We start from the raw sequence: 115,003 nt of genomic DNA, 5'->3' as shown, positions 1-115,003 counted from the left end.
AAAAGCCGTCAGGCGGCTCGGAAGGAACGGTGAGCAATGAGCCGTTTGAAATCACCATTCGCCATACGCAAGTTGGCGAATCCAAGAAGTTCCGTCTCGCATTGCTGAACGATGTGGTCAGCAAAACCGAAGAAGCGGTGCCCGGGCTTAAAATCAAGCTGGACGCTGTAGACTCTGAAGTGAATCGTAAAGAGAAGCTGAGAGGCGAGATGGCTGCCGGCAAGCCGCCGGAAGTATTCGACGTATTCGGAAGCCCCGATGCAGGCGTATATTCCAAAGAAGGCTTGATGCTCGATTTGACCCCAATCCTGGATGAGCTCGGCATAAAGGACAAATTTACGACACTGGACCCGTTCACGCATGACGGCAAGATCTATGGTTTGCCGATCGGCGGTTCCATCGAAGGTATTTTCTATAACAAGGATTACTTCACCCAGAAAGGTCTGAGCGTACCAAAAACGTTGGCGGAACTTGAGCAGATCGCCGAAGCCATCAAGGCCGACGGCAAAATTCCGTTCGCGCAATCTTCCAAGGATGCATGGATTCCGCTCATGACCACGAATAACCTGTGGAGTTATTATGCAGGAGCGGAGGTGACTTACGGCTTCAAGACCGGGGAAACCAAATGGACCGATCCGAAAGTCGTGGAAGGCGTGAAGAAACATCAGGAATGGGTGGAGAAAGGGTACTTCAAAAAAGGCGAGCTCGGCTTTGAATACGCGGACATGAGAAATCAAATCATCACCGGGGAAGCCGTCATGATGATGGACGGATCGTGGGCGAACTCCGTATTTAGAGATCCGGCGCAAGCGGGCGACATGGTCGGCAAGATCGGCTATTTCAATTTGCCTCCGGTGAATGAAGGCGACCCTGTCATCGTCATGCAGGACGCTAACAACGGATATGGCTTCTCGGCGGCGGTAGCAGAGGATCCTCGCAAGCTTCAAGCGGTTAAAGAATTCATCAAAAATATGTGGACGGATGAAATGCAGCTGCGCGGGCTCAAGGAAGACGGAGTACTGCCGGCGATGAAGATGGATCTGGAAACGATGAATTCCACGTCGGATGATCCGCTGATGCAGGACATTTTCAAAGGCGTCAGCGAAATCAACAAATCCTTCCCTGCCTTCGATGCGCTTGTCCAAGCCGACGTAAACACGGCGCTGAGCATGGGAATCCAGCAGGTGATCGGCGGCGAGCTCGATGCCGAGAAGATGCTGGAGAATGTTCAAGCAGCACAGGAAGCGGCTAATGCTTCAGAGGAATAACTAAAATTCCAGACGAAAGGGCACCACCCGCTAAAGGCATATGGGGGTGCCCTTTCGCCTAAACAACATCAGACATCAATACGGAGGTTACCATGAACAGAGCGCTGAGAAATCCTCTGATTTACATCGTTTTTGTGCTGCCGGCATTCTTGCTGTTTCTGGCTTTTTTCATATATCCCATCTTCACTGCGTTTGACAACAGCTTTACGAGCTGGAACGGCATCTCCAAAGACGTGAAGTACATCGGGCTCGATAACTATGTGACCGCCCTGAATGACGATGCCTTCTGGAAGGCGGTCCGAAACAATGTCTATTTCATACTTTTTTCCTGCTTGATCCAGGTTCCGATCATCGTGGTTTTCTCCCTGCTTATCGCCAACGTCAAACGTTTGAAGGGGCTGTATAAAACAGCGGTTTTCGCACCTTCCATCATGTCGACGGCTGTCATCGGCATTTTGTGGGGATTCATCTACAATCCGGACTTTGGCCTGATGAATGAGATGTTGGGATTGGTTGGCATCGAGCCGATCTACTGGCTGTCGGATCGCAAATGGGCCATGATCGCCATCTTGATTACGAACGCTTGGCAATGGACCGGCTTTTACATTGTGATGGTCCTTGCCGCAATTCTGTCCATTCCCAAGGAGCTTGACGAAGCTGCGGCAATTGACGGAGCGACAGGCGTCCAAAGGGCTACCAAAATCACGCTTCCACTAATAATGCCTATTATCTCCGTTGTGATCATGCTTTCGATTGCGGGAGCCATGAAAGCCGCGGACATTATCCTGGTTATGACCAAGGGCGGGCCGGCCGGCTCCACCGACGTTATGGCAACATATATGATTCGATACGCGATTACGAGTTTCAAGCATGGCTTCGGCAATTCGATCGCCGTGTTGATTTTCCTCTTCACGATTATCGTAACGGTGCTCTACCAGGTGCTGATCGCCAGACGCAACGAAAGGATTGAATACTGATGAGGGCACTAAAGAAACTGATTCCGCACATTTTCCTGATGGCTTATTTGCTCGTCATCCTGTATCCGTTCCTGTTCGTCCTGTTCTCATCCGTGAAGGTGGATAACCAGTCCATTGCAACGAACCCGTTTGGATTGCCAAGCACGTTGGTGTTTGATAACTACGTGAACGCTTGGGTGAGCGCCAAGATCAGCACGTATTTCTGGAACAGCTTATACATCGGCGTGCTGTCGGCCTGCTTATCGATCCTGTTTGCGGCAATGCTGGCTTTTGCCGTGACGCGGATGAGATACAACCGGATCAGCGCGATCATCTTTCAATGTATTTTGATCGGGATGCTGATCCCGAATAACTCCCTCTTGCTGCCGATTTATGGCATCATGAGGCAGCTGGATATTCTGAATACGCATATGGCCCTGATTCTGCCCTATGTTGCCAATGCCATCCCGTTTTCTGTGATTATTCTGGCCGCCTTCATGCGGTCGCTGCCCGGTGAAATCGAGGAAGCCGCGGTCATAGACGGATTGAGGTCCGGAGGCTTGTTTGCTAGAATTATCTTACCTCTGACCGTTCCGGCTATCGTTACCGTGTTCATCATCAATTTCCTGGGTAACTGGAACGAATTCTTGCTTGCTAACTACTTCCTATCGAATGATGAACTGAGAACGCTGCCTGTCGGAATGGTCGGTTTCAGGGACGCTTACAATATGAACTACGCCCAGATGTCGGCGGGGATCGTATTCAGCGTGCTGCCGGTCCTTATCATCTATGCCGTTCTGCAAGAGAAAATCATTGAAGGCGTCACCGCAGGAAGCGTCAAGGGGTAATACGAGGAGCAGGAGCATGCGTATGAATTTGCGGAACAAACTATTCACGGCCTTTTTGGGGCTCATTATTATTCCGTTATTTGTGCTGGGCCTATTTACATTCTTTATTACCTACAACTCGATTGAGGAAAAGTACAGCCAGCAAGCCGAATATTCGCTAAAAGCGATCAGCTACAGCATTTTGAACGTGTTTAAGGAGATGGAGTACGTCACGGATAACGGGATTGCCACCTCCGTCTTCGCAATGGCGCTGAATGCCAAGGATCCTGATGCGCAGAACCTGATTAAGGAATCCAATGCGGACCAGCTGAAATTGAACGACAGGCAGCGAAGCTTTCGCAATCTCCTCTATAATCACCCTGCCATCAGTTATGCGTTTCTATATCATTTCAACAAAGAATCAGCACCCATTCCGATATTCAGTAAAGAGGATTTCAGGACGCTTCCTTATGAGCAGTTTAAGAACAGTCCCTTGTATGAAGAGGTTGTGAAGCTGAACGGGATTCCTAAATGGCTGGCTCCGCACGAATTTCCGGAACTGACGGGGGCGGATCCGGTGTTTACCCAGATCAGGCTGATAAAAGACGTCACGACGCTCCGCAAGCTGGGAATTCTCGTCGTCCAGATCAAGAGATGGGAGTTCGAGGAGATTTTCCGCAATCTGACGCTCCCTAACAACCTGCAGAACACCTCATTCATGCTGGTCAACAATGAAGGCTTCATTCTGTTTGACCCGCAGAACGGCATGGATGGTCAAAATATCAGTCAATACATGAAGCGTGACGTTGAGTTTAAGCAAGGCTATCAAAGCTTTAAAGCCAAGTTTAACGGCAAAGAAAATATTGTTTCCATTTATCATCTGAACGATTATGGCTGGAATATCGTCTCGGTGACCGATTGGAACTCGCTGTCGCAAGAGGTAACTTCCTTTGCCAAATGGTTTTTTGTCATCATGGGGATCTGTCTGGTTACCGCGATTGTGTTCAACCGCCTGTTCATGAACCGGATTACCGGCACGATTGCCGTCATCGTGCGGTTTATGCGCCGCGTGGAGGATGGGGATTTGAATGCAAGAGTGGAAGAGAAGGGCGAGGATGAGCTTCTGCTGCTGTCGAAAGGGTTCAACAATTTGATGAACCGTATCAACAATCTGTTCGCGCAGATCAAAAAGGAGCAAAGGCAGAAGACCGATGCGGAAATGCGTGTGCTGCAAGCACAGATCAAGCCGCACTTCCTGTTTAACACGTTGGAGTCGATCAATGTCCTTGCGGTCCAGAATGAAGGGCGCAAGGTCAGCGAGATGGTGTACCGGCTTGCCAGCATATTGCGGATCAGCATACAGGACAAAGAAGAAATTACGCTGGATGAAGAAATCAAGCATCTTCAAAGTTATCTTGAAATTCAAAAGTTTCGGTTCGAGGATCTGTTCGAATACGAAATCGACGTGCCGAAAGAGCTTATGCACAGCCGCATTCTGAAGCTGACGCTGCAGCCCCTGGTGGAGAACAGCATCCAGCATGGTTTTGAGGGAATTTCCTATACGGGATGGATACGCATCTCTGCTTGGAAGGAGCTCGGCAATGTCGTAATCCGGGTGGAGGACAACGGACTCGGCATGACCTCTGAGCAGTTGTCCATGTTCGAGTATATGGTGTCCGAGGATGGCGTATCCGAGCAGACGACGATGCAGAACCTGAAAGTAAACCAGGAACGGCGGGGACTTGGACTGCGAAGCGTGGCCGATCGGCTTAGAATTCAGTACGGTCCTTATTATGGGCTGTTCATATGCTCCAGCCGCCCCGGCGGCACCGTTATACAATGCGTCATACCCAATTATGACAGGGGGGAAGGGCAGCATGCTGAAGGCATTATTGGTTGATGATGAGGCGCCCATCCTGAACAATCTCAGCAAGGTTCTGCCTTGGGAAGAGATGGGCATGAAGGTGGTCGGACTTGCCCGCAGCGGGATGGAAGCACTTGAAGTAGCGGATCAGTATAACCCGGATTTGATTCTGTGCGATATCCGGATGCCCGTCATGGACGGGCTGACCTTCATTACGAAGATCCGGGAGAAAGGAAGCCGGGCGGAAATCTTCTTGCTGACGGGTTATCAGGAATTTGAATATGCCCGTGAAGCGATCAAGCTGGGGGTTAAGGATTATATCAGCAAGCCGATTCATTACGGGGAGCTTGAGATGAAGATTCGGGAGATCGGGGAGGAAATCCGCAAGAAGAGGGCGAAAGAAAAGTATTACAATACCGTTTCGCTGATCGACGAGGCACCGAACCCCGAAGCCGTTAAGAAAACGCCCGAACAATTGGTATCGTCCGCCCTGGAGTACATCAACATCCACATGGGACAGGATTTGGGGATCGAGGAGCTTTCGGAGCATCTGGGCATCAGCTCCAGTTATTTCTGCTTGCTGTTCAAGAATCATGTCGGACTTACCTTCGTGGAGTATTTGACGAGACAGCGGATGGAGGCGGCCAAATTCCTGTTAGTGAACAGCGACAAGAACATTGCACAGATCGGTTCCTTTGTCGGTTATCATGAGCGGCGGTATTTTACCAAGGTATTTCAAAAGGCTACCGGCATGACGCCATCCGAATTCCGGGAAATGTCCGGAGAGCCGAGTCTCTGAGTCTTTGATGGGACGAAAGCAGGCAGATAATCATCAGGACTTCTACTTCCGACTTGCGGGCGTCCTCTAAATTGATAGAAAGTAGGTTTGGAATCCATGAAATGGACGGCAGCAGATTTAACGCTAGAGCAAAAGGTAGGACAAATGTTTATATGCGGCTTCAACGCATTGACGCCGAATGAGCATGCCAACATACTGATCGAACAATTTCAGGTGGGGGGCATCTGCTACTTCCGCCGGAACGTGAAGACGTTGCCTCAACTTGCCGAACTGTCGGAATCCCTGCAGCAGCTCGCTTCGGGCAGCCAACCGTTTCCGCTTCTGATCTCGATTGATCAGGAGGGCGGCATGGTCGCGCGAATCGATCATGAAGGCATCAGCCGAATTCCGGGCAATATGGCGCTTGGAGCAGCGGGCAGCGCAGAGGATGCCTACAGGGTGGCGCAAATCGGGGCGCGCGAATTGCGTTCGCTCGGCGTGAACATGAACTTCGCGCCTTGCCTCGACGTCAACAACAATCCGCGCAACCCGGTTATCGGCGTGCGCTCCTTCGGCGAAGATCCCCATGCCGTTGCCGAGCTCGGGACTGCGGCGATTAAGGGTTATCAGGAAGAAGGGGTGTCCGCTACAGCCAAGCACTTCCCGGGGCATGGCGACACCAGCGTCGATTCCCACCTGGGGCGGGCATCCGTACCGCATGATTTGGAACGGCTCCGCAGCGTTGAACTGTTCCCTTTCGCACAAGCGATCAAGGACGGCGTCGATGCCATCATGACGGCTCACGTCAGTTTCCCGGCCATTGAGCCGAGTGATCTGCCTGCAACGCTTTCTCATGCTGTATTAACAGGGCTGCTGAGGGAGGAAATGGGCTTCGAAGGTTTGATCGTGACGGATTGCCTCGAGATGCATGCGATCTCCAAGGAGTACGGCATTCCGGAAGGTGCGATCCGCGCGATCGAAGCAGGTGCGGACTGCGTGCTGGTCAGCCATACGCTGTCGGAGCAGACGGCAGCGATTACGGCGGTCATCGAGGCTGTCCGCGGCGGGAGACTCCCGGTAGAGCTGATCGACAAAGCCGTTGATCGGATTTTGGCGCTCAAACAACGTAATGCGAAACTCGCTGAAGAGCTTCCCGTCCACCCGATTGGCGAGGTTGCCGAAGAGACCAAACAACTGCTCGCTCAAATCGCAGGCAGGGGAATCACGCTGGTAAAAGACGAAGGGCAGCTGCCTCTTAAGCCGGAGCAGGCGGTTGCCGTAATCTGGCCGGAGCTGCTTCAGGCGACCCAGGTCGACGAAGCATGGAGCAAGAGCTACACGCTAGGGGATGCCCTGAGAAGTTACGGCGTGCAGGCGGACGATCTGCGCGTCGGGACGGATATGTCCGACGAAGAGGTAGAGCAGGCCGTTAAAGCCGCGGAAGGATATAAGCAGATCGTGGTGGCTACGTACACCTCCGAGAGCCGTCTTCCGCAAGGTCAGCAGAAGCTTGTAAGCAGGCTGAGCGAACTTGAGGATGTGACGCTCGTTATCGTCGCAACCCGCAATCCGTACGATATCAATGATCTTCCGCCAGTTCCCGCATATTTGTGCAGCTACGAGAATACGCCTTACTACATGAATGCCGCCGCGGGTGTATTGGTTGGCAAAGTTAGGCCTGAGGGTAAGCTTCCGGTAGGGATCAGCAAGACCTATCCTCTCGGCTGGACCGGTAATCAGGACTATGTCAATAATTAAATAATGGTTGCCCAAACCGGAGTCTTCCTGCCTAGGAATGCTCCGGTTTTCCTATTTTCCAGCCATTTCTGAGCAACTTTTCGGGAAAGTCGGCGTCTAATAGTATGTCCAATAGAGGCAGACAGACTATACTGAGAGTTTTAAAGGAGTAGAGAATGAATTTCAAACGAATCTCGATGATTACAGTCCTTGCCGCGGCCCAAGTATCCATGGCATTTCCCGTGGCAGCTGAATCACCGGATGTTACAGCTCCGGCGCTAAACGGGCAACCGGCGCTGCAGTCCCCGGTGGAAGGACAAGGCCAGGCAAACAGAGAACAACAGACGGACTTGCAGCAAGCGGAGGAAACGCCGGCAACGCCAACAGAAACACCTTCCGATTCAATCGAAGGCACGACCAGCGATCCGAATGCCACACCTTCTGAACCCAATGAACAGCAGGAGGACTCGGCAAGCGATCCTTCCGATAATGAAGTATCTGAGAACGAAGAGGGAAGCCCGGCCGAAAGCAAGCCCGAAGCCGGCATTACCAATGCAGCCGCTAACGAACTGGTGCTGCTGATGAACAGCAATGTGATGTACCATAACGGCAAGCAGTACAAAGCGGGCCAGCCGATGGCCGTGAAGCAAGGGGTATCCTATGTCGCCATTCGCGCCATGGTGGAGCGCGCAGGACTTAAGCTGTCTTACGATAATAAGACGAAGGAAACCATTATCATTAAGGATGGCAATGAGCTCCGGTTCACGACAGGAAGCAGCAATTATAAAGTCAACGGACAGGTGCGTCCGATGAAAGGCCCTGCCTACCAGAGCAACAACGTGTTTATGGTACCGCTGACCGCGATCACGCAAGCGCTTGATATTCCATACACGGTGAACCAGCCGGAGAAGAAAGTGATTCTCGATCTGTCCGGAATGGGCAGCGGCAGCAACAGCGGCGAACAGCCGGGGGGCAGCAGCGGCGGCGGATCCGGCAGCGAGGTTCCGAACATACCGAACCTCGGTCCGAATGACCTGATCCTGATGATGAACAGCAACAAGATGTATCAGAACGGAAAAGCGTATACCGCCGGACAGCCTATGGCAGTCAAGAATGGCGTATCCTATGTCGCGATTCGATCCCTCGTCGACCGTGTCGGCCTGAGACTGACCTATGACGGCAAGACAAAGGAAACGATTATTATCCGAGGTAACGATGAGCTGCGCTTTAAGACGAATAGCAGCGTATACACGGTGAACGGCGTTCGAAAATCGATGAAGGGACCGGCTTACCAGTCCAATAATACGTTTATGGTGCCGCTGACCAGCATCACGCAGGCGCTGGACATCACCTACCGGGTCGACCAGCCGAACAAGCGGATCATCCTGAGCCTGAGCTCCAAGCCGGTGGCATCCTTTACGGTGCAGCCTGGTGAAGTCTTTGCCGGACAAACCAAGGTAACGTACAAGACGAATGCCTATTCGCCGACAGGCCTGGCTATCGTAGACGAGCATTGGGAAGGCCGGGAAGATGTGTTTGACGAGCCTGGCGTGCATACGGTTTCCTATTCGGTACAGGACGCCAGCGGGGAGTGGAGCGATCCGTATATTTTGAGCATTCATGTATCCGCACCGAATACGCCGCCTGTGGCCATGTTCGACACGGATAAACAGCAATACAAGATCGGCGAGAAAATTACGTACATTAACATGAGTTATGACAGCGATCCCGGCGATGAAATTACGTTTAAGTGGGAAAACAACGATCAGGCTTTCTTTACGGCAGGGCCGCATAAAGTGCTGTTGATCGTGACCGATAAGCATGGGGCGACCAGCTCATACGAAAAAATCATCAACGTAACAAGCGAAGTGTTGTATACGCGCGATCAATTCAATCAATTATTTACGGGCATCGGCGACAAATACACGTTTGACGGATCGGCCGTGCCGACATGGAATCTGACGCCGATTACGAGAAGCTCCGAGCCGTACCTGTTGATTCGCAGCAACTCTCCGGAAACCGTCTATCAGGAAGGTATCGTATATCGCGAGATCGGCAATGCCAGCACGCGCTTCATGATTCACCACTTGAATGCAACCGGAAAGAACATGAAGATGTATGTCGTAGCGACCAACATCAACACGATGACGGCGCGTCTGACCACCGAGTATACCGGTTTGGGCGGTCCGATCAACATTCCGACTGCTACGGGGAAAGCGGCTGTGCAGCGCTATCTCGAGTCCATGCAGTCAGCGGATGCATTCAAGACGATTTCGCTCGCCCCTGGCGAAAGCCGGATCATCCTGCAAGATTTGAGCGCGCAAACAATGAAGAATCAGCAGGTGCTGTCCATGTTTGCCGACCTGTATTCGGATTCGCCGATTCGATATGATGTCATCATGATCGATGAAGCCAAGGATCCGATCCAGAAGCTGCCATACCTGAAGCTTCACCCGGCCGATGGCATTCATAACCGGGGAACCTACCCGGACTCGACCCGAATCATTGAATCCTATGATTTGGTAGGCAACACGCCTACGCGTCTTGCGATTGGTGATAAGACAAACGATCCGAACCTGGAAGGGTATGACGGCATTAACGGTTCATATCAATCCAACGCCGGTAACTTCGGCGTTCTGTACAAAATCAAGCTGCACCGCGTAGCACCCAATACGCTGATCACGCTGAATCCGCGCGGAGGCAAATACATGGGCGCGATGATGGTGAACGGAAACATCATTCAGACGCCGAACACCAGCGGTGGTGCGGTATCTGCACCGAACGAAGCCGCCGTTCTCTATCGTACGGGAAATTACGAGCAGACGGTGGAAATCCTGTTTACGGCAGCACCGGGAAGCAGCCTGCCGATCAACATACTGCTCCAGCCGCTGCCGGAAGTGAAGAACTAATCCTATTTATTCATAAACAACAAGCGGACAGCCCATCAGCCGAAACACGGCCCGGGCTGTCCTTTTTGTTGATTTTTGCCGAGGGAGGGGCAGGTTTATGCCGTCCGTTAGCCTTTCAAGCTCCTGGCTGCTTGGCAGGCGGTTTGCCTGTTCACAACCGCTTTCATTGACGCTGTCATTTTTTTCAGGCATTATAAGGAGAGAGTATCTTCAAGTAGAGGAGGTTATTGCGTATGCTTACGACGGAACAGATCATCGACGCCATGTCGGAACATGGGCTGCGCATTACCGATCAGCGCAAGACGCTTGCCAAATTGTTTGGGGAACATCCTGGATATTTGACGGCCAAGGATGTATACGAATATATGGGCCGGAAGTACAGCGGTTTGAGCTTTGATACGGTATACCGGAATCTTCGGGTATTGTACGAGCTTGGCGTATTGGAGCAAGTCGTGTTCGAGGAAGGCGTCAAGTTCCGGGGACGCTGCAGCGAAGAACACCATCATCATCACATGATCTGCCTGCAGTGCCAGAAGACCTATCCGATTACCTTCTGCCCGATGCAGCTGACCGATGCACCGGACGATTTCCAGGTGGTCCAGCATAAATTCGAAGTGTTCGGATACTGCCGGGACTGCGGCAAGGACAATAACGATAAGGAAACTTCGCAGGCCGGTGGAGGAAATCGGGACAGCCGGGCATGAGCACGGCGCGCAGGGTAGTGAAGGTGCCGATACACTTCTATCGGAAATTCATTTCTCCTCTGAAACCGGCGACTTGCCGCTTCTATCCAACCTGTTCGGCATATGCCCTGGAAGCGATTGAGGTGCATGGTGCGCTGAAGGGCTCCTGGCTGGCTGCTAAGCGGATCGCGAGATGTCATCCGTTTCATCCTGGAGGCATCGATTTGGTCCCGCCGCGCAAGGATAAGATGTCGTCTTCATTGACAGAGGAATAGCGATTTTTTTGGGGTATCATATGGATGATAACCGAAAGCATGCCGCCCGCAGCCAGGGGGATGCCTTGGATCGATGCACACCTTGACACGCTGCGGCTCGTTTGATTAAAATGTAAGAAATTATAGGTATATCCGAGGAAGAGATAAGTACGAAAAGCTTGCCTTGAACAGAGAGCCGGAGGAGCTGGAAACCGGTCTTGGCGAATTTCGGAAAATGGTCTTGGAGGATCCGTTTTTGAGCGCTGCAGCCAGTGGCTGCCGTAAAGAAGCGGCGTGAGCCAGCGTTAATGGGCGCCGTATGACGGCAGATGAGCCTGTTGCCCGCAAGGGTACGGGGAATTTGGGTGGTAACACGTGAGAATAACTCTCGTCCCATAGGGGCGGGGGTTTTTTGCTGTTTACTGCTGGTTTTCCTAAGGAATCGCTTGATGCGACAATCAATTTCACGGTAAAGGAAGGTTACAATGGCAGACAAAAAGACGTTTTATATTACGACGCCGATCTATTATCCGAGCGACAAGCTGCATATCGGACATGCTTACACAACGGTGGCCGGCGACGCCATGGCCCGCTACAAACGGCTTCGCGGATACGATGTCCGTTATTTGACGGGGACCGATGAGCACGGGCAGAAGATCGAACGCAAAGCGGCAGAGGCCGGAAAAACCCCGCAGCAGTTCGTTGACGACATCGTGGCAGGCATCAAGGATCTGTGGAAAAAGCTGGACATATCGAACGAAGACTTCATTCGTACCACGGAGAAGCGCCACACCACGGTGGTGCAGGAAGTATTCGAACGTCTGCTGAAGCAGGACGACATCTACAAGGGCGAATACGAAGGGTGGTACTGTACGCCTTGCGAGTCGTTCTTCCTGGAACGTCAGCTGGTCAACGGCAATTGTCCGGACTGCGGCCGGCCGGTGGAGCTCGTGAAGGAGGAGAGCTACTTCTTCCGCATGAGCAAGTATGTGGACCGCCTGCTTCAGTATTACGAGGAGAATCCGGATTTCATTCAGCCGGTATCCCGCAAGAACGAGATGATCAACAACTTCATTAAACCGGGTCTTGAGGATCTGGCTGTGTCCCGTACAACCTATGAGTGGGGGGTTAAGGTCAAGAGCGATCCGAAACATGTCATCTACGTGTGGATCGATGCACTCCTGAACTACATCACGGCACTCGGTTACGGTACGGAGGACACCAGCCTGTATGACAAATACTGGCCGGCGGACGTTCACCTGATGAGCAAGGAAATCGTGCGTTTCCATACGATCTATTGGCCGATCATCTTGATGGCGCTCGATGTGCCGCTTCCGAAAAAAGTGTTTGCCCACGGCTGGCTGCTCATGAAGGACGGCAAAATGTCCAAATCCAAAGGGAATGTGGTCGACCCGGTCACGATGATCGACCGGTATGGTCTCGACGCGCTTCGTTATTACTTGCTGCGCGAAGTTCCGTTCGGGGCGGACGGCACGTTTACGCCGGAAAGCTTCGTAGAGCGGGTGAACTCCGACCTCGCCAATGATTTGGGCAACCTGCTGAACCGCACCGTGGCCATGGTCGATAAATACTTCGGCGGGGAGGTTCCGGCTTTCTCGGCAGGCGTAACGCCTTTTGATGCCGCGATCGAGGAAGCGGCCAAGTCCGTTTATGACAAAGTCGAAACTGCCATGGAGAATATGGAGTTCTCGGTTGCGCTGACGGCGATCAGCCAGTTTGTCAGCCGCAGCAACAAATACATCGATGAGACCCAGCCGTGGACGCTGGCCAAAGACGAGAGCAAACGGCATGAGCTTGCTTCCGTTATGAGCCATTTGGTCGAGACGCTGCGGATTGCATCGATCCTGCTGCAGCCGTTCCTGACCCGCACGCCGAAGAAAATGTGGGAACAGCTCGGCTTGGCGGAAGGGGAATTGACAACTTGGGAAAGCGGACGCCAGCTCGGAGCGATACCGGCTGGTACGAAGCTTCAAAAGGGCGAGCCGATCTTCCCTCGCTTGGATGCGGAGCTGGAAGTGGCCTACATCGCTGAAGCGATGACTGGCGGCAAGAAGGCAGCCGAGGAAGAGCCTACGGGTTCGGCGGCAGCTTCGTCCGCCGATAGCGGAGCGGAGCCTGTGGAGCTCAAAGAGGAAATCGGCATCGAGGATTTCGCCAAGGTTGAGCTGCGCGTAGCACAGGTCATCGCCGCCGAGCCGGTCAAGAAAGCGGACAAGCTGCTGAAGCTGCAGCTGGATCTCGGGTTTGAGCAGCGGCAGGTGGTGTCCGGCATTGCGAAGTTCTATACGCCGGAGGAATTGGTGGGACGCAAAGTGATTTGCGTGACAAACCTGAAGCCGGTGAAGCTTAGAGGCGAAATGTCGCAAGGCATGATTTTGGCCGCTTCCTACGGGGATCAGCTCACGCTGGCAACCGTGCCGGAGGGCATGCCAAACGGCGCCATCGTGAAATAAATGACGCCTGCGTTGAATTAAGTTGGATCAGACGGTGTACCCTGTTAAGGGTACGCCGTTATTTTTTTCCTCTAATACGCGGGGTACCTGAGTTCTATATGAAAAACTAATAGTAACTTTTACGATTTGGTTGACAATCACGTCGAACTGCTCTTATAATCTTTTTAGTAAAGTTTACGATTAGTTGAGCGGAGCGAATGTGGGGGAGATGAACATGAACAAGAGAAAGAGCAAGAACAAACTGAACGGCTGGACCTGGAGCGTAACTTCGATGTTGCTGGCGATGCTCATCCTGTCGGGCTGCGGAAGCAAATCCGGCGGAAGCATTGTTGAAGGCAAGGTTAACGTCATTACGACCTTCTATCCAATATATGAATTTACGAAGGAAATCGGCGGAGACGAGGTCAATGTCGTGAATCTTCTGCCAACGGGCGTGGAGCCTCATGATTGGACGCCGCGGAGCCAGGATATCGTCAATACATCCAAGGCTCAGCTGTTTCTTTATAATGGTGCAGGGCTGGAAGGCTGGGCGCCTGGATTCTTAAAGGGTCTCGATAAAGATACGCAAGTGAAACCAGTCATCGTTTCCCAAGGGATCCAACTGATCGACGCCGTGGGGGATGATGGCCACGGGCATGGTGAAGCAGCCCATGAAGAGGAACATGACCACAGTCATGGAGAAGGCGCTGAAGCGCACGACCACAGCCATGAGGAAGGCACCGAAGAAGATCATGAAGGCCATGATCACGAGGAAGAGGCAGCCGAGACGAACACGGATACCCATCATACGGATCCGCATACTTGGGTAAGCCCGAAATCCGCGCTGGTCATGGCAGAAAATATCAAGAACAGCCTGGTCGAGGTCGATCCGGAACATAAGGACGGCTATGAACAGCGCTATGAAGCGTTAAAAGAGAAGCTGGTCAAACTGGATAACGACTTTGCGAGCGAGCTGTCCAAACTGCCGAAAAAAGATATCGTCGTATCCCACCAGGCATTCGGTTATCTATGCCGGGACTACGGTTTGACGCAGCATGCGATTATGGGACTGTCGCCAGACGCCGAGCCGAGAGCGCAGGATATCGTGAACCTGACTAAGACGGTGAAAGAGAAGGAAGTGAAATATATCTTCTTCGAAGAACTCGTATCGGATAAACTGGCCAAAACGCTGGCCAATGAAGCGGGCGTGGAAACCTTGGTGCTGAATCCGGTGGAGGGGCTGACCAAGGAGCAGGCAAGCAGCGGCGAGAATTATTTCACGCTGATGGAGAAAAATTTGCAAAATCTAACGAAGGCTTTACAATAAGGAAGAAGGGGGATCATATCCCCCTCTTCTTTCGTGTTATGAACGTATACGGACTCGTATATTTATTATAGAGAGACTACAGAGAGAAAGGCGGCCTGTTTATGGAGCCGGCAGCGCAGGATTGCCACCAACCTATCGTACAAATCAAGGATGTATCCTTTCATTACCGGGATCAACAGGTGATCAAGGATCTTAATTTCACCATAAAAGAGCGGGACTTCGTTGGCATCGTCGGATCTAACGGCGCGGGTAAAACCACCCTGCTCCGCATGATCGTCGGCTTGCTTCCCGCCGCTGAAGGGACCATTGAACTGTTCGGCCAGCCGATCCGTAAATTCCAGGACTGGGAGCGAATAGGCTATGTTCCGCAAAAAAATGCGTTCAACCCGCTGTTCCCTGCCACCGTGCGCGAAGTCGTCATGTCCGGTCTATATAATCGAAAAAAAATGTTTCGCCGTTTGAGCCGCCTGGACCATCAGAAATGCGAGGACGCGCTGGAAGTGATGCGCATTCAGGATATTGCCGATAAACGGATCGGCGCCTTGTCCGGAGGCCAGCAGCAGCGCGTATTCCTTGCTCGCGCGCTGATTAATCGTCCGGATCTGCTTATACTGGACGAGCCGACAATCGGCATTGATGCGGAGACCCAAGCCGGATTCTTTGAATTGATCACCCATATGCATGCCCATCACCATATGACGTTCCTGATGGTCACCCATGATTTGGACATGGTCAAAGACTACCTGGGCGAATCGCCGGTATCGCAAAACGGAAAGATTCAGTTTTTCGTCCGGCATTCCCATGAAATCGAAAACTGCGCGGAAGTGGACTTGCAGCATTCGCTCGTATAATCATAGAAACAAACTTATGGATGCAGGAGAAGGAGACGTTGTCATTGCTTGATATTTTGCTTAGCGATTTTTTCCAGCGGGCGCTGATCGGTGGGGTTCTGATCGGGATTACGGCCCCGCTTATCGGGATATTCCTCGTGCTGCGCAGGCTGTCGATGATCGGCGATACGTTGTCGCACGTCACGATAGCGGGCGTGGCCCTCGGATTTTTGATCGAAGTCTACCCGCTTGCCGCAGGATTAGTATTTGCGGTGCTGGCCTCTTTTGCGATTGAGAAGCTGAGAAAGGCCTACAAAAGTTATGCCGAGCTGTCCATCGCCATTATTATGTCGGGCGGCGTTGCGCTGGCCTCGCTGTTTTTCACGCTGGGAATGGGCTATAATACGGATGTCATGAGTTATTTGTTCGGAAGCATCTATACGCTGGATTCCACGGATATTTATATGGTAGGCGGCGTTACCGTCGTTGTCATTGCGGTAGTGGTAATGTTCTTCAAGGAATTTTTCCTGCTCAGCTTCGAGGAGGATGCGGCCAGCGTCAGCGGCCTGCCCGTCAAATGGATGAACATGATCATTACGGTGCTGACGGCGCTTGTCGTAAGCACCGCCATCAAGATTGTGGGCGCGCTTCTGGTCTCCGCATTGCTGACCATTCCGGTAGCGATCAGTTTATTGCTGGCGAGAAGCTTCCGAAGCTCCATCGTATTATCGGTGATCATCTCCGAAATTGCCGTTATCGGGGGACTGATGCTTGCCGGCGTATTTAATTTGGCACCCGGCGCCACCATCGTGCTGCTGCTGATCAGCCTGCTCATCATTACGCTTGTCGGCAAAAAGGGCTTTACGACATAAGGGGGTTCTAAAATCAAATGGCTGATATTAATATCGGCATCGCGTTTGCGGCCGGTTTCGCTTCATTTATATCTCCATGCTGCCTGCCGCTGTACCCGTCCTATTTATCCATTATTACAGGCATGTCGGTCAATGACTTAAAGAACGAACAGAACCGCAAGGAGGTCCGTTTCCGGACCATGACGCACACACTCGCGTTCATCCTTGGGTTTTCTGCTGTTTATTACACTCTCGGTTGGGGGGCAGGCCTGTTCGGGGAGTTCTTCACGGAATACCAGGATCTGATTCGCCAGTTATCCGCGCTGCTGATCATCGTGATGGGACTTATGCTTATCGGCATTTTCCAGCCTAAGTTTCTCATGAAGGACCGGAAATTCAATTTTAAATCCAAACCGACCGGATACATAGGAACATTTCTATTTGGTATCGGCTTCGCCGCAGGCTGGTCGCCTTGCGTAGGACCGATTTTGACGGCGATCATCGCGCTTGCAGCTTCCGATCCGGGAACGTGGTTCCCGCTGATCACTTCATATTCGCTCGGGTTTGCGGTACCGTTTTTCATCCTGGCCTTTTTCATCGGCTCCACCCGCTGGATTCTTAAATATTCAAGCACGCTGATGAAGGTCGGCGGCGTCTTGATGATTCTGATGGGGGTTCTGCTCTTCACGGATCAAATGTACAAAATCACGATTTGGCTGCAAGGCATTACGCCGGAATGGCTTAAATTCTAATGCTGTTGGGTAAGGCTGGTTCAATTCATAGGTCCATATTGACATAGGCCCATATTGACATGAGGATTGGACCAGGACTTGCCAACGGGTCTTAAAAACATGTATCATTACTAATGCAGGTAAAACAGTTTTATGGCACGGGTTATGTAATTATAGAAAAGAGGGAATAAGATGCCGACACCTAGCATGGAGGATTATTTGGAGCGCATCTACAAGTTGATCGACGAAAAAGGTTATGCGCGCGTTTCGGATATTGCCGAAGGCTTGGAGGTTCACCCCTCATCCGTCACGAAAATGATTCAAAAGCTGGACAAAGACGAATATTTGATCTATGAAAAATATCGTGGTTTGGTTCTGACCAGCAAAGGCAAAAAAATGGGCAAGCGGCTCATGGAGCGTCATCATTTGCTTGAGGAATTCCTTGAAATGATCGGTGTACAGGATGAAAACATTTACAGGGACGTTGAAGGAATCGAGCATCACTTGAGCTGGGATTCCATTACGAGAATTGAGACGCTTGTGGAATATTTCAAGCGTGATGAGAATCGACTTCAGGATTTGCGTGACGTTCATAACGAATTAGTCAACGAATCGTAATGTGGCATCTGTCCGCTTGTGACAGATGCTTTTTTAAACTGAACCGTCATATTTACATGGTTATAGTAATAGGTTAGATTACCTGCAAATTTCATATTTTCGGAGGATTAATAGAAATGAAGCTTCGTAGATGGTTGTTGGTGCTGATCATGCTGTTATTGTGTCTCCCGTCGGTGGTCCCAACCGCGCAAGCGAAGGCGGCTCGTATCAGCATTCAGCTGGACGGTGTAAACCTGAACAGTGACGTATCTCCTTACATATTGCCGAAGGTTAACGTAACCATGGTTCCTACGCGGATCATCAGTGAAGGACTTGGCGCTTCGGTCGCTTGGAATCAGAAGTCGAAGACGGTAACAATCGGAAAGGACGGTTCGAGCCTGCAATTGACATCCGGCAAAAAAACCGCCCTCGTGAATGGATCATCGGTAGCACTGGATGCTTCCGTTGAAATCAAGAACGGCCGGGTCATGGTTCCGCTGCGTTTCATCAGCGAGAATCTGGGCGTTCAAGTGGAGTGGAATCAGGCGGCACAGCGCATCTCGCTGTCCACGGGCTCGGTCGTCGTTCCTCCGCCGGTATCAACCGGGGATGAAGTCAGAGGGGCCTGGATATCCACCGTGTTCAATCTGGACTGGCCGAAAACGAAGACCAGCGCGGAACAGCAGCAAGCCTCTTACATCGCCTTGCTGGATTCGCTCCAGGATGTCGGCATCAATACCGTGTACGTGCAGGTACGTCCGGCCGGTGATGCATTGTATCCTTCCACCATGGTACCGTGGTCGAAGGTGTTGACGGGCATTCAAGGTGCCGATCCGGGTTACGACCCGGTTGCTTTCATGGTAGAGGAAACGCACAAACGGAATATGGAATTTCACGCTTGGTTTAATCCATTCCGGGCGAACACCGATATTTTGACGGCATCGCTCCATCCGTCCCATGTTGCGCTAAGCCATCCGGATTGGATCGTGAATACAGGCAAGCAGCTGTACATCAACCCTGGGATTCCAGAAGCCAGGCAGCATATCATCGATACGATCATGGAGGTCGTTAACGGATACGATATTGACGGCATCCATCTGGACGACTACTTCTATCCGTCCAATACGGTCTTTAACGATGACGCGGCATACCGCGAGTTCAATAATGGGGCCTACGCCAATCTGGCGGATTGGCGCCGCGGAAATATCAATGCCTTTGTCCAATCGCTCGGAGAGAGCATTCATCGCGTGAAACCGGACGTCGAATACGGAATCAGCCCTTTCGGCGTATGGCGTAACCAGTCCGTGGATAAGACGGGATCGGATACGAAGGCCGGTGTAACGGCGTATGACAGCATGTATGCCGATGTGCGGACCTGGATCCAGAACGGCTGGATCGATTACGTTGCACCGCAGATCTACTGGAGCATGAGTAACCCGGCAGCCGACTATGATAAGCTGGTGGACTGGTGGGCCGGCGAAGTACAAGGAACCGGCGTAGATCTTCTGATCGGCCATGCCCCCTACAAACTGGGAACCAGCGAAATCGGCTGGCAGAGCGCATCGGAAATCATCAATCAATTGAAGTACAATCAAAACCATGCCGAAGTGAAAGGCAGCATTTTCTTTAGAGCAGAGAATATTTTAAGCAATCCGTTAGGCATTAAAGATCAATTGCAATCATATTATAGATAAATCTGCACGTCCTATAGGTATGAAACATCCCCCGCGCTCATACATAGTCATTAGACCATGTGAGGCGGGGGATTTTTATATGCAGATCAATGCGGTTTTTGAAGGCGGGGGGGTCAAGGGCATCTCGCTTGCCGGGGCTGTCAAGGCGGCGGAGAATGCCGGCATGGTATTCAGCCGCGTTGCCGGAACGTCCTCGGGCTCCATCGTGGCATCCGTGCTGGCAGCTGGTTACCGTGCTGACGAAATCAAGCGCATTATCGAGGAAACGCCCTTTCATTCGTTTCTCCAGAGGGCACCCATTTTTAATACAAAGTTTATCGGTCCTGCCTTGCGGGTCTTGATTAAGAAAGGGCTCTATTCCGGAGAAGCCCTGGAGAATTGGATAAGGGAAATCCTGCTGGCCAAAGGGATATTTACCTTCTCGGACATCCCGGCAGGGAAGCTTTATATCGTGGCATCGGACATCACCAATGGCAGGCTGCTGGTGCTTCCGGATGATCTCCGCCAATACGGGATCAATCCTGCCACCTTTCCGGTAGCCAAGGCTGTGCGCATGAGCTGCAGCATCCCCTATTTTTTTGACCCCGTCATCCTGCGTTTGTTGGGCAGGGCCGCAAAAGGCAAATCGTTCGGCGAGCAATTTGTTTATATCGTGGATGGGGGACTGCTCAGCAACTTCCCCTTATGGCTCTTTGATCGCGAATCGAAGGGTGGGCCTAAGCCCCTGCCGGTGCTGGGCTTTCAGATGGTCGGGAAGAACAGCAACCTGCCTCATCTGATCGAAGGCCCGATCGGGATGTTAACCGCCATGTTCGAGACGATGCTCTCCGCACACGATGAACGTTATATCGAGCAGCAAAACCGAAATCGCACGATCAAAATTCCGACGCTCGGCATCGGCACCACCCATTTTAATCTGACCAAAGAGGAAAGCGAGAATTTATACAATTCCGGTCTGACGGCCGGCACGATGTTTTTCACCCGCTGGAATGCCGAACATTAAAAAAACCGTCCACCCGGCATATGCATGCGCGGGCGGGCGGTTTTTCCGGTTAATGGTATTTAGGAACATCATCGGATGGGTCGGATTTTCCTTTGTGCCCATCGATCACTTGAAACGGATACTGTTTACGTTTAGCCGTTGGGTTGCTTTTGCGTACGGTGCTGTTCTTAGCCGCCGCCAGTTTCGCGGCCGTCCGCTTGGAAGGCTTCACCTTGGGACGTTTGTTAAAACGGCGTGGCGGGAACTTGTAAAGCACATACACGACAGCAACAATAATTAGAGGAATCAATATTCTCATTCTTGATCCAGGGTCTAACAGGAATACCAGTAGCCCTATGGCGGCCAACGTAATCGCCGTCCAAAAAATGATCGCATGCCTTCTCATGGATTATCACCCTTTCGCGGGATCCAGCACACTTCCTGTCACAGATTGGTGAACTGTAACATTCTCGTATTGAGCATCTAACTCACGCATTCTGTTAAAGGATGCGATGGATACTTCAACTTGATCATCAGTAGGTTCCTTCGTCGTCAGAAGCTGCAGCCACAGACCGGGATATCCGAGGAAACGGAGTACCGGCAGGTCCCGCATGGCATTTGTCAATTTCAGGAATTCAAAGGAAACGCCAAGCACGACCGGAAGAAGCGCAATTCTTTGAATGACCCGCTGCGTCATGGTATCCCATGGCACCACCGAGTAGACAACAACGCCGAGCACAATGGTCAGCATCATAAAGCTGCTGCCGCAGCGATAATGCAGCCGCGTATATTTCTGAACGTTCTTCACCGTCAACTCTTCGCCGGCTTCGAATGCGCTGATGACTTTGTGTTCGGCGCCGTGGTACTGAAAGAGCCTTTTTATGACCGGTGTTTGGGAGATCGCCCATAAATACACGAGAAGCAGTATTAATTTAATAACGCCTTCAATCAGGTTATGCACGATATAGTGATCAAATGTATCGCCAAAAAAGAAATCCTCTACAAAAACAGGAACGAGTGTAAACAGCAGCTTGCCGAAAACAAAGGAAAGCACGCTGACGGCGGCCACACCGATAATCATGCTTAAACTCCAGCCGGAGTCTTCTTTCTCTTTCTGCTTCTCGCGTTCTTCGGGCTCCAGCGTATCGTCAGCATAAGCATCGGCAGAGTAATTCAAATGTTTGGAGCCTTTGATAGTAGAATCTATGAGACTGACGATGCCGCGAAGAAGCGGGATCTTCCGCAGCTTCCGAACCCATGCCTTGTCTTCGCGAGGCACCTCGAGAAACTTGATTTCATTATTTTTACGCCGCACGGCCGTCACATTCACATGCTTGCCGCCGAACATAACGCCTTCGATTACAGCTTGGCCTCCATAGCTGATCGGGGTTGACTTATCGGACAACCAGTTCACCCTCCCTGACATGTTATTCGTTCTATGAACTATTGTATCGAATTTTGAAAGTAATTTCTAGTTGGATTAGGGCAGGGGAAGCGGTGCATACTACTTTCAGAGATGAAATGGAGAAACAGCGGGGCTTTTCGATAACCGAAGAAGAGGAGAATCAATCCATGCATGAACATCAATTTCGTAAGCAGAACCAGATAACCAATCCGTTTACGTTTGCCCTGGAGCTGGGCTATTATGCCGGCCTGATCTGGGGGGGCGTGCTTTGGATCTTTTACTGGTTGAGATTCACGAAGGTCGTGCCCGGTTTTTTGTTGGAGCCATTCTTCAAACATGAATTCCTCAAGACCACAGCCGGGCAAATCGCCGGGTGGCTGTCCTTCATCGCCTTTTCCGTCATCGCTTCCCTCATTTATGTTGCCCTGTTCAGGAAGCTGAAGGGCCCATGGCCCGGGATTGCTTACGGAATCGTGTGGTGGGCGGTGCTGTTTGTTGCGCTCAATCCCTGGCTACGGCTGACGGACCCAGTGAAGAAGCTGTCCTGGGATACAAACATTTCGGAGGTTTGTATTTTTATATTATGGGGCCTCTTTATCGGTTATACGATTGCGCAGGAATTCACCGACGAGAAACTGCGTGAACCGAAGAAGCTGACGGGTTAGCCAAGAAAAACTTCTCAACCCGATGCCGCCTATGGTAAAATAGCTTTTGGTTATTTGACGAAAAGGTGGGAAGCCCTATGAAATCCATATGGGTGATAAACGGACCGAACTTAAACCTGCTCGGCTTCCGGGAACCGGGCATTTATGGTTCGCTCAGCCTGCAGGCGATCGAAGATAATTTGCGTAAACAGGCGGATCTCGCCGGTATCGGTATTACCTTCTTTCAGTCTAATCATGAGGGTGCTATCATTGACCGTATTCATGAAGCGATCGGACAGGCTGACGGCATACTTCTTAATCCGGGAGCACTGACTCACTACAGCTACGCTGTGCGTGATGCCATCAGTTCTGCCCGCATTCCGACAGTGGAGGTTCATCTCTCGAACATTCACGCCAGAGAGGAATTTCGTCATACCTCCGTCATAGCGCCTGTGGCTGTCGGACAAATCGCGGGTTTTGGCGCGGCGAGCTACACATTGGGCTTGTCGGCTCTACTGCAAGTCCTGGTCGAGCAAGAAGGGTAGCTCCTATTTCGGGATAAGGGTGAGAGGAGAGTGGTTAGAATGAGTAACAAACGAGTGGTTAAACTGCGCGAACAGCTTCAAGCCAAAGGTTTGACGGCTATGCTGGTTGCAAGCCCGATCAACCGCAGATATTTAACGGGCTTTACCGGTTCAGCCGGATACGTGTTGATCACACGCGATGAGGCCTATCTGTTGACGGATTTCCGCTATATGACGCAAGCACCGCAGCAAGCCGTCGGTTTTAAAGTGGTCGAGCACGGGCCGAAGGTGATGGAGACGGTCAAGGATCTGTTGTCTTCCGAAGGCATCGCATCGCTCGGATTCGAACAGGACCATGTTACATACGGCGTGTTTTCCGCATATTCGGAACAGCTCGCGCCCATCAGCCTGGTGCCGGTTTCGGGCCTTGTAGAAGATTTGCGTATATTCAAGGATGCCGAAGAGTTGAGCATTATGCAGCGGGCAGCGGATTTGGCTGATCAGACGTTCAGCCATGTCCTGACGATTCTGGCTGCCGGCAAAACGGAACGGGAAATCGATCTCGAGATGGAAATGTTCATGCGCAAGCATGGCGCAACCGCGTCTTCCTTCGACACGATCGTTGCTTCCGGCGAGCGTTCGGCGCTTCCTCACGGCGTAGCCAGCGATCGGGTCATTCAAGGGAACGAATTCGTTACGTTTGATTTCGGCGCGCTGCTGGACGGGTACTGCTCCGATCTCACGAGAACCGTGGCGCTCGGCAGTCCTGATCCGAAGCTGAAGGAGATCTATGATATCGTGCTTGAAGCGCAGCTTCACGCACTGGATCATATTAAACCAGGCATGACGGGACGCGAAGCAGACGCTTTGGCTCGCGATATTATTTCGCGTTACGGATACGGGGAATATTTCGGCCACAGCACGGGGCACGGATTGGGCATGGAAGTTCATGAATCGCCGCGGCTGTCCAAGCTGAGCGATGACGTGCTGCAGCCCGGCATGGTCGTAACGGTGGAGCCGGGCATTTACCTGCCTGGTCTTGGCGGTGTCCGCATCGAAGATGATATCGTCATCACGGAAACGGGCATTCGCATACTGACAAGCTCGTCCAAAGATTACACCGTACTGTAAAAAGGGTTCAAAAAGCAGCCTTGTTGAGCTTATGCTTTAAGAAAATTGTGTACTATATTAAATAGACCGCATCCATAGGAGGGAATCTTAGTGATTTCAGTTAACGATTTTAAAACAGGTTTGACCGTAGAAGTAGATGGCGATATTTTCACCGTATTGGATTTCCAGCATGTTAAGCCGGGTAAAGGCGCCGCTTTCGTACGTTCCAAATTGAAAAACCTTCGCAACGGCAACACCGTGGAGAAGACGTTCCGTGCAGGCGAAACGATTGGCCGCGCCATCATCGACAACCGTGGCGTTCAGTATCTCTATGCCAGCGGTCAAGAGCATGTTTTCATGGACAACGAAACTTACGACCAGTTCAGCTTGACCAGCGAGCAGCTGGAATGGGAGCTTAACTTTCTGAGAGAGAACATGAACGTTAACATTATCAGCTACCAAGGCGAGATCCTCGGGATCAACCTGCCTAACAGCGTCGAGCTGAAGGTCGTTGAGACCGAGCCGGGCATCAAAGGCAACACGGCTACCGGCGCTACGAAGAACGCCAAAGTGGAAACCGGCCTCAATGTACAAGTACCGCTGTTCATTAACGAAGACGATGTGCTTCTGATCGATACACGCGAAGGTAAATACATTTCCCGGGCATAACATGCAATAAGCGGGACCCTTCAACGATGGACGGGGTGCCAATATCTTCTAAACCAACGCGACTCCTGTACGAATGTACGGGAGTTTTTTGCAATAAGCGGGCTCGGTGTCCTAAGTCTGTTTTCTTTTTGCCTTGAAAAGCCTTGACGGGGTGACTCACTTTCGTATTATACTGTTTTAAAGTGAGAAACCACCTGAGCACTGTTACATACCGATATTAGTGGGGAGTGAAAGAAGCATTGTCACTGTACGTCATGAAATTCGGAGGCAGCTCTGTAGGGGATACAGAACGCATGAAGCGCGTTGCCAGAAGAATTGTAGAGAAACAAGATGAAGGCCATCAATGTGTGGTCGTGGTGTCTGCCATGGGGGATACGACGGACGATTTGATTGACCAGGCAAAGCTGTTAAACGAGAATCCACCGGCACGGGAAATGGATATGCTGATGACCACGGGGGAGCAGATATCCATCTCGCTGCTATCCATGGCGATTCACGGTCTTGGACGCAAGGCAGTGTCCTTGACCGGCTGGCAGGCGGGATTCCGCACGGAAGCCGTCCATGGTAAAGCCCGCATTACAGATATAAAGCCTGAGCGCGTGCACAAAGCGCTTGGCGAAGGAAATGTCGTCATTGTCGCGGGATTCCAGGGCATGTCCGAAGACGGAGAGATTACAACGCTTGGACGCGGGGGCTCAGATACCACCGCGGTAGCTCTTGCGGCTGCCATTCAAGCGGATGTATGTGAAATATATACGGATGTGGACGGGATATACTCCACGGATCCGCGGGTAGTCAAATGCGCGCGGAAACTGAAGGAGATTTCCTATGACGAGATGCTCGAGCTTGCCAATCTTGGCGCGGCTGTTCTTCACCCGCGTGCGGTCGAGTATGCGAAGCATAATCAAGTCAAGCTTGTCGTCAGATCCAGCTTTAATCATAACGAGGGTACGGTTGTTAAGGAGGAAACAAGCATGGAACAAGGTGTGGTTGTCAGCGGAATTGCATTCGACAAGAATGTAGCGAGAATCAGTATTCTGGGCGTAGCCGATACGCCGGGCGTTCTGGCCCAAGTGTTCGGAGAGCTTGCAAAAGAATCGATCGACGTTGATATCATCGTGCAGAGCGGCGTTCAGAACGGCGAAGCGGACTTTTCCTTTACGGTGTCCCTGGCGGATCGGGAGCGTGCGTTGTCCGTGATCGAACACATTCGCGGCAAGCTGCCGTATCGCGACGTTACCTCGGAAGACCATCTTGTGAAAGTATCGATTGTCGGCGCGGGCATGGTCAGCCATCCCGGCGTGGCGGCACAAATGTTTGACGTGATCTCCCGGCAGGGGGTTAGCATCAAAATGGTCAGCACGTCCGAGATCAAAGTATCCTGCGTCATCGAGGGAAGCAATCTCGAAGGGGTCGTGCAGGCGCTTCATACCGCGTACGGACTGGATACGGATCAACAGGCTTCCGTAGGCGGACCGCAGGTTCGCCGATAACAGGATTCAACCGCCATCATCGATATTAATAGAGTTAATCCCGGTCATTTATGACCGGGATTTTTTGTGCTGTCCGAAAGATTCGAAGTTCCTTTCTATGAAATTGAAAAAATAGAGATAAAACGAGAGGGCCCCGCATATTTTTAATCATCACACATGTGAAGAAGGAAGAAGGAAGAGGGAGGATATATCGCATGCTGGACAAGTTTGTCGCAAGTATGGCAACGCTTCGGATTTTCTCGGGCAGCCTTGAGATCGTCGCGGCCATCATCATGCTGCGCCTGAACCAAGTCGATAAAGCGCTTGCCGTGAATTCGGCATTGGCGTTTACGGGTCCGCTCATTTTGATTTTGACCACAGCGATCGGTCTGGTGGGAATGGCAGATAAATTGTCATGGGGGAAGATCGGCTGGATATTGTGCGGCGTCTCCTGTCTCTTATACGGGGTTTTAAAAAAATGATAGATTCGCTGCATATTTTTCAGGTACAAGCATACACATGGGATATGAAGTTCTCTTATTAGAAGATGATCACAAAGGACAACCTGGGGGAAATTGATATGACATTGAATTGGTTAGACCTGTTTCCCGAAACCGTAAAACGCATGCTGCTGAACCTATCGAAAGAGCTTCTCGAACATGTGGAGGAGGTACGGATCCGGGAAGAGCGTCCGCTGGAGATCAATTCGGCGGGCAAGCATCATTTCCTGGACAGGCGAGGCGGACTCACCTTGCGGCCTGAAGAAGCATATAAGCCGACGCGTGAAGATACCCATAGGCTGCTGGACCTTATCAGCAATCATTCCCTCTACACCATGGAAGAAGAGCTGCGAAAGGGGTTTATCACCATACCAGGGGGCCATCGGGTCGGGCTTACGGGCCGGACGGTGCTGAGCGGCGGCAGGGTGGAGCACATCCGGGATATCAGCGGATTTAATGTCCGGATAGCCAAGGAAATACAGGGAGCGGCGGACGACATCCTTCCTCATCTGCTTGACCGGAAACGGAAAAGGGTGATGCACTCGCTGATCTTATCTCCGCCCCAGCAAGGCAAAACGACGCTGCTCAGAGACCTCGCTAGACAGATCAGCTACGGCAAGTGGGGAAACTCGTCCGTGCATTGGCCGGGAATGAAGGTGGGCATCATCGACGAGCGTTCCGAGATCGCGGGTTGTTTGCGCGGCGTACCCGGATTCGATGTCGGCCCTCGCACGGACGTAATGGATGGCTGTCCTAAAGCCGAAGGGATGATGATGATGATCCGTTCGATGTCTCCGGACGTGCTCATTGTGGACGAGATCGGCCGGCCGGAGGATGCGGAAGCGGTGATTGAGGCTTTGCATGCCGGCATCAGCGTGATTGCAACGGCGCATGGCTCATCCGTTCAGGACATGCGGGGCCGGCCCGCCCTCTCGGGACTTCTGGAGAACCGGATGTTTGAAATGTATGCGGTTCTTAGCCGAGCGGGCGACCACCGATCATACAAGCTGTATGACGGAGGCCAGCGAACGCTTCAGACGGCTATCAGCGGCCAGCCGGGAGGTGATGCCTATGCTTAAACTGGTCGGGGCCGTGCTCGTGCTGGGTGCAGGAACCTTAGCCGGATTCTACCAAGCCCAGCAATTCGCAGCAAGACCCAGACAGCTGCGAGAACTTATTCTCGCGCTTCAACGGCTGGAGACGGAAATCAGCTACGGCTTTACGCCGCTGCCCGACGCGCTGGAGCGAATCGGCGTTTCCCTTCGTGAACCGCTCAAATCTTTGTTGGCCACCGCAGCGCTTTACATGAGACCCGATTACGGGTTATCCGCACAAGACAGCATCCGCAAGGCGCTTGGCGAATATTGGAGACGAACCTCGATGAAAAGTGCCGAGCGTGAGGTGTTGGAACAGCTAAGCGGCGTACTTGGCACCAGTGACAGACAGGACCAGATCAAACATATCGCTCTGGCCGTGGGACAGCTCAAGCATGAAGAAGCAGCGGCAAGGGATGACCAGGTCAAATATGAAAAAATGAGCAAGAGTCTGGGACTGCTCATTGGAGCATTGATCGTCATATTGATCTTTTAGCGAGGTGCCAAGGGAAATGAACATTGAAGTGAACGCGATCTTCCAGATTGCCGGTATTGGCATCATCATTGCCATGATTCATACCGTCCTGAAACAGATGGGGAAAGAGGATATGGCGCATTGGGTGACCCTCATCGGGTTCGTGGTTGTATTGTTTATGGTCGTAAGGCTGCTAGACGATTTGCTGAAGGAAATAAAAAGTATTTTTCTATTCCAGTAGGTGGACATTTATGGAAATTATCCAGGTGGTAGGACTCGGCATCATCGCTACCGTGCTGATCTTGATTGTCAAGGAACAGAAACCGCTCTTTGCCTTTCTTCTCGCCGTGGCGACATCGCTCCTCATCTTCCTGTTCCTGATCGGAAAGATCGGTAATGTCATATCCATGCTGGAAGATCTGGCCGAGAATTCCGGCGTTCAGATCATCTATCTGAAGACGGTTCTGAAAATCATCGGAATTGCCTATATCGCGGAGATGGGGGCACAGATCGTTCGAGATGCCGGACAGGAATCGATCGCATCCAAAATAGAATTGGCGGGAAAAGTGCTCATATTGGTGCTCGCTGTACCGATTATCGGGATCATCATCGAGACGGTCCTGAAGCTCCTCCCGGCTTGAAAAAAGGTGGGGGACATGGTGACAGGAGCAACACTTCGAAGAGGCTTGGCCGTGTTTTGCCTACTCATCCCGATGCTGTTGCTGTCCGGATGGTTCAGCGGGACGATCGGTGCGACCGCAGCCGCCAATCCGGCCGATGAATGGGTCGAGCAGCAGACGCAGCAGCTGCCAACGGATCAGGTCGAGAAATACTGGGACCGGCTCATGAAGGATTACGGCGGGTTCTTCCCGGATGGCAGGACGCCCTCCCTGATGGATATGCTGCTGCCGGGCGGCGACGGGCTGAGCTTCAAAGGGGTTATGTCCGGTATCGGAAAATATCTGTGGCACGAGGTGCTCTATAACGGCAAGCTGCTGGCGACCATCGTCATGCTGAGCATTATGAGCTTGATTCTAGAGAACCTGCAGACGGCCTTCGAAAAAAGCACAGTGAGCCGGGTAGCCTATACGATCTGTTACATGGTTGTCCTGGTCATCGCGGTCAACAGCTTCAGCATCGCGATCGGATATGCGCGGGACGCCATCACCCAAATGATCGATTTCATGATGGCCATGCTTCCTTTGCTCTTTGCGCTGATGGCCTCGATGGGCAATGTCGTCACCGTCTCGGTGGCCCATCCGCTGGTCATATTCATGGTACATACGGTAGGCACGCTGATCAGCACGATTGTGTTCCCGCTTCTATTCTTCTCGGCTCTGCTGCATCTGGTTAGCTCCTTATCCGAAAAGTACAAGCTGACCCAGCTTGGGAATCTGCTGCGCGGGATCTCGATGGGCGTCCTGGGTGTGCTGCTTACCGTGTTCCTGGGAGTTATCTCCGTTCAAGGGCTGACCAGCTCGGTTACGGATGGCGTAACCATCCGGGCAGCCAAATACGTAACCGGCAATTTCGTTCCGGTAGTCGGCAAGATGTTCGCAGATGCGACGGATACCGTAATCTCGGCTTCGCTGCTAGTTAAGAACTCCATCGGGCTGGCGGGAGTCATCATCATTTTGTTCCTTTGCGCATTTCCTGCGATCAAGATCTTGACGCTTGCCTTGATATATAACGTCGCGGCGGCCGTCATGCAGCCGCTCGGCGATACCCCGATCGGCACCTGCCTCCAGACGATCGGTAAGACGATGCTGTACGTTTTCGCGGCCTTGGCCGCGGTGAGCTTGATGTTCTTTCTCGCCATAACGATACTGCTCACGGCTGCCAACATCACCGTCATGATGAGGTGAGGCAGATGATACGCGGCGCCAAAGCTTAGGAGGGATGACGAATGGACTGGCTTGGAGATTGGCTGAAAAGCGTCATCATGGTGGTTCTCTTTGCGGCCTTCGTTGATTTGATCCTGCCCGGGAAGGCGCTTGAACGCTACGCCAGGCTAGTCCTGAGCTTGTTGATACTGCTCACGCTGCTCAGTCCCATCATTACATTAATTACGGATCCGCCGGAGAACCAGCTGGCGATGGAACTGGAGCGGCAGGAGAAGGGGCTGCCGGAGGAAATTCAGCTGGAGCATATCATGGCCCAGGCTGAAAAGCTCAAGGATACGCAGCAGAGTCAAAGCCTGCAATGGGCTGGCAATGAATTAGCCAAGGTGATGAAAGAAGAGATCGCGGCGGAAACGGGGGAAGCCGTTCAAGAGGTCAAGGTGGTGCTGGCCGCGGTTGCCGGGCAGGGCAAGGAGTATGCCGGCGCTGCGATACGCTCCGTTGACGTAAGGCTGGCTGGGGATGAGCCGGCGGATGCAGAAGTAGGGGAAGACGATAGAAGTCCCATCGGCGTAACGCCGGTGGATTCCGTTCAGGTGAACGTGGATTCCATGGCAGAGGAGAAGGATGGGAAGGCGGCAGTAAAAGAAAACGCAGAGGCAGTCAGCAAAGCTCAGGAAGCCAGAGCAGAACCGGTTCGGGACTACATTAGCCGCCGGTGGGATTTGGAGCCGGAGCTGATCACGATATATGCACCGGGGCAGGATCAGGATAACAAGCTGTAGCGGAGGTGAGGATGATGGGAAATTGGTTGAAGCGGTTGGAGCAGTGGCTTGGCGGAGGAGCCGGCGGTGCTAGGAAGATGCAGACCTTCAGGTGGCTGATCATTCTTGGCCTGATCGGCGTCGCGATCATGCTGTTCAACTCCTTCGTCAATGTCAAGAAGCTGGATCATGAGAATATCGGCCGCGAACCGCCGCCGGACACCGCCGCGGTCTCAACAACCCAGGGAGCTGCGAGCAGCAGCGGCGGCGGTGAATTCGAAAGCATCGAGCAGGATTTCGAAATGCGCACCAAGACCATGCTGGAACAGATCGTTGGCGTCGGGTCCGTGGATGTCATGGTGACCGTGGAATCTACGGAAGAACTGGTGGTGCAGCGAAATATGAAGGATACGCAGGAACTCACGGAAGAAACCGATGCCAACGGGGGGAAACGCCATGTCACGAGTTACCAGCGCGACGGCCAGATCGTCACCTATGACTCTTCGGGCGAAGAGACGCCGATCGTCACCAAGAAGATCAAACCTCAGGTCCGCGGCGTGCTCGTCGTAGCCAAGGGGGCCGAGAATGAAGTCGTAAAGAGCTTGATCGTGGATGCGATCCAGCGGGGTCTGAACGTTCCATCTTATCGCATATCCGTTGTCCCTCGCAAACAGTAATAAACGAAGTCCTGCGGATGATCCGATCATTCGTGCCACAGGTTTTCAATTAAAGGAGGAAAAGTTCAAATGAATAACAAAAGACAAACCATATGGTTAGTATCCATGCTTAGTTTAATGGTCATCCTGTCCGCCTACTACTTGTTCACGGACGATTCGGGAACGAAAGCGCCGCCGGTTGCCGAGAGCACGCAGGTGGACGGTCAGAAGCCCGGCGCAGGACAGGAAGCCAATGGAACCGCAGGCGACGAGCTGGTTGTGAACGAAGTTCTCGAAGAAGGCACGGACGGAGATTCCGGAGCCAACGAGCAAGGGACCGGAACGACGGATACGGGCGTAACCGGCACGGAGGATCCTGCAGAGGCAACGCAAGGTGAGCAGGATGACCAAGGGAAAGCGGCCGGAGAAGCGGATAAGCCGCAAGAACCGGAAGTGAAGGAATCCACGGACGGAGCCGATAAATCCAAAGACGCCAGCAGCACCGGCAAGGACGAAGCAGAGATTTCCAAGGACACCAGCAGCACGAGCGGCAAAAAATCGGATAAAGAAGTGCTGGAGGAAGTGGCAGCGAACGCAACGTCTGCAATCGCACAGCTGGATTCCTATAAACTGGACCGCGCACAAAAAAATAATAAATTATACGATGAATTAATGACAAAAATCGACAACCATGAAAATAAACCGGAAGAAACAGCGCAAGCTACCCAGCAGCTGAAAGCGGCGGAAGCGAAAGAGGAAGTCATTCTCAGCATCGAGGAAACCCTGCAGCAGCAATTCGGAAACGCCGTAGTAAAGGAAGAGAGCGAGAAATATAATGTGGTCGTTCTGAGCGAGAAACTCGATGCCAAAGGCGCGGCGGACATCGTCAGTCTTGTGATGAAGGAATTGAAGGTTTCGCCTGATAAAGTAACCGTCCAATATGTTGCGCCATAAGCTTGTCCGCAGATTTCAACATAAACCACGGATATACGATAAACCCGAAAGAGTCTAAGGATTGCCTTGGGCTCTTTCTATTTCGCTCGATTGTGATATAATACTCTAAGCTATTGACTGACTGTCCTAAGCAAGGGCTTCCAAGAAAGTGAAGGAGTGAACGTCGATCATGTTTAAATTAAACGAAATTAAGGAACTTATTAAGCTGGTGGATCAAACTTCCGTGCATGAACTGGAGATTGAGAGCGAAGGTACACGCTTATCCATTAAGAAACCCAATGCAGCCGAGGTCGTTAACAACTATCAGGCCGCGCCGCAAGCGTACATACCGGCTCAGCAAGTGATGGCACCGCAGATCGTACAGCCGAATACGGGGAATCAAGCTCCTGCAGCGGCACCTCAGCAGGATTCAGCGGAGGATAGCAACAGCTCATTACATAAAATCGTATCACCGATGGTAGGAACCTTCTACCGTTCCCCATCGCCTGAGGCTGGACCGTTTGTAAGCCCGGGGGACAAGGTGACGGAGAAATCGACGGTCTGCATCATTGAGGCCATGAAGCTGATGAATGAACTGGAAGCAGAGATCAAGGGCGAAATCGTTGAGGTTCTCGCGCAGAACGGTCAGCTTGTAGAATTCGGGCAGCCTCTGTTCCTGGTGAAGCCGGAGTAATATGGAGGGACTCGCCAAGAACGAGAGTCGTATGAGTCCGAAGGAGGTTACTGCATGACATTTCAAAAAGTGCTTATCGCGAACCGCGGAGAGATAGCCGTCCGTATCATCCGGGCTTGCCGGGAGCTTGGCATCGCAACCGTTGCCGTATACTCGGAGCCGGACCGGGAATCTCTGCATGTTCGCTTGGCGGACGAGGCCTATTGCATCGGCCCTACATTATCGAAAGACAGCTATTTGAATTTCACGAATATCATGAGCGTGGCTACGCTGACCGAGTGTGACGCGATTCACCCCGGTTACGGCTTTTTGGCCGAGAACGCGGATTTCGCGGAGATCTGTGAATCCTGCAACATTACCTTTATCGGTCCTTCCGCCGACGCGATCAACCGCATGGGCGACAAGGCGGTGGCGAAGCAAACGATGAAGGATGCGGGGGTTCCGGTTATTCCCGGGTCCGACGGATTGGTCGAGGATCTGGACGAGGCCGTCATGCTCGCACGCGACATCGGTTACCCGGTCATTATCAAAGCGACCGCAGGCGGCGGAGGTAAGGGGATTCGAATCGCCGAGGATGAGGAATCGCTGATCAAACAGATTACGAACGCGCAGCAGGAAGCCCAGAAGGCTTTCGGCAATGCTGGCGTGTATCTTGAAAAATATCTCACCGGCATGAAGCACGTGGAGATTCAGATTATCGCCGATAAACACGGCAACGCCGTGCATCTCGGGGAGCGTGACTGTTCCGTGCAGCGCCGGAGACAGAAGCTGGTTGAAGAAGCTCCTTGTCCGGTGCTAAGTGAAGAGGTACGCAGCCGAATGGGTGAAGCCGCCGTTCGCGCGGCAAAAGCGGTAAACTACTCCGGTGCCGGCACGCTTGAATTTTTGCTGGGCCAGGACGGACAGTTCTACTTCATGGAGATGAACACGCGGATTCAGGTGGAGCATCCGGTAACGGAGATGGTAACCGGCGTGGACCTGATTCAGGAAATGATCTCCGTTGCTGAAGGCAACACGCTTTCCTTCAGTCAAGAGGATGTCGTCATTAACGGCTGGTCTATCGAGTGCCGGATCAATGCCGAGAATCCGGACAAGGGCTTCATGCCTGCACCGGGTACCATTCAATTCTATTTGCCTCCGGGCGGTCCTGGCGTGCGGGTGGACAGCGCGGCATATCCCGGGTACACGATTTCGCCTTATTACGATTCGATGATTGCCAAGCTCATTGTATGGGCGCCGACCCGCGATGAAGCGATCGCGAAGATGAAACGCGCTTTGGCTGAATTCGAGATTGAAGGGATCTATTCGACCATCCCGTTCCATCAGAAACTGCTGAAGCATCCTACCTTCTTGAAGGGCGACTTCGATATTAAGTTTTTGGAAGAAAATGAGATTTAAAACCTTTGGCCAAGTTTGTCATAAACTTGGCCAAATGGTATAGTATGAGTAATAAGAGCGCATGCGTTATGCAGTTCGGGTGCATCCGCTAACTTATTCTGAAAGGTGTGTTGAGACAATGGCGGAAACTTTGCCTACAGAATTTGAACGTACAGATATCGGTGAGATTCAGATTGCACCGGAAGTAATTGAAGTCATCGCCGGACTCGCTACGGTCGAGGTACGCGGTGTTGCGGGGATGAGCGGAGGCTTTGCAGGCGGCATTGCGGAGCTGCTCGGACGCAAGAATTTATCCAAGGGCGTTAAAGTGGAAGTCGGACAACGGGAAGCTGCCGTTGACGTATCCGTCATCGTGGAATATGGCCATCGTCTTCCGGAAGTTGCCGGGGAAATCCAGCGCAACGTGAAACGTTCGATTGAGAATATGACAGGGCTTACGGTGATTGAAGTCAATGTACATATTCATGACGTCCATTTCATGAAATCCGTGGAGAAGACGGAAGAATTGGATTTGGCTCAACGCGTCAAATAGAATAGTTTCAGGCTAGCCCTGGGCAGCGATGTCGAGGGTTTAATCTAATTTAAGGAGGCTGTGCTGAATCGTGGCCAAAATCATGGACAGACTTTTGCTGTTTATCTACAGCTTAAGTATCGGTGTTATATCCGTAGTTGCCATCCTCCTGTTGAGTGGCGCTGTTCCTTACGAATTAACGAATGTTCAGGAGCAACGCCTTTTCTGGGCTGGAATTATCGTAGCTGCGGTTTTGTTTTTGCTGAGCATCCGTTTTTTCTACATCTCCGTCAGGCGCGATCGCTCGAACCTGAACTCCATCGATCAGCGAACGGAATTCGGCGATATCCAAATCTCCGTGGAGACGATCGAGAATCTCTGCTTGAAGGCGGCTTCTCGCGTCCGCGGAGTGAAGGATCTGAAATCGCGGATCAAGGTATCCCAGTCGGGTCTTGATATTGCGATTCGCGCCGTGGTTGATGGCGAGGAATCCATTCCTACGCTGACTACCGAAGTGCAGAAGCAGGTGCACGACTTCGTTGAAGATACAACAGGAATACCCGTATCATCCGTATCCGTATATATTGCTAACGTGGTTCAGGCACCAAGCTTCAAGAGCCGCGTGGAATAGAGGTGAGCTTCCCAAATGCCTTGGAAAGAAATATGGGAGAGTCACAGAGGAAGAATTGCCGGGGTGGCCGGCGGGCTTGTGTGCGGACTGATTTATTTATTATCCGGTTTTTGGGATATGCTGTTCTTTGCATTAGTGGTATTTATCGGCTATATATTTGGCAAGCGCAAGGATCTGAACCAGGGCTCCATCTTCCACTTTCAGGAATGGGGACGTTGGCTTTCCGAGCGCTGGCGGCCGTTTAAATGAACCCTGTGATATGCTTTCTCCGGAAAAAATGCTGAGGACAGGTGTAGTGCGCCTTTTTTGCGGAGAGAGATATTCACAGGTTTTTTTTTGGCGTTTAATTGTTGTCAAGTCTTGACGGCAAATGGATCATACTAATTAGAAAAATGGATTCGGCAGGGTCCACAGGAGGAACATAATGAAAAGACGTGTAGCTAGAGAGATTGTCGTTCAGAGCCTTTACCAGATGGAGATGAACGAAGTCGACAGCATGGAAGCCGTGTCGATGCTGCTCTCCGAAGCGGCCGAAGAGAATGAGACCGAGCGGGTCATTGGCGACGAGGTTCAAATGAAGGAATATGTGCTGCAGCTGGTCAACGGAACATGGGAATCCAAGGATTCGATTGACGATCTCCTCGCTCATTATTTGAAAGGCTGGCAGGTAAGCCGTCTTTCCCGCGTGGATCGTCAAATCCTGCGACTGGCCGTGTACGAGCTGACTTATCGCGATGACGTGCCCGGGAAAGTGGCGGTTAACGAAGCGATCGAACTGTCCAAGCATTTCGGAACCGAGGAATCGGGCAAGTTCGTCAACGGCGTACTGGGCCGGATGATTCAAGAGCTGGATCAAGTCAAGGTGAAGCTGCGTCAGTCCTAAATCTGCACGCATGTTCATGCCCAGCTTGAAACGTAATGATTCAATCATAATGGAGGAGAGATCAGGATGACAGAAGCAACGATTATTAGCGGAAAACAGATTTCGGAAGAAATTCGCAAGGGGATTGCGTTAGAAGTAGAACAATTGTCCAAGCAGAATGTACGTCCTGGTTTGGCTGTTGTACTTGTAGGAGATGATCCGGCTTCGCATGTCTACGTTCGCAACAAGGAGAAAGCGTGCCACGATCTGGGCTTTTATTCCGAGGTGCATCGTCTGCCCGCGGATTCCAGCCAGAACGAAGTGCTCGCGCTTGTGGACAAGCTCAATGCCCAGGAATCCATCCATGGGATCCTGGTCCAGCTACCTTTGCCTAAACACATCGAGGAAAAGGCCGTCATCGATGCGATTGCGGTGGAGAAGGACGTGGATGGTTTCCACCCGGTTAATGTGGGTAACCTCGTAATAGGCGATGACAGTCTCCTGCCATGCACGCCGGCCGGCGTGATCGAAATGATCAAGCGGACAGGCATTGAGATTGCAGGCAAACATGCGGTCGTGATCGGGAGATCCAATATCGTCGGCAAACCGGTATCTCTTCTTCTTCAGCGCGAGAACGCGACCGTTACGATGTGCCACTCCAAAACGGGGAATATGGCGGAAATCGCGCGTCAAGCGGACATCCTGGTCGTGGCGATCGGCCGAGCGAACATGATTGATGCCAGCTACGTGAAACCCGGTGCCGTCGTTATCGATGTCGGCATGAACCGCCTGGAGAACGGGAAGCTTGCCGGGGACGTTGACTTTGAGAGCGTGAAGGCAGTGTCCGGCCCGATTACTCCGGTTCCCGGAGGCGTGGGACCGATGACCATCACGATGCTCATGCAGAATACACTGATAGCCGCCAAAAGGCTGAATGGGCTGGCCTGACATGAAGACGGCCGATCCAGGACGAGTATTATCCGTTAAGGATTTAAACCGATATATTCGCATGAAGATGGAAGGCGACTCCAGGCTATCCGACGTATGGATCCGTGGCGAGATATCGAATTTTACCCATCATTCCAGCGGACATATGTACTTTACCTTAAAGGACGAAGGCAGCCGGATCCGTGCGATCATGTTTGCGACTCATAACCAGAGGCTGCCTTTTATCCCCAAGGAAGGGTCGCGCGTCATAGCGCGGGGCAATGTGTCGGTGTATGAACGGGATGGTCAGTACCAATTCTATGCCGTCCAAATGCAGCCGGACGGCATCGGCAGCTTGTACCTCGCTTATGAACAGCTGAAGTCGAAGCTGGAGGAAGAGGGCTTGTTTGCCGCCGATCGCAAGCGGCCGCTGCCGCGCTATCCCAAGACGATCGGCGTGATCACGTCGCCAACGGGGGCTGCCGTGCGGGATATCATGATTACGATCCGGAGGCGCTATCCTCAGGCGAACGCCATTTTGTATCCGGTGCTGGTTCAAGGCAAAGGGGCTGCGCCTTCGATCGTCAAGGCCATTCGGACGATGAACGACATGGCAGAGGCTGATGTGCTAATCGTTGGGCGCGGAGGCGGATCACTGGAAGAACTCTGGGCGTTTAATGAAGAGATCGTTGCAAGGGCCATTTATCAATCCCATATTCCAATCGTTTCAGCCGTCGGGCACGAAACGGATTTTACGATCGCCGATTTTGTCGCGGATCTTCGAGCCGCCACGCCAACGGCCGCAGCGGAACTTGCGGTTCCGAGCAGCGCAGAACTGAGAGGGCAGCTTGCCCAAAGACAGCGCCAGCTGAATCAGGGGCTGCAGCAGCGCCTTCAGCGGAGCCGGGAACGTTTGATATCGCTTCAGCGATCCCCGGTCCTGGTACATCCCCGCCGGTATATGCTTCAGCATGCCGAACGGCTGGACATGCTGTCCCAGCGGCTGCAGGGCCACCTGAAATCCAGGCTTTCCCTGGTCCGCCAGCATCAAAAATCGCTGCACCAGGGCCTGATCCGATATAATCCGCGGACTCAAGCGGAGTTCGCCGCCAAAAGGAAAGAGCAGGCCAACCGGCAGTTAATGAATGCGATGCAGTCGATCATGAAGTCCAAGATGTCGCAGCTGCAAACCGAGATGCGTCATCTCGATGCGCTCAGCCCGTTGAAGATCATGTCGAGAGGATACAGTCTCGTGTATGACGAGAAAGAGCAAAAGCTTGTCAAATCGATAGAAGACGTGCAATTAGGTGATTTGGTGAACGTAAGGGTCAACGATGGACAGCTGCAATGTCAAGTGTGGGGAATGAAGGAGGATGAAGAGATTGGCGAATGAAACACTGGAGATCAGCTTCGAAGAAGCGATGGCTCAGCTGGAGACGATAGTTGAGCAGCTGGAAGACGGAGATGTGCCGCTTGAAAAAGCCATCGATTTATTTCAACAGGGCATGAAGCTGTCGCAGATGTGCAGCAAAAAGCTGGAGCAGGTCGAGCAGAAAATCGAAATGATCGTGGAAGAAGGCGGAGAATTGAAGCGGAAGCCATTCGGCGGGACGCTGGATGAGACAGGTGAACTGGGTGAATAACAGACTTACGATCCATCAATATATGAATGAAATTTGTGACAGGCTGGACAGCGAGTTCACGAATCTTTTTCCGTCAGGCTGGAAAGTTCCTGAAACCCTTTCGCGGTCCATGTCGTATTCTTTAATGGCAGGCGGCAAGCGAATGCGTCCGCTGCTTGTCATTGCGGCATGCGAGGCGGGCGGCGGCAGCCGTGAAGCAGCCGTTCCGGTTGCCTGCGCGGTGGAAATGGTCCATACATATTCCCTTATCCACGATGATCTGCCGGCGATGGACGATGATGATTACCGCCGCGGCAAGCCGACGAATCATAAGGTGTTTGGCGAGGCCAGCGCCATTTTGGCTGGGGATGCCTTGCTCACGCATGCTTTTTACAGCGTCGTCCAGGCTGCCCGAAAGCATGGGGTTCCAGCAGAGCGCGTGCTGTCGATCGTGGAGGATCTTGCGGAGTATGCAGGTCCGCGGGGGATGGTAGGCGGTCAGGTGGCCGACATGGAGGGGGAGCAAGGGATCACGACGTTAGAGCAGCTTGAGTATATTCACCTGCACAAGACCAGTGATCTAATCATGTTCTCGCTGATGGCGGGCGGCCATGTTGCCGGGTGCTCCGACTCCCAGATCGAATCCTTGCGTACCTTCGGGCATCATATCGGCCTTGCTTTTCAGATTCAAGATGATATCCTGGATCTCGTCGGAGATGAGTCCAAGCTCGGGAAGCCGGTACAAAGCGATGTGAAGCAGGAAAAGGTGACCTATCCGTACTTCATCGGTTTGGACGCATCGAGGCATGAAGTCGAGCGACTGACGGCAGAAGCCAAGCGGGTCATTTCCGAAGGGAACTTCGCCGACCCTACAAGGCTGCTGGAGATCGCGGATTTCTTGATGGCCCGGGACCACTAAGCGCGCGCTACATGCAAACGGTTTTTTTGTGATATAATGTCTGTTAATGGCTGAATTACTATCGGCTTAGTAACGTAAACTTAATCAAGGAAAGCGGGGAGATTCTTCGTGCTTCTTCCAAATATCAAACAACCAGAACAACTTAAAAATCTATCGGTGGACGAACTCGAGGATTTAGCGGGACAAATCCGTCATTTTCTAATCGAAAAGCTGTCCGTTACCGGTGGCCATCTTGCACCGAATCTGGGAGTGGTTGAACTCACGCTGGCCTTGCACTATTGCTTTGACAGCCCTCGTGACAAGATGATTTTCGATGTGGGCCATCAAGCCTATGTACACAAGATCTTGACCGGACGGATGGATAAATTCGATACGCTCCGCAAATACAAAGGCTTGTGCGGCTTCGTCAAGCGGTCCGAGAGCGAGCATGATGTCTGGGAAGCCGGTCACAGCAGCACCTCGCTGTCTGCCGCAATGGGCATGGCCATGGCCCGGGATCTGAAAGGCGAAGACAATCGGGTTATCGCCATGATCGGGGACGGAGCCCTTACAGGCGGCATGGCGTTTGAAGCGCTAAACCATATCGGCCACGAGCAGAAGAAGCTCATGGTCATCCTGAATGACAATGAAATGTCGATCGCACCGAATGTCGGTGCTATGCATAACTACTTAAGCAAGATCCGTTCGGACCGTTTTTATCTTCGTGCCAAAGACGAAGTGGAGATGGTCTTGAAGAAAATCCCTGCCATCGGCGGCAAACTCGCGAAAACGGCAGAGAAGATGAAGGACAGCCTTAAATATATGATGGTTCCGGGTGTTTTATTCGAGGAACTTGGTTTTACGTATCTCGGGCCTGTGGACGGACATGATCTGAACAAACTGATCGATACATTGAAGCAGGCGGACAATGTGGATGGTCCCGTGCTGATCCATGCCGTAACTACCAAGGGCAAGGGATATCGTCCAGCCGAATCGGATTCGCATAAATGGCACGGAATCACCCCTTATAAGATTGAATCCGGCCAAGTGCTTAAGGCAGTAGGCAATCCGATGTACACGGAAGTGTTCGGACAGACTTTGGTCGAGCTGGGGGAACAGGATAAACGCATCGTCGCCGTTACGCCGGCGATGCCGGGCGGCTCGGGCCTGATCCCGTTCAGCAAGAAATTTCCGGACCGCATGATCGATGTCGGGATTGCCGAGCAGCACGCGGCAACGCTGTGCGCGGCTCTGGCCATGGAAGGCATGAAACCCGTGTTCGCGGTCTATTCCACGTTCATGCAGCGTGCGTACGACCAAATCGTGCATGATATTTGCCGCCATAACGCCAACGTGATGTTTGCGATTGACCGTGCCGGCTTTGTCGGTGCAGACGGCGAAACGCATCAAGGGGTATACGATGTGGCCTTCATGCGTCATATCCCGAATATCGTCATCATGATGCCAAAAGACGAGAATGAGCTTCGTCACATGATGAAGACGGCGCTTGATTATAATGAAGGACCGATTGCTTACCGTTACCCTCGGAACAATGTACGCGGCGTTCCGATGGACACTGAGCTGGTGCCCATTCCAATCGGAACCTGGGAAGTCGTCCGTCCCGGCGAAGGGTATGCCATCCTGGCTTCGGGTCCGATGGTTCAGCTGGCCGAAGAAGCGGCGGAGCAGCTCAAACGGGAAGGCATTGCGGTAGAAGTCGTGAATGCCCGTTTCCTTAAACCGCTTGACGGAGATATGCTGGGGAATATGGCGAAGACGGGAACGTCGATGCTGGTTCTGGAGGAAACCTCGCAAGCAGGCAGTTTGGGGAGCGCAGTTCTGGAATATTTTGCAGAGCAGGGAATCCATGATGCGGTCGTATCCTTGATGGGGATCGAAGACCGGTTCATCGAGCATGGAAGCATTCCGCAGCAGCGGGAGGAAGTAGGTCTCACGCTGGAAGGGGTTTGCCAGGAAATCCGGAGCCTGAAGAATGCTCGGACCGCCGTACTCGGCAAAAGAAGTTTTATGTCTTAGTAACGATCGGGAGTATAATATGGATTCATCTCAGAAGGAACGAATTGATGTCCTGCTCGTGGAGCAGGGTTATTATGAGAGTCGCGAAAAAGCAAAAGCCGCGATTATGGCGGGTCTGGTCTATGCCGGAACCGAACGGATCGAGAAAGCCGGCATGAAAATTCCGAGGACGTCCGAATTGAAAGTCAAGGGCTCGGTTCATCCTTATGTCAGCCGAGGCGGACTAAAGCTGGAGAAAGCGATTCGTACGTTCGGCCTCGACATGAAGGGACGCACGATGCTGGATATCGGATCATCGACAGGCGGTTTTACGGATTGCGCGCTCCAGCATGGGGCCAGTTATGTGTACGCGATCGACGTTGGTTATAACCAGCTGGATTGGTCGCTGCGTAACGATGAACGCGTATGCGTCATGGAGCGAACGAATTTTCGCTATATGACGCCGGAGGACCTGAACGGTCCTCTGCCTGATTTTGCGAGCATAGATGTTTCGTTTATATCGCTTCGCATTATACTGCCGCCTCTGAAGATGCTGCTGGGTAAACCGGGAGATGTAGCGGCCCTGATCAAACCTCAATTCGAGGCGGGGCGGGAGAAGGTCGGTAAATCCGGGGTGGTTCGGGATCCGAAGGTCCATAAGGACGTTTTAACGCAGGTGCTGACTTTTGCGGACGGCCTTGGATTCAAGCTGAAAAACCTTACGTTCTCTCCGATAACGGGAGGGGAAGGAAATATTGAATTCCTGGCCCACTGGCGATTAGAGCCGGAGGCATCTGAAAGCTCGGAAGAACCGACTCAGGAAGATGGACAAACTTCTGTCCCATTGAGTCAATGGATTGACACCGTCGTCACGCAAGCGGCTCATACATTCACAGGAAACTCATCGAAATGATGGGTTTCTTTTGCTGAAAAAGAGGAATTTATGTTCTCATCCGCGAATACAAAATTCGAGGTGAGAGGATGAATGAGCGTTATGATTGGTTATTAATGATATTGCTTGGTGTCGTCATTGCCTTGCTTATCGGCTATAGGCTGAATCGTTGGCTGATGTCACCATCACCGGACCGGCTGCCGGGCATCCCGATCAATGAGCACATTCCAGATCACCCAGTCATTGGGATGCTTGAACAAGAAGGATATGATGTGGTTGGGGGTAAAGTAAAAATAAACTTGTCGTTTGAAACGGGACATAAGCCCATCTTAAGTCGGTTGTTTATAGATTACGTTGCATCCGACGACAGCGGCGAACTGTACATGGTGAAGCTGGCGCGGGAACGAATGCCGGTGGATTGGACAGGCTCCGGCATTCGCGATCGGTTGATGCCGTTTTTGCTGCTGTATCCCGAGTGTGCGGGCCTCCTCTACATCGACGTGAATGAGGGGACCATTAACCGTTTAAGCATGGATTGGACGGACGAAGAATGGATTGGTCATGATGAATACAACAGTTAATACTCAGGAGGCTCTTTATGAAGGGACAACGACATATTAAAATCAGGGATATCATTACCCACCAGGATATTGAAACGCAGGATGAGCTTGTGGACGCATTGCGCGCGGAAGGCTTTCAGGTTACTCAGGCTACGATATCACGGGATATTAAAGAATTGCTGCTCATAAAAGTGCCTACGGATGACGGGCGATATAAATACTCCATGCCGACAGATCAGCGGTACAACCCTGTTCAGAAGCTCAAAAGAGCGCTCGTCGACAATTTTGTTTACATTGACCGAACCGGCAATCTTGTGGTCATGAAATGCTTGCCCGGAACAGCCAACTCGGTTGCCGTGCTGCTCGATAACATGGAATGGTCACAGATCATGGGGACCATCTGCGGGGATGACACGATCTTGCTGATTTGCCGTACGGAAGCAGACGGTGAACATGTGGTGTCCCAAATCAAAAATTTCATTTCCTAATCAGGTGTAGTGACATATCGATCATTTTTTTAGCAGTAGCGGAGGTGGTAAACATGTTAAACACGCTATCCATTCGGAACCTGGCTGTCGTAGAAAGCGTGGATGTGCACTTTTATCCCGGATTTCACGTCCTAACGGGGGAAACCGGGGCCGGTAAGTCCATCATCATTGATGCGCTGGGTTTAATTGCCGGCGGCCGCGGCTCGGCTGAGCTGATTCGGTACGGGTGCGACAAAGCGGAGATCGAGGCTCTGTTTGAGCTGCCTGCGGAGCATCCGGTATGGAGTACGCTCAAGAAGCTGGGGGTTGAAGCGGATCCGGAAGAGCACTTGCTTATTCGAAGAGAGCTGACGTCTCAAGGAAAAAGCACGTCGCGTATTAACGGACAGCTGCTGAACCTCAGCATGCTGCGCGAAGTCGGGGAAAAGCTGATTAATATCCATGGACAGCATGAGCATCAAAGCCTGCTGCGTTCAGAGCAGCATATGAGCCTGCTGGACACTTACGGGGATAAGACCATAGGGCCTGCAAAGCGCAAATACCAGGAGCTTTACGGCGAATTCAGCAAAGTGGAGAAAGAGCTTAAGGACCTGCAGGAAACCAGCCAGAAAGCATATCAAATGCTGGATATGTACCGGTTCCAGCTGGAGGAAATCGCGGCTGCCGGGCTGAAAACCGGCGAAGACGAGGCATTGTCCGAAGAAAGAACCAAACTCTCCCACAGCGAGAAGATGATGGATTCCGTAGCGGGAGCCTACGACCTGTTGTACGGATCATCGGGCCTTGAGTCCGTCAGCAGGGCTTTGTCCAGACTTGAGGATGTATCCGGATACGACGAGAAGGGATTAAAGCCGCTTGTCGAGCAGCTTCAATCCGCTTATTATCAGCTTGAGGATGCGGTCTTCCAATTAAGGGATTATCGTGACGGCATCGAATTCAATCCCGAACGGCTCAATGAAATTGAGCTCCGTCTAGATATGATCTCCGGTTTGCGCCGAAAATATGGGGATAATGTGGAGCAAATTCTGGAATACTACGTGAGAATTCAGCAGGAAACCGATATGCTGGAGAATAAGGACGAATTTATTCAAGCGTTGGAACAGCGCCGTGACGAGTTGTTAAGCGTGCTGCTCGTAAGCGCGAAAGAGCTGAGTCATGCCCGCAAGCAATGCGCGCAAGACTTGGCTAGGCAAGTCGAGGGAGAACTGAAGGATCTTCAAATGGAACGCACCTCGCTGGAAGTCCGCCTGGAATTGCAGCTGGATCCGAACGGCTACGAGTATGAAGGCCAAAAAGTCCGGTTGACGAGACAAGGCATGGATACGGCGGAATTTCTCATCTCCGCGAATCCGGGCGAGCCGCTCCGTCCGCTTGCCAAAATTGCTTCGGGTGGGGAAATGTCCAGAATTATGCTGGCGATGAAGAGTATATTTGCCCGTCATGATCAAATACCGGTCTTAATCTTTGATGAAGTCGACACGGGTGTCAGCGGAAGGGCTGCCCAATCGATTGCCGAGAAGCTGTTTTTGCTGGCGAAAACCTGTCAGGTATTCTCCATTACGCATTTGCCGCAGGTGGCTTGCATGGCGGATCATCAATATTTAATCGAGAAGAAGCTTGAAGCCTCCAGAACGATGACGCAAGTAGAAAACCTGAATGAAGAAGGGCGTGTAAAAGAGCTTGCCCGGATGCTTGGCGGAGTCGAAATTACCGAAAAGACGCTTCATCATGCCCAAGAAATGCTCAATCTGGCGGCAGCGCAAAAGGCTTCCAGAAAGGCTTTGGGTCAATGATTGACAGTTATAAAACCATAAGGGCAGGGTAACTTAAAGGTACGCAATTGGCGACCACCTTTTCGTCAAGCGAAAGAAGAAAAAGGGAGCGTGACAGCCATTGAAGCCCAACCTCAGGAGAAAACTGCTCGGTTTCGTTCTTGCTTTCCTTCTTTGTTTCATTGGAACTGCTGATCCTGTCCAATCTTTTGCCTCATTGCCCGATGAACTGAGATTGATTACCGGTCAGCAGTCCCGACTTGATGTTGCCATGCCTGTGCAAGCCCTCGCTTCAGTCGATCGACCGGATGTCCTTCAGCTAAACGGCTCCCGGGAATCGAAACTTCAAGTATCGTTGAAACAGCCGCTGCAGCTCAATCCCCAGCAAAGCGGAAACGCAGAAGTGACCCTGAAATTATTCGGTACAATTCCTCTGAAGACTGTCCATGTCAAAGTGATGCCGGAACTTAAAGTCATACCGGGAGGCCAAACCATAGGCGTCAAGGTGAAATCCTCCGGTATACTGGTGGTCGGACATCATCTGGTACGGGTTCAAAACGGGGCCAAAGTGTCTCCCGGCGAAGCTGCCGGCCTAAAGCTTGGCGACCTGCTTACAACGATGGATGGAAAGCCGCTTAACGATGTCACGAAGGTTGCCGAGATCGTCGAGAAGGCCGGTAAAGCGAATCGGCCGCTGGACATATCCTTTAAACGGGACGGCAAGGTAATGAAAACAAAGCTGAGTCCCGCCTATGACCAAGAGGATCAAAGCTGGCGCCTTGGCCTGTATATCCGTGATTCCGCAGCAGGCGTAGGGACGCTTACCTTTTATGCGCCTCACCAGAAGGTCTACGGAGCGCTCGGCCATGTCATCACCGACATGAATACTCAGACCCCCATTGATGTTGGAAGCGGCCAGATCGTTCAATCCAACGTCACCTCGATTAGCCGTAGCGAAGAAGGCGAGCCCGGAGAGAAAAGGGCAACCTTCACCAAAGACGGCAAGATTTTAGGCAATGTCGAGCGCAATACCCATTTCGGCATTTTCGGTAAAATGAATCAGCTTCCGGATCACGGACTGTATCAGGAGCCGATTCCCGTTGCTTTTTCCCATGAGGTGAAGGAAGGTCCCGCTGAAATATTAACCGTCGTTGAAGGCCAGGAAGTCGAACGCTTTACGGTGGAGATCGTTCACGTCTCCAAACAGGACGCTCCAGCGACCAAAGGAATGGTGCTGCGCATTACCGATCCAAGGCTGCTTAAGAAAACCGGCGGGATCGTGCAGGGCATGAGCGGCAGTCCCATCGTTCAGGACGGCAAGCTGATTGGAGCGGTAACCCATGTGTTTGTAAACGACCCTAAGTCGGGATATGGGTGCTTTATCGAGTGGATGCTTCAAGATTCCGGCGTACTACAATCTACAGAATCAACACCTCAAAATCTTAAGGCAGGTTAATGCCTTGAGATTTTTTGTCGTAAAAGAACGAAATAGAGATTAATTTGAAACAAAATATTTAATTATAAATCAACTTCAAAAAAAAATAAAGAAAAATAATTTTCGACAGAAGGAATTTAAATAAGCATGTCGAAAACTTTATAAACAGAAAAATGTTCTAAAATAACAACTGATCTGATAAAGGAGGAGCACGAATTGCAAAAGATTGAGGTATTATTGGCAGACGACAACCGTGAATTTACAAACCTGCTCGGCGAATACATTTCGGATCAACAAGATATGGTGGTATCCGGAATCGCTTATAATGGCGAAGAAGTACTGAGCATGATTGAGGAATCCGGAAAAGTACCGGACGTACTGATCCTTGATATTATTATGCCTCATTTGGACGGGCTTGGGGTGCTCGAGCGTTTACGCGACATGAATCTGTCTCCGCAGCCGAAAGTCATTATGCTCACGGCGTTCGGTCAAGAGAATATTACGCAGCGCGCGGTGCAGTTGGGTGCTTCCTATTATATTTTAAAGCCGTTTGACATGGAGGTGCTCGCCAGCCGCATTCGACAGCTCGTGGGTTCGCCGAGCAGCATTTCCTCCGGCACTCCGTTTACAAGCATGAAATCCAATGTGGTTCCTATGGGCAAGGGCAAGAATTTGGACGCGAATATCACTTCCATTATCCATGAAATCGGCGTTCCGGCTCATATCAAGGGATATCAATATCTGCGCGAAGCCATTACCATGGTATACAACAATATCGAAATACTTGGCGCGATTACCAAAACGCTGTATCCGGCCATCGCTGAGAAGTTCAAAACAACGCCATCCCGAGTGGAGCGGGCGATCCGGCATGCCATTGAAGTGGCTTGGACGCGCGGTAACATCGATTCCATCAGCCACTTGTTCGGCTACACCATTAACATCAGCAAATCGAAGCCGACCAACAGCGAGTTCATTGCCATGGTGGCAGACAAGCTTCGGATCGAGCATAAGGTCTCTTGAAAGGGTAAGGACTAAGAGGAAGGGATTTAGGGACATGGACGTTGCACACCTAAATGTCTACTTGAGCGATTTATTGAAATCACTCCTTTATTGGTTGCGGCTACCGTAACCTGTGAAGGAGTGATTTTATGTTTCAGGACGGAATTCATCAGCACAAACAAACCAGCCGGATCAGCGGCTGGTTTGTTTTTTACTAAGATTACATCACCACCCTGTAATCTCCTTCCGGTGCTGCCGTACCATCGATTTCCTCACAGATAATACATTTTGAACTGGATATCCTGGGCATGGTTTCCGAATTTCTTGCCGAATAACGTAGCGCCTCCAACATGCTTCGCGTCTTCCTTGACTTCGATACGAAAGGTCCAGCGATCACATGCCGAATTCAGGTCGTCCACGGAGACGGTTGAGAGTGGATCGCCATCAATATACGTGCCGTGGCTGGTAATCCGAATCGTTTTCAGCAGACCGTATTGGTTGATGTTGTGCGGCCACCATTCAGGCGTATATTTCCCCCGCGTATCCGCAAAATCCCCTGGGCTCGTCCACGTGCCGAGCTCCATTCCGTTCAGGGAAAACGTAATGTCCGACGGCCACACATCATTGGAAAAAGGAAACTCGGACGATATCTCCAAACTGATTTCGAATTGCTGCAGCTTCTCATCCTTTTGCAGAAAGTTGGCGATGTTGTATTGGATGAACCCCTCGGTAAACCACAGGATTTCCGCATCCACGCGCTTGGGATCCATAAAGTACTTGGGTTCGTCAACCCGTCCGATGAACTCCTTCTCGGTAGCAAGGCCGCACGTAGGCTTCAGGTCATAGTCGGTGTAATGCCCGATCGGCACCGAGGCTTCATAAGAAGCAAAGGAATGGAAAATCTTTTTGGGGAAGTTGATTTCAATGTGATCCACCTTCAGGATCGAAATTTTCTGCTGCCCCGATTTTCCCGGCACCTTCTCTGTTCGGATAATGCCGGCATCTTCTAGTTTTTTAATATGCTTCGTCACGATCGGACTGCTGATTTGAAGCTCCTGCGCCAAATCTTTGATGTTCATTTTGTTTTTGGAGAGCAGCTGAATAATCTTGATGCGAACTTCGCTGGCCAAAGCCTCGTAAACCACAAGCGATGACTTGTCTATTTCCAATTGCATATGACCACTTCTTTCAACAAGTTTTTCAATTATTAACTAATATGCATCATAACACAGGCATTATTAACCTGTATATAAATCTTGGCGTTTAAACACACATTTTCTCAACAATATAATTAATCAAAAGGTTAATCGAATATAAAAATGATAACTAAGATTTATATATAAGTTATTGACACCGCTTTCAGTGCGAGTGTATACTGAACCAAAGTTAATCGTTTTCATGATTCTGGCCGGTGAATGATTAACCAAATGATTAGTAATAGGAGGAGAGTTTGTTGAAGAAAAAAATGGGGGTTTCACTGATACTTGCATTGTTAGCGGTAGCGGTACTGGGAGGTTGCGGAAACGGCGACAAGAACACCATTACCTTCTGGACGCCATTGACGGGTGATGACGGGGCTTACATGGATCAGCTCGTTAAGGATTACAATGCCACCAATCCCGAGTATAAAGTGAAGCATGTCATCACTTCCGACATGTATACGAAGATATCCACCGTTATTAATTCCGGCAAAGGCGTTCCCGATCTTTCCATCATCCACGCGGACCGCGTTCCAAGCTTCGTTAAGCAGGGCGTGTTGGAGCCGATGACGGCAGTCATGCAAGCGCAGCCGGAATTGAAAGAGGACAATTATCTGCCGCAGGCCTGGGCAACCGGAAACGTGGAAGGCACCCAATATACGGTACCGCTTGATATCCACAGCAACGCGATGTACTACAACAAAAATCTGCTCAAGAAATACAATGTTGAAAGTTTCCTGGATGACGATGTCGTGACCATCGATGAAATGTTGTCGCTGCAAGGCAAGCTGGATGAGGGCGATTACGTGGTCAATGACGCGCTGTTGGGCTGGGTTGTGTTGGCTCAAATACAGAATCTGGGCGGAGACATCCAGCAAGACGGCAAGCCTGCAGTCAATACGGAAGCCATGAAGCAGGCATTTACGGAGATTAAGAAAATAGCCGACGCGGGTTTAATGACACCATTTGGCGAAGACGGCTACCTGATGTTCCAAGCTGGAAACGTTTTATTCTCCACAGACGGCACGTGGAGCTCGACGGCCCATGCCGCGGTTGACGGCCTTGACTTTGGCGTAACCAACATTTATTCGACGAGTGCGGATAAATATACAAACCGAGCATCCTCCCACCTGTTCTCCATGCTGAAGAACGAGAAGAGAACGGATGAAAAAGAGCAGGCCATCGGCCAATTCCTGGAGTTCATTCGCCAACACTCGATCGAGTGGGCAAAAGCGGGTCAGATCGTAGCGAGTAAACAAGTCATTGAGAGTCCGGACTACAACAACTATATTCAATCATTCTTCACGTCCAACGAAAAAGAAATTGAATCCTTGTACATTTACACTTACGAGTACTATCCATATGTTGCCGAGGCCGTAGATACATATGCAGCGGATATTGTACGGGGCAACGTCGATATCGACGAAACCCTGGCGACGATGCAGAAGTTCGTAGAGGATAAAATCGCAGAAGGCAACAGTGCCGCAAAGTAAATGAAGGCAGAGCCGATTGAAAAAAAGAAAAGCGTCCAAACCTCATGGCGCTTTTCTTTTCCAAAGGAGAAATGAAAGGGTATGAAAAAGAAGTCGCTGACACCTTATTTCTTTGTAGGTCCCCATCTGATTCTATTCATCGTGTTTATTCTATTACCGACCCTATACGGGATCTATGCTTCATTTACGCAATGGAATTTGATCAATGACCCGGTATGGGTCGGCCTGGCCAACTATAAAACGATTCTGTTTGATGCGGAGTCCACCTTCTATACCCAATTTATGAACGGATTAAAAAATACGTTGATCTTCGTAGTTCTGAGCGTACCGATATTAATCGTTATCCCGTTAATGATCGCGGTGTCGCTCGAACACAAAAAAGTAAAAATGAAAAACGTCATTCAATCCATTCTCTATATTCCCGGATTAATTTCGATTTCCGCAGCGGCACTGATCTGGTCATTGATATTTAACAAGCAGCTTGGGATCACGAACAACGTCTTCGGCTCCGAAACGGTCTGGGCCGCCAACCAGCCTTATGCCTGGCTGATCATTATTGTCATTACGGTTTGGGGCGGAGTCGGTGGAAACATGATCATCTACCGGGCTTCCATCAGCGGAGTATCCAAGGATTTGTACGAGTCGGCCGAGATGGACGGAGCGGGGCCCGTCCGCAGATTTTCGAGCATTACGCTGCCCTCCATTCGTTTCCCGCTGATTTATACCTTTGTCATGACGACCGCCGGAGCTTTCAACGTATTCGGTCAGCCATTAATGATGACGGACGGAGGACCCAGACAGAGCACGACGGTATTGATGATGTATATTCGCCAGCTGGCCTTCGGCCACGGGGAATCCATTGCCGGCATGGCATCCGCGATGGCGGTGCTGCTCGGACTGGTCATTCTGGTCATTTCAGCCCTTCAATATTATATGATGAACCGAAACGCGTCCTAGCGGCATGTTCTGCTTGCAAACGACGGAAACGATAAAAGGTAGGTGTACTGTGCAATGTCGAACCCGGTAGTACATGAAGCGAACGCGGATACTAAGCTTGCCCGCTCCGGTCCGAAGAAGGCTTCAACCAACATTAGCGTGTCCAAATATATGGCTTATACATTCCTCATCCTGTTGTGCGTGATATGGGCGATTCCGGTCATCTTTGGCATTACCACATCGTTCCGGTCCCAGGCGGAGGTCGTATCCAGCGGTTTCAGTCTGCTGCCCGACAACTGGATATTCGATAATTATGTCACGATCCTGCAAAATACGTCGACGGCCCCGATCCTGCGCTGGTTGATGAACTCCGTCTTTATCGCAACGATGCATACGCTGCTGGTGATCGTGGTCATTTCCATCACCGGCTACGGGTACTCCCGCATGAACTTTAAAGGAAGAGACACCTTGTTCTTTACTTTGCTGGGGATTTCCTTCTTTCCCGGAGTCGTGAACCTGATTCCGTCCTACAAAATCATAGATGCGCTGGGGTGGGTAAACACCTCATGGGCGATGATTATTCCAGGCTTGGCAGGCATGGGAAACATTTTCTTGGTCAGACAATTCATGATGGGCGTTCCCAAGGATCTGGACGAATCGGCACGCGTGGACGGCGCGGGTGACTTTAGAATCTATTATTCTATCATTTTGCCGCTGATGAAGCCTGTGTTGATTGTATGCGGCCTGTTTTCATTCACGGGTTCCTGGAATGATTTCCTCTGGCCGGTCATCGTGTATACCGACGTGGAGAAGATGCCGGTTACGGCAGGATTGCTGCTGCTGCAGGACATCTACGGTAATTATCGCATGATCGGACAATTGATGGGTTCCGCGATCCTGGCCATCATTCCGACGCTGCTGTTGTTCCTGTTTGCCCAGAAATATTTTGTGCAGTCGATCAACTTAAACGCGGGTATCAAAGGATAGTTTTTTGAAGAACGGAAATGAAGAGCAAGTAAACCGAAAGCTAACGAAGTCAAACTACAAGGTATAGGAGTCGTCACCATGACTGAATTATATATAAAAAATCCCCTGATCGAGCAGAGGGCAGATCCCTGGATCTATAAACATAGCGATGGTTTTTATTACTTTACCGGTTCCGTGCCGGAATATGACCGGATCGAGCTTAGACGCTCGGAAACGATCCAAGGGCTTGCGGTTGCGGAAGGCCTAACGATTTGGCGCAAGCATGATTCGGGTTTGATGAGCGCTAATATATGGGCGCCCGAGCTTCATCACATAGAGGGCAAATGGTACGTGTATTACGCAGCGGCCCATACGTCCGAAACGAGGGACGGGTTGTTTGATCACCGCATGTTCGTGTTGGAGAACGCTTCGGCGAACCCGCTGGAAGGGGAATGGGTGGAGAAGGGACAAGTGATCACGAAGTGGGAGTCTTTTGCACTGGACGCAACCACGTTCGAGCATAAGGGGCAACGATATTATGTATGGGCCCAGAAAGATCCGGCCATTCCGGGCAACTCGAATCTCTATATCTCCTTGATGGAAAATCCCTGGACCCTGACAGGGGAACAGGTTTGCATATCGGTTCCCGAATATGATTGGGAGAAGATCGGCTATCTGGTGAATGAAGGAGCCGCCGTTCTGAAGCGAAACGGCCGCATATTCATGACCTATTCGGCAAGCGCCACGGACCATAACTATGCGATGGGCCTATTGACGGCCGATGAGGACAGCGATTTGCTGGATCCGGGCTCCTGGGTGAAATCACCCTTCCCCGTATTTACGACATCGGAAGCCAATGGCCAATACGGGCCGGGACACAACAGCTTCACGGTTTCCGAGGACGGCCTGCTGGATATCCTGGTTTACCATGCCCGTAGTTACAAGGAGATCGTGGGTGATCCGCTATATGATCCGAACCGCCATGCGCGCGTACAGATCATCCGGTGGAATGAAGACGGTACGCCGAATTTCGGTGTGCCGAGAGCGGATCATGCCATGATATCCGAGTCATGACCTTGAAACCGACCCAGCTTAAATGCTGGGTCGGTTTTTTTAATTTCCGAGGCAGGCGGCTGCATAATATTAAATAGGAGAAAAGAAGGAGTCTGCGATACGGATGGAGAAAAAAGGACAGGAAACCTATTTGAATGGTTAAGGGTGTAGTAAGAATCGTTTTTATTAACGATATACTTATTTCCTGGTAGGGAGGAATTATAAATGGCAAAGATATTAGTATTGGGCGGAACCCGCTTTTTTGGCAAAAGGCTGGTTAACCGGCTGGTGGCTAACGGCGATGCCGTTACGATTTTGACGCGCGGACAACACCAGGATCCATTCGGGGGTGCCGTTTCGCGGCTTGCCGCGGATCGGAAAGATCCGGAAAGCTTAAAGCAGGCAGTGGGGAGCCAGGATTTTGATATCGTATATGATAATATATGTTATACGCCGGAAGAAGCGGGACAAGCAGCGGATTTATTTGCCGGACGTGTAGGACAATATGTGCTGACCTCCACGTTGTCGGTATATGATTTTGCGGATCATCCGGTGAGGGAAGAAGACTTTGATCCTTACAGATACCCGGTCATGATGAATGAAAGCAGGGACTACAGCTACAAGGAAGGCAAGCGCCAGGCGGAGGCGGTATTGTTCGGTCGCCATAACCTCAATGTAACCGCCGTCCGGCTGCCGATTGTGCTTGGACCGGATGATTACACGCGAAGGCTGCTTTTCCATATTGAACATGCTGCGAGCGGGGAAGCCATTGGTTTGCCGGATCCCGACGCGCAAATCTCGTTTGTGCATGCCGAAGAAGCGGCAGAATTTCTGGAGTGGGCAGGCCGAGTCCATTTGGAAGGCCCGGTTAATGCATGTTCGAGCGGCACGATTTCGGTACGGGAAATGATGGGCTTGATCCAGCAGGAAATCGGGAGGACGGCACCGCTCCAGTCATCGGCGGCACCGGATCACATGTCTCCGTTCGGCATTCCGGGTGATTGGACGATGGATCATGCCAAAGCCGCAGCCGCCGGCTTTAAATTTTGGGATTTGCACGATTGGATGCCGAAATTGATAGCCGAATTGTCCGCCGATTTGAAGGTTCGTTAATGATACGGACGTAGGAAGCATGGGGTTGAAGACGGAAAATAGGGAATTGCCCTGAAAGGAAGATCAGCATGAGCGACAAGATGGAAGCATGGAAAGAGCGTATACAGGAGGCGGAATCCAAGGGAGGTTTATCTCCGGATGCCCTGTCGTTAATCCATGCGATGTATGAAGAAATCGAAGCTTTAACGAGACAGAATGTCAATCTGCGGCGAACCGCCCTAAAAGCAGCCTCCAAAGAAACAAGAATGTCGAGTAAATTGAAGGATGCCCTCATGGAATAACAAATTGGGCCAAAACAAGCAAACACCGGGGAGCGCTCCCCGGTGTTTGTTTTGTATGGGTGAATCAGCTTTTGGACGGCGTTCCTGATTTTGTTGCCGGGCGCTTCTTTTTGAATCTCGGACCGACGTAATTCCGTTTGCGGTCGCGGAACAGAATCCAGCCGCCCAGGAAACCGATGCCGATGACGAACAGGGCCAGTCCGCCAAGAAAAGAAAGCCAACCGAAAGCGGGGTTCGCCACGTTGTCGTCCCCATGCACGGCAATATATAGAAAAACCGCATCCTTCATCATTAAGAAACCCTTCATTGCCATAAAACCCGGAATAACCAAAATCAAGATGGCAATAAAGCGGGAAATTAACATTTTCATAGAAGATTCCTTCCTGCGACTGATGTATTAAACTACCGTTTATCATACCTTTTTCATAAGGGGATGTCTATTTCGATTATGGATGACGATTTTGTAATCCGAAAAAAAGAGAGTACAATGAAAGTGTATAACTGGACTTATGATGGAGGTGCCGTTTGTGGCTATAACATGTGATGTAGCAATTCTTGGCGGAGGTACCGGTGGATATGTTGCAGCCATCCGTGCAGCCCAGCTCGGTAAAAATGTGGTTATCATCGAGCAGGACAAATTGGGAGGGACCTGCTTGCACCGCGGGTGCATTCCGAGCAAAGCATTGCTTCGAAGCGCCGAGCTTTATGCGGAAATGAAGGATAGCGAGAGCTATGGAATCGAGACGGACGGAGTCCGGCTATCGTATAACAAAGTGCAGAAACGGAAGGACGGCATCGTGGAGAAGCTGCACCAGGGCGTCCAATATTTGATGCGTAAAAATAAAATCACCGTCGTGCAGGGAAAAGGGAGAGTTATCGGCCCGTCCATTTTCTCTCCGCGGAGCGGGGCCGTAGCGGTTGAGCTTCCGGATGGCGAGATGGAAACCGTGGTTCCCACCCACCTGATCATTGCGACCGGATCGCGTCCGCGTCACTTACCGGGATTAGAGCCTGACGGCATACATATATTGACTAGCGACCATGCGCTTCAGCTGGATGAGCTTCCCTCATCCATGATTATCGTGGGGGGCGGCGTAATCGGCGTGGAATGGGCCTCGATGCTGAATGATTTCGGAGTTCAGGTCACGATTGTGGAAGCTTCATCCCATTTGCTGCCTACGGAGGATGAGGAGATCGGACGCGAGCTGTCGAAGATGCTCAGCGCCAGGGGCGTAGAGGTTATCACGAACATCAAGCTATTAACCGACAGCTGTGAGATCCGGAATCAAAGCGTGTCCATCGCGATCGAGCATAAGGATGACACAAGAACGTTGTCAGCGGACAAGCTGCTGCTCTCTGTCGGAAGAGTGGGCAATACCGAGAATATCGGACTTGAGAATACCGATGTTCGCGTGGAGAACGGCATCATTGCCGTGAACGGGAATATGCAGACAACGGAGCCCCATATTTACGCGATCGGCGATTGCATCGGGGGTCTTCAGCTCGCGCATGCGGCCAGCCATGAAGGGATTGCTGCCGTGAACCATCTGGCAGGCGAGAAGACGGAGGCCTACCGCAGCGAATGGATCCCGCGCTGTATTTACACCCGTCATGAGGTAGCCAGCGTCGGGCTGACGGAGAAGCAGGCGAAAGAACGCGGACATGAGATCAAGATCGGCAGATTCCCGTTTTCGGCGATCGGCAAATCTTTGATCCACGGAACAAAGGAAGGTTTCGTAAAAGTCATTGCCGATCAGAAGACGCAGGATATTCTGGGAGTGCATATGATGGGTCCGCATGTAACCGAGCTCATTGGCGAAGCGGCTCTTGCACAAGTGCTGGATGCGACCCCATGGGAAGTCGGCACGGCGGTCCACGCCCATCCGTCATTATCCGAAATCATCGGCGAAGCGATGCTTGCCGTGGATGGACGTGCGATCGGTTTGTAGGAATGAGGATATTCTTTTGTGGAATCCCTCATTTCTTTTTGCCGAGAAAGGGATTATAATATCATTAAGCCAAGTCTTAGTACCAGGTTTTAATACTTGATCTAATATGCCTCAAACTCAGGTTGCGAGGCGGATCAAGCCTATAAGTCATGGCTCACATAAAGGAGGGATCTCCATGAAAGAACATGAAACGGTTACGGCAAACAACAATAGGCATGAGCAGCTTGGACTGACCGACGGACAAGTGCTGGACATGTACAAATATATGGTGCTGGCGCGAAAATTCGATGAGCGCAATCTGCTGCTGCAGCGTGCGGGCAAAATTAATTTTCACGTTTCCGGAATCGGGCAGGAGGCATGTCAGGTTGCTGCTGCCTTTGCCCTCGACCGGGAGAAGGATTATTTTCTACCTTACTACCGCGACTACGGATTCGTATTGGCGGTTGGCATGACGCCTCGCGAATTAATGCTGTCGGCTTTTGCCAAGGCCGAGGATCCGAACAGCGGCGGACGGCAGATGCCGGGCCACTTCGGCAGTAAACGCCTGCGGATCGTGACCGGCTCCAGCCCTGTAACGACCCAGGTTCCGCATGCCGTAGGCATCGCGCTTGCCGCGAAGATGCAGAAGAAGGATTTTGTATCGTTTGTTACGTTTGGCGAAGGCTCGAGCAATCAGGGCGATTTCCATGAAGGCTGCAACTTTGCCGGCGTTCACAAGCTCCCCGTCATTATCATGTGCGAGAATAACCAATACGCCATTTCGGTTCCGCTTCATAAACAGATTAGCGGAAAGGTCAGCGACCGCGCGCTCGGGTACGGTTTTCCGGGTGTTCGAGTGGACGGCAACGACGCTCTTGAAGTTTACGCTGCCGTGAAGGAAGCGCGGGAACGCGCGATCCGAGGGGAAGGACCAACGTTGATCGAATCCATGATGTACCGTTTGTCTCCGCATTCCACATCGGATAACGATTTGGCGTACCGGACCAAAGAAGAGGTTGAAGAGAACTGGAAGAAGGACGGCGTCGCCCGTTTCAAGAACTATTTGATCGACTGCGGGCTCTGGGACGAAGCACGCGATCAGGATCTGATCGCGCAGTTAAACCTGGAGATAAAAGAAGCGACGGAATCTGCAGACTTGGCTCCGTTTCCGAAGCCTGAAGATACGCTTCTTCACGTATATGCCGATGCTGAAGGAGGCGCGTAAGAGATGGCGGTAATGGAATATATCGATGCAATACGCCTGGCCATGAAGGAAGAGATGGAGCGTGACGAGTCCGTATTCGTGTTAGGCGAGGACGTCGGCGTCAAAGGCGGCGTGTTTACTACCACCAAGGGCTTGATGGATCAATTCGGCGAAATGAGGGTGCTCGATACCCCGCTCGCGGAATCCGCGATTGCCGGCGTGGCTATTGGTGCAGCCATGTACGGCATGAAGCCGATTGCCGAGATGCAATATTCGGACTTCATGTTCCCGGCAACCAACCAGATTATTAGCGAAGCGGCGAAAATCCGCTATCGTTCCAATAACGATTGGAGCTGTCCCGTCGTGATCCGCGCGCCGATCGGCGGCGGAATATTCGGAGGCTTGTATCATTCCCAGTGCCCGGAATCGGTGTTCTTCGGAACGCCGGGATTGAAAATCGTTGCGCCGTACTCGGCCTATGATGCAAAAGGGCTTCTGAAAGCGGCGATCCGCGACCCGGATCCGGTTCTGTTCTTCGAGAACAAGAAATGCTATAAGCTGATTACCGGCGATGTGCCGGACGACGATTACGTTGTCCCGATCGGCAAAGCCAACCTGCTGCGCGAAGGCTCGGATATTACGGTGATCAGCTACAGCCTGCCGCTGCATTTCGCCATGCAGGCAGCCGAAGAGCTTGAGAAGGAAGAAGGCATCAGCGCGCATGTGCTGGACCTGCGTACCATACAGCCGCTGGACCGGGACGCGATCATCGCCGCAGCCCGGGCTACGGGGAAAGTGCTGATCGTTCACGAGGATAACAAGACCGGCGGCGTTGGCGGGGAAGTATCCGCGATCATAGCGGAGCACTGCTTGTACGATTTGGATGCTCCGATCATGCGCCTGTGCGGTCCGGACGTGCCGGCTATGCCAATCAGTCCGCCGATGGAGAAATTCTTTATGCTTAACAAGGACAAAGTCAAAGAATCCATGCGTCAATTGGCGCTTTATTAAGAACAGGGAGTTGTGAGCATGTCCGAAAATCAGAAATTGACCGATGTTACGATGCCTCAGCTGGCAGAATCCCTTGTATCTGCGACCATTGCCAAGTGGCTGAAGAAGCCCGGGGATTCCATTGAGCAATATGAACCGATTTGTGAAGTGATTACCGATAAAGTCAATGCCGAGATTCCATCCACGCTGGACGGCGTCATGGGCGATATTCTTGCCCAGGAAGGCCAAACCGTCAATGTCGGCGATATTATTTGCCGGATCGCGGTCGCTTCGGGAGAAGGGACCGCGCCTTCGCCCCAGCCGGCAGCAGCAGCTTCAGCGAGTCCGCAGCAGGGTGCAGGAAGCGAGGAAGGCTCGATGCGTTTCCGATACTCGCCTGCCGTGCAGACGCTGGCCGCGGAACATCAGATCGATCTTTCGAAGGTGCAGGGATCTGGCATGGGCGGAAGAATAACCCGTAAGGACGTATTGGCTTATATCGAAAAAGGGGGAGCAGCCCAAGGCCAAGGCGCTACTGCCGGATCGGCGTCTTTCCCTAGCGCGCAAGCGCAAAGAGAAGCAGTGCAGCCGAGCGGGTCTTCGCCGTTTCAAGGGCTGCAGCATCAGACGCCTGCGGAACCGTCGCCTCCTCTGGGCACAGCCATTCCGGATGTGCGCCATTCGGGGCTGCATTTGACGGAATCGCCGAAAATTCCGACCATTGAAGTGGAGGGCATGGAAGGCGGAAGATCGGAATACTTCATTGATGTAACGCCGATGCGGAATGCCATTGCCCGAAACATGCGTCAAAGCGTTACGGAAATACCGCATGCCTGGACGATGATCGAAGTCGACGTGACCAACATCGTGCTGCTGCGCAATCAATTGAAGGATGAGTTCAAACGCAAGGAAGGGGTTAATTTAACCTACCTGGCCTTTTTGCTGAAAGCCGTAGTGAACGCCATTAAAGATTATCCGATCATGAATTCGTTCTGGGCCGTGGATAAAATCGTGGTGAAGCGCGATATCAATCTGTCCTTGGCCGTCGGAACGGAGGATTCCGTGCTGACGCCGGTCATCCACCGTGCCGATCAGAAGAATATCGCGGGCCTTGCGAGAGAGATCGAGGATCTAGCGCGCAAGACACGTGAAGGCAAGCTGAAGCTGGACGATATGCAGGGCGGTACCTTTACGGTTAACAATACGGGGTCCTTCGGCTCGATTCTGTCCTATCCGATCATCAATTATCCGCAGGCTGCGATTCTGACATTTGAATCCATCGTGAAAAAGCCGGTGGTCATCAATGACATGATCGCGGTTCGTTCCATGGCAAACCTGTGTTTGTCCCTGGATCATCGGATTTTGGACGGGGTGATCTGCGGGCGATTCCTCCAGCGCGTCAAAGACAACCTGGAAGGCTACACCCTGGATACGAAGCTCTATTAATCAACGTCTGCTAGCATGATCTGCGGACTGATTCCTCGGAAGAGGTTCGCAGACGTTATTCATATCAAGTCAATCGAAGGGGATTCATCGGTTGGCGGGAACTCTATGAAAGAAGGCGTTAGCACATGAACAAACCGTTAGAAGTATCGTATACGCCGATTGTGGATTACGGCATGGCTTGGGAGCTTCAAAAAAATCATGTTTCCGCCATCGATCAGGGAGAGCGTCACGAGAGTCTGATGCTCCTCCAACATCCTCCGACCTATACGATGGGGTCACAGCGGCATCCGGAGCACCTGCTGCTTAGCAAAGAGGAGTTGGAGAAACAGGGCATCGGCCTGTTTGAAATCGATCGCGGCGGAGATATTACATATCATGGTCCCGGACAGCTTGTCGGGTATCCGCTGTTGCTGCTGGATGGCGGCAAGAATTTGAACCTCCACGGGTTTCTGCGCGACGTGGAGCAGGTCATCATCGATTACTTGGCATCATACGACATCGAAGCAGGCCGAAAACCCGAGTACACCGGTGTATGGGTAGGGGATTCGAAGATCTGCGCCATCGGCGTGAAATTCAACAAATGCCGCCGGCATCGCGGGTTTGTGACAAGCCATGGCTTTGCGTTTAACATTAAATCCGGGATCGCGGATGCGGGATTCTCGGGCATTATTCCATGCGGCATACAGGAATTCGGCGTAACTTCTCTGGAGGATTGCACGGGGCGGAAGTTCGAGGTAGAGGAAGTAGCCCGGGAGATCGTGCCTTACTTCACCCGGGTATTTCCGTATGAGGCTCACTGGCTGTAATAACTTCGCTGCCTAGCGTAGCGTATTGGCGTTAGCGAAGGAACAAAGGCTCGAGGATAACCAGAAGCGTTGATCCGACCATGGCAATCAGCATGAGATAGATCACAATTCGAAACCACTTTTTACGTTGCATTGTGTAACTCCTTTAGAATAAGTTTAATGATGAACATACATGCAGCAGCATCATTTAGTTTAGATATGGATATACAGACATTGTATCGTATCTGCGAAAGAGAGGGAAGTCCAGTGATCTCAGAAGAGCGTATCATTCAAGAGTTTATGGAACTGGTTCAAGTGGATAGCGAAACCAAACATGAAGAAGAGATTTCGAAAGTTCTCCAGCATAAATTTTCAGGTCTCGGCTTCGAAATCATAGAAGACGATGCCAAGGAAAAGACGGGGCACGGAGCAGGCAATCTGATTATTACCTGGAAAGCGGACGAGGCGGCCCAGCATGCGCCTAAGCTGCTTTTTACCTGCCATATGGATACCGTAATACCCGGGAAAGGCATCAAACCGACTCTAGGCGATGACGGTTGGATCCGAAGCGACGGAACGACCATCCTCGGGGCGGACGACAAAGCCGGCATCGCCGCTTTGCTGGAAGGCATTCGGGTCATTCAGGAAAATAACATTCCGCACGGGCAAGTCCAGTTTGTCATTACGGTAGGCGAAGAATCAGGGCTGGTCGGAGCGCGGGCGTTGAATCCCGATGTTTTGGATGCGGATATCGGCTTTGCGCTGGATTCCAACGGGGAGTTAGGTTCGATCGCGGTTGCCGCCCCGACCCAGGCGAAGATCAAAATGATCATTAAAGGCAAGTCTGCCCATGCCGGCGTAAATCCGGAGGACGGCATCAGTGCCATTCAAGTCGCGTCCAAAGCCATTGCCAAAATGAAGCTCGGACGCATCGATAAGGAGACCACGGCTAACATCGGCAAATTCCAGGGCGGAGGCGCTACGAATATCGTGTGCGACTTTGTTCAGATCGATGCCGAAGCACGCAGCATCGTTCAGGAAAAGGTCGATAAGCAAGTGAACGATATGCGTGAAGCGCTCGAAACCACGGTTCGTGAATACAATGCCAATTGCGAGTTCATTAGCGAGATCGTTTATCCGGCCTTCAGTTTCAATGAGCATGACGAGGTCGTCCAGCTTGCGCAGCGAGCCATCGGCGGTTTTGGTTTGCCGACCCGTACGTTCCGGTCCGGCGGCGGCAGTGACGCCAATATTTTTAACGGCCTCGGCATTCCAACCGTCAATCTGGCGATTGGATATCAAGACATTCATACCACGCAGGAGCGCATTCAAGCTTCTGATTTGGTAAAGGCGGCGCAGATCGTGGTTGGAATTATCCAGGAAACGGCCAAAGCGTAGTCGATGATGAGGATCAAATAAAGCCCGTTGCGGATGCTCGATGTCCGCTGCGGGCTTTTTGATTCAGCTAATTCAGGAATGACATCGTCGGGGAGGTCTCCACCCTTTTTTGGGCAGGCGTCCAGGTGGTGTGCCAGTTCGTGCTCTCGACAACATGCAATGCGGCATTAATGTTGTCGAGGTATAACTCGATTTCCTTCCTTGCCGATGCAGAGGAATAGCTCTCCTCAAGACGGGCGGAAAGGGAAATCAACGCGGACTGCAAATAACAAGCGGCTTCGCCGAAGCGAGCCTCCGTATGCCCGGGAGAAGCGAGTCTGAGCTGCTCAAGCATGGATGCGGCCTCGTCATAATTACCCAGATCATACAAATGCTCAGCAGCTATGAAACATACCTTGAAGCTGTAGCTGTCTTGATCCTGGAGAGGCAGCGCTTCCAATTGATGCAACTTTGAAATTGCCTGTCCCTTGTAGCCTTCCTCATAAAGAAAACAGATAAGAGCATAATAAGCACGTTCGCCGCTATCGGCAAGCAGATGTTCGGCGATGGAGATCATGTTGAGCGATATGGCGGTGCGAGCTAATTCCAAAGCCTCCGACATGGCGATGAATCGGTCAGGCAGTGTATGTTGGACGCTCCACTCGCAGAGCTGCCGGATTCGGCTTAGCTGAGCCATCTCGGATCCTTGCGGACGCGGCAGTTCCCGCGGCTGACGGGTGGAATCCCGAAGGTAACTGTCTATGAACTGCATGGCTTCAGAGGTTTGACCTGTCATGATGAGGCAAGTCACGTACATGATACAGGTATCGGAATATAAACTTCCCTGCTCAGCAAAGCAGCGGGAGGCAAACGGGTAAGCCCCGATATAATATAAAGACCTGCCAACCATGATATTGGATGCCGGAAAGCTGCTTGTTTCGTCCAAAAGCCGTTCGCATATGGCTTGATCCGGGATTCCTTGCAGAAGCAGGAGTGCGGCCCATTGATTCAGCGCCTCTTGGGCGTGGGCACCGGAATGAAGCACGACGGTTCTGAAAGCCTCCTCGGCCTTGCCGTAGGAACGCATTCGCATGCTTAATAGCCCGTACTCAAGCCAGCTTAAATCGACTTCCTTCCATCCCGAGCTCGTCGTATCGGTTGTTGCGGATTGTGCAGCATCCTTGAAGCTTTTCAGAGCCTTTTCAAGATACCCGCGTTTTTTGTACCATTTTCCGCGCTCATATTCAGTTGAAGGTGGATTTGTAATCGGATCGGTTTCAATAATAGGTAGTTGTCGCATGTCGAAGCCTCCCAATGATATATAACACCCTAATAGGCGAAAAGGTCATGGTCCGTATTCGAAAAAAATAGAAAAAAGTCGAAAAACAGGTCTAAGGCACTAATTTTTCGATCTATTTTCATAAATATTTTTAGAAGACTTAGAAATAATATCCATAATCATCGTTTCCGATCCCCATTGCTGCTGCCATTGCTTCAGCATAATCCGGATCTGCCAGGCCTGTCCTACCAAATGTATCGAATGGTCACCTTTGTAGCTTTTCATGGGCGGCTTCCTTCTTTCTTGGAAATTTTGATATAATACACCTTATGCACTAGCATGGTCCGCCATGCCGTTTTTAAACAAAGGAGGTCATTTTGTGAGCGATATCGGCAGTAAGACCCGTGAAGCATCGGATAAATTGCTGGAAGAAACCACCTTGTCCACCCAATCTATTTTTGAAGGGAAAATCATATCGCTGCAGGTCGATACGGTGACACTGCCCGATGGGCAGACGGCAACCCGTGAGGTTGTCAGGCATCCCGGCGCCGTAGCGGTGCTTGCGTTAAAAGACGATAAAATGCTGGCCGTCAATCAATTTCGTCAGCCTCTTGGGCGCTGTGAGGTTGAAATCCCAGCAGGCAAGCTGGAGCGGGGGGAAGATCCGCTTGAAGCGGCCAAGCGTGAATTGCAGGAGGAAACCGGTTATACGTGCGGCTCGATCCGAAAACTGCATTCCTTCTATACATCTCCGGGGTTTGCCGATGAGATCATTCACTTGTACCTGGCGGAGGATCTGGTCGGAGGCGACATGAACCCCGATGAGGACGAGTTCATAGAAATGATGGAAATCTCGCTGGAAGAGGCGTACTCCCTTATCCAAGAGGAGAGAATCAGCGATGCCAAGACCATTCTCGCCGTCTATGCTTGGAATATGTACAGCTTGACGGGCAAGATCTGATATGCAGCATCCTGATGAGAACGCCTCGGCCGGGAAGCTTCAGTCCTATTACTGCGACATGCATATTCATATCGGTCGTACAAGCAGCGGACAAGCTGTGAAAATAAGCGCAAGCAACAACCTGACCTTTGAAAATATAGCCGTCGAAGCTTCGGAGCGGAAAGGCATTCAGATGATCGGCATCATCGATTGCCATTCTCCTTCGGTGCAGGAAGACATTCTGCAGTGTTTGGACAGCGGCGTCATGCAGGAGATCGACGGGGGCGGAATTGCGTATCGGGATACGGTAATCCTGCTTGGCAGCGAGATTGAAATACGTGAAGGCGGCCGAGGCGCGGCCCATGTGCTGGCTTATTTTCCCGACATGGGCACGATGCGGGAGTTCACCGGCTGGATGGCGGGATATATGAAAAACGTCCAGCTGAGTTCCCAGCGCATCTATGTCAGTCCGCTGGAGCTGCAGCAAGAGATTACGGCACGCGGCGGGCTGCTGATACCCGCTCACGTCTTTACGCCTCATAAGGGGCTTTACGGCAGCATGGCTGACCGTATGAGCGAGGTGTTCGATCTGAACGGGATCGCGGGCATCGAACTTGGGCTCAGCGCCGATTCCTCGATGGCAGGACGGATTAGCGAGCTGGATGCCTATTCCTTTTTGACCAATTCGGATGCGCATTCCCTCGGGAAGATCGGCAGGGAATACAACCGGATCGACATGGCCAAGCCTTCATTCGCAGAATTTCGGCAGGCGCTTCAGGCTAGCAACGGGAGGAGAATCAGTGCGAACTATGGGCTGAATCCCAGACTGGGAAAATACCATCGTACCTACTGCGTGGGATGCGACAGCATTCTGGATGAAGGGAGCGACGTTCATGATTTGGTGCGATGCCCTTACTGCGGCAGTACCAAGCTGGTTCAAGGGGTGTTCGACCGAATTTTGAACATCGCTGACCGCACGGAGCCCGTGGTGCCGGAGAGCCGACCTTCGTATCACTACCAGGTTCCGCTAGAGTTCATCCCGGGTCTAGGGAAGTCCTCCATGTCGAAGCTGCTTGACGCCTTCGGCACCGAAATGAATATCCTTCATCAGGCTACGGAAGCGGAGCTGGCGACCGTTGCCGGCGAGGGACTCGCGGCAAGCATCGTGATGGCCCGGAATGGGACACTGCCCTTATCGGCTGGCGGCGGAGGCTCTTATGGGAAGGTGCTCCGGTAAATCGGGTCAACTCTTTCAACCAAGCAGGTCATACAAGGCTGACGATTGTCATAGAGTAGAGTAGAGACACAGAAAGGAGACTCTATTCTATGCAATCATTCCGCCAAGCCTTTAAGGATCAGACGATGCTCTATGTGTTTGTGGGCGTCTTGTTTTTAGTGGGCGTGCTGTTTGGAGCGTTGATGGTCAATGCGCTTTCATTGGAGCAGCAGCAGGATATGGCCCGCTATTTAAACCACTTTTTTGTTAACGTGCAGGACGGTGGAGAATCCATGAGTCAGTCTTCTTACTGGAGCATCGCAGCCCTGCATCTGAAATGGATCGGTTTGATATGGATTCTGGGATTGTCCGTCATCGGGCTCCCGGGAATATTGATATTGGATTTTCTAAAAGGGGTTCTCATCGGGTTTACGGTTGGTTATCTGGTGGGACAGTATTCATGGAAAGGTCTGCTGTTCGCCTTGGTCTCGATTGCGCCGCAAAATTTGCTTATCATACCGGTGCTTATGATGTGCAGCGTAGCTGCCATCACCTTCTCGCTCTACATTATCAGGGACCGATTTATCATGAATCGCGGAGGCAGCATGATGAAGCCTTTTGCCTCGTATGCCATGCTGACATTTTTCATGGTCATGCTGACGCTCGGGGTCGCTTCCTTTGAAACCTGGGTAACCCCCGCCATGATGCGCTGGGTTACGCCCATGTTGCTATAATCCGCGAATTTTTCCATAAAGCAAAACCGTTTGACTTTGTTTGTCAAATCCCCCTATAATGAAGGAAGTGAACAATAACGTGCAGTGATTTCCAAGGGGGAGGGAAACGATGGAAGCGCGGATCGACAAAATTAAGCAGCAGCTACAATCCCAAGGATACAAATTAACGCCCCAACGGGAAGCCACGGTAAGCGTATTGTTGGAAAATGAAGACGACCACCTTAGCGCAGAGGATGTATTTATGCTCGTGAAAGAGAAGGCTCCGGAGATCGGTCTGGCAACCGTGTACCGTACCCTAGAGCTGCTCAGTGAGCTTCATGTTGTAGAGAAGATAAATTTTGGCGATGGTGTCGCCCGTTACGACTTGCGGACGGATACTTCGAAGCATCACCATCATCATTTGATATGTACTCAATGTGGAAGCATGGATGAAATACGCGAGGATTGGCTCGGTCCGTTGGAAGAGCGGTTAGAGCGAGAATTCAACTTTACCGTTCATGACCATCGGCTTGATTTCCATGGCATATGCTACCGTTGCAAAGAGAAGGGCAAGAATGACCAGGACAAATCCTAATTTTATATCTTTCAACAAACCGCAGTGATGATCATCACGGCAGCCCTCTACGGCGGTAAGCCGGGAGGGCTTTTTAGATAATTAACTATATTAGGTGGTTCATGCACGCTTATCGTATCGTTCACTTTTAAGCACAAATTATACTTTTACATCATCCAAGTACGTCGATTAGACGTTTTTTTTATTCTTCAGAATAACCGCCGGGCCCAATGGCTGATCGGAGATAAGAGGGATGCCGTCATAATCCTGCAGCTTGTATCATAGGCTTTACGTGAAATGATACCTGCAATACCCGCTTTCAATTGAGCGATCGATGCCATGTGAAAGAGAGGCGCTGCCAGTGATTATATCTATTCGAAAAATAGGCTCACTGATCCGTTTTATTTCGATGTTTGCCGTGTTGACCATGTTTTTTTACTTCGTGCTGGGATGGGTAGGCGATTGGCTAACGCCAGTGGATCCTTACCGTGCGCCTTCGGGACAAGCGGTAAAGGCTTTTCAGCCGGAGAGCACCATGGACTCCCGTTATTCGCCGGCCGAGCGTCTCCGATTGTATTACTGGTACGGAGAGTGATCGTGCTTGCAAAGGGCCGCGGGAATAGGAGCAAAAGATCATGAAACGATATCTGGACGAATATGTACAATACCTGGAGGACGAGAAGGGACTGTCCCGAAGCACGATAGCTTCGTATCGGGCCGACCTTCAAGGATTCCTAGCATTTGCAGCTGAAAGGGAGATCACCCATCCGCGGGAGGTGAATCGAACGCTGCTCGGGCTGTATGTGGGAAGGTTGAGGCAGCAGGGGAAGGCGGCATCGAGCCTGCTTCGATGCACGGCTTCCCTGCGTTCCTTTTTTCAGTATTTGGTGCGTCAAGCCGTTATTGTACAGGATCCGACTCAGCTGCTGGATAATCCGAAGCCGGAACGGAAGCCGCCGAAGTCGCTAACCGTGGAGCAGGTGGACAAGCTGCTGTCGGCTCCCGATTCCGGTACCCCGCAGGGCGCCAGGGACAAAGCGATGCTTGAGCTGCTGTACGCTTCGGGCATGAAGGTCTCGGAATTGGTGAATCTGTCCATCCATGACATCCATTTGGAGATGCGCTTTTTACGCTGCGCGGTTTCCGGTGGGAAGGAGCGTATTCTGCCGATCACCCCCATTGCAGCCGAGAGCGTTGCATTTTATGTGCGAGATATGCGGGACAAGCTGATGCGGGATGCCGGGGAAGACGCGTTATTCCTGAATTCGCTGGGAACGCGCTTGACACGGCAGGGTTTTTGGAAAATTATTAAAAAGTATGGCAAGCTTGCCGATATTGACGAGGACATCACGCCGCATACCCTTCGGCATTCGTTTGCCATGCATTTGCTGGGGAACGGCGCGGACTTGCGTTCGGTTCAGGAGATGCTGGGACACTCGGCATTGTCCACAACCGGCATGTATCAATCTGCCAAGAAAAGCATGAAGGAAGTATACGATCATTATCATCCGAGATCATAGGGCGGACTTACATGCTCTAGAATCTACAATTTATCATCAGAATAGGAGAGGTATGAATATGAGTTCAGTCCATCAGCAAAGCATTAAGGAAGCAGCGGCATACATACGAGGGCAGAATGGCGTCCAGCCCGAGGTCGGCCTGATTTTGGGTTCGGGGCTCGGCGTGTTGGCGGAATTGATTGAGAATCCGGTTTCGATCGCTTACACGGACATTCCTCATTTTCCCTTATCGACGGTGGAAGGACATGAAGGCGAACTGCTGCTGGGCGCGATCCACGACCGGCCTGTCGTCCTGATGAAGGGCCGCTTCCACATGTACGAAGGCTACGGTCCGGAAGTGACGGCTTTTCCGGTACGCGTCATGAAGGAGCTTGGCGTAAAGAGCCTGCTTGTTACCAATGCGGCCGGCGGCATCAACACGTCCTTCGAGCCGGGCGACCTCATGCTGATCTCCGATCATCTGAACATGACAGGAACCAACCCGTTAATCGGGCCTAACGATCCGGCGCTTGGCGTACGCTTTCCGGACATGTCCCAGGCTTACAGCCGTCAACTTCGCCAATTGGCAAAAGAAGTCGCCGTGGGTCAGGGCATCGTGCTGAGAGAAGGGGTTTACGCAGGTTTGCTGGGACCGACTTATGAAACGCCGGCCGAGATTGTCATGCTGCGCACGCTCGGTGCGGACGCGGTAGGCATGTCCACCGTGTCCGAGGTCATCGTAGCAAGGCATGCGGGGCTTGAGGTGCTGGGCATCTCCTGCATCAGCAACATGGCTGCGGGCATACTGGATCAGCCGCTATCCCATGACGAAGTGATGGAAACAGCGGAGAAGGTCCGTGAGAAATTCCTGGCGCTCGTTATGGCCATCATTCCCAAGATGTAATGGTTGTTAGCATGAGGCTGGGCTTTTCGCAGATTTACATCTGCAAGAAGCCCAGCCTCTTTGTTATGTCCTTTTAGATGAATGGCAACAATTTTCCCTAAAATACTGGAATAATTTGTTTTCAACCTGACGACAATGAATAGCAGACCCGCGTACAGCGGGATGCCATTACGAATGTCAGGAGGGGACGGAAGTGAAAAAAGCGTTAATCGCTGGATTCCTGGTTCTAGCCGTGGGATTGTCCAGTGCGGCTGTACCAAGTTATGCGGAAGAAAATAGCAAACCCGGCGGAGGATCATCTCAAGAGGAGCTGGCGCCAAGTGCCCGTTCCGCTATATTGCTGGATGCGGATACCGGAACCATTATTTACGAGAAAAACAGCCATGATAAGCTGCCTCCGGCCAGCATCACCAAGGTAATGACGATGCTGCTTACGATGGAAGCGATCGATGAAGGACAATTGAAGTGGACCGATAAGGTGCGCACCAGCGAATATGCGGCATCCATGGGCGGATCCCAGATTTTTCTTGAGCCCGGCGAGGAAATGACCGTGGACGAGATGCTCAAAGGCATTGCCATGGCATCGGGCAATGATGCTTCCGTTGCGATGGCGGAGAAGATTGCCGGCTCGGAAGAAGGCTTCGTGAAAATGATGAACGAGAAAGCGGCGGAGCTCGGAATGAAAGATACGCATTTCGTGAACTGCAACGGACTTCCTGCAGAGAATCATTATACATCGGCCCATGACATAGCGGTCATGAGCAGGGAATTGCTGAAATACGACCAGATCACCAAATATACCGGCGCTTATCAGGATTACTTGCGCAAAGATTCGGAGAAACCCTTCTGGCTGGTCAATACGAACAAGCTGGTGCGGTTCTACACGGGCGCGGACGGATTGAAAACCGGGTATACGTCCGAAGCCAAGTTCTGTTTATCGGCAACGGCCAAACGGGACGGGCTGCGCGCGGTAGCGGTTGTCATGGGGGCTCCGGACACCAAGACGCGGAACAATGAAGTGTCGCGCATGTTTGATTATGCCTTTTCCCAATACACGATGCACTCCATCTATAAGCCTGGCGAAGTGCTCGGTATCGTGAAGGTGCAAAAGGGCAACGTGCCCGAGATCTCGATTCAAGCGGAAAAAGACTACAGCGTGCTTGTCAAGAAAGGCGTAAAGAATCCGGACATCCGTCATGAGATTCAGTTGGATCCGAACGTGAAGGCACCGGTAGCCGCAGGACAAGTCATCGGCAAGCTGTCTGTCTATCAGGGGGAACAGCTCGTGAAGGAGTTCGAGCTGACGTCGCCTGTCGAGGTGGAAAAGGCCGGATTCTGGAAGCTGTTCAAACGGACGACCGGCAAGTTGTTTCATGTAGATTAATGGGAGTTTTCTTCTAGTTTTGTCGTGATGCAGGAATGTCTTTTTCGAATGTAGAAATCCTTGTTCATGTCAGGGAGGAGAGTGAACAAACATGAATCTGCATGTTGATATGGAGCATCACAGGCATGTTCTGATCGTCCGTCTGTCCGGCGAGCTGGATCATCATACGGCCGATCATGTCCGGATGCAGCTGGATGAAGCCATTCAGAGACGTCAAACAGAGCACTTGGTGCTGAGCTTAAAAGACTTGGATTTTATGGACAGCTCAGGGCTGGGAGTCATTCTGGGACGCTATAAATTCATCAAGCAAAAGGGCGGAAAGATGGCGGTGTGCGATGTCAAGCCGCAGGTTTACCGCTTGCTTGACATGTCGGGGCTGTTCAAGATCATGCCGATATACGAGAACGAGGGCACGGCACTCTCGGGTCTGGAGGTAGTGTCATGAGTGAAGGAAGAGCACAGCATAATTTTATGTCGCTGCAGTTTGCCGCTAAGTCGGAAAACGAATCCTTTGCCCGTGTCGCCGTGGCTGCATTCATCTCCCAGATGGATCCCAACATGGATGAGCTGAACGATCTGAAAACGGTGGTTTCCGAGGCCGTCACGAACAGCATCATCCATGGTTACGACAGCGACCCGGAAGGGGTCGTCAAGATTGAAGCCTCGATTGACGGGGATATGATCACGCTGCGCATCGAAGATTCCGGCCACGGGATCGAAGATTTGGAGATGGCGAAGCAGCCGCTGTATACCTCGAAGCCGGAGCTGGAACGATCCGGCATGGGATTCACCATCATGGAAAATTTCATGGACGAATTCGAAGTGGTCAGCGAACCAGGCAGCGGTACGTCGATCAAAATGAAAAAGAGGATCGAATCTAAGAAAGCTTTATATAATTAGGGGTTGGACAAATGGATGCCGATGTGAAGAAAACTTCGCAGACTTATTTGGACGACGCGGAGGTCAAACGACTCATTGCACTTAGCCAAAGCGGGGATAATGTCGCCCGGGACACGCTCGTCAACTGTAATATTCGTCTTGTCTGGTCTGTCGTTCAACGGTTTATGAACCGGGGGTATGAGCCGGATGATCTGTTTCAGATCGGCTGTATCGGTCTCCTCAAATCCGTGGACAAGTTCGATCTCAGTTATGACGTAAAGTTCTCTACCTATGCCGTACCGATGATTATCGGTGAAATTCAGCGTTTCTTAAGGGACGACGGGACTCTGAAGGTCAGCCGTTCGCTTAAGGAGATGGCCAACAAAGTCAGGAAGAAGCGGGACGAGCTGTCCAAGCAGCTCGATCGTCTTCCCACGGTGAAAGAGGTTGCCGAAGAGCTGGGGGTAACGCCCGAGGAAGTGGTGTTTGCCCAGGAGGCGAACAAACCGCCAACCTCGATTCATGAGACCGTATTTGAAAATGACGGGGATCCCATCACGCTAATGGATCAGATTGCCGATGATTCGCAGGAACGATGGTTTGACAAGCTGGCCTTGAACGAAGCGATAGGGGGCTTGACCGAACGGGAGCGGCTCATTGTATATCTAAGGTACTACCGGGATCAGACGCAGTCGGAAGTTGCCACCCGGCTGGGTATATCCCAGGTGCAGGTATCGCGACTCGAGAAAAAAATATTGCAGAGCATTCGAAACGAGATCGCGCAGTAGCGGGATCTATACCGTATCCTAAAGCCTGCACAAAGAAAGCGCCGTCCTACTGGGACGGCGCTTTCTTGCGGAAATAAGACCTTAGCCACTTCAGCGTCTTCCCCCTTTATCTCACTTGACGAACTTTCCCTAAAGGGGGCCTGTCTTCTAAGTGAGATGTCGATGGTTGATTAGCTTGTTTTTGTGTATAACGGCCCTGGCCGGTCCGGCGATTAAAGAAAGTATGGTAAATCCGAGTAGAAACGATGGCAATTTCCCATACTAACGGTAATTTAGCAGTAAAGGAGTGTTTCGGATGAAGGTTAATCCCACTCCGACGGTGTTTCTGCAGCTGCGGAGCCGAATACGGCTGCCGAGAGACCAGACCGTCAAACTAGGTGATGTCGCCTTCATAGTCTGTGAGCCCGAATGGGAGAAACGGCTCAGAGCCCTGCCGTTGACTCAGCCGAAGGATATCGACGGCAACCGTCTTGTCATGGATCTGATTCAAATCATTCCGAAGATACAAGGGCTGATTCCGGGCGCCCATATTGAACCGATGGGTAACCATCATACCCTGGTGGAGCTTGTCGGCCCGGACAGCAAACGATCCCGACTGTGGTTCCCGCTTATTTGGCTGCTCTTGTTTTTCGGTTCTGCGCTCACCATCATGAACTTTCATGCAGACGTCAACATGCTTGAGGTCCAGATCCGGATTGTCGAAATGGTGACGGGAAAACGAGATGAGCATCCCTATTTGTTCCAGATCGCTTACTCTCTGGGGCTCGGATTCGGCATGACGGTGTTCTTCAATCATTTGTTCAAGAAAAAATGGAATGAAGAACCGACCCCGCTGGAGGTGGAAATGTACCTCTATCAGGAAAATCTGGATCAGTTCGTGGTTGCCGAGGAATACCGGAAAATGAACGCCAGTGCCGATACGACGGGGGAAAAACCATGATGTTGTCCATTCTGCAAGGGGTATTTACCTGTGTTCTCGGCGTTGCCGGAGGCATCGCCGTCGGCGGCGGCGTGATTGCGCTCATCATTGTGCTGGACATCATACCGAGATTGTCCCAGTTGACGGCGACTTACAGCCGGGTGCATTGGTACGAAGGAGCATTGATAACGGGATCCTTCATTGGCACGGTGGCCGATTTCTGGAGATGGTCCGTTCCTTTGGGACCGGTCGTGAGTACCGTAATCGGACTGATGTGCGGAATATTTATCGGCATGCTGGCAGCCGCACTGACGGAAGTGTTGAATGTCTTGCCGATTCTGGCCAAGCGGCTCCGGCTGAAGGGGTATCTGTTTGGTCTTCTGATGGCCATGGTGGCAGGCAAGGTAGCGGGTTCCCTGTTCGACTGGTTTGTTTACAGCAAGTGACAGTTATGGCTAGGAGGTAGGTTATGGACGAGAAAACAACGCATGGCGGCGAACTGGAGGCCGGGATTCCGATCATTCCTCCATCGGAGATCAAAGCGCTGGAGGAAGAAGCGCTGAAGGAGAAGAGGGAGGCGGAAACCTCCGACAGCACCAAGGAATCCGTTATTTATTGGCAGCAAACGGACGATGTTCCCGCGAAACTGAGCGTACTGAAAGAAACGCTTAAGGAAGTGATCGGCCTTGGTGTTTCGTTTGACGTGGTATTCCGCGAGATGAACTTTGCCGGCAGAAATGCGGGGCTTCTCTTCTTAAACGGGTTCACCAACGATGTCGTGGTGACGGAAATTTTGACAAGGCTGACGTACCTGACGCCTGAGGATGTTAGCAACCAGGCGCTTACCGAAATCATGAACCGCTATATTCCCCATGTTCAGGTGGAGCGGGATACCAGGCTCAGCAAGGTGATTGACGAGGTCCTGTCGGGCCTATGCGCGCTGTTCATCGAGGATGCGCATTCCGCCATCATCCTGGACACCCGGAAATATCCCGTACGGGGACTCGAAGAGCCGGCGGTCGAACGCGTTGTTCGAGGCGCCAGGGACGGGTTTACGGAGACGCTGGTGACGAACGTTAACCTCGTGCGGAGACGGGTTCGTGATCCGGGACTGCATGTGGAGATCATCAAAGTGGGAAGGCGTACGAGAACGGACGTCAGTTTGGTCTTCATCGATGACGTAGCCGACCGTACCCAGGTAGAAGCCATCCGGGAGAAAATCCAGGAAATCGATTTGGAGGGGCTCCCTCTTGGCGACAAGCAGCTGGAGGAAGCGATTGTAAACAAGGGCTGGCACCCCTATCCGCTGGTCCGTTATTCGGAGCGGCCGGACGTGGTATCTTCCCACCTGCTGGAAGGCCGGATCGTCATTATGGTGGATACATCGCCGAGTGTGATGATCATGCCGACCACCTTCCTGGATCTCTGCCAGCATGCGGAAGAGAACCGGCAGACCCCGTTTATGGGGACCTATCTTCGCTGGATACGATTTATAGGCATTTTTGCCTCGATGTTCCTGCTCCCGTTGTGGATGCTGCTGGTTGTCCATCCTGAATTGAAGCCGCCGGGACTCGATATCCTCGGTCCGCAGGAGAATGCGAAAATCCCCATTATTCTGCAGTTTCTGATCGTGGAATTCGGCGTGGATTTGCTCCGTTTGGCCGCGGTTCATACGCCGACGCCGCTCGCATCGGCAATGGGCCTGATCGCTGCGATTTTGATCGGCGATATTGCCGTTAAGACCGGATTGTTTGTCAACGAGGTTGTCTTGTATATGGCGGTTGCATCCATCGGGATGTATGCGACTCCGAGTTACGAGCTGGGACTTGCCAATCGGATGGTCAGGCTGATCCTGCTGCTGGCCACAGCCTTGTTCGGGGTGAAGGGCTTTGTCATCGGCACAACGCTCCTGATTCTGCTTCTGACGACCCACCGTTCCTATAACTCGTCTTATTTATGGCCGTTTATACCATTTAGTGCAAAAGCGATGGGCGAAATTTTATTCCGCAAACCGCTGCTTCTGTCAAGAAGACGCCCGGCTCTCAACAAAACGCGTGACAACACGAAAATGGGCCCGGAAATGAATCCGAGGGGCGAGCACTAACAATAACACAAATGTTGTGTTGAAAAATCCATTTTGATTACCTTCCGTTGTCTGCTATACTGTGAACAATTATTCGATTACCCTATTTTTGAAACAATGGATCGGAGGAATTGTAAGCATGTTTTTACACGGTACAAGCAAGATTAACGATCAGGGGCATTTGGAAATCGGCGGGTGTGACACATCCGATTTGAAAGCTCAATATGGAACACCACTATATATCGTAGACGAGCAGTCGGTTCGCAACCGCTGCCGGGAATACATCGAGGCCTTTAAGGCTTCCGGTTTGAAGTTCCAAGTCGCGTATGCAAGCAAGGCGTTCTGCGTTATGGCCATGTGCCGATTGGCCGACGAGGAAGGCATGTCGCTCGACGTTGTTTCCGACGGAGAGCTGTACACGGCGCTTCAAGCCGGATTCCCGGCGGATCGGATTCATTTCCACGGAAATAATAAGACGCCGGAAGAGATCGAGATGGCGCTGGATGCCGAAATCGGCTGTTTCGTCGTCGATAACGTGATCGAACTGCATATGCTGCAGGCCATCGCTGCCGAGAAGAAGCGCAAGGTCAACATTTTGCTTCGCGTGACACCGGGCGTCGAGGCGCATACGCATGAATATATCTCGACAGGACAAACCGATTCGAAGTTCGGCTTTGATATCGGCAACGGCTCTGCGTACGAAGCGGTGCAGCTTGCGGAAGCACAGTCGAATATTCATCTCATGGGCATCCATTCCCACATCGGTTCCCAGATTTTTGAGGTGGAAGGCTTCCAGATGGCTGTTCAGCGCGTAGCTGAATTTGCAGCTTCCGTAAAAGAAGGCCTGGGCGTCGTGTTCAAGGTCGTGAACCTGGGCGGCGGATTCGGTATCCGCTACGTGGATGGAGATACGCCGCTTCAAGTATCCCAATATGTAAAAGCGATTACGGATGCGGTAAAGAACCATTTTGCGGGCCTTGGTTCCGAGCTTCCTGAAATTTGGGTGGAACCGGGTCGGAGCATCGTCGGTGACGCAGGTACCACGCTCTACACGGTGGGAACCAGCAAGGATATTCCCGGGGTGCGCAAATATGTTGCCGTCGATGGCGGCATGACGGACAATCCGCGTCCGGCGCTCTACGAGTCGAAATATGAAGCGCTGCTTGCAAACCGGGCTAAAGAAGAGCCGGAAGAAACGGTATCCATTGCCGGCAAGTGCTGCGAGAGCGGAGACATGCTGATTTGGGACCTGGAGCTTCCGAAGGTTGAAACGGGCGATCTGCTGGCGGTGTCCTGCACGGGCGCATACAACTATTCCATGGCCAGCAACTACAACCGGATCCGAAAACCTGCGGTCGTATTCGTGAAGGATGGGCAAAGCAACCTGGTCGTTCGCCGCGAATCGCTTGCCGATATCATCAGCAACGATGTCGTGCCGGCGGGTGTAACAAAAGAAACCGTTACGAGTTCATAAGACGTCAATGTCTCTGGATAGGAAGAGCCCGCCATAGCCTTCGGCTGCGGTCAGGGCTCTTCGTCCTGCCTTCCGTTGGATATCATCGCGAGGACGGGGACAAGTTCGTTTTGCTTCGAGGCTCAATTCATAGTAAACTATAACTTGCATTGTAAAAAAATCGATAAAAGCGTTTGAGATAACGGAAGGAGATACACACATATGGCAAAAAAAGCGAAGATCACCTTGGAAAACGGCAAAGAGGTTGTGCTCGACCTGTTCGAGAACGATGCACCGAACACGGTAGCTAATTTTGAGAAATTGGCCAACTCCGGCTTCTATAACGGTCTGGTATTTCACCGCGTAATTCCTGGATTCGTCGCTCAAGGCGGATGTCCGCAGGGAACGGGGACCGGCGGACCGGGTTATACCATTAATTGCGAGATCAATCCTAACAAGCATGAGCGCGGAAGCTTGGCCATGGCGCATGCCGGCCGTAACACCGGCGGAAGCCAGTTCTACGTGTGCTACGAGCCGCAGCCTCATTTGGACGGACAACATACCGTATTTGGCAAAGTCGTTGAAGGCATGGAGTATGTGGATGCATTCAAAGGCCGCGACAAAATGGAAAAAGTAGAAGTGTACGAAGCATAATACATTCAGCTTCATGCAAAAACAGGCTCACCCTCAGAGGTGAGCCTGTTTTTTATGGCCGCCGCAAAGGGCGGATTACGCAGGGGCTGGGAACAATCGGCGGAGTTCTTCGGGGACGGGCCGGCTTTTACGTGAGTTTACATCCATCGCCACGCTGGTAACGATGGCATCCGCGCAAAGCTCATGCTGTTCGTTATATATCCGCTGGGCCATGACGTAACTCGTGCGGCCCATGGATTCGGGTTCCGTCACGACGGTCAGCCGTTCGCCTTGGCCGCACTCCTTGCGGTAATTGATATTAATATTGACGGTGACGGTCTGGACCCCGAGCCGTTTCAGCACATCATACCGCAGATCTCCCGCTTCGTACCATTCCTCCCGGCCCCACTCCAGGTATTCGAGGTATTTTGCATTGTTTACATGTCCGTTGACGTCGATCTCCGTGGGACGGACGATAATGTCCAGCGAAGTTTTCATCGTGGCTCGCTCCTTTTCAACTGCTACTTATCTCCTTGCTACCCTACTTAACTGTTCTCCCTTCGGGAAGCATTCTCCTTCAAAAGTCCATGCTAATGACAGCATTAAAGTTATTCGCTTTAAAAAAGTTAGTTGTTTTTTCTTGCAATTTTCAAAAGGGGGTGATAAGATTCTTCATAAGATCAAACAATTTCATAGGTTTAATCCTTCGGGGCAGGGTGAAATTCCCTACCGGCGGTGATGAACGCAGTTATTGAGCTTATCGAAGCAGAGTGCTGCGTCTTAGTCCGTGACCCGGATATGAATGTGACGTTACACATCGTATGCGGTGGACCTGGTGCAAATCCGGGACCGACAGTATAGTCTGGATGGGAGAAGGAGTGAGAGGCACATAAGCAGCACATGTTATTGTGTCTTTGCGCACAGCGTGACATGCGTTATGTGCAGGTTTTCACATGCAATTCAAAGCTGTGACGGCGTTTTTTTTGGTGTCGCCTGTTACGGATTTGGGTCGCTTGTTATACGCGAAATCTGCATTCATGACGGTTATTTATCGTGTCAATGATTAACTTCCATCAAGCCCTGTTAAGGATTCTTCGGAATCTTTGGCCGGGCTTTTTTGTATGAACGTTGGGAAAGGGGCATGTTTAGCATGGATATCGTCAACGATGAATTCTATATGTCACTTGCGCTGGATCTGGCTGAACGTGCGCAGGGCCAAACCGGGATCAACCCGGTAGTCGGCTGCGTCGTCGTTAAGGATGGCGCTCTCGCCGGGGTGGGCACGCATCTGGAGCGGGGAACGCCGCATGCCGAGGTTCATGCCCTGAATATGGCCGGGCCGAAAGCGGCAGGCAGTACCGTGTACGTGACATTGGAGCCCTGCAGTCACTACGGCGCTACGCCGCCTTGCAGCGAGAGGCTTATCGCCGAGGGCGTTCGGCGGGTGGTTGTGGCCTGCGAGGACCCGAATCCCCTCGTGGCGGGCAGAGGGATTCAGATGCTGCGCGCAGCGGGAATCGAGGTTGAAACGGGTATCCTTAAAGATCGCGCTCTTCGCCTGAACGAAGCCTTTATTAAATTCATTACGACGGGCCGGCCCTTCGTCACGTTAAAGACGGCGAGCACGCTGGACGGCAAGATCGCATCGAAAACCGGGGACAGCAAGTGGATCTCCAATGAAAAATCCCGGGAGCTTGTGCATACGCTGCGCCATCGCCATCAAGGCATCATGGTCGGCGTGTCTACGGTTATCGCGGATAACCCGAGCCTGACGACCCGGCTTGGCGTTGAGGGGCTCCACCCGGTCAGGATCATCGTGGATTCGAGCCTGAGGATACCGCTCGACAGCCATGTCGTGTCAGACGGATTGGCGCCCACCTGGATCTTGACGACGGAGCAGGCGGATGTTACGAAGCGGTCCGAGTTGGAAGAGCTTGGTGCTCAGGTCATCCCCTGCGGACCTGGACCGCGGGTGGATCTAAAGGGAGCGCTGCTGCAACTGGGACAAAAGGGGGTCGCCTCGATATTGCTGGAAGGCGGCGGTACGCTTAATGGCTCGATGCTGGAGCAGAAGCTGGTGGACCGGCTCATCCAGTTTATCGCCCCCAAAATCATCGGCGGGTATGATGCGCCGGGAAATTACATGTTCAGCGGTTATGAACAGATGAACCAAGCGATTTCGCTGACAGGACTTGAGACCGAAAGACTGGGCGACAATATCTACGTCACCGGCATTCCGGTCTGGAAATAAGGAGCGAGAAAGGAGGGAAGCCTGTGTTTACTGGATTGGTCGAGGAGATCGGCGAGATGCGGCGTATCGGGCGCCAAGGGGAGGCCATGCTGCTGAGCATTTCCGCTAACCGGATTATGGACGATCTGAAGCTGGGCGACAGCGTATCCGTAAATGGCGTCTGCTTGACGGCTACAGCGATCGACAAGGGCGTATTTACGGTTGACGTTATGCCGGAAACCTATAGAAACACGAATCTCAAGGAGCTGCAGCCGGGCGGGAAGGTTAATTTGGAACGGGCGATGGCAGCCGGAGGGAGATTCGGAGGCCATATCGTTCAGGGACACGTGGATGGCATCGGCGTCATTCGGAGCGTAAAGTCCGATCAGAACGCAGTGGTATACGAGATTTCGCCCGCGAATGGGGACGTATTCAAATATATCATTCCGAAAGGCTCGGTCACGCTGGATGGAATCAGCTTGACCGTTGTCAAAACGACGGATTCCTCCTTTACGGTGTCCATCATTCCCCATACGCTGGCGGAGACGGTGCTCGCTTATAAAAAAGCGGGCGACACGATTAATATCGAATGCGACATTTTGGGGAAATATGTAGATCACCTGCTGCATTACGGTTCGGAAGGCGCAGGAAGCAGAAGCGGCACGAAATCGGGGATCAGCAGGGATTACCTGGCCGAGCATGGCTTTGCCTAAGCCGTTTCTTGCATATAGAGATATCTCCATGAGAAGAAGGAGGAATAGGGATGGATGAGCGCTTTTCATTTCATACGATCGAAGAGGCATTATCAGATTTGAAGGAAGGCAAGGTCGTCATCGTTGTTGACGACGAGGACCGCGAGAATGAAGGCGACTTTATCGCATTAGCGGATAAAGCTACCCCCGAGGTCATCAATTTCATGATCACCGAAGGCCGCGGGCTGGTCTGTTTGCCAATGACGCAGACTAGGGCTCAGGAACTCGATCTCAAACCGATGGTGACGCAAAACACGGACTATCATGGAACGGCCTTTACGGTCTCCATTGACCATAAGGACACCACGACGGGCATATCCGCCTATGAACGTTCCATAACCGTCAACGGCATCTTGGATCCAAATGCATCGGCCGCCGATTTTCGAAGACCGGGCCATATGTTTCCGCTGATTGCCAAAGACGGCGGCGTTCTTCGCCGGGCAGGACATACGGAGGCGGCTGTCGATCTAGCCCGCCTGAGCGGCTCCTATCCGGCAGGCGTCATCTGCGAGGTGATCAAGGAAGACGGCACGATGGCAAGGCTTCCAGACCTGGTGGAGATCGCGAAAAAGCATGATCTGAAGCTGATCAGCATCAAGGATCTGATCCATTACCGCAACGAAAAAGAAAAGCTCGTGCAGCGCGAGGTGGCCGTGCGGATGCCCACCGACTACGGCGTGTTCCAGGCCGTAGCTTATACCAATGACGTGGACAACAAAGAGCATGTCGCATTGGTAAAAGGGGAGATCGACCCGAGCGAGCCGGTTCTCGTCCGCGTGCATTCCGAGTGCCTGACAGGGGATGTGTTCCACTCCCATCGCTGCGACTGCGGTCCGCAATTCGAAGCGGCCCTCCGCCAGATCGATGAAGCAGGCAGAGGCGTGCTTCTCTATATGCGCCAGGAGGGACGGGGCATCGGTTTGATCAACAAGCTGAAAGCCTATAAGCTGCAGGAAGAAGGGCTCGACACCGTGGATGCGAACCTGAAGCTAGGCTTTGCGGCGGATCTGCGCGATTACGGCATCGGAGCCCAGATCCTGAAGGATTTGGGCGTAAGGAAGATCCGCCTGCTGACAAACAATCCGCGTAAAATCAAGGGTCTCGAAGGTTACGGCCTGGAGGTCGTGGAGCGCGTCCCGATTCAAATGCCGGAGAACGAGGATAATACGGGCTACCTGCACACCAAGCAAGCGAAGCTCGGTCATATGCTGAAGTTCAATGATATCGAGCAGAACGAGAGCGCTAACTAATCAGCAACCAATAAAAGGTCAATCATGTAGGAGGTTTGCCTCATGGAATGACCCAGCGAAGAGGGCGGAATGCTGCCGGAGAAGCGCCAGCGGTCGCCTTTAACTCCTGATTTCCACCTTGAATAAATAGTTCATGAAATCGGGAGTTAACAGCGATCGGAAGCAGCAGCCGTCAGCGCAGCGGGCAATAACATCGATGTCATCCCAAATCCATGTTTGACCTTATATAAACTCCAACCCGAAAGGAAGTCATCCAACATGGCAACAATATTTGAAGGTCATTTAGTATCCGAAGGTTTGAAATACGGCATCGTAGTAGGTCGTTTCAACGAATTCATCACCAGCAAGCTGCTTGGCGGCGCACTGGACGCCTTGAAGCGTCACGGCGCACAGGACAACGAAATCGACGTCGCTTGGGTGCCGGGGGCGTTTGAAATTCCGCTCATCGCCCAAAAGATGGCAGAAAGCGGCAAATACGATGCGATCATCACCCTGGGAACCGTCATTCGCGGCTCCACCACGCACTATGATTATGTGTGCAACGAAGTGGCCAAGGGGGTGTCCGCCATTAACCTGAAGACCGGCGTGCCAACGATTTTCGGCGTCGTCACGACGGAGAACATCGAACAGGCCGTCGAACGCGCGGGAACGAAGGCAGGCAATAAAGGCTGGGATTCCGCCATGGCGGCCATTGAAATGGCGAACTTGACGAAAAGCCTAAAATAGTGCTTATTTAATGTAGTGCTCTTTTTATAGGGCACTGCATTTTATTTTTGGCGGGAGGATTCACCGTGACCGTATTATACAAGCTGGAAACGTTTGAAGGACCGCTCGATCTGCTGCTGCACTTGATTGATAAAGCGGAAATCGACATCCAGGATATTCCCGTCAGCGAGATTACCGAACAATACATGGCCTATTTGCACAACATGCAGGAGCTGGAGCTGGAAATTACGAGCGAATTTCTGGTGATGGCTGCAACGCTGCTGTCTATAAAGAGCAAGCTATTGCTTCCGAAGCCTCCGGTTATCGAAATGGACGAGTTCGATTTTTTTGAAGAGGATGACATGGATCCGAGAGCGGAACTCATCGCGAAGTTGATCGAATACCGCAAGTACAAAGGAATCGCCCGACATCTGCATGAGAAGGAATGGGAACGCAGCATGATTTACTCCAAGGAAGCGGAGGACCTGACTCCTTACATGCCGGAAGTGGAAGAGAACCCGGTGCAGGGATTACATATCTCGGATTTGATCGCAGCTTTTCAAAAAGCGTTAAGAAAAGCCGTCAAACGGACATCGTATGCCCGCATCCAGCGGGATGAAATATCGGTTAAGGACCGGATCCGGCAGGTGATGGACGCTCTGGAGCAGGTCGGGCCGGGAGGCCGGATTCTGTTCTCCAAGCTGCTGCACGAGGAGATGGAGCGCCATGAAATCGTGGTGACCTTTCTGGCTATCTTGGAGCTGATGAAGATGAAGCAAATCCTGTGCTACCAAGAGAAATTGTTTGAAGATATCGTCATGGAGTGGAGAGGGGAAGAACGCATTGATGGATTATCCGAAGCTGAAATCGATTATTGAGGGGCTTCTGTTCTTGGCGGGAGAAGAGGGCTTGTCGGTAAAGCAAATTGCTGAAATCACCGAGCAATCGGATGGCCTCGTTGGCGAAGCGCTGGAGGATATGAAGGAAGAATGGGAGCGATATGAACGGGGAATTCAGATCGTGCAGATTGCGGGTAGCTACAAAATCGCGACGCTGGCCGAGCACGCCCCGTATTTCGAACGTCTGGCGTATTCGCCTTCCCGCTCCTCATTGTCGCAAGCCGCGCTCGAGACGCTTTCCATCGTGGCCTATCGGCAGCCGATTACGCGGGTGGAGATTGAAGACATTCGCGGCGTCAAGTCCGAAAGAGCCATCCATACGCTGGTAAGCAAAGGGTTGATCGAAGAAGTCGGACGCGCGGAGGCGATTGGCAGACCGATTTTGTATGGAACGACCAAATCGTTTCTGGATTATTTCGGACTTGCTAACATCAAGGATTTGCCGGAGCCGTCGCAATTCGAGGACAACGATCATCTGGAAGAGGAAACCCAGCTGCTGTTCGACAAGCTTGACGGACAACAGCTTACGTTTGATGATGTGGAGGAAAGCTAGCCACAATATATTGTATAATGCTTCATTTGAGAAATGGGTCCTGAGCGTGGATAATCCGCGTCCGGGACCTTTTTTTGTCGTTCCGGCATATGAAAGCAGAGGATCGGAGCAGTTTCGCATCATTTGGAGACCCTTTTGCCATACTAAGCCAAGCGGATTACATTTTACTAAGTTCGTTTTGGGGGTTACTTCGTGAGGATATGGATCTTTCTTACGGTCGGTCTGGTCGTTCTCCTTATCGTATTGCTGATCGTTGTACTGAGCTCGAAGGTCACGATTAAGCTGGATGTGGTTCTAAGAAAAAATGAATATAAAGTATTGGCGGAAATGAAGATGCTCTTTGGATGGATCATACGCAGGTATGAAGTCCCCTTTCACCTGGCGAACGGTGGCATTGAATTTAAACCGGAGAACCGGGAGGGGCAAGGGAAACCCGATTCGGATGAAACCAAGGCTCCTTCCAGCAGAACGATACGCTTTAAGGACTACGGACGGGCACTGCTTTCAACAAAGGGTTTTAAAAAATGGGTCAAACAAACGATGGCGGCCGTTCATCTCATGGATGTGCGCTGGTCAACCCGGATTGCCTTGGAGCATGCGGCCGATACCGCGGTTGCAACCGGATTGCTTCATGCTGTTAAGCATACCATTATGGGTTGGATGTCGTACCGGCTGATTATGGATGAGCTGCCGGAAATCCAGGTGGTACCGGTCTTTAACGGTCCGCCGCAAATTTCCACAGAGCTTTGCTGCATAGCGAAAATCTCCTGCGGAAAAGCTATGTATGCTGGACTGGTACTTATAGTTCGCGTGTTAAAGGTGAAAGGAGGAGTTAGATCATGGCAGAACACCCTATTCAAGGCTTGATGCAAACGGCTATGGAGAACATCAAGGGAATGGTGGACGTGAATACGATCGTAGGCGACCCCGTGAATACACCTGACGGCAGCGTCATTTTGCCAATCAGTAAGGTGGCGTTTGGTTTTGCAGCGGGCGGGAGCGACTACAACGTTGAAGCCGGCGGCACACACCATAATACCGCTAACGGGACGCATACCGACCATAATGCCCTACCTTTTGGCGGCGGCAGCGGCGGCGGCGTGTCCATCCGGCCCATAGCTTTCCTGGTCGTGGGTAAAGAAGGCGTGCACATCGTTCCGCTGGACAACCAGACACATCTGTTTGAACGGATTATCGATGCGACCCCGTATTTACTTGATCAAATCCAGTCGATGTTTCAATCGGGAAGCAATGCCGCAGGCAGCACGACGCCTCCCCCGGCATACTGATTGAAGCGGGCAGATCCCTTTCGTTCATAACGGAAGGGATTTTTGCTGCAATGAAATGGACATACCTTCAGCGAGGACGACATATACTTGTACAAGATTTCTGAACACCGGAGGATAAAATGATGAAAATGAAATGGACGAACCGCAAGTCTATGTTATCCATGTTGATCGCCATATGCTGCTTGCTGGTTACGGCTGTCCCTGTACACGCAGATCACGAGCAAGGCCCGTCCAATCATGCACAGGCAGCTGCGCTGATTGACGTGACGTCCGGGAGAATGCTGTACAGCAAGAACGGGGACGAGCGTTTAAGAATCGCCAGCTTGACCAAGATTATGACCGCCATCGTGGCCATTGAACACGGCAAGCTGGATGATCGCGTCAAAGTCTCCAAGAATGCTTTTGCCAAAGAGGGCTCCTCGATCTTCCTGAGGCTTGGAGAGGAGATGACCCTTGAGAATCTGCTGTACGGCTTGATGCTGCGCTCCGGCAACGATGCTGCCACGGCCATTGCGGAGCATGTCGGCGGTACGGAAGAAGGCTTTGTGTTATTGATGAACGAGAAGGCCGCCTCGCTCGGCATGACGAATTCGCATTTTATGAATCCGCATGGACTGGATCACGACGAGCATTACTCGTCAGCGCATGACGTAGCCAAACTGACGGCATATGCCCTCAAGAATCCGGTCTTTAGCGAGATCGTCAAAACCCCTACCAAGAAAGCGCCCAACCCGAATGAAGCGTGGGACTACAAATGGGACAACAAAAACAAAATGCTGCGCTTCTACGAAGGGGCGGACGGCGTCAAAACGGGTTACACCAAAAAAGCATTCCGCTGCCTGGTGAGCTCCGCTACTCGTAACGGCCAGCAAATCGCAGCGGTAACGCTGAATGACGGCAACGATTGGAACGACCATTCCAACATGCTGGATTACGGCTTTGCTCATTTTCCACTGAAAAAGGTCACGGAAAAGGGACAGAAAATCCAGGGCTATCCGCTCGTCACGGGCAGTTCCTTCACTTATGCGTTCGCGCATGATGAGGAAGCGCGCCTGGTGAAGAGACTGGTCCTGCATAAAGCAAGCACGCCCGACTTGTCTTTTGGGCTGCGGGGGCATATTGAGCTGCTGCTCGATAATGTCAGCATCGGCAAGGTTCCGGTCTACGCGGAAGGAAGCAAACTTCCTGAAGTCCCAGAGGCCTTGCAAAAGTCCAGGAGCGCTCTGGGACCTGTCGGTTCCTTGTCGCTTTGGCAGTCTGCAGGAGAAGTGCTTCGGCATCTGTTCAGGGGCGCACATAACTAGCCTTCGCAAAAGAATCGTGTATTCTCTTAACAGCGGGGCAGCAAAACGGGGGCGAAGAGATGATCAATTTGATTTGGATGGGGATGCTTGTGATCGGGTTTGGTTTTGCGGCCGTCAACGGGAACATCGACAGCGTCACGAAAGCCGCATTCGACGGAGCCCAAACGGGCGTTACCGTCTCCTTCGGTCTTATCAGCATACTGGTATTCTGGCTTGGCATGATGCGGCTCGCAGAGGACGCGGGTCTGCTGAAAAAAGTGGCCAGGCTGCTGGGGCCGGTTGTCCGCTTCCTGTTCCCGGATGTACCGAAAAACCATCCCGCAATGGGATACATATTGTCCAATATGAGCGCGAATTTGTTCGGTCTGGGCAATGCGGCGACTCCGATGGGAATCAAAGCGATGCAGGAGCTTCAGAAATTGAATCCGGATAAGGAAACGGCGTCTGCCGCGATGTGCACGCTCCTGGCGTTAAACACGGCCAGCATTACGCTGATACCGACAACGCTGATCGCGATCCGGCTTAATTATGAATCTGCCAATCCTTCGGAAATCGTCGGAACCACGCTATTGGCCACTGCGATTGCTACGGCCGCAGCTATTATCGCCGACCGTTGGTATCGCAGACGAACGATGCGCCGCCAGAAGCCGCCCGGAATCGGTACAGGCCTGAACCCGGACGTGAAGGGGTGATGAGTCTTGCTGTCTTGGATTAATATCGTTTCCGCCTGGTCAATACCCATTATTATCGCATTTATTCCTCTTTATGCTTATACGCGCAAAGTGCCCGTATACGAATCGTTTGTGGACGGAGCCAAGGACGGCTTCTCCACGGCGATCGGAATCATTCCGCATTTGGTCGGCATGATGGTAGCCATAAGCGTATTCCGCTCTTCCGGCGCCCTGGAGTTTTTTGTCGGTTGGACGGGCCCTTTTCTGCAATCGCTCGGCGTACCGAGCGAGATACTGCCTTTGGGAATATTACGGCCGCTGACAGGTACGGGCTCCCTCGCTTACACAACGGAGCTGATCCGCGCATACGGACCGGATTCGATGATCGGCCGAATTGCTTCGACCATACAGGGAAGCACGGACACAACCTTGTACGTGTTGACCGTCTATTTTGGCGCCGTGGGCATCCGCAATGGCCGCTATGCGTTGAAGGTCGGACTGTTCTCCGATTTGGTCGGGTTTATTGCGGCGATTGCCGTCTGCTTGCTGGTGTTCGGTTAATTGATTTCATGGACGACTGTCAGAAAGCCAAAAGCAAGGCATATAGTAAGAAGGTGCGTTTTTTCAATGTAACAGGACGTATGCCTATACCCTTGATTCCGCCATGTCATATACTGCTGCAATCACAATTTGTAGTAGGGGTGATGGAATGGAAATCGAGGGTTTTGTTATTCATCATACCGTGTGCGCGCAGGAACCGCGAAACTGGGATTTTATGATCCATCCGGACGGCTCCGTGTCCGCTTCTTCCGTGCTGGTCCAACCGGGACAGATCCACATCTGTCTGGAAGGCGACTTCAATGCCAGCTACGAGTCGATGACGCTGGACCAGAAAACGCAGCTGTTTACCGCCAGCAAAATCATTTTGGAGCTGTCCAGACTCCATGATATTTCCCCGCTATACTTATTTCCCCACTCCGACTCCTGCCCAGGGGCACATTTTCCATGGAACGCGCTTGTGATTTATCCTGTCGATGGTTATCATTAGGAATGAGGTGACCTAACGAACATGGAGAGATTACAGAAAATTATGGCACAGGCCGGAGTCGCTTCCCGCCGCAAGTGCGAGGAATTGATTCTTGAAGGCAAGGTGCAGGTAAACGGGGAGACCGTTACCGAGCTCGGCACGAAGGCCGATCCAGCCCAGGATATCATTACGGTTTCAGGCAAACCGATTAAGAATGAGAAAAAGGTATATGTCATGCTGAATAAGCCGAAGGGAGTCATTACAAGCGCTTCTGATCCCGAAGGCCGTAAAATTGTATCGGATTATCTCAAAGGCATTAAAGAGCGGGTATACCCGATTGGACGTTTGGATTACGATACGGAGGGGCTTTTGCTCCTGACCAACGACGGGGAGTTTGCCAATCTGCTCAGCCACCCCAAATACCATGTGCCCAAGACTTATTTGGCTACCGTGAAAGGGGTGCCCCACGGCACCGAGCTGGACAAGCTTCGACGAGGGATTATGCTGGAGGACGGAATGACGTCTCCTGCGGAAGTGGAATATAAGGACGTGGATCCGGACAATAAACAATCCGTTATTTCGATCACGATTCATGAAGGCCGCAACCGTCAAGTGAGAAGGATGTTCGAAGCGATTTCCCATCCGGTATTGAGATTGAAGCGGATATCTTACGGGGATCTGCTGCTGCAAAATTTAAAGCGGGGCCTGTACCGCCATTTGACGGCGGACGAAATCAACCAGCTCCTGCAAATGGCGAAAGCCGCAAAGCCGGGCGGGAAACCGAAGAAAAAACGTTAAACCCGACACATAATATTCAAAATGGCGAGCGGCGTTTATGACAAATTTCGTTATAATTGTTCATAGGATGTTCACACCCGTAGTATGCGATATGATGAATGTCATAGAAAGGAAGCTGCTGCTTTATGGGCAAATCTAAGAAAAGCGTACAGATTGTTATTCTGCTTGCCATCATCCTGATCGGAGTGTACGCCGTTGCAACCGTGGTATTCGGCTCTGATGAGGTTCCCAAAGTAGGGCAAAAGGCAGCGGATTTCGAACTTCTAGCCATGGATGGCAACGTACATACCATGAGTGAATACGAAGGCAAGGCCAGGGTTATTAATTTCTGGGGCACCTACTGTCCGCCGTGCGTTCGGGAAATGCCGGCACTTCAAGCCCAGTGGGAAAAATGGAGCAGCCAGGGCGTTGAGATCATCGGAATCAATGTGGGCGAAAACAAAATGACCGTAGAGAATTTTGTTGCTCAAACCGGCGTGAAATTCCCCATCCTGATGGATCCCAAGCGGAACGCTGTTGCCAGCTTCGGAGTTGGGCCGATGCCAACCACCTTTTTTGTTACGGCCTCCGGCAAGATTGACCATATTCGCATAGGCGAACTGGATTTGAACACCCTTGACAAACAAATTGAACAGTTGGTGAATGCGAAATGAGTCAAGGTTCCAAGCCTTTGATCCAGAATACGAAGTGTGATTGTGGACACCAGAATCCAACGGGGACGGTCCTCTGCGAGGCTTGCGGCAAGCCGCTGACCGAGGAAGCGGAGGCCCAGCCGATTCTGGAAATGCGGTATGACGGCGTTGCCCGTCGATCGCAGAAAGAAAATCCCGGTATTATCGATCGGGTATGGAATTTCTTCTCTTCGGTAAAAGTAGCAATATATCTCATATTGCTAACCTTGATCGGCTCCTCGCTGGGGACCATCTTTCCGCAGGAGAGCACATTCCTTAACATTGACCCCTCTGTCTACTACAAAGAGGAGTACGGACAGCTGGGGCATATTTATTACTTGCTCGGGCTGTCACATACATATACGTCTTGGTGGTTCGTTCTGCTGCTCGTCATGATCGGCGCATCGCTTGTCATTTGCAGTCTTGACCGTGTCCTGCCGCTCTACAAAGCGCTCAGCAGACAACGGATTCCGAAGCATATGTCCTTCCTTACCCGACAGAAGGTGGTATACCAAGGACAAGTCCAAGAGGACGGGGCCGACTGGGTTGAGCGGATTAAACCGGTCATTAAGAAAAAGGGCTATCGCGTTCGAACGGACGGCGGGACGCTTCTGGCCGAGAAGCAGCGGTTCAGCCGCTGGGGCCCCTATGTTCTTCACATCGGCCTGATTATCTTCCTTCTTGCTGTTTTGGGACGGAACCTGCCGGGACTGCATATGGACGAGCATATGGCCTTTCCTCAGGATGAGCCGGTGCACATCAAGAACACCAGCTACTATTTATTGAACGACGGCTTTAAGGTTGAATTCTATACCGAAGACGATATGCCCGAAGAATTCAAAGGCAAGAACAAGGTGCTGCCGAAGGAATTCCAAACCCAGGCCATCCTGTATATGTGCGAGGCCAATTGCGACGATCTCGATAAAGAGCCCCAGCTCGTGGAATTGACGCGCCATAACATCGAGGTGAACCATCCGCTCAATTACAAAGGGTTAAAGGCTTATCAATTCGATTATGACCTGACCCCGATTCTCCGTACGGTTTCGCCGGTGCTGATTGACAGCAAGAGCGGTAAGGAATACGGCAAAATCACGCTGTCCATCAACGATCCCCAAAGAGAGTATCAGGCAGGGGAATATACGTTAACGCTTACACAGTCCTTCACCGATTTTGGGCTGGGCGATAACGGCAAGCCGGTCAACCTGTCACCTAACCCGAATGCGCCTGCATTCTTATTTCTGATTAAGGGACCTGATCTGCCGAAGGAAGGCGTTCAGTACTTCTACTTCCCTAAACAGATCGATAAGGAACGCTTCAATCAGGAAGCGATCAATGCGCAGCTGGCGGGTGGCGAGGCACTCGTAAAACTGGATGTGCTCAGCATGGACGATGTGGACTTTTCGGAATCGACGACTTATCTGAATATTCGTGTGGATAAAGCCATGCCGTTCATTTGGGTTGGTTGTTTCATTGGTATGATCGGCCTGGTCATGGGCTTTTATTTCACCCATCGCCGGATCTGGCTGCGTATTGATAACGGAACGCTGACGCTGGGCGCGCATACGAATAAGAACTGGTTTGGACTTCGCAAGGAGATCTCCGGAATCCTCAAGCAAATGAATATCGAAGTCGATGAAAAGTCATTGGAGAATAACAGGGGGACTAAGCATGAATCTAATTGATTTCAGCGGCGACGCATTTATCGTTGCTTTTACCTTATACTGCGTGGCATTTATCATGTACGCACTTGCCGTCATGGGACGCCGGTTCCGCAAACGCGACCCGGAAGCCCATTTGGCGAAGTGGGGCAAGATCGCATTTGTTACGACAACGATCGGTTTGATCGGACACTTGCTGTACTTCTTTACTAGATGGGCGGGCTCGGGGCATGTGCCGGTCAGCAATATGTATGAGTTCATGTCCTTCTTGTCGATGGCAATCATGATTGCCTTCCTCGTACTTTATTTTATCTACAAAAAATCGCTGCTCGGATTGTTTGCACTGCCGCTCGCAATCCTGATCATGGCCTATGCCGCCGTGTTCCCGCAGCAGGTGCAGCCGCTCATTCCTTCGCTTCAGTCCTATTGGCTGGGTATCCACGTTACATTGGCGGCACTGGGGGATGCGTTTTTTGCGGTCGGCTTTATTGCCGGCTTGATGCATCTGCTCCGGACCGTTAACTTTGGCGGAACGGACAAGGGCTCGCGCAGGGAACAGCGCTGGCTTGAGCTCGTCATGTTTGCCATCGTGGTGCTGCTCGGATTTATTTTGTCGGTGTACAGCTTCCGTGCAGGCGGTTATCAGGCGGAGTTTAACCAGACATTGGTTGACCCGAAGACAGAAAATAGTACAATAGTAAAAGTGGAATATAACATGCCTCCGCTAATCGCGCCTTACCAGAGCGAGACCGAGAGCATGCAGTCCTTCTTGGGCATGAAATCCCCGCTCATGGAAGCTCCGTCCTGGATGCACGGCGTGAATGCAGGACGTAAGCTGAATACGGTGGTATGGTCGCTGGTCACCGGGTTGATCCTTTACGGATTGCTCCGCCTGATCCTGCGCAAACCGCTGGCTAAATTCATTCAGCCCGCACTCCATCGACTGGATCCGGATGATCTGGACGAAATCAGTTATCGAGCCATCGCGATCGGCTTCCCTGTATTTACGCTTGGCGGTCTCATCTTCGCCATGATCTGGGCAGAGATCGCATGGGGCCGGTTCTGGGGCTGGGATCCGAAGGAAGTATGGGCGCTTATTACTTGGTTGTTCTACAGCGTGTACCTTCATCTCCGGCTATCGCGCGGCTGGCAGGGCAAATATTCGTCCTGGCTGTCCGTTATCGGCTTTATCGTGGTCATGTTCACGCTGGTCGGCGTCAACTTGATTATCGCGGGTCTGCATTCCTATGCAGGCACCGACTAATGGCAATTGAATAGATGTGAATTAACAATCAGAAGGGCCCTTTCTTAATCAAGAGGGCCGCTTCTGATTTTCCCTATAAAAACGAAGGAGTTGGCTGCCAATGTCTGAGCACGGAAATCGCATTCTTGTTGTTGATGATGAGGAACGGATTCGCCGTTTGTTGAAAATGTATCTGGAGAAGGAAGGATATGAAATCGAGGAGGCGGAGGATGGGGAGACCGCTCTTCGCAAAGCAAGCTCGGAGGATTACGGGCTCGTTATTCTGGATGTCATGCTGCCCGGCATGGACGGCGTTGAAGTATGCACCCGCCTTCGTCAGGTAAAGTCTACGCCGATCCTGATGCTGACCGCCAAAGGCGAGGAGATTAACCGGGTCCAGGGATTCGAGGTGGGCGCCGACGATTATGTGGTGAAACCGTTCAGTCCTCGCGAGGTGATCTATCGCGTTAAAGCCATATTGCGCCGTTCGTCCGCCACGGCTTATCTGAGCAAGGAGCCGAATCCAAGCAACAGCATCGTATTCCCTCACTTGATCATTGAACACGATGCCCACCGCGTGACGGCCGGCGGGCATGAAATCAGCCTGACGCCGAAGGAGTACGAACTTCTGCACTATTTGGCCTCGTCCCCGGACAAAGTGTTCTCGCGGGAAGAGCTGCTGAAGGATGTTTGGAATTACGAGTTTTTTGGCGATCTTCGCACGGTCGATACCCATGTGAAGCGTCTGCGCGAAAAATTGAATAAGGTATCCACGGAGTCCGCAGCGATGATTACGACCGTATGGGGAGTAGGCTACAAGCTGGAGGTACCGAAGTAACGTGAGTTTTTGGAGATCACTTGTCGGCAAGCTGTGGATTACGATAACCTGTTTGGTCGCGTGCGTACTGCTGACGCTCGGTTTATTCTTGCTCCCTTATATCGATACCACCTTCGCGAATTCGGATGCCATCAAGCGTTTATTTACTTATGTGGCCATTATCGGCTTTTCGATGACCACCTTTTTCGGGTTGTTCCTGCTGACGAAAATTACGCAGCCCATGCAGCAGCTCATTGAGGCAGCCAACGATATCCGTAAAGGGAAATACGGCACGCGGTTGAACCTTGTGACCAGCGATGAGATCGGCGAGCTGGCCAATACGTTTAACCATATGGCAGCGGAGCTGGAGACGAACATCCGCAATTTGAACCACGAGAAGGAGCACCTGTCCAGCGTGCTGAGAAGCATGAGCGACGCCGTGATTACGTTTGACAATAACGGGCAGGTCATCCTGGTGAACCCGCCGGGATTGGAAATCATGAAGACCTGGAAAGGGCTGCAGTGGGACGATGAGCTTCAGGGCGGAGGCTGGGCGGCCGATGTCATGCCAAAACCGCTCAGCGAGTTATATTACGCCACCGTCAACGAAGGCAAGGACCAAAGCGCCGATCTGCATGTGAAGCAGGGAATCTGGTCAGCCCATATGGCCCCCTTGTATTCGGATGACGTGATCCGCGGAGCCGTCGTGGTGTTAAGGGACATAACCGAACAGGTTACATTAGAAAAAATGCGGACGGACTTCATTGCCAACGTGTCGCACGAAATACGGACGCCGCTGTCCATGATGCAGGGTTACAGCGAAGCGCTATTGGACGGCATGGCAGCTTCACCCGAAGAGAGCAGGGAGCTTATACAGGTCATTCATGAGGAATCCCTGCGGATGGGGCGTCTGGTGAAGGATCTGCTTGATTTGACGCGCATGGAGGCAGGGCATGCCGAGTTATCCCTGCGGGAGATGGATGCAGGCGAATTGTGCGAGCGGGTATTCCGTAAATTTGCGGTTCGTGCCAAAGAGCGGGATATCGATCTTCAGCTGAACAAGCTCCATTCGAATCTTCAGCTCGAAGCGGCGGATGAAGACAAGCTTGAACAGGTGCTGACCAATTTGCTGGATAACGCTTTCCGTCATACGCCTTCAGGCAAGAAAATTCAAATTACGGCAGACCGGATCGCCTTATCGAACACGGAGGCGCTCCAGGTGAAGGTTTGCGACCAGGGAGTCGGCATTCCGCCGGAAGACCTGCCTTTTGTATTCGAACGATTCTACAAGGCCGATAAGGCGCGTGTGCGGGGGGAGACGGTGGGAACCGGCATTGGCCTTGCCATCGTGAAAAATATCGTGACCGCGCACCACGGAACGATCAACGCGACAAGCGAAGTGGGGAAAGGCACCGTGTTTACGATGACGATCCCGACAAAAGCGGCAGAATCTTAGGGAATGCCCGCGCAAAAGACAAAACACGCTCGCAAGGAGCGTGTTTTTTTGTTGAAATAAAGGGGTTAATCTTGTTCTACGTGGAACAATGATTAACCCCTTGGATTAAAGCTTAGCCTAGCGCGATTTGCTGCGCCGTGTTGAGTTCCGACAAGCCGGTAAGCTTGATCAGAACGTCCTTAGGAACGTCTTTATCCACCGTCAGCAGCATGATGGCCTCGCCGCCGATCACTTTACGTCCCACCTGCATGGAGGCGATGTTGACATCGTTCTCGCCGAGCAGGGTTCCGACACGTCCGATAATGCCCGGTTTATCGTTGTGGGAGATCAGAATCAGATGGCCTTCCGGTGAGATATCGACAGGGAATTTATCCAGACGTACGATTCGTTCGCCGTATCCCAGAAGAAGCGTACCCGCAACAATTCGTTCCAGGCCGTTTTGCGTTTTCAGCGTAACGGTAACGAGATTGGTGAAGTCTTTGGTTTTTGGCGTCTGCGACACAACGACATGCAAATCGCGGCTCTTCGCCAAATGCATGGAGTTGACAATGTTCACTTCGCTTCCGAGGTGGCGTTCCAGCACGCCCTTAACGATGTACCGGGTCAGGGCCTGCGTATCGACTTCAGCCAGCTCGCCTGCATAGTCGACGTGAATCTCCTTTACCGCGTGTGCGGTGATCTGGGCCGCTACACTGCCCAATTTCTCGCCGAGCGAGAAGTAAGGCTGCAGCTTGTTCATGACGCTTGCGGCTACAAGCGGGAAGTTGACCGCATTCTTAAACGGCTCGTTGCGCAGGATATGCAGCACTTGCTCGGAAACGTCGATCGCAACGTTCTCCTGGGCTTCAACAGTGGATGCACCCAGATGCGGAGTGACGATAACCTTCGGATGGTTAAGGAACGGATGATCGCTTTCAGGCGGCTCATGTTCGAATACGTCAAATGCGGCTCCGGCTACAATGCCTTCATCGATGGCTTCCACGAGCGCGCGCTCGTCAATGATGCCGCCACGGGCACAGTTCACGATGCGCATGCCGCGTTTCATGACCTCGAATTGCGGTCTGGCGATCATGTGGCGCGTCTCCGGCGTAAGCGGAGTATGAACCGTGATGAAGTCTGCGTTCCGGATAATGTTATCCACGGAGGAAAGCTTCACGCCCAGTTTATCCGCACGTTCTTCCGTCAGGAACGGATCGAAAGCCAGAATGTTCATGCCGAAAGCCTTGGCGCGTTTAGCCACCTCGCTGCCGATCCGTCCCATGCCCATAACGCCCAGCGTTTTGTTGCGAAGCTCTACGCCGAGGAAGGATTTGCGATCCCAGGTTCCGCCTACCGTTTTGGCATAAGCTTGAGGGATGTGGCGGGCGAGGGCAATCATCATAGCAAACGTATGCTCTGCCGTCGTGATCGTGTTGCCGTCAGGTGCATTGATGACAACGATCCCGCGCTTTGTTGCCGCTTCAAGATCAATGTTGTCCACGCCTACGCCGGCACGGCCAACCACCTTGAGATTGGTTCCTGCATTCATGATGCGTTCTGTAACGCGCGTCTGACTCCGAACGAGGAGTCCGTCGTATTCACCGATAATGGCAGTGAGCTCGTCTTCGTTAAGCCCGGTTTTTTTGTCTACCTGCACATCGGCGGCGTCCATTAACTGCTGGATCCCCAAATCGCTGATCGGATCCGATACCAATACTTTAAACATGGTTTCTCTTCCTCCTTAAAATCCACTATAAAATGCGGTACTGCAATATTGAATAAGGATTACGCTTAGCGCGCGCTCCGTTATACACCAGAGATTCCGATAAAGCTGCAAGAGGTCTATACAGGTTTGACGCGGTGTCGTGGCAAAGAGACAGGAACATAAAAAACTCTCAATCCGCATACTACCTCCGTAGTAAGGGACGAGAGTTATTCGTGGTGCCACCCTTATTCGCTGCCAAGATGCGGCAGCCTCAAGCGGTCTGTTCAGACCATGATTGGTAACGGATATCATCCGATTTGCGCCTACTCCAAGTTTCAGCGAAATATCTCAGGAACGCTCAAGAATACTTTACGCCACCGATTTGCACCAACCATCGGCTCTCTGAGGACGTTACGGTTTCTCTTTTCCGTCATCGGTTTTCACAGATTAATTTTTTCATAATGTATCATGGCTCTAACATTGTGTCAATAGGTGTTTATTTAGGCCAACCGCCTAGGAGCAGGGGAAGAAACAAGGGATAGCCTTGAATGTCATGCCGTTAATTTGCTATGATGCATATGCCCGCCTATGATTAAATTAAACTTATATTACTGTGGTTGTACACGAAGATATCTTAAAAATCAAGATGAAAGACAGGCCCATCTTCTATGAAAAAATTTAAAATACGCGTTAAAAGAATCGAAGCCCACCAGTTGAACGATCGGCTGCTGCTCATCAATCTGTATCTTACGCAAGCATTGACGCTTATCGTCGGTTTGATCTGGATTTTGTTCCAGAACCGGAATCCGTTCGGATTATTTGTTTTTCCGAAGGAAATCGAGTTTGTTTATTGGGGTCTCGGACTTGCCGCAGCGATGCTGGCAGTGGACTTTGTATTGTCCCGGTTTGTGTCGGAGGATAGCATGGACGACGGCGGGATCAATGAAATGCTGTTCAGGAAAAGGCCGGTTTGGCATATATTCGTTATCGCCCTGATCGTGTCCATCTGCGAGGAGTTATTGTTTCGCGGAGCGATACAGCATGCGTTCGGACCGTATTGGACAAGCATCTTGTTCGCGCTGATTCATGTCCGATATTTAAAGCATTGGCTGCCGACTGGATGGGTTTTCTTGAGCAGTTACGGTCTGGGCTACGTCTATATACAAACGGGTACCATTTGGGCGCCAATTCTGTGCCATTTTCTGATAGATTTCATATCAGGAATGTTGATACGGTTTCGGAGGAAAGAGGAACATGAACGAGCTTAGCAGAATGCAACGACATCAGGGCCGAAATAAAGGCCGGAAGAACAAGTCATCGGCTCAATCCGAAAAAAGAGCGGCGGAAAAGCCGCTGCAGGCAGGAGGGAATCGGAGTCGATCTAAATCCCAAGCGCCCGCAAGCACTGCGGTACCGAAGCCGCGGGGCGGCAGCGCGGCGGATGGATTAAGCCGGTCCAGATCGACAAGGTCAAACCAGAATCCGATAGAGGAAGAGGTTTCGGCGCCTAAACGAACGAATACATATTCCTCCTATCGCGTAAGAATGAGCAAGTGGTTTGTGAACTCATTAATTGTCATCTTCATATTGTTAATGGTAGGTCTTCTATGGTGGGGACTTATCGGAGCGCCTCCATTAAGGGAGTTGTTAAAGGAGATATTATGAGTGTGTTGATGTGGATAGCGGGTGCTGCGGCACTCGGTGCAGGCGCAATCGGCTGGATGAGGGCTGAAGCCCGGGGCTATCGGCTGCGTGAAGAGGAAGTGGTATCCGAGCGTATTCCGCGGTCGTTTGACGGGTTTCGGATGCTGTTCATCACCGACATACATCGCAGACAATTGTCTGAAGAGAAGCTATTATCCAATATATCATCGGTGGATTGCGTGCTCCTGGGCGGAGATATTACCGAAAAAGGGGTGCCCTTTGAGCGGTTGAGACATAACATGTCGGTTTTGGCCCGCCTCGCCCCCGTGTATGCCGTACTGGGAAATCACGACCTGTATGCAGGCAAGGACGCCGTTCGCAAGGTATTGCGGGATAGCGGGGTCATTCTGCTGAATGACAAGACCGTCAAGTTGAAGCGGGATGACGAGTGCCTTGTCCTTAGCGGAGTTAGGCAGCCGGCAAGCAGGAAACATCCGTATACGAAATTCCGGGGAAATGCTGCGGAGGACCAGTATCACATCATTCTGGTGCACGATCCGATATGGCTCAAAGGCAAGGAAGAAACGCACGGGGATCTCCTGCTGGCAGGACATACCCATGGAGGACAGATTGTGCTGCCGATTGCCGGAGCGGTTCGTCTGGAGCGATTTTACAAGAATTTTAAATCCGGATGGTATACGCTGCCGAGGAAGGCAGGAGAGCCTATCCACTCCTCCAGGCTGCTGATCAGCCGGGGGTTCGGCACTTCCCATATTCCACTGCGCTTGAAATGTCCGGCGGAATATCATGTGATTACATTACGCAAAAAACCTTAATTCGATCGTCGGATGTTTGACGGCAGAATTAAGGTTTTTCCGGTTTTTCCGGTTATCTTATTTTAGGCTCGATCCATTGCGGATCCACGAATCCATACCCTTTGGCCTCGAGCTTGGTCAGCAAAGTGTCCAGGGCTTCGGCAGTCCACGGAAGCTCATGCATCAGAATATTGCTGCCGGGATGAAGCTGCTCGAGCACGTTGCTCACAACGGCATCGGGTTTGTTTTTGTTTTTGCTTTCCCAATCCAGGGAACCGTTGGACCAAGTCATAAACAGCAGGTCATGCTCCAGCGCGACTTCCTTGACGGTATCTCCGCCGGAGCCGAACGGAGGCCGGAAAAACTTCGGTTCCGCTCCCGTCGCTTCCTTAACGATCTTCTGGACGTCCCCGATCTGTTTCTCGACCTTCTGTTTGCTTTCCTTTTTCAGGTCGATATGATCCCAGGAATGATTGCCGATGATTTGACCGCGGTCATGGATCAGCTTCAGCAGCTCGGGATGCTCCTTCGCGCGGTATCCATTCACGAAGAAAATGGCTTTGGCTTCATGCTTGTCGAGCGTATCGATCATGCGGTTGATCATTTTTTCATCCTTGGGACCGTCGTCAAATGTGAGCAGCACCACCTTTTCGGGTACGGATTCATCGTTTGGTACGATTCGGTACACCTTATTCATGTGGTATTTCGGTTCGGACGGAGCCTCGGCTTCCGGATCCTTGTCGGCCTCCTCGGACGGGTCCGGGGAATCCGGGGATTTACTCGAGCTCGTGCTGGACGGGTCTTCAGGCTTGTCCTGTTCGGCCGAAGGATCGGTGCTTTCTTTCGCAGGGGACACCTGCCCGGTGGATTCGTTTTGCTGCTTCGTCTGGGTATTACCGCCTTCCATAGCCGCGCCTTGCTTCTGAGCGGCGCCGTTGCTGCCGCATGCACTGAGCATCAGGCAGCAGGCCAACAGAAGGACTGTTCGTGTTTTAACCATGATTCCATCTCACTTTCCTGTATTTATGTAGCATGAGTTCCTGGCGGTGCGAGAACAATAAACTCGAGTTTATCATAGAAGGAGGTATCATTTGTGAAGACTTCGTCATTTCTATATGGTGTCATTATCGGTGCCGTTGCATCCCGGATGATTTCCCGGAAAAACGGCATGTTCTTCTCCTCGATGATGAAAGACGCGAATCTTGGCCGGTTTGCGAATACCGCGATGAGTAAAATTCAAGGCAACAAGAGCCAGTTTAGCGGCTCCGGCCGAGAAAGCGTGTCTCCCAGTCCAGGCCGACATGATTCCACTCATTCCAATGGAACTGCAGGGGTACAGGCATCGACTCATTCGAAGGCTGCCAACCTGAAGCAGGTCAAGGATTTCATCCGAAACAACCCTGATGTGAAGACCGAAGTCGAACAGATTTTGAAAGAGACCCACACCGTCATACCGGGTTTGTAAACGGCATCAACCTTTTTGAATCATTCTCGGGGAACGGCCTCACGAATCCCTGTGAATGATTCTTTTTTCTTCAGCTACATATTTACGTGCATTTGTGGGTATTAAATGATAAAATCAATTATATAAAACCATTTTTATCACGTCATAATCCAGACATCATAATTTGTTATAAACTTTTGTTTACGTAAGGAGGATCCTGTCATGAAAATAGAGCGTTTGAGTCAAGATAAGATACGGATTTTCCTCACGTTTGACGATCTGAGTGAGCGTGGGATCCAGAAGGAAGAGATGTGGCAGGAAATACCGAAAGTTTATGACCTGTTTACGGAGATGATGGATCAGGCATACAGTGAACTCGGATTTGATGCCACCGGACCTCTTGCCGTTGAGGTGTTTGCACTGCCTGCCCAAGGCATGGTGGTTATTGTGACGAGAGGGAAATACGATCATCATTTCGGCGGCTTGTCCGAAGAAGATATGCCGGACGAGATTTATGAAATGGAAGTAACGCTGGATCAAAGTGATACCATCGTCTATGTTTTTCAGGATTTTGAAGTGCTCATTGAAGCATCGCATATGTTGAAGGACCTTGTAGGCGGAGCGGGCAAGCTCTATCACTATATGGATAAATGGTTTTTGTACTTCGAGCCCGAGGAACTGGATAGCGAGAAGCTGCCGGCTATAATTGCCATGCTGGCCGAGTTTGGCGAATCCTCTTCGGTGACGGAGGCTGTGCTGGAGGAATACGGGAAGAAAGTGATGCCTCAGCAGGCGGTTGAGGTTATCTGTACACACTTCCAGCGTCAGCATTAATCAATGTGGGCGTGCGTGCCGGACTTCAGGCCCGCAACTAACGGAAGGGGAATTTCAGTGCTGGTGTTCTCGATCATTGCGTCAGCTTTGGCGCCGGGACTCGCATTGCTCACGTATTTTTACCTGAAGGACAGGTATGATCAAGAACCCCTGCACATGGTGATCAAAGTGTTCATGCTAGGGGTTCTGATCGTTTTCCCGGTCATGATTTTGCAGCGGGGAATGATACTATGGCTTGGCGACAATCCGGTAGTCAACTCACTGTTCGTTTCGGCGGGCGTTGAGGAATTTTTAAAATGGTTCGTGATGTATCATATTATTTTTAACCATACGGAATTTGACGAGCCTTATGACGGCATACTATATGCAGTGGCGATATCGCTGGGATTTGCTACGGTAGAGAATTTACTTTACGCTTGGTACAGCCAGGCAGCCTTCGGCCCGATGTTCATGCGGGCGCTGCTGCCCGTTTCGGGTCACGCAATGTTTGGCGTTATCATGGGATACTACATGGGACATGCAAGGTTCACGGAAGGGAAACGAAGAAGATTCTTCCTAGTGCTGTCTATGGTTCTGCCTTGGATGTGGCATGGTCTTTATGACCTGATTCTGAATTTGCTGACCCACACATGGGTATGGTTTATCGTTCCGCTAATGGTTCTGCTGTGGTATGGCGGCATGGGCAAAATCTCCAGAGCGAACAACCGCTCTCCTTTCCGCTTCATTAACCGGGAGGAAGAGGTTAATACGTAACAAATCAGGGCACACTTCATTCTATAGACCTTGGCTGACAGCCAGGGAATCATAGAAAGGGAGGTGCCTTTTTTGCGTGTAAAAGTGAAAATTCTTTGCAAGGATTGCGGTGAGCGATTCGTATTGCGCGGAAAGAAGGAGCAGGGCCGGATCGAAACCGGATTTAAGCAGTGCCTGTGCAACAACCGGGATCACTTCGATATTGAGGAAGATTTCTAGTTGATGAAGGAATGATCCAGGGATGCATAAGACTTCTTTCTTCTAGTCAAACTAACGGCAGTGAGTAGAAGAAAGGAGACTATCGCATCATGTACAAACGATTAAGCGCTATTCTGTTTCCTGTAGCCACCATATTATTGATCGGGGCTCTGGTTTGGGGATATCAAGAAAATAAAGAAAAGAACGCCATATTGATTAACGCCGAGAACCAGTACCAACGGGCTTTCCATGACTTGTCGTACAATATGGACAGGATTCATGCCGAGCTCGGCAATACGCTTGCGGTCAGCTCGACTTCCCAAGGGATGCACCGGAAGGGCCTGATGAATGTATGGCGCCTGACCAGCCAGGCGCAGAACGAAATCAGCCAACTGCCGCTAACGCTGCTTCCGTTCAACAAAACCGAAGAGTTCCTGTCCCGGATATCGAATTTTGCCTACAAAACGGGCGTGCGCGATTTAACGAAGGAACCGCTTAGCGAGAATGAGGTCAAAACGTTGAAATCGTTATACGCCAACTCCGGCGAAATCACGAAGGATTTGCAGCATGTGCAGAACAAGGTCATCGCTAACAGTCTGCGCTGGATGGACGTAGAAACGGCCTTGGCTACGAATAAAGTCGAAGATAACTCGATTATTGACGGATTCAAAACGGTGGATAAAAAAGTAGAGGCTTACCCTGAGCTTGATTGGGGACCATCGGTAAGCAGCATTTACGACAGACGTTCCGTGAAGCAGCTGGCAGGCATGCCGGTCTCGGAGGAGGATGTGAAGCGCAAAGCGCTGAAATTCTCCGACACGGGCAATCAAGCCAACGTACAAGTGACGAAGAACGGTAGCGGTACCGAGTGGGTGTCCTACACGGCCAAAGTCAAACACCCGAAAGGCCATATGCTCAGCATGGATTTCACCGAAAAAGGCGGCCAGCTGATCTCCTACACGGATGAACGGAATGTCGGCGCCAAGAGAGCATCCGTTCAGGATGCCATCGACAAAGCCCAGCAATTCCTGACGAAAAAAGGCTATTCCGACATGACGGTCGTATCGGCCGACCAATACGATAACCTGGCCAACTTCTCTTTTGTGCGCGAAGAAGACGGCGTGCTGATATATCCTGAGAAAATCACCGTGCGCTCGGCCATGGATAACGGTGAGGTCATCGGATTTCAGGCGAGCGACTTTGTTTACGAGCACCAGGTGAAGCGCGATATCCCGCAGCCGAAGCTCAGCCTCGCCGAAGCGGAGAAGGTTTTGAACCCTGAATTCAAGGTGCTCTACCACCGCAAGGCCCTGATCAAAAACGACCGTTCCGAAGATGTGCTGTGTTATGAGTTCGGCGGACGCATCAACGGCTCCCAGTACCGGATTTACATTAATGCGGATACGGGCCTGGAGGAAACGGTCGAGGTCGTTAAGGATGCGCAGGCAGGAATTAAATAGCCGTTTCTTGATGCCATATAAGCCGGTTCAGGCGATTTCCTGAATCGGCTTTTTGCTTGCGGAGAACTGCTGCAGAGCAGCCAGTATAGTGTCTAAGGAATACATCTGTATCCCGGGGAAAGACATGAATCGACCGGATTCGAAGATTTTATCCCATGGTCCCGCTCATCCCGTGATATAATGGAAAATAATGATTATGATGAATTAGTGGGTGAGCGCATTGTATCCAAAGATCAACGACGTCCTCTATATCCAGTTGGATACGGGGGATGAGAAGGAAGCCAGCATTGTTTACAAATCCCGCATTTCCGACATGGATGACGAATCGATGTATATGGAGGTTCCGCTTCAGGAAGGAACGGGGAGGCTGAAGAAGCTGTATATTGGGGACGAGCTTTCCGCTTATTTTTTGACGGAGGGCGGAGTCAAGAACTTCTTCAATTCCTATGTCCTGAGTCACCATGAAGACGTTATACGCCTGGTTCGCATCAAAAAGCCGGAGCCGGATCAGATCACGAAGGTGCAGAGAAGGAGCTTTCTGAGGGTACAAGCCGAGCTCGAGTTAGCGGTGATGGCCAAAGACGGCACGCGGTTGCTGACCAAAACCGATGATGTCGGCGGAGGAGGGGTATCCTTTTACCTGGAACCCGACAAATCGTTTGCGGAAGGGAGCTTATTAAGCTGCTGGATCCTTATTCCGTTCAAGAACGGATCGGTGGAGCATGTCCCTTTTGAAGGCGAAGTTGTCAGGGTCAAGCAGCTGCCAGGCAATCGAAGCATCGTCATGCTGAAGTTTAATCAGATCGTAGATATGGAGCGTCAGAAACTGATCCGTTATTGCTTTGAGCGCCAGTTTGATTTTCGCAACCGTTAATGCATAAAATGGACAAGCCGGTGGCACACTAGCGGAAAATTTTGTGTCGGAAGGACCGTGTGCTTATGTCCCAGTCATCTAACGATCAAAATCAGCTGCGGCGAAAAACTAGGCAGGATCCCATGTCCGACGATAAAGGACAAGCTCTTCATGACCGATACGGTCAAGTGCTGCTTAAGCTGCTGATAGGGCTCGCATTCGCTTTGGTGATCGTCCAGCTGCTATTGCATTATGAACCAAGCCGGCCCTACCTTTCGCCGATTCAGCAGATGGAGGGCGTTCCCGTTAATGAGCCAAATGTAAACGATTGGATGGGAGAAAACACCCCTTCTCTTTTGCATCGCTCTAGCTAGTGTGGTATAATTTTCACGTCGCAGGCGGGCGCCTGCTTTTTTCTTGAAATATGAGATCGTGCCTTGTTTATCTCGGACTTTCTTGTATATTTTCACTAGAGGAACGGTGATCCCGTCCCTGATCGGATGGTAAGCCCTTTCGATTTCGAGGTATATGTTTGAGGAGGAATGCCCCGTTGGTTATGCAGGGGACAGGTTATCGCGACAGAATTAATATTGCCATCGACGGTCCGGCAGGCGCGGGCAAAAGCACGGTAGCGCGTATGGTAGCCAGCAGGCTGCAGTACATCTACGTGGATACCGGCGCCATGTACAGGGCAGTCACCTGGTTCATGCTGAACCAAGGGATTTCTCCGGAAAATCCCGAAAAAGTGCTTCAACATGCACAAAACATGGTGATTGAATTAAAACCGCATGAAAATGGTCAAATGGTTTGGCTGAACGGGGAAGACGTCACGCCATATATTCGTTCACATCAGGTTAGTGCAGTGGTATCCCAATATGCACGAATCGAAGGTTTGCGAATAAAGCTTGTCCGTTTACAGCAGCAAATGGCACTGGATAAGGGCGTTGTCATGGATGGACGCGACATCGGCACGACGGTTTTGCCGGATGCCGAAGTGAAGATTTTCATGACGGCCAGTGTCAAGGAACGTGCGCTCCGCCGCTTCCATGAGTTAAGTGATGAAGGCATAACGCTGGAACAATTGGAAAGAGATATCGCAGAACGCGACAGGCTGGACCAGGAACGTGAAGTGTCCCCGCTCCGATGCGCAGAGGATGCCATCATACTGGATACGACGCATATGGATATCAATCAGGTTGTCGAAGCGATTCTTTCATATTGCGAAACTTAATGGGGATGGGGAGAAATAGGCATGATTTACGTTTTTTGCAGAGCGGTGGTCCGCGGTTTGTTCGCTATTCTCTACAGATTCGAATCTGTCGGCGTACATAACATACCTTCGGAAGGCGGCGTGCTAATCTGCAGCAATCACATTAGCGTACGAGATCCGATTTCTGTCGGCATCCACGTCAAGCGCCAGGTGAAGTTCATGGCCAAAGCCGAGCTGTTCAACATTCCGGTGTTCGGATGGCTGGTTCGTCAGCTTGGGGCCTTTCCGGTTAAGCGCGGGGGCGTAAGTAAAGATTCCATCAAAACCGCTCTTACGATCTTGCGTTCGGGCGAGATTATGGGAATCTTCCCTGAAGGCACGCGCAATTCGGATGCAACCGCGGCGAAACGTGGCGCGGCAAGCTTCGCTCTCCGTAGTGGGGCAACGGTCGTACCGGCTGCCATCATTGGAGACTACAAGCCGTTCCGAAAGGTAAAAATCATCTACGGCGCACCCGTGGATCTGTCCCGGTTCGAAGGTGACAAGTCACCGGAGGCACTGGATGGGGCAACCGAATTGATCATGGCCAAGATTCACGAAATGCGAGCCAGCGGCAAACCAACCGAGAACTGATTTATTCGCTCCATGCATAAAAAGCATGGGAAGGTTGGAAAGATACTACAGCAATTATGTTTTGAACTTCGCGAATGCGAGTTTAAATAAATGGGGTTTGAATTGAGGAGGTTATTTGACATGTCGGAAGAAACAAGAAATCAAGAGGCTGCTGAAAACCAAGAGCAGCTGGACCAAATCGTATCCTTGAAAAAAGGGGACACCGTGAAAGGGACGATCGTCAAACTGGAGGACAACCAAGCTTACGTAAGCATTGGATATAAATATGACGGCGTAATTCCTGTTCGCGAACTGTCTTCTGTACAGCTTGATAATGCATCGGATGCGGTTCAGGTTGGCCAAGAGGTAGAGTGCAAGGTCGTTAGCATCAACGACGACAAGGAAAGCCTGGTTCTTTCCAAGCGCGCGATCGACACCGAGAATTCTTGGGATGAGCTTGAGAAGCATTTTGCGGATCAGGACGTATTCGAAGTAACGGTGGCCGACGTGGTTAAAGGCGGACTCGTAGCCGATGTCGGCGCACGCGGCTTTATTCCTGCTTCCATGGTCGAGCGTCATTTCGTTGAAGACTTCAGCGACTACAAAGGCCGCACGCTTCGCGTAAAAGTGAAAGAGCTGGACCGCGAGAACAACAAAGTGATTCTTTCCCAGAAGGACGTTCTGGAAGAAGAGTTCGAAGCGAACAAACAAAAAGTGATGTCCGAGCTTCAAGACGGACAAGTGCTGGAAGGCACCGTGCAACGCCTCACGCAATTCGGCGCATTCGTTGACGTTGGCGGCGTGGACGGTTTGGTTCACGTATCCGAGATCGCTTGGAGCCATGTTGACAAGCCATCCGATGTATTGTCCGAAGGCGATCAAGTGCGCGTGAAAGTGCTGAAAGTGGATCCTGAAAAAGGCAAAATCAGCCTCAGCATCAAAGCGGCTGCTCCGGGTCCTTGGGAAACAGCTGGCGAGCAATTCAACACGGGCGACATCGTAACGGGCGTCGTAAAACGTCTGGTTACTTTCGGAGCTTTCGTTGAATTGGCACCAGGCGTAGAAGGTTTGGTTCATATCTCCCAAATCTCCCACAAGCATATCGGTACTCCGCAAGAAGTACTGAAGGAAGGCCAAGAAGTTCAGGTTAAAGTACTTGACATCAACACTTCCGAGCAGCGTATCAGCCTGAGCATCAAAGAAACCGAAGAAGCGCCAGCTCAAGCTCCGCGAGCTGAAAAACCGTCCAAAGGTCCTAAAATCGACCTGAAAGACAACCCGAACGTTTCTTTGAACAACCAAGGCATGAGCGTTACGCTTGGCGAGCGTTTCGGCGATAAGCTGAGCAAATTCAAGTAAGCCCGGGAACAGTTTTGTTCGGTCTATTGACCTATCATAACGAAGTCGGCGAACCCAGAAATCTGGGTTCGCCATTTGTTTTTTTAGGGGACGAACGTTTACGGATGTTGTAACATGGGGTAGAGCATAATAGAAATGCAGATGAAAGGTTAGCCAATTGTAACGTTTTTTGCTATGATGATAATCGTAAGAATTGACAGGAGGAGTGACTATGGCAAGACCCGTAGTGGCTATCGTCGGAAGGCCTAACGTCGGTAAATCCACCATATTTAACCGATTGATCGGCGACAGATTAGCCATCGTTGAAGATAAACCGGGGATTACCCGTGACCGGATTTACGGCAGTGCCGAATGGAACGGTAAAGCGTTCAGTGTCATCGATACAGGCGGTATCGAAATCGACGGCGATGACATGATTTTGAAATCCATACGCATGCAAGCCGAGCTTGCGATTGAAGAAGCGGATGTCATCGTATTTATGTGCGATGCGAAGACGGGGGTTACCCAATCGGACGAGGAAGTTGCACAGATTCTGTTCCGTTCCGGTAAACCTGTCATACTCAGCGTAAACAAAGTGGATAATTTGAAGCGCGCTGATGATATCTATGAGTTCTATTCCCTCGGATTTGGCGATCCTGTCGGGATATCAGGCAGCCACGGCACAGGGATCGGCGACCTCTTGGACGTTGTCGTCGAGAACCTGCCGGAACTGGAGGACGACGAATATGACGAGGATGTTATTCGTGTCGCCTTGATCGGCAGACCGAATGTAGGCAAATCTTCTCTCGTCAATGCCATTCTGGGAGAAGAGCGCGTCATTGTCAGTGACGTTGCGGGCACGACCCGCGATGCGATCGATACGCCATTCGAGAAAGACGGGCAGCGGTACGTCCTCATCGATACGGCAGGCATGCGCAAACGCGGAAAAGTGTATGAAACCACCGAGAAATACAGCGTCATGCGGGCCATGCGGGCCATCGAGCGGGCGGATGTCGTTCTCGTGCTCATCAACGGGGAAGAAGGCATTATCGAGCAGGACAAGCATATCGCCGGTTATGCTTATGAGGCCGGTAAAGCGTCTTTATTTGTCGTCAACAAATGGGATATGGTCGAGAAAGACGACAAGACGATGCAGCAGTTCGAGAAAAAGATCCGGGACCATTTCCTGTTCATGACCTATGCGCCGGTCGTATTCTTGTCGGCCAAGACGAAGCAGCGCCTGCAGAAGCTGCTCCCCGTCGTTAAACATGTGGCCGATCAGCATTCCCTTCGCGTGCAGACGCATTTGCTTAACGATGTCATATCCGATGCGATTGCGATCAACCCGCCTCCAACGGATAAGGGAAGAAGATTGCGCATTAACTATTCAACACAGGTGGCGGTCAAGCCGCCGACCATGGTCGTATTCGTCAACGATCCGGAATTGATGCACTTCTCATATGAGCGTTACCTTGAGAACAAGATTCGGGCCGCTTTTGACTTTGAAGGTACACCCATCAGGATATTTACTCGAAGAAAGTCTGATGAGAGTTAGGGGAGAATAGCTTGATTCTGGAGATCGTAGCGATTGTAGTTTGTTATTTACTTGGTTCGGTAAGCTTTAGCGTACTGCTTGCCAAAATCCTGAAAGGGATCGACATTCGTCAGCATGGCAGCGGGAACGCCGGGGCAACCAATACCCTTCGCGTCCTGGGAAAAGGACCTGCCATTCTGGTATTGGCTTTGGATGTAATTAAGGGCATCGCTGCGGTTTGGATCGGACGATGGCTCGGGGGAGACAATGCGTGGCTGCCGGGGTTATGCGGCATTGCCGCCATCATCGGTCATAATTGGCCTCTTTACTTCCGCTTTCGAGGCGGCAAAGGAATTGCAACCGCCATTGGGGTGCTTGCTACGCTCTGCTTCATTCCAGCGCTTATAGCAGGCGTTATCGCCATTCTATCCATTGTTTTTACCCGTTATGTATCTTTGGGTTCCCTTATTTTTGTAGTGCTTACCCCTGTTTTCCTCTTGATCGCGGATTATTCCTGGCCGATCTTTTGGACAAGCTTGATCATATGCGTATTCGCCTTCTGGCGTCATCGCTCGAACATCGTGAAGCTGGTACAGGGACGTGAAAACAAGCTTGGTTCCGGAAAAGGAAAGGACAAAGGAGGGAAGCGCGTTGTCTGACAAAGTCGCTGTTCTGGTGGCAGGCAGTTGGGGAACCGCTTTGGCAAGTGTTCTCGCTTCGAATGACCTGGATGTTGTCGTCTGGACGAGAACGGAGGAACAGACCCGTGAAATTAACGAACTGCATACCAACAACCGTTATTTGCCCGGGGTGAAGTTATCTTCGAACATTCGCGCCACGACCGATATGGAAGAGGCGGTCTCTTCGGCTGCTGCCGTGGTTATCGTTGCACCATCGTCCGCGATGCGGGAGGTTTCGGGCCAGCTGAAGCAGTATTGGAGCGAAGATATGCTGGTGATTCACGCAACCAAAGGATTCGAGATTGAATCCCTGAAGCGGATGTCGACCGTCATATCCGAAGAGCTGGGCTGCGAGGAAGGTCGCGTAGTCGTACTATCAGGACCCAGCCATGCGGAGGAAGTGGTGAGACGCTGCCCTACAACGGTCGTTGTGGCATCCTTGGACGCCAAGGCCGCCGCCGCCGCCCAGGATCTGTTTATGAACACGTATTTCAGAGTGTACACGAACCGGGATATGATCGGCGTGGAATTGGCCGGAGCGCTGAAGAATATTATCGCTTTGGGCGCCGGCATGTCCGACGGATTGGGCTTCGGCGACAACGCCAAGGCGGCGCTTATTACGAGGGGATTGGCAGAAATTTTGCGAATCGGCATGGAGATGGGCGCGAATCCGCTGACGTTTGCCGGGCTTGCCGGGATCGGCGACCTCGTGGTTACCGCTACGAGCCAGCACAGCCGGAACTGGCGTGCAGGCTCGATGCTTGGGCAGGGCAAGAAGCTTGATGAGGTTCTCGCATCCATGGGGATGGTGGTGGAAGGAATACGCACGACCAAAGCCGCGCATGCCATTTCCGAGAAATACGGGGTGCAGATGCCGATTGCCGACCAGCTGTACCATGTGTTGTTTAAAGACCGGAATCCCCGCGTCGCCGTGGAAGCCTTAATGGGCCGGGACCCCAAGACCGAGATGGAAATGATGCCGCTCGAGACTTGGGAGCAATGGCACACCTAGCTTATTCACCATTCCGAGGATTGACTCATATATTGATGTGAGGATGTCGGAGGAGGGGTGGAAATGAGCAAAAGCTTTCACAAGGATGTACTGAATGCGATTAACAAGAAAAGCGGTAAGAAAATTTCTTCAGGGGCTGTCAATAAGCTGGCTAGCACGGTTAAACCGTCTACTATGCAAAATGAAGCCCAGCTCCGCCAGCTGATCAAGCAGGTATCTGCTATGGCGAACATACCTGTCAGCGAGGACACGATTCAGGAAATTGTCGGAGCGGTGAAGAAGAGCGGCATGAATCCGAGCAATATGGAAGCCTTGATGAAAATGATGATGAACAAATAAGATATGCTGATCATGAACAAAAGACGCATCCTTTGCGGGAATGCGGCTTTTGTTCTTTTTTTCGCCATACTCAGGGTGAGGCACTATCATTTTCGTGATATAATAGGTTGAATAATTTGAAGAGAGATTGGAGAGTTTCGTGACATGGATCCGATGCAAAAGATGTGGCTGTCCCTTGTCGCATTATTGATTATGGCGCTGTCCGTCATCGTGGTTACGCTTGCGCGAAGCAAGACCAAAGGTTTTCTGCGCGGCACGCTATCGTTTGTGGCCTTTATGATGATGATTTTCGGTTTTATTATCGGACTGGCTTCCATCATTTAATATGGGAAGCCGCTTCCGGGATGATACGGTAAAGGGGTGCAGCATGACGCTGAATGATCTGCCGGAATTGGAGAAGGCGTTAGCTACCGCCATTCACAAACTGAATCAGGCGCCGGTCGCTTGGCTGCTGGGTGGAAGCTGCTGCTTGCTCCTTCAGGGCGTAGAATTAGGCAAGCCGCCGAGGGATATCGATATTTACGCCGATGCAGGGGGGATTCAGCCGCTGCATGAGACGCTGGCCCTTCTGGCAGTAGACGCTCCCCGGCTGGATCAGGAAGGGATATATTCTTCCATTCTGAGCCACTATGAATTAGAGAAAGTCCCGATTGAACTTGTAGGCGGATTTGAAGTGAATTCGGAGGGTTCCTCCTATCGCGTTGAAATCGATCAATTGCTCTATCCTGCAGCGCCAGCGCGCCACATTCGGGACGTCACGGTACGGCTGATGCCGTTATCCCACGAACTGGTGTTTAATGTGCTTCGAGACAGACCGGATCGTTACGATGCCATTGCGGAGACGATGTTGAGGGATATGAACCAACATTTGCCGCTGCTTCAGCGGTTGTTAAGCCGAAATCGGTTGAGCGAGGAACATCGGATGGTATTGAAGCGATTAATCGGACTACTGCCATAGCACGGTAATCGAACCGGCAGCATGGAAGAGCGGGTACATAAGAAAAGGAGCGGTTTGCCGTTGGAGTACGAGGTATTATTTCTGCCGGATCAGAAGAAGGTCAAGGTTCGTCCGAACACGAATGTGCTGGATGCCTCGCGTCGTGCCGGTGTACGCATTCCGACCCGTTGCGGAGGCAAAGCAGGCTGTCTGATGTGCAAGATCCTGGTACCGGATGAGGAACGCGGACATTGCTCTGCTCCTGAGACCAAGGAAATCAGGAAGCTGGGAACGTCGATGATGGAACAAGGCTACAGGTTATCCTGCCAGACGAGGATTACGAGCCATTTGAAGGTGATAATCCCAGAGGATCCCCTTAAGGCCGCGATACGCAAGCAGCTGGAGGCAGCGAGAAACCGGGAGTCCGATGACTTTATTTAAAGCGCGAGTTCAAAAAGATCGGTTTTCAGCACCGAGGCTTATGCTTCCGATGTGCGTTTTTTCAAAACGCTTCAGTTGAGTGAAGCTAGGGACGTCAGGAGCGGAGCGTACGTAGTTTGTACGTGAGCCCCTGAAATGTTTCCGCAGGAAACATACTTCGAAAGCGTATGCTTAGGCCCGGCTGAATTCAAGATTCGATGCCGAGTGGCTACTTGATTCACTTTGTGTTAGATATAGGATTTATAAGTTATCAACGGAGTTGATGAAATTCTATATCGCAAGAAAACCTACTTCTGAATCGCGGTCGCTCAGCCTTGAATTTGCCTCGATTGGTTTTCTTATCAAAATCGGACTTTTTGAACAACCTCTTAAAGCGAAGGATGATGTTAGTTGAGTATGAACACTTGGATGACCCAAGCGGCTGGCCGTACGAAGCGGATGTCTGCCGTCTTAGTCCTGGTGCTGTTTCCAATGTTGCTGACAGGTTGTCTATATCCTGACGAGAAGCTGCAGGAGAACAAGGTTTCCTATAGGGAAAGTGTCAAACGGATTCAGTCGGCCGTGGACGATTTTTATCAAGAGCAAGGAATTCTGCCGATCATTACGGCAGGCGCGGAAATTCCGAAGTATGAGAAATACCGGGTCGATTTGGATCAGCTGAAGGGCCGAGGATATATCGACCAAATTCCGGATACGGCTTTCGAGAAAGGCGGCAGCGGTTATTTTCTCATTATTAATGAGGAAACCGAACCGACCGTGAAGGTCATGGACTTAACAACGGCTCAGAAGGTGAATGACGTTCAGCGAGCCGTGAATCTGTACAAAATGGCGAATGACAACGCCCTTCCGGCAGGGGAAGCCCTCTACCCGGGTTATACGGCGGTGGATTTGTCGAAAACCGAGGCCAAATCCCTTAAGTTGATGAGTGTATACTCGGGCCAGGAAATGCCTTTTATGATGGATGAAGAGGGCACGGTGTACGCCGATTATGCCTTTGATATTATGCAGGCTATCCAGAAAAACGGCTCCGAGCCCAAAGAAGGAGAGGATTTACGGGTGTTTCTGGAGAAGGAATCCTATTATGTACCCGTAAAATCCGTACCCTATGCATGGAAGGACGGGCAGCCTGTGGCTCAGCCCCTATCCTAAACCCGTACCCGCCGATATCGGCGGGGATTTTTTTGGTCCCGCCTGGTTGCCGGGTTCTTCCTGGAGAATGAGGTACGGCAGCCATTAGGCGGGTCGACTTTTTTTTTCTCGGATCTCTTCTTCGATCGTTTTTTCGAATAGGGCTTGATCCCTTTGGGATTTTTAGTAAAATCCG

Annotated in this window: 125 protein-coding genes, 1 riboswitch and 1 other annotated feature (1 of these 127 cut by a window edge); of the genes, 115 read left to right on the top strand and 10 right to left on the bottom strand. The window is 51.6% G+C overall.

Going from position 1 to position 115,003, the window contains the following annotated elements; all coding sequences use genetic code 11:
• The 17 genes from RB298_RS08025 to RB298_RS07945 all read left to right on the top strand — a co-directional run.
• Positions 1-1,268: the 3' portion of an ABC transporter substrate-binding protein gene (locus RB298_RS08025; RefSeq protein WP_452519647.1), read on the top strand. It extends 91 nt beyond the left edge of the window; the window shows 1,268 of its 1,359 coding nt (coding positions 92-1,359); the start codon falls outside the window, past its left edge; it ends in the stop codon at positions 1,266-1,268.
• A 92-nt stretch (positions 1,269-1,360) separates the two neighbouring features.
• Positions 1,361-2,245, top strand: coding sequence for a carbohydrate ABC transporter permease (locus tag RB298_RS08020; protein WP_015734432.1), 885 nt, complete (start codon positions 1,361-1,363; stop codon positions 2,243-2,245).
• Positions 2,245-3,072, top strand: a complete 828-nt coding sequence (locus tag RB298_RS08015; protein ID WP_015734433.1) for a carbohydrate ABC transporter permease — start codon at positions 2,245-2,247, stop codon at positions 3,070-3,072. The genes RB298_RS08020 and RB298_RS08015 overlap by 1 nt, the downstream gene beginning before the upstream one ends.
• Positions 3,073-3,094: 22 nt before the next feature.
• A complete protein-coding gene (locus tag RB298_RS08010; protein ID WP_090910995.1) occupies positions 3,095-4,951 on the top strand; it encodes a cache domain-containing sensor histidine kinase in 1,857 nt (618 codons plus the stop codon).
• Positions 4,929-5,714: a response regulator transcription factor gene (locus RB298_RS08005; RefSeq protein ID WP_486046696.1), complete on the top strand. Its 786-nt coding sequence runs from the start codon at positions 4,929-4,931 to the stop codon at positions 5,712-5,714. The genes RB298_RS08010 and RB298_RS08005 overlap by 23 nt, the downstream gene beginning before the upstream one ends.
• Before the next feature lie 96 nt (positions 5,715-5,810).
• Entirely contained in the window at positions 5,811-7,451 is a 1,641-nt protein-coding gene (locus tag RB298_RS08000; protein WP_486046694.1) for a glycoside hydrolase family 3 protein, read from the top strand.
• 155 nt (positions 7,452-7,606) lie between these two features.
• Positions 7,607-10,339, top strand: a complete 2,733-nt coding sequence (locus tag RB298_RS07995; protein WP_486046692.1) for a copper amine oxidase N-terminal domain-containing protein — start codon at positions 7,607-7,609, stop codon at positions 10,337-10,339.
• Positions 10,340-10,572: 233 nt separating this feature from the next.
• Entirely contained in the window at positions 10,573-11,043 is a 471-nt protein-coding gene (locus RB298_RS07990; RefSeq protein ID WP_009595022.1) for a Fur family transcriptional regulator, read from the top strand.
• The gene (gene yidD, locus RB298_RS07985) at positions 11,040-11,297 is read left to right on the top strand and encodes a membrane protein insertion efficiency factor YidD (RefSeq protein WP_096773220.1); all 258 of its coding nucleotides are present in this window, start codon (positions 11,040-11,042) and stop codon (positions 11,295-11,297) included. Before RB298_RS07990 ends, yidD begins: the two co-directional genes overlap by 4 nt.
• 464 nt (positions 11,298-11,761) lie before the next feature.
• A complete protein-coding gene (gene metG / locus RB298_RS07980; RefSeq protein ID WP_096773221.1) occupies positions 11,762-13,750 on the top strand; it encodes a methionine--tRNA ligase in 1,989 nt (662 codons plus the stop codon).
• A gap of 214 nt (positions 13,751-13,964) precedes the next feature.
• Positions 13,965-15,056 carry a metal ABC transporter solute-binding protein, Zn/Mn family gene (locus tag RB298_RS07975; protein ID WP_486046689.1) on the top strand — a complete coding sequence of 364 codons (1,092 nt, stop codon included), beginning with the start codon at positions 13,965-13,967 and terminating at the stop codon, positions 15,054-15,056.
• Between the two features lie 101 nt (positions 15,057-15,157).
• The gene (locus RB298_RS07970; RefSeq protein ID WP_036665754.1) at positions 15,158-15,907 is read left to right on the top strand and encodes a metal ABC transporter ATP-binding protein; all 750 of its coding nucleotides are present in this window, start codon (positions 15,158-15,160) and stop codon (positions 15,905-15,907) included.
• Positions 15,908-15,927: 20 nt separating this feature from the next.
• On the top strand, positions 15,928-16,758 hold the full coding sequence (locus RB298_RS07965; RefSeq protein ID WP_175495141.1) for a metal ABC transporter permease: 831 nt from the start codon (positions 15,928-15,930) through the stop codon (positions 16,756-16,758).
• A 17-nt stretch (positions 16,759-16,775) separates the two neighbouring features.
• On the top strand, positions 16,776-17,489 hold the full coding sequence (locus tag RB298_RS07960; protein WP_009591263.1) for a cytochrome c biogenesis CcdA family protein: 714 nt from the start codon (positions 16,776-16,778) through the stop codon (positions 17,487-17,489).
• A 171-nt stretch (positions 17,490-17,660) separates the two neighbouring features.
• Positions 17,661-18,086 carry a transcriptional regulator MntR gene (mntR, locus tag RB298_RS07955; protein WP_009591262.1) on the top strand — a complete coding sequence of 142 codons (426 nt, stop codon included), beginning with the start codon at positions 17,661-17,663 and terminating at the stop codon, positions 18,084-18,086.
• Positions 18,087-18,202: 116 nt separating this feature from the next.
• Positions 18,203-19,759, top strand: a complete 1,557-nt coding sequence (locus RB298_RS07950; RefSeq protein ID WP_096773223.1) for a family 10 glycosylhydrolase — start codon at positions 18,203-18,205, stop codon at positions 19,757-19,759.
• Between the two features lie 79 nt (positions 19,760-19,838).
• Entirely contained in the window at positions 19,839-20,762 is a 924-nt protein-coding gene (locus RB298_RS07945) for a patatin-like phospholipase family protein (RefSeq protein ID WP_015734444.1), read from the top strand.
• Between the two features lie 49 nt (positions 20,763-20,811).
• On the opposite strand, the gene RB298_RS07940 is transcribed toward RB298_RS07945, so the two are convergent.
• Positions 20,812-21,147: a hypothetical protein gene (locus RB298_RS07940; RefSeq protein WP_009591231.1), complete on the bottom strand. Its 336-nt coding sequence runs from the start codon at positions 21,145-21,147 to the stop codon at positions 20,812-20,814.
• Positions 21,148-21,153: 6 nt separating this feature from the next.
• Positions 21,154-22,146: a DUF1385 domain-containing protein gene (locus RB298_RS07935; protein WP_009591233.1), complete on the bottom strand. Its 993-nt coding sequence runs from the start codon at positions 22,144-22,146 to the stop codon at positions 21,154-21,156.
• A gap of 167 nt (positions 22,147-22,313) precedes the next feature.
• Between RB298_RS07935 and RB298_RS07930 the strand changes: the two genes are divergently transcribed.
• The 31 genes from RB298_RS07930 (at position 22,314) to spo0A (ending at position 48,554) form a co-directional block, all read left to right on the top strand.
• On the top strand, positions 22,314-22,811 hold the full coding sequence (locus tag RB298_RS07930; protein WP_009591249.1) for a YqhR family membrane protein: 498 nt from the start codon (positions 22,314-22,316) through the stop codon (positions 22,809-22,811).
• A 77-nt stretch (positions 22,812-22,888) separates the two neighbouring features.
• Positions 22,889-23,335 carry a type II 3-dehydroquinate dehydratase gene (gene aroQ / locus RB298_RS07925; RefSeq protein ID WP_009591244.1) on the top strand — a complete coding sequence of 149 codons (447 nt, stop codon included), beginning with the start codon at positions 22,889-22,891 and terminating at the stop codon, positions 23,333-23,335.
• Between the two features lie 39 nt (positions 23,336-23,374).
• Entirely contained in the window at positions 23,375-24,445 is a 1,071-nt protein-coding gene (locus RB298_RS07920; RefSeq protein ID WP_486046683.1) for a M24 family metallopeptidase, read from the top strand.
• A 90-nt stretch (positions 24,446-24,535) separates the two neighbouring features.
• Entirely contained in the window at positions 24,536-25,093 is a 558-nt protein-coding gene (gene efp / locus RB298_RS07915) for an elongation factor P (protein WP_009591242.1), read from the top strand.
• Between the two features lie 239 nt (positions 25,094-25,332).
• On the top strand, positions 25,333-26,586 hold the full coding sequence (locus RB298_RS07910) for an aspartate kinase (protein ID WP_015734447.1): 1,254 nt from the start codon (positions 25,333-25,335) through the stop codon (positions 26,584-26,586).
• Between the two features lie 194 nt (positions 26,587-26,780).
• Entirely contained in the window at positions 26,781-27,047 is a 267-nt protein-coding gene (locus tag RB298_RS07905) for a YqhV family protein (RefSeq protein WP_486046680.1), read from the top strand.
• 98 nt (positions 27,048-27,145) lie between these two features.
• A complete protein-coding gene (spoIIIAA, locus tag RB298_RS07900) occupies positions 27,146-28,144 on the top strand; it encodes a stage III sporulation protein AA (protein ID WP_036665743.1) in 999 nt (332 codons plus the stop codon).
• The gene (gene spoIIIAB / locus RB298_RS07895; protein ID WP_096773228.1) at positions 28,137-28,655 is read left to right on the top strand and encodes a stage III sporulation protein SpoIIIAB; all 519 of its coding nucleotides are present in this window, start codon (positions 28,137-28,139) and stop codon (positions 28,653-28,655) included. Before spoIIIAA ends, spoIIIAB begins: the two co-directional genes overlap by 8 nt.
• A gap of 16 nt (positions 28,656-28,671) precedes the next feature.
• Positions 28,672-28,875 (top strand): stage III sporulation protein AC, encoded by a 204-nt coding sequence (gene spoIIIAC / locus RB298_RS07890; RefSeq protein ID WP_007129715.1) that lies wholly within the window; start codon positions 28,672-28,674, stop codon positions 28,873-28,875.
• Positions 28,876-28,885: 10 nt separating this feature from the next.
• A complete protein-coding gene (gene spoIIIAD, locus RB298_RS07885) occupies positions 28,886-29,275 on the top strand; it encodes a stage III sporulation protein AD (RefSeq protein ID WP_009591272.1) in 390 nt (129 codons plus the stop codon).
• Positions 29,276-29,290: 15 nt separating this feature from the next.
• Positions 29,291-30,499 (top strand): stage III sporulation protein AE, encoded by a 1,209-nt coding sequence (gene spoIIIAE, locus RB298_RS07880; RefSeq protein WP_375120940.1) that lies wholly within the window; start codon positions 29,291-29,293, stop codon positions 30,497-30,499.
• 41 nt (positions 30,500-30,540) lie between these two features.
• Entirely contained in the window at positions 30,541-31,260 is a 720-nt protein-coding gene (gene spoIIIAF / locus RB298_RS07875; protein ID WP_277748541.1) for a stage III sporulation protein AF, read from the top strand.
• A 14-nt stretch (positions 31,261-31,274) separates the two neighbouring features.
• The gene (gene spoIIIAG / locus RB298_RS07870; protein WP_176502370.1) at positions 31,275-31,916 is read left to right on the top strand and encodes a stage III sporulation protein AG; all 642 of its coding nucleotides are present in this window, start codon (positions 31,275-31,277) and stop codon (positions 31,914-31,916) included.
• Between the two features lie 69 nt (positions 31,917-31,985).
• Positions 31,986-32,849 carry a SpoIIIAH-like family protein gene (locus RB298_RS07865; protein WP_486046676.1) on the top strand — a complete coding sequence of 288 codons (864 nt, stop codon included), beginning with the start codon at positions 31,986-31,988 and terminating at the stop codon, positions 32,847-32,849.
• A 169-nt stretch (positions 32,850-33,018) separates the two neighbouring features.
• Positions 33,019-33,522, top strand: a complete 504-nt coding sequence (accB, locus tag RB298_RS07860; protein ID WP_009591273.1) for an acetyl-CoA carboxylase biotin carboxyl carrier protein — start codon at positions 33,019-33,021, stop codon at positions 33,520-33,522.
• Positions 33,523-33,576: 54 nt separating this feature from the next.
• The gene (gene accC, locus RB298_RS07855) at positions 33,577-34,920 is read left to right on the top strand and encodes an acetyl-CoA carboxylase biotin carboxylase subunit (RefSeq protein ID WP_015734455.1); all 1,344 of its coding nucleotides are present in this window, start codon (positions 33,577-33,579) and stop codon (positions 34,918-34,920) included.
• Positions 34,921-35,038: 118 nt separating this feature from the next.
• The gene (locus RB298_RS07850; protein WP_009591235.1) at positions 35,039-35,452 is read left to right on the top strand and encodes an Asp23/Gls24 family envelope stress response protein; all 414 of its coding nucleotides are present in this window, start codon (positions 35,039-35,041) and stop codon (positions 35,450-35,452) included.
• Between the two features lie 70 nt (positions 35,453-35,522).
• Positions 35,523-36,062, top strand: coding sequence for an alkaline shock response membrane anchor protein AmaP (amaP, locus tag RB298_RS07845; protein WP_009591270.1), 540 nt, complete (start codon positions 35,523-35,525; stop codon positions 36,060-36,062).
• A 15-nt stretch (positions 36,063-36,077) separates the two neighbouring features.
• Positions 36,078-36,311, top strand: coding sequence for a DUF2273 domain-containing protein (locus tag RB298_RS07840; protein WP_009591264.1), 234 nt, complete (start codon positions 36,078-36,080; stop codon positions 36,309-36,311).
• A 175-nt stretch (positions 36,312-36,486) separates the two neighbouring features.
• Positions 36,487-36,945: a transcription antitermination factor NusB gene (nusB, locus tag RB298_RS07835; protein WP_096773233.1), complete on the top strand. Its 459-nt coding sequence runs from the start codon at positions 36,487-36,489 to the stop codon at positions 36,943-36,945.
• Between the two features lie 66 nt (positions 36,946-37,011).
• The gene (gene folD, locus RB298_RS07830; RefSeq protein ID WP_015734456.1) at positions 37,012-37,872 is read left to right on the top strand and encodes a bifunctional methylenetetrahydrofolate dehydrogenase/methenyltetrahydrofolate cyclohydrolase FolD; all 861 of its coding nucleotides are present in this window, start codon (positions 37,012-37,014) and stop codon (positions 37,870-37,872) included.
• Between the two features lies 1 nt (position 37,873).
• Positions 37,874-39,244, top strand: a complete 1,371-nt coding sequence (gene xseA, locus RB298_RS07825; RefSeq protein ID WP_015734457.1) for an exodeoxyribonuclease VII large subunit — start codon at positions 37,874-37,876, stop codon at positions 39,242-39,244.
• Positions 39,234-39,494, top strand: coding sequence for an exodeoxyribonuclease VII small subunit (gene xseB, locus RB298_RS07820; protein WP_009591232.1), 261 nt, complete (start codon positions 39,234-39,236; stop codon positions 39,492-39,494). The genes xseA and xseB overlap by 11 nt, the downstream gene beginning before the upstream one ends.
• Before the next feature lie 22 nt (positions 39,495-39,516).
• Complete coding sequence (locus tag RB298_RS07815; protein WP_374705875.1) at positions 39,517-40,392, top strand: polyprenyl synthetase family protein; 876 nt, start codon at positions 39,517-39,519, stop codon at positions 40,390-40,392.
• A 108-nt stretch (positions 40,393-40,500) separates the two neighbouring features.
• A complete protein-coding gene (gene dxs / locus RB298_RS07810) occupies positions 40,501-42,408 on the top strand; it encodes a 1-deoxy-D-xylulose-5-phosphate synthase (RefSeq protein ID WP_192572497.1) in 1,908 nt (635 codons plus the stop codon).
• Positions 42,409-42,427: 19 nt separating this feature from the next.
• Positions 42,428-43,300, top strand: a complete 873-nt coding sequence (locus RB298_RS07805) for a TlyA family RNA methyltransferase (RefSeq protein WP_375120938.1) — start codon at positions 42,428-42,430, stop codon at positions 43,298-43,300.
• 68 nt (positions 43,301-43,368) lie between these two features.
• Positions 43,369-43,860 (top strand): hypothetical protein, encoded by a 492-nt coding sequence (locus RB298_RS07800; protein WP_015734461.1) that lies wholly within the window; start codon positions 43,369-43,371, stop codon positions 43,858-43,860.
• A 17-nt stretch (positions 43,861-43,877) separates the two neighbouring features.
• Positions 43,878-44,327, top strand: coding sequence for a transcriptional regulator AhrC/ArgR (gene ahrC, locus RB298_RS07795; protein ID WP_015734462.1), 450 nt, complete (start codon positions 43,878-43,880; stop codon positions 44,325-44,327).
• Between the two features lie 53 nt (positions 44,328-44,380).
• The gene (recN, locus tag RB298_RS07790) at positions 44,381-46,120 is read left to right on the top strand and encodes a DNA repair protein RecN (RefSeq protein WP_015734463.1); all 1,740 of its coding nucleotides are present in this window, start codon (positions 44,381-44,383) and stop codon (positions 46,118-46,120) included.
• 100 nt (positions 46,121-46,220) lie between these two features.
• Positions 46,221-47,555: a SpoIVB peptidase gene (gene spoIVB, locus RB298_RS07785; RefSeq protein ID WP_015734464.1), complete on the top strand. Its 1,335-nt coding sequence runs from the start codon at positions 46,221-46,223 to the stop codon at positions 47,553-47,555.
• A gap of 195 nt (positions 47,556-47,750) precedes the next feature.
• Positions 47,751-48,554: a sporulation transcription factor Spo0A gene (spo0A, locus tag RB298_RS07780; RefSeq protein ID WP_009591253.1), complete on the top strand. Its 804-nt coding sequence runs from the start codon at positions 47,751-47,753 to the stop codon at positions 48,552-48,554.
• A 251-nt stretch (positions 48,555-48,805) separates the two neighbouring features.
• On the opposite strand, the gene RB298_RS07775 is transcribed toward spo0A, so the two are convergent.
• Positions 48,806-49,708, bottom strand: a complete 903-nt coding sequence (locus tag RB298_RS07775; protein WP_015734465.1) for an ArsR/SmtB family transcription factor — start codon at positions 49,706-49,708, stop codon at positions 48,806-48,808.
• Positions 49,709-49,983: 275 nt separating this feature from the next.
• On the opposite strand from RB298_RS07775, the gene RB298_RS07770 reads away from it, so the two are divergent.
• From RB298_RS07770 to RB298_RS07745, 6 genes are all read left to right on the top strand, one after another.
• The gene (locus tag RB298_RS07770; RefSeq protein ID WP_375120936.1) at positions 49,984-51,225 is read left to right on the top strand and encodes an extracellular solute-binding protein; all 1,242 of its coding nucleotides are present in this window, start codon (positions 49,984-49,986) and stop codon (positions 51,223-51,225) included.
• Between the two features lie 81 nt (positions 51,226-51,306).
• Positions 51,307-52,182 (top strand): carbohydrate ABC transporter permease, encoded by an 876-nt coding sequence (locus RB298_RS07765; RefSeq protein ID WP_486046668.1) that lies wholly within the window; start codon positions 51,307-51,309, stop codon positions 52,180-52,182.
• Between the two features lie 54 nt (positions 52,183-52,236).
• On the top strand, positions 52,237-53,148 hold the full coding sequence (locus tag RB298_RS07760; RefSeq protein ID WP_213577715.1) for a carbohydrate ABC transporter permease: 912 nt from the start codon (positions 52,237-52,239) through the stop codon (positions 53,146-53,148).
• 78 nt (positions 53,149-53,226) lie between these two features.
• Complete coding sequence (locus RB298_RS07755) at positions 53,227-54,201, top strand: glycoside hydrolase family 43 protein (RefSeq protein WP_486046665.1); 975 nt, start codon at positions 53,227-53,229, stop codon at positions 54,199-54,201.
• 204 nt (positions 54,202-54,405) lie between these two features.
• The gene (locus tag RB298_RS07750; RefSeq protein WP_096773241.1) at positions 54,406-55,293 is read left to right on the top strand and encodes an NAD-dependent epimerase/dehydratase family protein; all 888 of its coding nucleotides are present in this window, start codon (positions 54,406-54,408) and stop codon (positions 55,291-55,293) included.
• A gap of 68 nt (positions 55,294-55,361) precedes the next feature.
• The gene (locus tag RB298_RS07745) at positions 55,362-55,574 is read left to right on the top strand and encodes a hypothetical protein (protein WP_096773242.1); all 213 of its coding nucleotides are present in this window, start codon (positions 55,362-55,364) and stop codon (positions 55,572-55,574) included.
• A 64-nt stretch (positions 55,575-55,638) separates the two neighbouring features.
• On the opposite strand, the gene RB298_RS07740 is transcribed toward RB298_RS07745, so the two are convergent.
• The gene (locus tag RB298_RS07740; protein WP_009595214.1) at positions 55,639-55,944 is read right to left on the bottom strand and encodes a DUF2627 domain-containing protein; all 306 of its coding nucleotides are present in this window, start codon (positions 55,942-55,944) and stop codon (positions 55,639-55,641) included.
• A gap of 157 nt (positions 55,945-56,101) precedes the next feature.
• Here RB298_RS07740 and lpdA point away from each other — a divergent pair, with 157 nt between their 5' ends.
• The 5 genes from lpdA (at position 56,102) to lipB (ending at position 61,948) form a co-directional block, all read left to right on the top strand.
• Complete coding sequence (lpdA, locus tag RB298_RS07735) at positions 56,102-57,523, top strand: dihydrolipoyl dehydrogenase (protein ID WP_486046662.1); 1,422 nt, start codon at positions 56,102-56,104, stop codon at positions 57,521-57,523.
• Between the two features lie 175 nt (positions 57,524-57,698).
• On the top strand, positions 57,699-58,727 hold the full coding sequence (locus tag RB298_RS07730) for a thiamine pyrophosphate-dependent dehydrogenase E1 component subunit alpha (protein WP_015734473.1): 1,029 nt from the start codon (positions 57,699-57,701) through the stop codon (positions 58,725-58,727).
• A 3-nt stretch (positions 58,728-58,730) separates the two neighbouring features.
• Positions 58,731-59,717, top strand: coding sequence for an alpha-ketoacid dehydrogenase subunit beta (locus tag RB298_RS07725; RefSeq protein ID WP_015734474.1), 987 nt, complete (start codon positions 58,731-58,733; stop codon positions 59,715-59,717).
• A gap of 18 nt (positions 59,718-59,735) precedes the next feature.
• Positions 59,736-61,142, top strand: coding sequence for a dihydrolipoamide acetyltransferase family protein (locus RB298_RS07720; protein ID WP_486046660.1), 1,407 nt, complete (start codon positions 59,736-59,738; stop codon positions 61,140-61,142).
• Positions 61,143-61,267: 125 nt separating this feature from the next.
• A complete protein-coding gene (lipB, locus tag RB298_RS07715; protein WP_096773246.1) occupies positions 61,268-61,948 on the top strand; it encodes a lipoyl(octanoyl) transferase LipB in 681 nt (226 codons plus the stop codon).
• 31 nt (positions 61,949-61,979) lie between these two features.
• Here lipB and prli42 read toward each other — a convergent pair whose 3' ends face one another.
• Positions 61,980-62,081: a stressosome-associated protein Prli42 gene (prli42, locus tag RB298_RS07710; RefSeq protein WP_015734477.1), complete on the bottom strand. Its 102-nt coding sequence runs from the start codon at positions 62,079-62,081 to the stop codon at positions 61,980-61,982.
• Between the two features lie 113 nt (positions 62,082-62,194).
• Here prli42 and RB298_RS07705 point away from each other — a divergent pair, with 113 nt between their 5' ends.
• Positions 62,195-63,325 (top strand): tripeptidase T, encoded by a 1,131-nt coding sequence (locus RB298_RS07705; protein WP_486046657.1) that lies wholly within the window; start codon positions 62,195-62,197, stop codon positions 63,323-63,325.
• Positions 63,326-63,392: 67 nt separating this feature from the next.
• On the opposite strand, the gene RB298_RS07700 is transcribed toward RB298_RS07705, so the two are convergent.
• Together RB298_RS07700 and mciZ are read right to left on the bottom strand one after the other, a co-directional pair.
• A complete protein-coding gene (locus RB298_RS07700) occupies positions 63,393-64,604 on the bottom strand; it encodes a tetratricopeptide repeat protein (protein ID WP_375120933.1) in 1,212 nt (403 codons plus the stop codon).
• Between the two features lie 99 nt (positions 64,605-64,703).
• Complete coding sequence (gene mciZ, locus RB298_RS07695) at positions 64,704-64,868, bottom strand: Z-ring formation inhibitor MciZ (RefSeq protein WP_096773248.1); 165 nt, start codon at positions 64,866-64,868, stop codon at positions 64,704-64,706.
• 94 nt (positions 64,869-64,962) lie between these two features.
• On the opposite strand from mciZ, the gene RB298_RS07690 reads away from it, so the two are divergent.
• The 16 genes from RB298_RS07690 (at position 64,963) to RB298_RS07615 (ending at position 78,589) form a co-directional block, all read left to right on the top strand.
• A complete protein-coding gene (locus RB298_RS07690) occupies positions 64,963-65,544 on the top strand; it encodes an NUDIX domain-containing protein (RefSeq protein WP_009595101.1) in 582 nt (193 codons plus the stop codon).
• A 1-nt stretch (position 65,545) separates the two neighbouring features.
• The gene (locus RB298_RS07685; RefSeq protein ID WP_096773249.1) at positions 65,546-66,760 is read left to right on the top strand and encodes an endonuclease Q family protein; all 1,215 of its coding nucleotides are present in this window, start codon (positions 65,546-65,548) and stop codon (positions 66,758-66,760) included.
• A gap of 89 nt (positions 66,761-66,849) precedes the next feature.
• Positions 66,850-67,473, top strand: a complete 624-nt coding sequence (gene spoIIM, locus RB298_RS07680; protein WP_096773250.1) for a stage II sporulation protein M — start codon at positions 66,850-66,852, stop codon at positions 67,471-67,473.
• 109 nt (positions 67,474-67,582) lie between these two features.
• Entirely contained in the window at positions 67,583-68,047 is a 465-nt protein-coding gene (gene fur / locus RB298_RS07675) for a ferric iron uptake transcriptional regulator (RefSeq protein WP_006209405.1), read from the top strand.
• Between the two features lie 340 nt (positions 68,048-68,387).
• Complete coding sequence (locus RB298_RS07670; protein WP_009595237.1) at positions 68,388-68,621, top strand: YqzK family protein; 234 nt, start codon at positions 68,388-68,390, stop codon at positions 68,619-68,621.
• Between the two features lie 40 nt (positions 68,622-68,661).
• Positions 68,662-69,546 carry a site-specific tyrosine recombinase gene (locus RB298_RS07665; protein ID WP_096773251.1) on the top strand — a complete coding sequence of 295 codons (885 nt, stop codon included), beginning with the start codon at positions 68,662-68,664 and terminating at the stop codon, positions 69,544-69,546.
• Positions 69,547-69,604: 58 nt separating this feature from the next.
• The gene (locus RB298_RS07660; protein WP_096773252.1) at positions 69,605-70,429 is read left to right on the top strand and encodes a purine-nucleoside phosphorylase; all 825 of its coding nucleotides are present in this window, start codon (positions 69,605-69,607) and stop codon (positions 70,427-70,429) included.
• A 193-nt stretch (positions 70,430-70,622) separates the two neighbouring features.
• Complete coding sequence (locus RB298_RS07655) at positions 70,623-71,813, top strand: D-alanyl-D-alanine carboxypeptidase family protein (protein WP_096773253.1); 1,191 nt, start codon at positions 70,623-70,625, stop codon at positions 71,811-71,813.
• A gap of 91 nt (positions 71,814-71,904) precedes the next feature.
• A complete protein-coding gene (gene spoIIAA / locus RB298_RS07650) occupies positions 71,905-72,258 on the top strand; it encodes an anti-sigma F factor antagonist (RefSeq protein WP_009595152.1) in 354 nt (117 codons plus the stop codon).
• Positions 72,255-72,713 (top strand): anti-sigma F factor, encoded by a 459-nt coding sequence (spoIIAB, locus tag RB298_RS07645; protein WP_090910947.1) that lies wholly within the window; start codon positions 72,255-72,257, stop codon positions 72,711-72,713. Before spoIIAA ends, spoIIAB begins: the two co-directional genes overlap by 4 nt.
• Positions 72,714-72,724: 11 nt before the next feature.
• Complete coding sequence (gene sigF / locus RB298_RS07640) at positions 72,725-73,480, top strand: RNA polymerase sporulation sigma factor SigF (protein WP_009595135.1); 756 nt, start codon at positions 72,725-72,727, stop codon at positions 73,478-73,480.
• 295 nt (positions 73,481-73,775) lie between these two features.
• Positions 73,776-74,420 carry a stage V sporulation protein AA gene (locus RB298_RS07635; protein WP_015734486.1) on the top strand — a complete coding sequence of 215 codons (645 nt, stop codon included), beginning with the start codon at positions 73,776-73,778 and terminating at the stop codon, positions 74,418-74,420.
• Positions 74,417-74,845 carry a stage V sporulation protein AB gene (locus tag RB298_RS07630; protein ID WP_096773254.1) on the top strand — a complete coding sequence of 143 codons (429 nt, stop codon included), beginning with the start codon at positions 74,417-74,419 and terminating at the stop codon, positions 74,843-74,845. Before RB298_RS07635 ends, RB298_RS07630 begins: the two co-directional genes overlap by 4 nt.
• Positions 74,846-74,868: 23 nt before the next feature.
• On the top strand, positions 74,869-76,503 hold the full coding sequence (locus RB298_RS07625) for a spore germination protein (RefSeq protein ID WP_096773255.1): 1,635 nt from the start codon (positions 74,869-74,871) through the stop codon (positions 76,501-76,503).
• 118 nt (positions 76,504-76,621) lie between these two features.
• Positions 76,622-77,956, top strand: coding sequence for a diaminopimelate decarboxylase (lysA, locus tag RB298_RS07620; RefSeq protein WP_096773256.1), 1,335 nt, complete (start codon positions 76,622-76,624; stop codon positions 77,954-77,956).
• Between the two features lie 201 nt (positions 77,957-78,157).
• Entirely contained in the window at positions 78,158-78,589 is a 432-nt protein-coding gene (locus tag RB298_RS07615) for a peptidylprolyl isomerase (RefSeq protein ID WP_009595227.1), read from the top strand.
• A gap of 75 nt (positions 78,590-78,664) precedes the next feature.
• On the opposite strand, the gene RB298_RS07610 is transcribed toward RB298_RS07615, so the two are convergent.
• The gene (locus RB298_RS07610; RefSeq protein ID WP_009595168.1) at positions 78,665-79,066 is read right to left on the bottom strand and encodes an acyl-CoA thioesterase; all 402 of its coding nucleotides are present in this window, start codon (positions 79,064-79,066) and stop codon (positions 78,665-78,667) included.
• A gap of 200 nt (positions 79,067-79,266) precedes the next feature.
• Positions 79,267-79,450: riboswitch (FMN riboswitch) on the top strand.
• Positions 79,451-79,718: 268 nt separating this feature from the next.
• On the opposite strand from RB298_RS07610, the gene ribD reads away from it, so the two are divergent.
• From ribD to RB298_RS07520, 18 genes are all read left to right on the top strand, one after another.
• Positions 79,719-80,819 carry a bifunctional diaminohydroxyphosphoribosylaminopyrimidine deaminase/5-amino-6-(5-phosphoribosylamino)uracil reductase RibD gene (ribD, locus tag RB298_RS07605; protein WP_096773257.1) on the top strand — a complete coding sequence of 367 codons (1,101 nt, stop codon included), beginning with the start codon at positions 79,719-79,721 and terminating at the stop codon, positions 80,817-80,819.
• A gap of 23 nt (positions 80,820-80,842) precedes the next feature.
• Positions 80,843-81,511: a riboflavin synthase gene (gene ribE / locus RB298_RS07600; protein ID WP_096773258.1), complete on the top strand. Its 669-nt coding sequence runs from the start codon at positions 80,843-80,845 to the stop codon at positions 81,509-81,511.
• Between the two features lie 50 nt (positions 81,512-81,561).
• A complete protein-coding gene (locus RB298_RS07595; RefSeq protein ID WP_015734493.1) occupies positions 81,562-82,800 on the top strand; it encodes a bifunctional 3,4-dihydroxy-2-butanone-4-phosphate synthase/GTP cyclohydrolase II in 1,239 nt (412 codons plus the stop codon).
• A 258-nt stretch (positions 82,801-83,058) separates the two neighbouring features.
• Positions 83,059-83,526, top strand: coding sequence for a 6,7-dimethyl-8-ribityllumazine synthase (gene ribH / locus RB298_RS07590; protein WP_009595158.1), 468 nt, complete (start codon positions 83,059-83,061; stop codon positions 83,524-83,526).
• A gap of 65 nt (positions 83,527-83,591) precedes the next feature.
• On the top strand, positions 83,592-84,383 hold the full coding sequence (locus RB298_RS07585; RefSeq protein WP_096773259.1) for a segregation and condensation protein A: 792 nt from the start codon (positions 83,592-83,594) through the stop codon (positions 84,381-84,383).
• On the top strand, positions 84,352-84,957 hold the full coding sequence (scpB, locus tag RB298_RS07580; RefSeq protein ID WP_090910937.1) for an SMC-Scp complex subunit ScpB: 606 nt from the start codon (positions 84,352-84,354) through the stop codon (positions 84,955-84,957). The genes RB298_RS07585 and scpB overlap by 32 nt, the downstream gene beginning before the upstream one ends.
• Positions 84,958-85,149: 192 nt before the next feature.
• Positions 85,150-85,824 carry a DUF2953 domain-containing protein gene (locus RB298_RS07575; protein ID WP_486046646.1) on the top strand — a complete coding sequence of 225 codons (675 nt, stop codon included), beginning with the start codon at positions 85,150-85,152 and terminating at the stop codon, positions 85,822-85,824.
• Positions 85,797-86,246: a GerW family sporulation protein gene (gene ytfJ, locus RB298_RS07570; protein WP_009595256.1), complete on the top strand. Its 450-nt coding sequence runs from the start codon at positions 85,797-85,799 to the stop codon at positions 86,244-86,246. Before RB298_RS07575 ends, ytfJ begins: the two co-directional genes overlap by 28 nt.
• A 119-nt stretch (positions 86,247-86,365) precedes the next feature.
• A complete protein-coding gene (locus RB298_RS07565; RefSeq protein WP_096773261.1) occupies positions 86,366-87,550 on the top strand; it encodes a D-alanyl-D-alanine carboxypeptidase family protein in 1,185 nt (394 codons plus the stop codon).
• Positions 87,551-87,609: 59 nt separating this feature from the next.
• Positions 87,610-88,242: a nucleoside recognition domain-containing protein gene (locus tag RB298_RS07560; RefSeq protein WP_096773262.1), complete on the top strand. Its 633-nt coding sequence runs from the start codon at positions 87,610-87,612 to the stop codon at positions 88,240-88,242.
• A 6-nt stretch (positions 88,243-88,248) separates the two neighbouring features.
• Positions 88,249-88,782: a spore maturation protein gene (locus tag RB298_RS07555; RefSeq protein ID WP_015734499.1), complete on the top strand. Its 534-nt coding sequence runs from the start codon at positions 88,249-88,251 to the stop codon at positions 88,780-88,782.
• A gap of 148 nt (positions 88,783-88,930) precedes the next feature.
• Positions 88,931-89,269, top strand: coding sequence for an N-acetylmuramoyl-L-alanine amidase (locus RB298_RS07550; protein ID WP_486046643.1), 339 nt, complete (start codon positions 88,931-88,933; stop codon positions 89,267-89,269).
• Positions 89,270-89,290: 21 nt separating this feature from the next.
• Positions 89,291-90,046 carry a pseudouridine synthase gene (locus tag RB298_RS07545; protein WP_096773265.1) on the top strand — a complete coding sequence of 252 codons (756 nt, stop codon included), beginning with the start codon at positions 89,291-89,293 and terminating at the stop codon, positions 90,044-90,046.
• Between the two features lie 125 nt (positions 90,047-90,171).
• Positions 90,172-90,699, top strand: a complete 528-nt coding sequence (locus RB298_RS07540) for a redoxin domain-containing protein (RefSeq protein ID WP_486046641.1) — start codon at positions 90,172-90,174, stop codon at positions 90,697-90,699.
• The gene (locus RB298_RS07535) at positions 90,696-92,399 is read left to right on the top strand and encodes a cytochrome c biogenesis protein ResB (protein ID WP_096773266.1); all 1,704 of its coding nucleotides are present in this window, start codon (positions 90,696-90,698) and stop codon (positions 92,397-92,399) included. Before RB298_RS07540 ends, RB298_RS07535 begins: the two co-directional genes overlap by 4 nt.
• On the top strand, positions 92,386-93,639 hold the full coding sequence (ccsB, locus tag RB298_RS07530; protein WP_015734502.1) for a c-type cytochrome biogenesis protein CcsB: 1,254 nt from the start codon (positions 92,386-92,388) through the stop codon (positions 93,637-93,639). Before RB298_RS07535 ends, ccsB begins: the two co-directional genes overlap by 14 nt.
• A gap of 100 nt (positions 93,640-93,739) precedes the next feature.
• Positions 93,740-94,456 (top strand): response regulator transcription factor, encoded by a 717-nt coding sequence (locus RB298_RS07525; protein WP_036665717.1) that lies wholly within the window; start codon positions 93,740-93,742, stop codon positions 94,454-94,456.
• A gap of 1 nt (position 94,457) precedes the next feature.
• On the top strand, positions 94,458-95,891 hold the full coding sequence (locus RB298_RS07520) for an ATP-binding protein (protein ID WP_486046638.1): 1,434 nt from the start codon (positions 94,458-94,460) through the stop codon (positions 95,889-95,891).
• Positions 95,892-96,003: 112 nt separating this feature from the next.
• Here RB298_RS07520 and serA read toward each other — a convergent pair whose 3' ends face one another.
• The gene (gene serA, locus RB298_RS07515) at positions 96,004-97,596 is read right to left on the bottom strand and encodes a phosphoglycerate dehydrogenase (RefSeq protein ID WP_009595252.1); all 1,593 of its coding nucleotides are present in this window, start codon (positions 97,594-97,596) and stop codon (positions 96,004-96,006) included.
• Positions 97,597-97,788: 192 nt separating this feature from the next.
• Positions 97,789-98,018: a binding site (T-box leader), on the bottom strand.
• A 225-nt stretch (positions 98,019-98,243) separates the two neighbouring features.
• Between serA and RB298_RS07510 the strand changes: the two genes are divergently transcribed.
• Genes RB298_RS07510 through RB298_RS07500 form a run of 3 tightly spaced genes read left to right on the top strand, consistent with a single transcriptional unit; the run spans position 98,244 to position 100,055 of the window.
• Positions 98,244-98,843, top strand: a complete 600-nt coding sequence (locus RB298_RS07510) for a CPBP family intramembrane glutamic endopeptidase (protein ID WP_015734505.1) — start codon at positions 98,244-98,246, stop codon at positions 98,841-98,843.
• The gene (locus tag RB298_RS07505) at positions 98,830-99,240 is read left to right on the top strand and encodes a hypothetical protein (RefSeq protein WP_096773267.1); all 411 of its coding nucleotides are present in this window, start codon (positions 98,830-98,832) and stop codon (positions 99,238-99,240) included. Before RB298_RS07510 ends, RB298_RS07505 begins: the two co-directional genes overlap by 14 nt.
• Complete coding sequence (locus RB298_RS07500) at positions 99,237-100,055, top strand: metallophosphoesterase (RefSeq protein WP_486046635.1); 819 nt, start codon at positions 99,237-99,239, stop codon at positions 100,053-100,055. Before RB298_RS07505 ends, RB298_RS07500 begins: the two co-directional genes overlap by 4 nt.
• 52 nt (positions 100,056-100,107) lie before the next feature.
• Here RB298_RS07500 and RB298_RS07495 read toward each other — a convergent pair whose 3' ends face one another.
• Complete coding sequence (locus RB298_RS07495) at positions 100,108-101,034, bottom strand: polysaccharide deacetylase family protein (protein WP_486046633.1); 927 nt, start codon at positions 101,032-101,034, stop codon at positions 100,108-100,110.
• A 93-nt stretch (positions 101,035-101,127) separates the two neighbouring features.
• Here RB298_RS07495 and RB298_RS07490 point away from each other — a divergent pair, with 93 nt between their 5' ends.
• From RB298_RS07490 to RB298_RS07405, 18 genes are all read left to right on the top strand, one after another.
• Positions 101,128-101,499, top strand: coding sequence for a hypothetical protein (locus RB298_RS07490; protein WP_096773270.1), 372 nt, complete (start codon positions 101,128-101,130; stop codon positions 101,497-101,499).
• 201 nt (positions 101,500-101,700) lie between these two features.
• Positions 101,701-102,312 carry a genetic competence negative regulator gene (locus RB298_RS07485; RefSeq protein WP_015734510.1) on the top strand — a complete coding sequence of 204 codons (612 nt, stop codon included), beginning with the start codon at positions 101,701-101,703 and terminating at the stop codon, positions 102,310-102,312.
• A 57-nt stretch (positions 102,313-102,369) separates the two neighbouring features.
• Positions 102,370-103,065 carry a glutamic-type intramembrane protease PrsW gene (prsW, locus tag RB298_RS07480; protein WP_090911039.1) on the top strand — a complete coding sequence of 232 codons (696 nt, stop codon included), beginning with the start codon at positions 102,370-102,372 and terminating at the stop codon, positions 103,063-103,065.
• A 72-nt stretch (positions 103,066-103,137) separates the two neighbouring features.
• Positions 103,138-103,284: a hypothetical protein gene (locus RB298_RS07475; protein WP_009595221.1), complete on the top strand. Its 147-nt coding sequence runs from the start codon at positions 103,138-103,140 to the stop codon at positions 103,282-103,284.
• Between the two features lie 89 nt (positions 103,285-103,373).
• On the top strand, positions 103,374-104,723 hold the full coding sequence (ypeB, locus tag RB298_RS07470) for a germination protein YpeB (protein ID WP_096773271.1): 1,350 nt from the start codon (positions 103,374-103,376) through the stop codon (positions 104,721-104,723).
• 211 nt (positions 104,724-104,934) lie between these two features.
• Entirely contained in the window at positions 104,935-105,597 is a 663-nt protein-coding gene (locus tag RB298_RS07465; RefSeq protein WP_015734514.1) for a flagellar brake protein, read from the top strand.
• 122 nt (positions 105,598-105,719) lie between these two features.
• Positions 105,720-105,950, top strand: coding sequence for a DUF5359 family protein (locus tag RB298_RS07460; protein ID WP_255250448.1), 231 nt, complete (start codon positions 105,720-105,722; stop codon positions 105,948-105,950).
• A 176-nt stretch (positions 105,951-106,126) separates the two neighbouring features.
• Complete coding sequence (gene cmk / locus RB298_RS07455; RefSeq protein WP_015734516.1) at positions 106,127-106,807, top strand: (d)CMP kinase; 681 nt, start codon at positions 106,127-106,129, stop codon at positions 106,805-106,807.
• Between the two features lie 21 nt (positions 106,808-106,828).
• Positions 106,829-107,419, top strand: coding sequence for a lysophospholipid acyltransferase family protein (locus tag RB298_RS07450; RefSeq protein ID WP_096773273.1), 591 nt, complete (start codon positions 106,829-106,831; stop codon positions 107,417-107,419).
• Positions 107,420-107,539: 120 nt separating this feature from the next.
• Entirely contained in the window at positions 107,540-108,757 is a 1,218-nt protein-coding gene (rpsA, locus tag RB298_RS07445; RefSeq protein ID WP_015734518.1) for a 30S ribosomal protein S1, read from the top strand.
• 211 nt (positions 108,758-108,968) lie between these two features.
• Complete coding sequence (gene der, locus RB298_RS07440) at positions 108,969-110,291, top strand: ribosome biogenesis GTPase Der (protein ID WP_009595099.1); 1,323 nt, start codon at positions 108,969-108,971, stop codon at positions 110,289-110,291.
• Positions 110,292-110,302: 11 nt separating this feature from the next.
• Positions 110,303-110,929: a glycerol-3-phosphate 1-O-acyltransferase PlsY gene (plsY, locus tag RB298_RS07435; RefSeq protein WP_015734519.1), complete on the top strand. Its 627-nt coding sequence runs from the start codon at positions 110,303-110,305 to the stop codon at positions 110,927-110,929.
• On the top strand, positions 110,922-111,962 hold the full coding sequence (locus RB298_RS07430; protein ID WP_096773274.1) for an NAD(P)H-dependent glycerol-3-phosphate dehydrogenase: 1,041 nt from the start codon (positions 110,922-110,924) through the stop codon (positions 111,960-111,962). Before plsY ends, RB298_RS07430 begins: the two co-directional genes overlap by 8 nt.
• Before the next feature lie 63 nt (positions 111,963-112,025).
• Positions 112,026-112,301 (top strand): stage VI sporulation protein F, encoded by a 276-nt coding sequence (locus RB298_RS07425; RefSeq protein WP_009595189.1) that lies wholly within the window; start codon positions 112,026-112,028, stop codon positions 112,299-112,301.
• A 144-nt stretch (positions 112,302-112,445) separates the two neighbouring features.
• Complete coding sequence (locus RB298_RS07420; protein ID WP_006209457.1) at positions 112,446-112,625, top strand: DUF2768 family protein; 180 nt, start codon at positions 112,446-112,448, stop codon at positions 112,623-112,625.
• 43 nt (positions 112,626-112,668) lie between these two features.
• A complete protein-coding gene (locus tag RB298_RS07415; protein ID WP_096773275.1) occupies positions 112,669-113,259 on the top strand; it encodes a hypothetical protein in 591 nt (196 codons plus the stop codon).
• A gap of 60 nt (positions 113,260-113,319) precedes the next feature.
• Positions 113,320-113,679, top strand: a complete 360-nt coding sequence (locus RB298_RS07410) for a 2Fe-2S iron-sulfur cluster-binding protein (protein WP_009595225.1) — start codon at positions 113,320-113,322, stop codon at positions 113,677-113,679.
• Between the two features lie 396 nt (positions 113,680-114,075).
• On the top strand, positions 114,076-114,828 hold the full coding sequence (locus tag RB298_RS07405) for a hypothetical protein (protein WP_096773276.1): 753 nt from the start codon (positions 114,076-114,078) through the stop codon (positions 114,826-114,828).
• Positions 114,829-115,003 lie beyond the last annotated feature (175 nt).

The sequence above is a fragment of the Priestia sp. BR_2 genome (genome assembly GCF_041954005.1).
Taxonomy (GTDB): domain Bacteria; phylum Bacillota; class Bacilli; order Paenibacillales; family Paenibacillaceae; genus Paenibacillus_AQ; species Paenibacillus_AQ lautus_A.
This window is presented reverse-complemented; position numbering and strand designations above follow the sequence as displayed.

Coding starts and splice junctions, on each gene's coding strand:
- spoIIIAC (WP_007129715.1), top strand. CDS start 28,672: ATGAACATTGAAGTGAACGCGATCTTCCAGATTGCCGGTATTGGCATC.
- aroQ (WP_009591244.1), top strand. CDS start 22,889: ATGAAATCCATATGGGTGATAAACGGACCGAACTTAAACCTGCTCGGC.
- accC (WP_015734455.1), top strand. CDS start 33,577: ATGACATTTCAAAAAGTGCTTATCGCGAACCGCGGAGAGATAGCCGTC.
- RB298_RS07950 (WP_096773223.1), top strand. CDS start 18,203: ATGAAGCTTCGTAGATGGTTGTTGGTGCTGATCATGCTGTTATTGTGT.
- RB298_RS07745 (WP_096773242.1), top strand. CDS start 55,362: ATGAGCGACAAGATGGAAGCATGGAAAGAGCGTATACAGGAGGCGGAA.
- ytfJ (WP_009595256.1), top strand. CDS start 85,797: ATGGCAGAACACCCTATTCAAGGCTTGATGCAAACGGCTATGGAGAAC.
- RB298_RS08020 (WP_015734432.1), top strand. CDS start 1,361: ATGAACAGAGCGCTGAGAAATCCTCTGATTTACATCGTTTTTGTGCTG.
- spoIIAB (WP_090910947.1), top strand. CDS start 72,255: ATGAGTGAAGGAAGAGCACAGCATAATTTTATGTCGCTGCAGTTTGCC.
- xseA (WP_015734457.1), top strand. CDS start 37,874: ATGAAGACGGCCGATCCAGGACGAGTATTATCCGTTAAGGATTTAAAC.
- spoIIIAA (WP_036665743.1), top strand. CDS start 27,146: ATGACATTGAATTGGTTAGACCTGTTTCCCGAAACCGTAAAACGCATG.
- RB298_RS07425 (WP_009595189.1), top strand. CDS start 112,026: ATGAGCAAAAGCTTTCACAAGGATGTACTGAATGCGATTAACAAGAAA.
- recN (WP_015734463.1), top strand. CDS start 44,381: ATGTTAAACACGCTATCCATTCGGAACCTGGCTGTCGTAGAAAGCGTG.
- RB298_RS07775 (WP_015734465.1), bottom strand. CDS start 49,708: ATGCAATTGGAAATAGACAAGTCATCGCTTGTGGTTTACGAGGCTTTG.
- RB298_RS07495 (WP_486046633.1), bottom strand. CDS start 101,034: ATGGTTAAAACACGAACAGTCCTTCTGTTGGCCTGCTGCCTGATGCTC.
- RB298_RS07975 (WP_486046689.1), top strand. CDS start 13,965: ATGAACAAGAGAAAGAGCAAGAACAAACTGAACGGCTGGACCTGGAGC.
- RB298_RS07405 (WP_096773276.1), top strand. CDS start 114,076: ATGAACACTTGGATGACCCAAGCGGCTGGCCGTACGAAGCGGATGTCT.
- yidD (WP_096773220.1), top strand. CDS start 11,040: ATGAGCACGGCGCGCAGGGTAGTGAAGGTGCCGATACACTTCTATCGG.
- RB298_RS07625 (WP_096773255.1), top strand. CDS start 74,869: ATGGACGAGAAAACAACGCATGGCGGCGAACTGGAGGCCGGGATTCCG.
- RB298_RS07940 (WP_009591231.1), bottom strand. CDS start 21,147: ATGAGAAGGCATGCGATCATTTTTTGGACGGCGATTACGTTGGCCGCC.
- fur (WP_006209405.1), top strand. CDS start 67,583: ATGGAAGCGCGGATCGACAAAATTAAGCAGCAGCTACAATCCCAAGGA.
- RB298_RS07510 (WP_015734505.1), top strand. CDS start 98,244: ATGAAAAAATTTAAAATACGCGTTAAAAGAATCGAAGCCCACCAGTTG.
- RB298_RS07755 (WP_486046665.1), top strand. CDS start 53,227: ATGACTGAATTATATATAAAAAATCCCCTGATCGAGCAGAGGGCAGAT.
- nusB (WP_096773233.1), top strand. CDS start 36,487: ATGAAAAGACGTGTAGCTAGAGAGATTGTCGTTCAGAGCCTTTACCAG.
- RB298_RS07815 (WP_374705875.1), top strand. CDS start 39,517: ATGAATGAAATTTGTGACAGGCTGGACAGCGAGTTCACGAATCTTTTT.
- RB298_RS07760 (WP_213577715.1), top strand. CDS start 52,237: ATGTCGAACCCGGTAGTACATGAAGCGAACGCGGATACTAAGCTTGCC.
- spoIIIAF (WP_277748541.1), top strand. CDS start 30,541: ATGGACTGGCTTGGAGATTGGCTGAAAAGCGTCATCATGGTGGTTCTC.
- spoIIIAE (WP_375120940.1), top strand. CDS start 29,291: ATGGTGACAGGAGCAACACTTCGAAGAGGCTTGGCCGTGTTTTGCCTA.
- RB298_RS07595 (WP_015734493.1), top strand. CDS start 81,562: ATGGATGAGCGCTTTTCATTTCATACGATCGAAGAGGCATTATCAGAT.
- folD (WP_015734456.1), top strand. CDS start 37,012: ATGACAGAAGCAACGATTATTAGCGGAAAACAGATTTCGGAAGAAATT.
- RB298_RS07635 (WP_015734486.1), top strand. CDS start 73,776: ATGAAGGTTAATCCCACTCCGACGGTGTTTCTGCAGCTGCGGAGCCGA.
- mciZ (WP_096773248.1), bottom strand. CDS start 64,868: ATGAAAAGCTACAAAGGTGACCATTCGATACATTTGGTAGGACAGGCC.
- RB298_RS07990 (WP_009595022.1), top strand. CDS start 10,573: ATGCTTACGACGGAACAGATCATCGACGCCATGTCGGAACATGGGCTG.
- RB298_RS07420 (WP_006209457.1), top strand. CDS start 112,446: ATGGATCCGATGCAAAAGATGTGGCTGTCCCTTGTCGCATTATTGATT.
- sigF (WP_009595135.1), top strand. CDS start 72,725: ATGGATGCCGATGTGAAGAAAACTTCGCAGACTTATTTGGACGACGCG.
- scpB (WP_090910937.1), top strand. CDS start 84,352: ATGGATTATCCGAAGCTGAAATCGATTATTGAGGGGCTTCTGTTCTTG.
- der (WP_009595099.1), top strand. CDS start 108,969: ATGGCAAGACCCGTAGTGGCTATCGTCGGAAGGCCTAACGTCGGTAAA.
- RB298_RS07960 (WP_009591263.1), top strand. CDS start 16,776: ATGGCTGATATTAATATCGGCATCGCGTTTGCGGCCGGTTTCGCTTCA.
- lipB (WP_096773246.1), top strand. CDS start 61,268: ATGAACAAACCGTTAGAAGTATCGTATACGCCGATTGTGGATTACGGC.
- spoIIIAD (WP_009591272.1), top strand. CDS start 28,886: ATGGAAATTATCCAGGTGGTAGGACTCGGCATCATCGCTACCGTGCTG.
- RB298_RS07930 (WP_009591249.1), top strand. CDS start 22,314: ATGCATGAACATCAATTTCGTAAGCAGAACCAGATAACCAATCCGTTT.
- spoIIIAG (WP_176502370.1), top strand. CDS start 31,275: ATGGGAAATTGGTTGAAGCGGTTGGAGCAGTGGCTTGGCGGAGGAGCC.
- ypeB (WP_096773271.1), top strand. CDS start 103,374: ATGTACAAACGATTAAGCGCTATTCTGTTTCCTGTAGCCACCATATTA.
- RB298_RS07725 (WP_015734474.1), top strand. CDS start 58,731: ATGGCGGTAATGGAATATATCGATGCAATACGCCTGGCCATGAAGGAA.
- RB298_RS07560 (WP_096773262.1), top strand. CDS start 87,610: ATGATCAATTTGATTTGGATGGGGATGCTTGTGATCGGGTTTGGTTTT.
- metG (WP_096773221.1), top strand. CDS start 11,762: ATGGCAGACAAAAAGACGTTTTATATTACGACGCCGATCTATTATCCG.
- RB298_RS07540 (WP_486046641.1), top strand. CDS start 90,172: ATGGGCAAATCTAAGAAAAGCGTACAGATTGTTATTCTGCTTGCCATC.
- RB298_RS07550 (WP_486046643.1), top strand. CDS start 88,931: ATGGAAATCGAGGGTTTTGTTATTCATCATACCGTGTGCGCGCAGGAA.
- rpsA (WP_015734518.1), top strand. CDS start 107,540: ATGTCGGAAGAAACAAGAAATCAAGAGGCTGCTGAAAACCAAGAGCAG.
- RB298_RS07615 (WP_009595227.1), top strand. CDS start 78,158: ATGGCAAAAAAAGCGAAGATCACCTTGGAAAACGGCAAAGAGGTTGTG.
- RB298_RS07920 (WP_486046683.1), top strand. CDS start 23,375: ATGAGTAACAAACGAGTGGTTAAACTGCGCGAACAGCTTCAAGCCAAA.
- RB298_RS07415 (WP_096773275.1), top strand. CDS start 112,669: ATGACGCTGAATGATCTGCCGGAATTGGAGAAGGCGTTAGCTACCGCC.
- accB (WP_009591273.1), top strand. CDS start 33,019: ATGTTTAAATTAAACGAAATTAAGGAACTTATTAAGCTGGTGGATCAA.
- RB298_RS07970 (WP_036665754.1), top strand. CDS start 15,158: ATGGAGCCGGCAGCGCAGGATTGCCACCAACCTATCGTACAAATCAAG.
- RB298_RS07660 (WP_096773252.1), top strand. CDS start 69,605: ATGAGTTCAGTCCATCAGCAAAGCATTAAGGAAGCAGCGGCATACATA.
- RB298_RS07865 (WP_486046676.1), top strand. CDS start 31,986: ATGAATAACAAAAGACAAACCATATGGTTAGTATCCATGCTTAGTTTA.
- serA (WP_009595252.1), bottom strand. CDS start 97,596: ATGTTTAAAGTATTGGTATCGGATCCGATCAGCGATTTGGGGATCCAG.
- ribH (WP_009595158.1), top strand. CDS start 83,059: ATGGCAACAATATTTGAAGGTCATTTAGTATCCGAAGGTTTGAAATAC.
- RB298_RS07565 (WP_096773261.1), top strand. CDS start 86,366: ATGATGAAAATGAAATGGACGAACCGCAAGTCTATGTTATCCATGTTG.
- RB298_RS07505 (WP_096773267.1), top strand. CDS start 98,830: ATGAACGAGCTTAGCAGAATGCAACGACATCAGGGCCGAAATAAAGGC.
- RB298_RS07685 (WP_096773249.1), top strand. CDS start 65,546: ATGCAGCATCCTGATGAGAACGCCTCGGCCGGGAAGCTTCAGTCCTAT.
- RB298_RS07500 (WP_486046635.1), top strand. CDS start 99,237: ATGAGTGTGTTGATGTGGATAGCGGGTGCTGCGGCACTCGGTGCAGGC.
- RB298_RS07450 (WP_096773273.1), top strand. CDS start 106,829: ATGATTTACGTTTTTTGCAGAGCGGTGGTCCGCGGTTTGTTCGCTATT.
- spoIIIAB (WP_096773228.1), top strand. CDS start 28,137: ATGCTTAAACTGGTCGGGGCCGTGCTCGTGCTGGGTGCAGGAACCTTA.
- spoIIM (WP_096773250.1), top strand. CDS start 66,850: ATGCAATCATTCCGCCAAGCCTTTAAGGATCAGACGATGCTCTATGTG.
- RB298_RS07840 (WP_009591264.1), top strand. CDS start 36,078: ATGCCTTGGAAAGAAATATGGGAGAGTCACAGAGGAAGAATTGCCGGG.
- RB298_RS07765 (WP_486046668.1), top strand. CDS start 51,307: ATGAAAAAGAAGTCGCTGACACCTTATTTCTTTGTAGGTCCCCATCTG.
- RB298_RS07995 (WP_486046692.1), top strand. CDS start 7,607: ATGAATTTCAAACGAATCTCGATGATTACAGTCCTTGCCGCGGCCCAA.
- RB298_RS07850 (WP_009591235.1), top strand. CDS start 35,039: ATGGCGGAAACTTTGCCTACAGAATTTGAACGTACAGATATCGGTGAG.
- RB298_RS07800 (WP_015734461.1), top strand. CDS start 43,369: ATGAATGAGCGTTATGATTGGTTATTAATGATATTGCTTGGTGTCGTC.
- ccsB (WP_015734502.1), top strand. CDS start 92,386: ATGAATCTAATTGATTTCAGCGGCGACGCATTTATCGTTGCTTTTACC.
- RB298_RS07460 (WP_255250448.1), top strand. CDS start 105,720: ATGTCCGACGATAAAGGACAAGCTCTTCATGACCGATACGGTCAAGTG.
- spoIIAA (WP_009595152.1), top strand. CDS start 71,905: ATGAATCTGCATGTTGATATGGAGCATCACAGGCATGTTCTGATCGTC.
- lysA (WP_096773256.1), top strand. CDS start 76,622: ATGTTTTTACACGGTACAAGCAAGATTAACGATCAGGGGCATTTGGAA.
- RB298_RS07720 (WP_486046660.1), top strand. CDS start 59,736: ATGTCCGAAAATCAGAAATTGACCGATGTTACGATGCCTCAGCTGGCA.
- RB298_RS07630 (WP_096773254.1), top strand. CDS start 74,417: ATGATGTTGTCCATTCTGCAAGGGGTATTTACCTGTGTTCTCGGCGTT.
- RB298_RS07965 (WP_175495141.1), top strand. CDS start 15,928: ATGCAGGAGAAGGAGACGTTGTCATTGCTTGATATTTTGCTTAGCGAT.
- ribD (WP_096773257.1), top strand. CDS start 79,719: ATGGATATCGTCAACGATGAATTCTATATGTCACTTGCGCTGGATCTG.
- RB298_RS07610 (WP_009595168.1), bottom strand. CDS start 79,066: ATGAAAACTTCGCTGGACATTATCGTCCGTCCCACGGAGATCGACGTC.
- RB298_RS07805 (WP_375120938.1), top strand. CDS start 42,428: ATGGATTCATCTCAGAAGGAACGAATTGATGTCCTGCTCGTGGAGCAG.
- RB298_RS07485 (WP_015734510.1), top strand. CDS start 101,701: ATGAAAATAGAGCGTTTGAGTCAAGATAAGATACGGATTTTCCTCACG.
- RB298_RS08015 (WP_015734433.1), top strand. CDS start 2,245: ATGAGGGCACTAAAGAAACTGATTCCGCACATTTTCCTGATGGCTTAT.
- RB298_RS07700 (WP_375120933.1), bottom strand. CDS start 64,604: ATGCGACAACTACCTATTATTGAAACCGATCCGATTACAAATCCACCT.
- RB298_RS07945 (WP_015734444.1), top strand. CDS start 19,839: ATGCAGATCAATGCGGTTTTTGAAGGCGGGGGGGTCAAGGGCATCTCG.
- RB298_RS07750 (WP_096773241.1), top strand. CDS start 54,406: ATGGCAAAGATATTAGTATTGGGCGGAACCCGCTTTTTTGGCAAAAGG.
- RB298_RS07905 (WP_486046680.1), top strand. CDS start 26,781: ATGCTGGACAAGTTTGTCGCAAGTATGGCAACGCTTCGGATTTTCTCG.
- RB298_RS07740 (WP_009595214.1), bottom strand. CDS start 55,944: ATGAAAATGTTAATTTCCCGCTTTATTGCCATCTTGATTTTGGTTATT.
- RB298_RS07545 (WP_096773265.1), top strand. CDS start 89,291: ATGGAGAGATTACAGAAAATTATGGCACAGGCCGGAGTCGCTTCCCGC.
- ahrC (WP_015734462.1), top strand. CDS start 43,878: ATGAAGGGACAACGACATATTAAAATCAGGGATATCATTACCCACCAG.
- RB298_RS07730 (WP_015734473.1), top strand. CDS start 57,699: ATGAAAGAACATGAAACGGTTACGGCAAACAACAATAGGCATGAGCAG.
- mntR (WP_009591262.1), top strand. CDS start 17,661: ATGCCGACACCTAGCATGGAGGATTATTTGGAGCGCATCTACAAGTTG.
- RB298_RS07525 (WP_036665717.1), top strand. CDS start 93,740: ATGTCTGAGCACGGAAATCGCATTCTTGTTGTTGATGATGAGGAACGG.
- RB298_RS08010 (WP_090910995.1), top strand. CDS start 3,095: ATGAATTTGCGGAACAAACTATTCACGGCCTTTTTGGGGCTCATTATT.
- RB298_RS08000 (WP_486046694.1), top strand. CDS start 5,811: ATGAAATGGACGGCAGCAGATTTAACGCTAGAGCAAAAGGTAGGACAA.
- RB298_RS08005 (WP_486046696.1), top strand. CDS start 4,929: ATGCTGAAGGCATTATTGGTTGATGATGAGGCGCCCATCCTGAACAAT.
- RB298_RS07535 (WP_096773266.1), top strand. CDS start 90,696: ATGAGTCAAGGTTCCAAGCCTTTGATCCAGAATACGAAGTGTGATTGT.
- RB298_RS07665 (WP_096773251.1), top strand. CDS start 68,662: ATGAAACGATATCTGGACGAATATGTACAATACCTGGAGGACGAGAAG.
- prli42 (WP_015734477.1), bottom strand. CDS start 62,081: ATGCAACGTAAAAAGTGGTTTCGAATTGTGATCTATCTCATGCTGATT.